The organism is Polynucleobacter sp. MWH-Loch1C5, assembly GCF_018881775.1.
Lineage (GTDB): Bacteria > Pseudomonadota > Gammaproteobacteria > Burkholderiales > Burkholderiaceae > Polynucleobacter.
Genome location: NZ_JACVPR010000001.1, coordinates 1485493 through 1599425 on the forward strand (window position 1 = coordinate 1485493; position 113933 = coordinate 1599425).

General features: G+C 47.7%; 119 protein-coding genes, 2 tRNA genes, 1 pseudogene and 1 riboswitch (2 of these 123 only partly in view). Of the genes and pseudogenes, 85 read left to right on the top strand and 37 right to left on the bottom strand.

The window, feature by feature from the left end:
* The 4 genes from ICE94_RS07645 to ICE94_RS07660 form a co-directional block, all read right to left on the bottom strand.
* A protein-coding gene (locus ICE94_RS07645) for a DUF2863 family protein (RefSeq protein WP_216150520.1) crosses the window boundary here: on the bottom strand, positions 1-187 show its 5' end (the start). It extends 1025 nt beyond the left edge of the window; only the first 187 of its 1212 coding nucleotides appear in the window; the start codon lies at positions 185-187; its stop codon lies off the left edge, out of view.
* Between the two features lie 90 nt (positions 188-277).
* Positions 278-472 (bottom strand): hypothetical protein, encoded by a 195-nt coding sequence (locus tag ICE94_RS07650; RefSeq protein ID WP_216150522.1) that lies wholly within the window; start codon positions 470-472, stop codon positions 278-280.
* Positions 473-571: 99 nt separating this feature from the next.
* Complete coding sequence (locus ICE94_RS07655; RefSeq protein ID WP_216150524.1) at positions 572-1543, bottom strand: CoA ester lyase; 972 nt, start codon at positions 1541-1543, stop codon at positions 572-574.
* 3 nt (positions 1544-1546) lie between these two features.
* A complete protein-coding gene (locus ICE94_RS07660; protein WP_216150526.1) occupies positions 1547-2533 on the bottom strand; it encodes a malate dehydrogenase in 987 nt (328 codons plus the stop codon).
* Positions 2534-2692: 159 nt separating this feature from the next.
* On the opposite strand from ICE94_RS07660, the gene ICE94_RS07665 reads away from it, so the two are divergent.
* The 23 genes from ICE94_RS07665 to ICE94_RS07775 all read left to right on the top strand — a co-directional run bounded on the left by ICE94_RS07665 (position 2693) and on the right by ICE94_RS07775 (position 24058).
* Entirely contained in the window at positions 2693-3421 is a 729-nt protein-coding gene (locus ICE94_RS07665) for a GntR family transcriptional regulator (RefSeq protein ID WP_255539114.1), read from the top strand.
* Between the two features lie 123 nt (positions 3422-3544).
* Complete coding sequence (gene sdhC, locus ICE94_RS07670; RefSeq protein ID WP_216150530.1) at positions 3545-3931, top strand: succinate dehydrogenase, cytochrome b556 subunit; 387 nt, start codon at positions 3545-3547, stop codon at positions 3929-3931.
* A 9-nt stretch (positions 3932-3940) separates the two neighbouring features.
* On the top strand, positions 3941-4303 hold the full coding sequence (gene sdhD, locus ICE94_RS07675; RefSeq protein WP_216150532.1) for a succinate dehydrogenase, hydrophobic membrane anchor protein: 363 nt from the start codon (positions 3941-3943) through the stop codon (positions 4301-4303).
* Between the two features lie 3 nt (positions 4304-4306).
* The gene (sdhA, locus tag ICE94_RS07680; RefSeq protein ID WP_216150534.1) at positions 4307-6085 is read left to right on the top strand and encodes a succinate dehydrogenase flavoprotein subunit; all 1779 of its coding nucleotides are present in this window, start codon (positions 4307-4309) and stop codon (positions 6083-6085) included.
* Positions 6086-6102: 17 nt separating this feature from the next.
* A complete protein-coding gene (locus tag ICE94_RS07685) occupies positions 6103-6810 on the top strand; it encodes a succinate dehydrogenase iron-sulfur subunit (RefSeq protein WP_216150536.1) in 708 nt (235 codons plus the stop codon).
* Positions 6810-7076, top strand: coding sequence for a succinate dehydrogenase assembly factor 2 (locus ICE94_RS07690; RefSeq protein ID WP_216150538.1), 267 nt, complete (start codon positions 6810-6812; stop codon positions 7074-7076). Before ICE94_RS07685 ends, ICE94_RS07690 begins: the two co-directional genes overlap by 1 nt.
* 78 nt (positions 7077-7154) lie before the next feature.
* Positions 7155-8465, top strand: a complete 1311-nt coding sequence (gene gltA / locus ICE94_RS07695) for a citrate synthase (protein WP_216150540.1) — start codon at positions 7155-7157, stop codon at positions 8463-8465.
* A 21-nt stretch (positions 8466-8486) separates the two neighbouring features.
* Positions 8487-9899 carry a 3-isopropylmalate dehydratase large subunit gene (gene leuC / locus ICE94_RS07700; protein WP_216150543.1) on the top strand — a complete coding sequence of 471 codons (1413 nt, stop codon included), beginning with the start codon at positions 8487-8489 and terminating at the stop codon, positions 9897-9899.
* 37 nt (positions 9900-9936) lie between these two features.
* The gene (locus ICE94_RS07705; protein WP_216150545.1) at positions 9937-10122 is read left to right on the top strand and encodes an entericidin; all 186 of its coding nucleotides are present in this window, start codon (positions 9937-9939) and stop codon (positions 10120-10122) included.
* A 3-nt stretch (positions 10123-10125) separates the two neighbouring features.
* Positions 10126-10773 (top strand): 3-isopropylmalate dehydratase small subunit, encoded by a 648-nt coding sequence (gene leuD, locus ICE94_RS07710; protein WP_216150548.1) that lies wholly within the window; start codon positions 10126-10128, stop codon positions 10771-10773.
* A gap of 24 nt (positions 10774-10797) precedes the next feature.
* Positions 10798-11865, top strand: a complete 1068-nt coding sequence (gene leuB, locus ICE94_RS07715; RefSeq protein WP_216150550.1) for a 3-isopropylmalate dehydrogenase — start codon at positions 10798-10800, stop codon at positions 11863-11865.
* A 40-nt stretch (positions 11866-11905) separates the two neighbouring features.
* The gene (gene asd / locus ICE94_RS07720; RefSeq protein WP_216150552.1) at positions 11906-13039 is read left to right on the top strand and encodes an aspartate-semialdehyde dehydrogenase; all 1134 of its coding nucleotides are present in this window, start codon (positions 11906-11908) and stop codon (positions 13037-13039) included.
* On the top strand, positions 13040-14323 hold the full coding sequence (locus tag ICE94_RS07725) for a FimV/HubP family polar landmark protein (protein WP_216150554.1): 1284 nt from the start codon (positions 13040-13042) through the stop codon (positions 14321-14323).
* Positions 14323-15147, top strand: a complete 825-nt coding sequence (gene truA, locus ICE94_RS07730; protein WP_216151058.1) for a tRNA pseudouridine(38-40) synthase TruA — start codon at positions 14323-14325, stop codon at positions 15145-15147. The genes ICE94_RS07725 and truA overlap by 1 nt, the downstream gene beginning before the upstream one ends.
* Before the next feature lie 8 nt (positions 15148-15155).
* Positions 15156-15821 carry a phosphoribosylanthranilate isomerase gene (locus ICE94_RS07735; protein WP_216150556.1) on the top strand — a complete coding sequence of 222 codons (666 nt, stop codon included), beginning with the start codon at positions 15156-15158 and terminating at the stop codon, positions 15819-15821.
* A 17-nt stretch (positions 15822-15838) separates the two neighbouring features.
* The gene (trpB, locus tag ICE94_RS07740; protein WP_216150558.1) at positions 15839-17032 is read left to right on the top strand and encodes a tryptophan synthase subunit beta; all 1194 of its coding nucleotides are present in this window, start codon (positions 15839-15841) and stop codon (positions 17030-17032) included.
* 7 nt (positions 17033-17039) lie between these two features.
* Positions 17040-17837: a tryptophan synthase subunit alpha gene (gene trpA / locus ICE94_RS07745; RefSeq protein ID WP_216150560.1), complete on the top strand. Its 798-nt coding sequence runs from the start codon at positions 17040-17042 to the stop codon at positions 17835-17837.
* Position 17838: 1 nt separating this feature from the next.
* A complete protein-coding gene (accD, locus tag ICE94_RS07750) occupies positions 17839-18711 on the top strand; it encodes an acetyl-CoA carboxylase, carboxyltransferase subunit beta (protein ID WP_216150562.1) in 873 nt (290 codons plus the stop codon).
* Positions 18711-20018, top strand: a complete 1308-nt coding sequence (gene folC / locus ICE94_RS07755) for a bifunctional tetrahydrofolate synthase/dihydrofolate synthase (protein ID WP_216150579.1) — start codon at positions 18711-18713, stop codon at positions 20016-20018. Before accD ends, folC begins: the two co-directional genes overlap by 1 nt.
* 50 nt (positions 20019-20068) lie before the next feature.
* Entirely contained in the window at positions 20069-20755 is a 687-nt protein-coding gene (locus ICE94_RS07760) for an SPOR domain-containing protein (protein ID WP_216150581.1), read from the top strand.
* A 23-nt stretch (positions 20756-20778) separates the two neighbouring features.
* Positions 20779-21291 (top strand): CvpA family protein, encoded by a 513-nt coding sequence (locus ICE94_RS07765; RefSeq protein WP_216150583.1) that lies wholly within the window; start codon positions 20779-20781, stop codon positions 21289-21291.
* A 21-nt stretch (positions 21292-21312) separates the two neighbouring features.
* The gene (purF, locus tag ICE94_RS07770; protein ID WP_216150585.1) at positions 21313-22854 is read left to right on the top strand and encodes an amidophosphoribosyltransferase; all 1542 of its coding nucleotides are present in this window, start codon (positions 21313-21315) and stop codon (positions 22852-22854) included.
* Positions 22855-22864: 10 nt separating this feature from the next.
* On the top strand, positions 22865-24058 hold the full coding sequence (locus tag ICE94_RS07775; RefSeq protein WP_216150587.1) for an O-succinylhomoserine sulfhydrylase: 1194 nt from the start codon (positions 22865-22867) through the stop codon (positions 24056-24058).
* Positions 24059-24092: 34 nt separating this feature from the next.
* Here ICE94_RS07775 and ICE94_RS07780 read toward each other — a convergent pair whose 3' ends face one another.
* Positions 24093-25100 carry an MBL fold metallo-hydrolase gene (locus ICE94_RS07780; RefSeq protein ID WP_216150589.1) on the bottom strand — a complete coding sequence of 336 codons (1008 nt, stop codon included), beginning with the start codon at positions 25098-25100 and terminating at the stop codon, positions 24093-24095.
* Between the two features lie 317 nt (positions 25101-25417).
* Here ICE94_RS07780 and soxC point away from each other — a divergent pair, with 317 nt between their 5' ends.
* From soxC to ICE94_RS07885, 21 genes and pseudogenes are all read left to right on the top strand, one after another.
* The gene (soxC, locus tag ICE94_RS07785; protein ID WP_370623786.1) at positions 25418-26779 is read left to right on the top strand and encodes a sulfite dehydrogenase; all 1362 of its coding nucleotides are present in this window, start codon (positions 25418-25420) and stop codon (positions 26777-26779) included.
* Positions 26763-27815 carry a c-type cytochrome gene (locus tag ICE94_RS07790; protein ID WP_216150590.1) on the top strand — a complete coding sequence of 351 codons (1053 nt, stop codon included), beginning with the start codon at positions 26763-26765 and terminating at the stop codon, positions 27813-27815. The genes soxC and ICE94_RS07790 overlap by 17 nt, the downstream gene beginning before the upstream one ends.
* Before the next feature lie 87 nt (positions 27816-27902).
* The gene (gene soxY / locus ICE94_RS07795) at positions 27903-28358 is read left to right on the top strand and encodes a thiosulfate oxidation carrier protein SoxY (RefSeq protein ID WP_216150592.1); all 456 of its coding nucleotides are present in this window, start codon (positions 27903-27905) and stop codon (positions 28356-28358) included.
* Between the two features lie 49 nt (positions 28359-28407).
* A complete protein-coding gene (gene soxZ, locus ICE94_RS07800; RefSeq protein WP_216150594.1) occupies positions 28408-28719 on the top strand; it encodes a thiosulfate oxidation carrier complex protein SoxZ in 312 nt (103 codons plus the stop codon).
* A 67-nt stretch (positions 28720-28786) separates the two neighbouring features.
* Positions 28787-29587 carry a sulfur oxidation c-type cytochrome SoxA gene (gene soxA, locus ICE94_RS07805; protein WP_216150596.1) on the top strand — a complete coding sequence of 267 codons (801 nt, stop codon included), beginning with the start codon at positions 28787-28789 and terminating at the stop codon, positions 29585-29587.
* Positions 29588-29603: 16 nt separating this feature from the next.
* Positions 29604-30212, top strand: a complete 609-nt coding sequence (soxX, locus tag ICE94_RS07810; RefSeq protein ID WP_216150598.1) for a sulfur oxidation c-type cytochrome SoxX — start codon at positions 29604-29606, stop codon at positions 30210-30212.
* An 87-nt stretch (positions 30213-30299) separates the two neighbouring features.
* Positions 30300-32021: a thiosulfohydrolase SoxB gene (gene soxB, locus ICE94_RS07815; RefSeq protein WP_216151062.1), complete on the top strand. Its 1722-nt coding sequence runs from the start codon at positions 30300-30302 to the stop codon at positions 32019-32021.
* A gap of 10 nt (positions 32022-32031) precedes the next feature.
* Positions 32032-32721: a hypothetical protein gene (locus ICE94_RS07820; RefSeq protein ID WP_216150599.1), complete on the top strand. Its 690-nt coding sequence runs from the start codon at positions 32032-32034 to the stop codon at positions 32719-32721.
* Between the two features lie 32 nt (positions 32722-32753).
* A pseudogene (locus ICE94_RS07825) lies at positions 32754-33854 on the top strand (YeeE/YedE family protein); the annotation flags it as partial.
* A 72-nt stretch (positions 33855-33926) separates the two neighbouring features.
* Positions 33927-34271 carry a TIGR01244 family sulfur transferase gene (locus ICE94_RS07830; protein ID WP_216151078.1) on the top strand — a complete coding sequence of 115 codons (345 nt, stop codon included), beginning with the start codon at positions 33927-33929 and terminating at the stop codon, positions 34269-34271.
* Between the two features lies 1 nt (position 34272).
* Entirely contained in the window at positions 34273-35076 is an 804-nt protein-coding gene (locus ICE94_RS07835; protein WP_216150601.1) for a sulfite exporter TauE/SafE family protein, read from the top strand.
* Between the two features lie 42 nt (positions 35077-35118).
* Entirely contained in the window at positions 35119-35415 is a 297-nt protein-coding gene (locus tag ICE94_RS07840) for a 4a-hydroxytetrahydrobiopterin dehydratase (RefSeq protein WP_216150603.1), read from the top strand.
* Positions 35416-35428: 13 nt separating this feature from the next.
* Positions 35429-35884, top strand: coding sequence for a DUF2244 domain-containing protein (locus tag ICE94_RS07845; protein ID WP_216150605.1), 456 nt, complete (start codon positions 35429-35431; stop codon positions 35882-35884).
* Between the two features lie 9 nt (positions 35885-35893).
* On the top strand, positions 35894-36733 hold the full coding sequence (locus tag ICE94_RS07850) for an efflux RND transporter periplasmic adaptor subunit (RefSeq protein WP_216150607.1): 840 nt from the start codon (positions 35894-35896) through the stop codon (positions 36731-36733).
* On the top strand, positions 36733-39819 hold the full coding sequence (locus tag ICE94_RS07855) for an efflux RND transporter permease subunit (protein WP_216150609.1): 3087 nt from the start codon (positions 36733-36735) through the stop codon (positions 39817-39819). Before ICE94_RS07850 ends, ICE94_RS07855 begins: the two co-directional genes overlap by 1 nt.
* A 19-nt stretch (positions 39820-39838) precedes the next feature.
* Positions 39839-40270 carry a thioesterase family protein gene (locus ICE94_RS07860; RefSeq protein ID WP_216150611.1) on the top strand — a complete coding sequence of 144 codons (432 nt, stop codon included), beginning with the start codon at positions 39839-39841 and terminating at the stop codon, positions 40268-40270.
* A gap of 245 nt (positions 40271-40515) precedes the next feature.
* Complete coding sequence (acnB, locus tag ICE94_RS07865; RefSeq protein WP_216150613.1) at positions 40516-43101, top strand: bifunctional aconitate hydratase 2/2-methylisocitrate dehydratase; 2586 nt, start codon at positions 40516-40518, stop codon at positions 43099-43101.
* Between the two features lie 68 nt (positions 43102-43169).
* Entirely contained in the window at positions 43170-44174 is a 1005-nt protein-coding gene (locus ICE94_RS07870) for an alkane 1-monooxygenase (RefSeq protein WP_216150615.1), read from the top strand.
* Positions 44171-45226, top strand: coding sequence for a nitronate monooxygenase family protein (locus ICE94_RS07875; protein WP_216150617.1), 1056 nt, complete (start codon positions 44171-44173; stop codon positions 45224-45226). The genes ICE94_RS07870 and ICE94_RS07875 overlap by 4 nt, the downstream gene beginning before the upstream one ends.
* Positions 45196-45471, top strand: a complete 276-nt coding sequence (locus tag ICE94_RS07880) for a hypothetical protein (protein ID WP_216150619.1) — start codon at positions 45196-45198, stop codon at positions 45469-45471. Before ICE94_RS07875 ends, ICE94_RS07880 begins: the two co-directional genes overlap by 31 nt.
* Complete coding sequence (locus ICE94_RS07885; RefSeq protein ID WP_216150620.1) at positions 45468-46112, top strand: hypothetical protein; 645 nt, start codon at positions 45468-45470, stop codon at positions 46110-46112. Before ICE94_RS07880 ends, ICE94_RS07885 begins: the two co-directional genes overlap by 4 nt.
* Position 46113: 1 nt before the next feature.
* Here ICE94_RS07885 and ICE94_RS07890 read toward each other — a convergent pair whose 3' ends face one another.
* Complete coding sequence (locus ICE94_RS07890) at positions 46114-46500, bottom strand: hypothetical protein (protein WP_216150622.1); 387 nt, start codon at positions 46498-46500, stop codon at positions 46114-46116.
* A gap of 60 nt (positions 46501-46560) precedes the next feature.
* Between ICE94_RS07890 and ICE94_RS07895 the strand changes: the two genes are divergently transcribed.
* A complete protein-coding gene (locus ICE94_RS07895; protein ID WP_216150624.1) occupies positions 46561-47157 on the top strand; it encodes an isochorismatase family protein in 597 nt (198 codons plus the stop codon).
* Here ICE94_RS07895 and ICE94_RS07900 read toward each other — a convergent pair whose 3' ends face one another.
* Positions 47158-47880 (bottom strand): pseudouridine synthase, encoded by a 723-nt coding sequence (locus ICE94_RS07900; protein ID WP_216150626.1) that lies wholly within the window; start codon positions 47878-47880, stop codon positions 47158-47160.
* 78 nt (positions 47881-47958) lie between these two features.
* Between ICE94_RS07900 and ICE94_RS07905 the strand changes: the two genes are divergently transcribed.
* From ICE94_RS07905 to ICE94_RS07925, 5 genes are read left to right on the top strand one after another with little or no spacing between them, the layout of a single operon-like run.
* Positions 47959-49104, top strand: coding sequence for an alpha-hydroxy acid oxidase (locus tag ICE94_RS07905; protein WP_216150628.1), 1146 nt, complete (start codon positions 47959-47961; stop codon positions 49102-49104).
* Complete coding sequence (locus ICE94_RS07910) at positions 49104-49559, top strand: DUF2721 domain-containing protein (protein ID WP_216150630.1); 456 nt, start codon at positions 49104-49106, stop codon at positions 49557-49559. Before ICE94_RS07905 ends, ICE94_RS07910 begins: the two co-directional genes overlap by 1 nt.
* Positions 49556-50080 (top strand): gamma carbonic anhydrase family protein, encoded by a 525-nt coding sequence (locus ICE94_RS07915; RefSeq protein WP_216150632.1) that lies wholly within the window; start codon positions 49556-49558, stop codon positions 50078-50080. Before ICE94_RS07910 ends, ICE94_RS07915 begins: the two co-directional genes overlap by 4 nt.
* A 3-nt stretch (positions 50081-50083) precedes the next feature.
* Positions 50084-50440, top strand: a complete 357-nt coding sequence (locus ICE94_RS07920; RefSeq protein WP_216150634.1) for a CidA/LrgA family protein — start codon at positions 50084-50086, stop codon at positions 50438-50440.
* Positions 50441-50475: 35 nt separating this feature from the next.
* Complete coding sequence (locus tag ICE94_RS07925; protein ID WP_216151080.1) at positions 50476-51213, top strand: LrgB family protein; 738 nt, start codon at positions 50476-50478, stop codon at positions 51211-51213.
* On the opposite strand, the gene ICE94_RS07930 is transcribed toward ICE94_RS07925, so the two are convergent.
* Positions 51210-52493 carry an amidase gene (locus tag ICE94_RS07930; RefSeq protein WP_216150636.1) on the bottom strand — a complete coding sequence of 428 codons (1284 nt, stop codon included), beginning with the start codon at positions 52491-52493 and terminating at the stop codon, positions 51210-51212. The two genes, ICE94_RS07925 and ICE94_RS07930, sit on opposite strands and share 4 nt — an antisense overlap.
* 47 nt (positions 52494-52540) lie before the next feature.
* On the opposite strand from ICE94_RS07930, the gene ICE94_RS07935 reads away from it, so the two are divergent.
* Positions 52541-52861 carry a DUF167 domain-containing protein gene (locus tag ICE94_RS07935; protein WP_216150637.1) on the top strand — a complete coding sequence of 107 codons (321 nt, stop codon included), beginning with the start codon at positions 52541-52543 and terminating at the stop codon, positions 52859-52861.
* Positions 52862-52886: 25 nt separating this feature from the next.
* On the opposite strand, the gene ICE94_RS07940 is transcribed toward ICE94_RS07935, so the two are convergent.
* Positions 52887-55199: a YgiQ family radical SAM protein gene (locus ICE94_RS07940; protein WP_216150639.1), complete on the bottom strand. Its 2313-nt coding sequence runs from the start codon at positions 55197-55199 to the stop codon at positions 52887-52889.
* Between the two features lie 89 nt (positions 55200-55288).
* Here ICE94_RS07940 and ICE94_RS07945 point away from each other — a divergent pair, with 89 nt between their 5' ends.
* Complete coding sequence (locus ICE94_RS07945) at positions 55289-56500, top strand: CaiB/BaiF CoA-transferase family protein (protein ID WP_216150640.1); 1212 nt, start codon at positions 55289-55291, stop codon at positions 56498-56500.
* Between the two features lie 12 nt (positions 56501-56512).
* Here the strand turns inward: ICE94_RS07945 and ICE94_RS07950 are convergent, their stop codons facing one another.
* Together ICE94_RS07950 and ICE94_RS07955 are read right to left on the bottom strand one after the other, a co-directional pair.
* Positions 56513-57136, bottom strand: a complete 624-nt coding sequence (locus ICE94_RS07950; protein ID WP_216150642.1) for a YbhB/YbcL family Raf kinase inhibitor-like protein — start codon at positions 57134-57136, stop codon at positions 56513-56515.
* 35 nt (positions 57137-57171) lie between these two features.
* Positions 57172-57513, bottom strand: coding sequence for a DUF615 domain-containing protein (locus ICE94_RS07955; RefSeq protein WP_216150644.1), 342 nt, complete (start codon positions 57511-57513; stop codon positions 57172-57174).
* A 55-nt stretch (positions 57514-57568) separates the two neighbouring features.
* Here ICE94_RS07955 and aroQ point away from each other — a divergent pair, with 55 nt between their 5' ends.
* Entirely contained in the window at positions 57569-58015 is a 447-nt protein-coding gene (aroQ, locus tag ICE94_RS07960; RefSeq protein ID WP_216150646.1) for a type II 3-dehydroquinate dehydratase, read from the top strand.
* A 15-nt stretch (positions 58016-58030) separates the two neighbouring features.
* Here the strand turns inward: aroQ and ICE94_RS07965 are convergent, their stop codons facing one another.
* On the bottom strand, positions 58031-58240 hold the full coding sequence (locus tag ICE94_RS07965; protein ID WP_216150648.1) for a SlyX family protein: 210 nt from the start codon (positions 58238-58240) through the stop codon (positions 58031-58033).
* Here ICE94_RS07965 and ICE94_RS07970 point away from each other — a divergent pair.
* Positions 58239-59153, top strand: a complete 915-nt coding sequence (locus ICE94_RS07970) for a DMT family transporter (protein WP_216150650.1) — start codon at positions 58239-58241, stop codon at positions 59151-59153. The genes ICE94_RS07965 and ICE94_RS07970 overlap by 2 nt on opposite strands.
* Here the strand turns inward: ICE94_RS07970 and ICE94_RS07975 are convergent.
* Genes ICE94_RS07975 through ICE94_RS07995 form a run of 5 tightly spaced genes read right to left on the bottom strand, consistent with a single transcriptional unit; the run spans position 59142 to position 62829 of the window.
* Positions 59142-59381: a hypothetical protein gene (locus tag ICE94_RS07975; protein WP_216150652.1), complete on the bottom strand. Its 240-nt coding sequence runs from the start codon at positions 59379-59381 to the stop codon at positions 59142-59144. The two genes, ICE94_RS07970 and ICE94_RS07975, sit on opposite strands and share 12 nt — an antisense overlap.
* Positions 59378-60586: an MFS transporter gene (locus ICE94_RS07980; RefSeq protein WP_216150654.1), complete on the bottom strand. Its 1209-nt coding sequence runs from the start codon at positions 60584-60586 to the stop codon at positions 59378-59380. The genes ICE94_RS07975 and ICE94_RS07980 overlap by 4 nt, the downstream gene beginning before the upstream one ends.
* 30 nt (positions 60587-60616) lie before the next feature.
* On the bottom strand, positions 60617-61747 hold the full coding sequence (locus ICE94_RS07985; protein WP_216150657.1) for an aminotransferase class V-fold PLP-dependent enzyme: 1131 nt from the start codon (positions 61745-61747) through the stop codon (positions 60617-60619).
* Positions 61748-61804: 57 nt separating this feature from the next.
* Positions 61805-62482, bottom strand: a complete 678-nt coding sequence (gene mnmD / locus ICE94_RS07990) for a tRNA (5-methylaminomethyl-2-thiouridine)(34)-methyltransferase MnmD (RefSeq protein ID WP_216150658.1) — start codon at positions 62480-62482, stop codon at positions 61805-61807.
* Positions 62479-62829 (bottom strand): YkgJ family cysteine cluster protein, encoded by a 351-nt coding sequence (locus ICE94_RS07995; RefSeq protein ID WP_255539116.1) that lies wholly within the window; start codon positions 62827-62829, stop codon positions 62479-62481. The genes mnmD and ICE94_RS07995 overlap by 4 nt, the downstream gene beginning before the upstream one ends.
* A 37-nt stretch (positions 62830-62866) precedes the next feature.
* Between ICE94_RS07995 and ICE94_RS08000 the strand changes: the two genes are divergently transcribed.
* A complete protein-coding gene (locus tag ICE94_RS08000) occupies positions 62867-63667 on the top strand; it encodes a ferritin-like domain-containing protein (protein WP_216150662.1) in 801 nt (266 codons plus the stop codon).
* Between the two features lie 2 nt (positions 63668-63669).
* Here ICE94_RS08000 and ICE94_RS08005 read toward each other — a convergent pair whose 3' ends face one another.
* The 3 genes from ICE94_RS08005 to ICE94_RS08015 all read right to left on the bottom strand — a co-directional run bounded on the left by ICE94_RS08005 (position 63670) and on the right by ICE94_RS08015 (position 66455).
* Positions 63670-64455, bottom strand: coding sequence for an SDR family oxidoreductase (locus ICE94_RS08005; RefSeq protein WP_216150664.1), 786 nt, complete (start codon positions 64453-64455; stop codon positions 63670-63672).
* A 66-nt stretch (positions 64456-64521) separates the two neighbouring features.
* The gene (locus ICE94_RS08010) at positions 64522-66216 is read right to left on the bottom strand and encodes an amidohydrolase (RefSeq protein WP_216150666.1); all 1695 of its coding nucleotides are present in this window, start codon (positions 66214-66216) and stop codon (positions 64522-64524) included.
* A gap of 163 nt (positions 66217-66379) precedes the next feature.
* Positions 66380-66455 (bottom strand) — tRNA-Asn (locus tag ICE94_RS08015).
* Between the two features lie 95 nt (positions 66456-66550).
* Here ICE94_RS08015 and ICE94_RS08020 point away from each other — a divergent pair.
* The 3 genes from ICE94_RS08020 to thiD are packed head-to-tail and all read left to right on the top strand — an operon-like array spanning position 66551 to position 68135.
* Positions 66551-66904 carry a DMT family protein gene (locus ICE94_RS08020; protein WP_216150668.1) on the top strand — a complete coding sequence of 118 codons (354 nt, stop codon included), beginning with the start codon at positions 66551-66553 and terminating at the stop codon, positions 66902-66904.
* On the top strand, positions 66901-67323 hold the full coding sequence (locus ICE94_RS08025) for a GNAT family N-acetyltransferase (RefSeq protein ID WP_216150670.1): 423 nt from the start codon (positions 66901-66903) through the stop codon (positions 67321-67323). The genes ICE94_RS08020 and ICE94_RS08025 overlap by 4 nt, the downstream gene beginning before the upstream one ends.
* Positions 67323-68135, top strand: coding sequence for a bifunctional hydroxymethylpyrimidine kinase/phosphomethylpyrimidine kinase (gene thiD, locus ICE94_RS08030; protein ID WP_216150672.1), 813 nt, complete (start codon positions 67323-67325; stop codon positions 68133-68135). The genes ICE94_RS08025 and thiD overlap by 1 nt, the downstream gene beginning before the upstream one ends.
* Here thiD and thiE read toward each other — a convergent pair.
* The 6 genes from thiE to ICE94_RS08060 form a co-directional block, all read right to left on the bottom strand.
* Positions 68132-69019: a thiamine phosphate synthase gene (thiE, locus tag ICE94_RS08035; protein ID WP_216150674.1), complete on the bottom strand. Its 888-nt coding sequence runs from the start codon at positions 69017-69019 to the stop codon at positions 68132-68134. The genes thiD and thiE overlap by 4 nt on opposite strands.
* Positions 69016-69819, bottom strand: coding sequence for a thiazole synthase (locus tag ICE94_RS08040; RefSeq protein WP_216150676.1), 804 nt, complete (start codon positions 69817-69819; stop codon positions 69016-69018). Before ICE94_RS08040 ends, thiE begins: the two co-directional genes overlap by 4 nt.
* Before the next feature lies 1 nt (position 69820).
* A complete protein-coding gene (thiS, locus tag ICE94_RS08045; protein ID WP_255539117.1) occupies positions 69821-70027 on the bottom strand; it encodes a sulfur carrier protein ThiS in 207 nt (68 codons plus the stop codon).
* Positions 69999-71090 carry an FAD-dependent oxidoreductase gene (locus tag ICE94_RS08050; RefSeq protein WP_216150678.1) on the bottom strand — a complete coding sequence of 364 codons (1092 nt, stop codon included), beginning with the start codon at positions 71088-71090 and terminating at the stop codon, positions 69999-70001. The genes thiS and ICE94_RS08050 overlap by 29 nt, the downstream gene beginning before the upstream one ends.
* Positions 71087-72952, bottom strand: coding sequence for a phosphomethylpyrimidine synthase ThiC (gene thiC, locus ICE94_RS08055; RefSeq protein WP_216150680.1), 1866 nt, complete (start codon positions 72950-72952; stop codon positions 71087-71089). Before thiC ends, ICE94_RS08050 begins: the two co-directional genes overlap by 4 nt.
* A 27-nt stretch (positions 72953-72979) precedes the next feature.
* Positions 72980-73070: riboswitch (TPP riboswitch) on the bottom strand.
* Between the two features lie 25 nt (positions 73071-73095).
* Entirely contained in the window at positions 73096-73914 is an 819-nt protein-coding gene (locus ICE94_RS08060; RefSeq protein ID WP_216150682.1) for an NUDIX hydrolase family protein, read from the bottom strand.
* 74 nt (positions 73915-73988) lie between these two features.
* Between ICE94_RS08060 and ICE94_RS08065 the strand changes: the two genes are divergently transcribed.
* From ICE94_RS08065 to ICE94_RS08080, 4 genes are all read left to right on the top strand, one after another.
* Positions 73989-74399 carry a Rieske 2Fe-2S domain-containing protein gene (locus tag ICE94_RS08065; RefSeq protein ID WP_216150684.1) on the top strand — a complete coding sequence of 137 codons (411 nt, stop codon included), beginning with the start codon at positions 73989-73991 and terminating at the stop codon, positions 74397-74399.
* A gap of 260 nt (positions 74400-74659) precedes the next feature.
* The gene (locus ICE94_RS08070; protein WP_216150686.1) at positions 74660-74902 is read left to right on the top strand and encodes a SemiSWEET transporter; all 243 of its coding nucleotides are present in this window, start codon (positions 74660-74662) and stop codon (positions 74900-74902) included.
* Positions 74895-75338 (top strand): hypothetical protein, encoded by a 444-nt coding sequence (locus ICE94_RS08075; RefSeq protein WP_216150688.1) that lies wholly within the window; start codon positions 74895-74897, stop codon positions 75336-75338. The genes ICE94_RS08070 and ICE94_RS08075 overlap by 8 nt, the downstream gene beginning before the upstream one ends.
* Positions 75335-75484, top strand: coding sequence for a hypothetical protein (locus tag ICE94_RS08080; protein WP_216150690.1), 150 nt, complete (start codon positions 75335-75337; stop codon positions 75482-75484). The genes ICE94_RS08075 and ICE94_RS08080 overlap by 4 nt, the downstream gene beginning before the upstream one ends.
* Here the strand turns inward: ICE94_RS08080 and ICE94_RS08085 are convergent, their stop codons facing one another.
* Positions 75485-75820: an HNH endonuclease gene (locus ICE94_RS08085; RefSeq protein WP_216150692.1), complete on the bottom strand. Its 336-nt coding sequence runs from the start codon at positions 75818-75820 to the stop codon at positions 75485-75487. It lies immediately after the preceding gene.
* A gap of 57 nt (positions 75821-75877) precedes the next feature.
* Between ICE94_RS08085 and ICE94_RS08525 the strand changes: the two genes are divergently transcribed.
* A complete protein-coding gene (locus tag ICE94_RS08525) occupies positions 75878-78316 on the top strand; it encodes a DUF748 domain-containing protein (RefSeq protein WP_216150693.1) in 2439 nt (812 codons plus the stop codon).
* A 4-nt stretch (positions 78317-78320) separates the two neighbouring features.
* On the top strand, positions 78321-79601 hold the full coding sequence (locus ICE94_RS08095) for a TAXI family TRAP transporter solute-binding subunit (protein ID WP_216150695.1): 1281 nt from the start codon (positions 78321-78323) through the stop codon (positions 79599-79601).
* Position 79602: 1 nt separating this feature from the next.
* On the opposite strand, the gene ICE94_RS08100 is transcribed toward ICE94_RS08095, so the two are convergent.
* The 4 genes from ICE94_RS08100 to ICE94_RS08110 form a co-directional block, all read right to left on the bottom strand.
* Positions 79603-79677, bottom strand: a tRNA-Arg gene (locus tag ICE94_RS08100).
* Positions 79678-79684: 7 nt separating this feature from the next.
* Positions 79685-79819, bottom strand: a complete 135-nt coding sequence (locus ICE94_RS08510) for a hypothetical protein (protein ID WP_255539118.1) — start codon at positions 79817-79819, stop codon at positions 79685-79687.
* 10 nt (positions 79820-79829) lie between these two features.
* The gene (locus ICE94_RS08105; RefSeq protein WP_216150697.1) at positions 79830-81056 is read right to left on the bottom strand and encodes an MFS transporter; all 1227 of its coding nucleotides are present in this window, start codon (positions 81054-81056) and stop codon (positions 79830-79832) included.
* Positions 81053-82288: a CaiB/BaiF CoA-transferase family protein gene (locus tag ICE94_RS08110; RefSeq protein ID WP_216150699.1), complete on the bottom strand. Its 1236-nt coding sequence runs from the start codon at positions 82286-82288 to the stop codon at positions 81053-81055. Before ICE94_RS08110 ends, ICE94_RS08105 begins: the two co-directional genes overlap by 4 nt.
* A gap of 37 nt (positions 82289-82325) precedes the next feature.
* Here ICE94_RS08110 and parE point away from each other — a divergent pair, with 37 nt between their 5' ends.
* Together parE and parC are read left to right on the top strand one after the other, a co-directional pair.
* On the top strand, positions 82326-84317 hold the full coding sequence (gene parE / locus ICE94_RS08115; protein ID WP_216150701.1) for a DNA topoisomerase IV subunit B: 1992 nt from the start codon (positions 82326-82328) through the stop codon (positions 84315-84317).
* A gap of 69 nt (positions 84318-84386) precedes the next feature.
* Positions 84387-86717, top strand: coding sequence for a DNA topoisomerase IV subunit A (gene parC / locus ICE94_RS08120; RefSeq protein WP_216151084.1), 2331 nt, complete (start codon positions 84387-84389; stop codon positions 86715-86717).
* Positions 86718-86799: 82 nt separating this feature from the next.
* Here the strand turns inward: parC and ICE94_RS08125 are convergent, their stop codons facing one another.
* Positions 86800-87258: a RidA family protein gene (locus ICE94_RS08125; protein ID WP_216150703.1), complete on the bottom strand. Its 459-nt coding sequence runs from the start codon at positions 87256-87258 to the stop codon at positions 86800-86802.
* 191 nt (positions 87259-87449) lie between these two features.
* On the opposite strand from ICE94_RS08125, the gene ICE94_RS08130 reads away from it, so the two are divergent.
* Together ICE94_RS08130 and ICE94_RS08135 are read left to right on the top strand one after the other, a co-directional pair.
* Entirely contained in the window at positions 87450-87800 is a 351-nt protein-coding gene (locus ICE94_RS08130) for a cytochrome c (protein WP_216150704.1), read from the top strand.
* Between the two features lie 13 nt (positions 87801-87813).
* Positions 87814-88155: a c-type cytochrome gene (locus ICE94_RS08135; RefSeq protein WP_216150706.1), complete on the top strand. Its 342-nt coding sequence runs from the start codon at positions 87814-87816 to the stop codon at positions 88153-88155.
* A 91-nt stretch (positions 88156-88246) separates the two neighbouring features.
* On the opposite strand, the gene ICE94_RS08140 is transcribed toward ICE94_RS08135, so the two are convergent.
* The gene (locus ICE94_RS08140; RefSeq protein ID WP_216150708.1) at positions 88247-88891 is read right to left on the bottom strand and encodes a GntR family transcriptional regulator; all 645 of its coding nucleotides are present in this window, start codon (positions 88889-88891) and stop codon (positions 88247-88249) included.
* Between the two features lie 94 nt (positions 88892-88985).
* Here ICE94_RS08140 and scpA point away from each other — a divergent pair, with 94 nt between their 5' ends.
* From scpA to ICE94_RS08185, 9 genes are all read left to right on the top strand, one after another.
* Positions 88986-91151, top strand: coding sequence for a methylmalonyl-CoA mutase (gene scpA, locus ICE94_RS08145; RefSeq protein ID WP_216150710.1), 2166 nt, complete (start codon positions 88986-88988; stop codon positions 91149-91151).
* Between the two features lie 31 nt (positions 91152-91182).
* A complete protein-coding gene (gene meaB / locus ICE94_RS08150; RefSeq protein WP_370623799.1) occupies positions 91183-92184 on the top strand; it encodes a methylmalonyl Co-A mutase-associated GTPase MeaB in 1002 nt (333 codons plus the stop codon).
* Positions 92185-92197: 13 nt separating this feature from the next.
* Entirely contained in the window at positions 92198-93730 is a 1533-nt protein-coding gene (locus ICE94_RS08155; protein WP_216150712.1) for an acyl-CoA carboxylase subunit beta, read from the top strand.
* A gap of 20 nt (positions 93731-93750) precedes the next feature.
* Positions 93751-95748 carry an acetyl-CoA carboxylase biotin carboxylase subunit gene (gene accC / locus ICE94_RS08160; protein WP_216150713.1) on the top strand — a complete coding sequence of 666 codons (1998 nt, stop codon included), beginning with the start codon at positions 93751-93753 and terminating at the stop codon, positions 95746-95748.
* A 6-nt stretch (positions 95749-95754) separates the two neighbouring features.
* Complete coding sequence (locus ICE94_RS08165) at positions 95755-96216, top strand: VOC family protein (protein ID WP_216150715.1); 462 nt, start codon at positions 95755-95757, stop codon at positions 96214-96216.
* Between the two features lie 142 nt (positions 96217-96358).
* A complete protein-coding gene (gene aceB, locus ICE94_RS08170; protein WP_216150717.1) occupies positions 96359-97936 on the top strand; it encodes a malate synthase A in 1578 nt (525 codons plus the stop codon).
* A complete protein-coding gene (gene tsaB, locus ICE94_RS08175) occupies positions 97937-98662 on the top strand; it encodes a tRNA (adenosine(37)-N6)-threonylcarbamoyltransferase complex dimerization subunit type 1 TsaB (protein WP_216150719.1) in 726 nt (241 codons plus the stop codon).
* Positions 98663-98664: 2 nt separating this feature from the next.
* Entirely contained in the window at positions 98665-99138 is a 474-nt protein-coding gene (gene rimI / locus ICE94_RS08180) for a ribosomal protein S18-alanine N-acetyltransferase (RefSeq protein ID WP_216150720.1), read from the top strand.
* 3 nt (positions 99139-99141) lie between these two features.
* A complete protein-coding gene (locus ICE94_RS08185; protein WP_216150727.1) occupies positions 99142-99654 on the top strand; it encodes a DNA polymerase III subunit psi in 513 nt (170 codons plus the stop codon).
* Here ICE94_RS08185 and lplT read toward each other — a convergent pair whose 3' ends face one another.
* Positions 99655-100974, bottom strand: coding sequence for a lysophospholipid transporter LplT (gene lplT / locus ICE94_RS08190; protein ID WP_216150729.1), 1320 nt, complete (start codon positions 100972-100974; stop codon positions 99655-99657).
* A gap of 51 nt (positions 100975-101025) precedes the next feature.
* Here lplT and alr point away from each other — a divergent pair, with 51 nt between their 5' ends.
* Positions 101026-102138 carry an alanine racemase gene (alr, locus tag ICE94_RS08195; RefSeq protein WP_216151088.1) on the top strand — a complete coding sequence of 371 codons (1113 nt, stop codon included), beginning with the start codon at positions 101026-101028 and terminating at the stop codon, positions 102136-102138.
* 66 nt (positions 102139-102204) lie between these two features.
* On the opposite strand, the gene ICE94_RS08200 is transcribed toward alr, so the two are convergent.
* Positions 102205-103032: an outer membrane protein assembly factor BamD gene (locus tag ICE94_RS08200; RefSeq protein ID WP_255539119.1), complete on the bottom strand. Its 828-nt coding sequence runs from the start codon at positions 103030-103032 to the stop codon at positions 102205-102207.
* Between the two features lie 46 nt (positions 103033-103078).
* On the opposite strand from ICE94_RS08200, the gene ICE94_RS08205 reads away from it, so the two are divergent.
* The 7 genes from ICE94_RS08205 to ICE94_RS08235 all read left to right on the top strand — a co-directional run bounded on the left by ICE94_RS08205 (position 103079) and on the right by ICE94_RS08235 (position 110706).
* Positions 103079-104116, top strand: a complete 1038-nt coding sequence (locus ICE94_RS08205; RefSeq protein ID WP_216150733.1) for an RluA family pseudouridine synthase — start codon at positions 103079-103081, stop codon at positions 104114-104116.
* The gene (pgeF, locus tag ICE94_RS08210) at positions 104109-104870 is read left to right on the top strand and encodes a peptidoglycan editing factor PgeF (protein ID WP_216150740.1); all 762 of its coding nucleotides are present in this window, start codon (positions 104109-104111) and stop codon (positions 104868-104870) included. Before ICE94_RS08205 ends, pgeF begins: the two co-directional genes overlap by 8 nt.
* 102 nt (positions 104871-104972) lie before the next feature.
* Positions 104973-106604, top strand: a complete 1632-nt coding sequence (gene phaC, locus ICE94_RS08215) for a class I poly(R)-hydroxyalkanoic acid synthase (RefSeq protein WP_216150742.1) — start codon at positions 104973-104975, stop codon at positions 106602-106604.
* Positions 106605-106642: 38 nt separating this feature from the next.
* A complete protein-coding gene (locus ICE94_RS08220) occupies positions 106643-107383 on the top strand; it encodes a 3-ketoacyl-ACP reductase (RefSeq protein WP_216150744.1) in 741 nt (246 codons plus the stop codon).
* Between the two features lie 87 nt (positions 107384-107470).
* Positions 107471-108031 carry a polyhydroxyalkanoate synthesis repressor PhaR gene (gene phaR, locus ICE94_RS08225; protein WP_216150746.1) on the top strand — a complete coding sequence of 187 codons (561 nt, stop codon included), beginning with the start codon at positions 107471-107473 and terminating at the stop codon, positions 108029-108031.
* The gene (gene rimO / locus ICE94_RS08230; protein ID WP_216150748.1) at positions 108032-109390 is read left to right on the top strand and encodes a 30S ribosomal protein S12 methylthiotransferase RimO; all 1359 of its coding nucleotides are present in this window, start codon (positions 108032-108034) and stop codon (positions 109388-109390) included.
* Between the two features lie 134 nt (positions 109391-109524).
* Positions 109525-110706 carry an acetyl-CoA C-acyltransferase family protein gene (locus tag ICE94_RS08235; RefSeq protein WP_216150750.1) on the top strand — a complete coding sequence of 394 codons (1182 nt, stop codon included), beginning with the start codon at positions 109525-109527 and terminating at the stop codon, positions 110704-110706.
* 91 nt (positions 110707-110797) lie between these two features.
* Here the strand turns inward: ICE94_RS08235 and serB are convergent, their stop codons facing one another.
* Both serB and mfd read right to left on the bottom strand, forming a co-directional pair.
* A complete protein-coding gene (gene serB / locus ICE94_RS08240) occupies positions 110798-111646 on the bottom strand; it encodes a phosphoserine phosphatase SerB (protein ID WP_216150752.1) in 849 nt (282 codons plus the stop codon).
* Between the two features lie 7 nt (positions 111647-111653).
* Positions 111654-113933, bottom strand: the 3' portion of a protein-coding gene (mfd, locus tag ICE94_RS08245) for a transcription-repair coupling factor (RefSeq protein WP_370623787.1). It continues 1233 nt past the right edge of the window; the window shows 2280 of its 3513 coding nt (coding positions 1234-3513); its start codon lies beyond the right edge, outside the window — the gene reads right to left on this strand; its stop codon occupies positions 111654-111656.

The following is a 113933-nucleotide window of genomic DNA, read 5'->3' on the forward strand; positions in this document are numbered from 1 at the left end:
CCAGCGCACTATCAATCGCATTTTGATTTTGGGCGTGTAAGAGTTTGATGAGACGCTCGAGTATGCGAGCTTCCCAGTAGATATCTTCGACGCGACTTCCTGAGGCGGCAAGCGATAGGGCATCAGCAATTAAGCGTTCAGCTTCAGGAGAGATGCGTGGGGGATTTTTCGCACGAAATTTAGGCATAGAGACATTCTAAGCAAAACGCCCGATATCACAAGACATCAGGCGTTTATTTTTAAGCCTAGTTTTCCCTAGGCGAGTGCGAAATGAAAATTACTTCGCTGGTGCAGCTTTTGGAGCTTCAGGAGCTTTATTACCGTCTTTGTGCTCTTTGGCTTCTTGAATATGCTGAGCTTCAGCACCATGCTTTTCGCCACCCATATCGATATCGCCATCGCTCTTAAAGAGTAAATAGCCTGCGGCACCAATCAAAATTGCGACTGTAATAAAAATTGCTTTATTGCTCATATTAATTCCCTAAAAATAGATCAGTTAAGTGATTTTGTATTTTTATTCTTATAGCGATAATGTAACGCTTAAATTGCGCGAAACCTTGCGCTAAGCTGACTAGAAGAGTTTTTTCGCAGCTTCAGGAAGTTTTAAACCCGCTGCTGATGCTTTTTGTAAGACTGTCCAGTAGTAACGATAGCTTGCACGGTCATGCAAGACGCCATTCATTTGTATGGGTCCCCAATCGGCAGTCATGGCTGCATGAATAATTGCCCAAGCTGTTTCGATTTCATCATTGCTCGGTGTGAGTGCTGCAACAATAATAGGAATCTGATTCGGATGAATACTCCATTTACGGGTATAGCCAAACTCATTTTTAGCGCGCAAACAATCACTACGAATAATGGCTTCATCTTTAAAGTTCGTGCACACATTGTGCGCAGGAACTTTGCCAAAGGCGTGACAGGCGGCAGAAATTTCGAGCATCGCACGTGCGATGAGTGGGTGGTCAAATTGACCGCGGTCCATCGCGTCACTCGGGATAGCGCCGTGATGGGCAGAGACAAAATCCATCAGTCCAAAGCTCAATGATTCGACTTGGGGCAGGGCAGCTAGTTCGAAGACTTCGCGCAAGGCGCTATGCGTTTCAATCAGAACCTGTACAGGAATACGCTGTGTAAGACCGGCGTGCTGACTGGCTTGATTGATCGCATCAAGCACCATTTGAGTTTGTGCAACACCGCTGACTTTCGGAATCATGATGAAAGCGACTTGTTTGCCAGCCAAGCTGAGAATGGTTTGGATATCGCTGAGCCAGCAAGGATGACTCGGATCGTGGATACGCACACCGACACGCCCATGAATATGGTCGGGGCTATGCAGGACATCGACCACCAGAGCGGCATGCTCAGATTCTTGGCCAACAGGTGCACCATCTTCACAATCGAGCGTGATATCAAACACTGGCCCTAAGTCTTTTTGCAAAGCCAAGGCTTTACGCATACGCACTTCAGTGCCTGCGTAGTGATCACAAACAGGTAAGGCCCGCAATGGGGCCTCACCTTGGAACAGCACAGTCTGTGGATGCATCAATTACAGGAGGTGTTTAACACCGTCTTGCTCTTCGAGCAATTCTTTGAGAGTGAAGTCCATGCGCTCACGTGAGAAGGCATCAATTTCAAGACCTTGAACAATCTTGTACTCGCCGTTTTCACAAGTCACTGGGTAGCCATACATCACTTCGTTTGGAATGCCGTAAGAGCCATCAGAAGGGATACCCATTGTGACCCACTTACCCTGTGTACCTAAGTGCCAGTCACGGATGTGATCAATCGCAGCATTGGCTGCTGAAGCGGCAGAAGATAAACCACGTGCTTCAATAATGGCGGCACCGCGCTTACCCACTGTAGGCAAGAAAGTGTTCTTGTTCCAGTCATCGTCATTGATCATCTGTTTAACAGATTGACCGCCGATCGTGGCAAAGCGATAGTCTGCGTACATAGTTGGGCTGTGGTTACCCCAAACGACGAGTTTTTCGATTTCTGAAACTGGCTTACCAGTTTTGGCAGCGAGTTGAGACAAAGCGCGGTTGTGATCCAAACGCAACATCGCTGTGAAATTCTTCGCTGGCAAATCGGGTGCTGATTTCATCGCGATATACGCATTCGTATTCGCTGGATTACCCACAACCAAAGTCTTCACAGTACGCTTAGCTACAGCATTCAAGGCCTTACCTTGGGCAGTAAAAATCTGAGCGTTCGCTGACAAGAGGTCTTTACGCTCCATACCAGGGCCACGTGGACGTGCGCCGACGAGAACTGCGTAGTCAATATCTTTAAAGGCGGTCATAGGGTCGCTATGAGCAGTCATGCCTGCGAGCAATGGGAAAGCGCAATCATCGATCTCCATCATCACGCCTTGCAAGGCTTTTTGAGCTTTTTCATCAGGGATTTCCAATAATTGGAGAATCACAGGTTGATCTTTGCCCAACATATCGCCGTTCGCGATGCGGAATAGGAGTGAGTAACCGATTTGACCGGCTGCGCCTGTGACGGCGACGCGCAAGGGTGCTTTTGCCATTTATATGCTCCGAGATAAATTAGAAAGTTGTAATCTTGCGCCCCTCTCCTGACGCAAATCGTACAAAGTTTAGGACTTTGGGAGTATTTCTGTCAAATACTCTTATATAAGACATAAGATATCTAGACGAAATTCCCTCCATGTGATGAAATGGAGGCCATGACGGACACGGTAGCCACCTTTAGCCCCCTTTATCAGCAGATCAAAGGTCTTATTTTGGGTAGTTTGCAGACTGGCGAATGGAAGCCAGGGGAGATGATTCCTAGTGAAAACGAGCTGGCGGTTCGCTATAAAGTCAGTCAAGGTACCGTTCGCAAGGCGATTGATGAGTTGGCGAGCGAAAACTTGCTTGTTAGACGCCAGGGGAAGGGCACTTTTGTAGCCACCCATCACGAAGACCGTGTTCATTTCCGTTTTTTACGCCTGATGCCTGATGAGGGGGAGCCGCATTACCCTAAAAGTCAGATTTTGGACTGTAAACGCTTGCGCGCACCCGCTGAAATAGCCAAATTATTGGATCTCAAGACTGGGGATGCCGTGATTGAGATCGAGAGAATTTTATTTTTCTCAGAGCAAGCCATTGTTTTAGAAGAAATTTGGTTGCCAGGAGCCACTTTTAAGGGCCTCACCGCTGAAACATTGAAGAACTGGCGTGGCCCTATGTATGCCTTGTTCGAGACAGAATTTGCCACGCATATGGTGCGTGCAGAAGAAAAGATTCGAGCCGTGGCTGCCACGCCCGAGTCGGCTGCTGCCTTAGGTATTGCTGAGGGCTCGCCACTGCTATCAGTCGAGCGTGTGTCTTATACATATGGCGAAAAACCGGTGGAAGTCAGACGTGCGGTTTACCAAACCCGTGAGCACCACTATCACAATGAGCTTAATTAGGCTGCGTTGGAGGTAAGTAACAGATTAAATTCATCAATTTTTCATAGTGTCAGACTGTGGAAAGTTAATTAAGAGATAAAATCGAGAAGTTTTGCAGTGTGCAAAAAAATAGTGAGGAAATAAATGCCAGAGTTTAGAAATATTCACGTCTTTGACTTGATGAAATACCGCCTGCCTTGGGCTGGTAAAGTCTCCATCCTGCACCGTGTGAGTGGTGCTCTTATGTTCTTACTGATTCCTTTTGTGCTGTATCTTTTTGACAAAAGTGTTACCTCAGAAATCAGCTTTGTGACCTTTAAAACGGTACTAGCGCATCCTTTCATCAAGCTCGTGGTTTTGGCTCTGATTTGGGCATATTTGCATCATTTCTGTGCGGGTATTCGTTTCTTGCTCCTCGATTTGCATATGGGGATTAGCAAGCCAGCGTCTGCGAAGTCTGCCGTGGGTGTTTTGGTCGTTAGCTTAGCGTTGACAGCGGTATTTGCTGCCAAGCTGTTTGGTTTGTTTTAAGGAGTGAGCATGGCGAACAATAATGTCGGACCTAAGCGCCTTGTCGTTGGCGCGCATTACGGTCTTAAAGATTGGTTATTGCAGCGTATTACTGCTGTGATCATGATTGTTTTCACGGTGATCTTATTAGTGGCTTTCTTAATGAGTGATGCCACCTATGAAGGTTGGGCTGGTTTATTTGCCAACCAATGGATGAAGATCATTACTTTCTTGGCTATTTTGAGTCTTCTGTACCACGCTTGGGTCGGTGTTCGTGACATCTGGATGGATTACATCAAACCCGTCGGTGTACGTTTGACATTACAAGTATTAACAGCATTGTGGTTGATCGGTTCTATCGGTTATGCCGCGCAAATTCTTTGGAGGGTGTAAGGCATGACGGCCATTAAGACATCATTGCCACGCCGTCGTTTTGACGTCGTAATCGTGGGCGCCGGTGGCGCAGGTATGCGTGCTTCGTTACAACTTGCAGAGGCAGGTTTGAACGTTGCCGTGTTGTCCAAGGTATTCCCAACCCGCTCACACACTGTGGCAGCGCAGGGCGGTATTGGTGCATCACTCGGTAATATGAGTGATGACAATTGGCATTACCACTTCTTTGATACCGTTAAAGGTTCTGATTGGCTCGGTGACCAAGATGCGATCGAATTCATGTGTCGTGAAGCACCGAAAGTCGTCTATGAGTTAGAGCACTTTGGTATGCCGTTTGACCGTAATCCGGATGGCACGATTTATCAGCGTCCTTTTGGGGGTCACACAGCCAACTATGGTGAAAAAGCAGTGCAGCGTGCCTGTGCGGCAGCAGACCGTACTGGTCACGCACTCTTGCACACCCTTTATCAGCGTAACGTACGCGCCAAGACTCACTTCTTTGTCGAGTGGATGGCTTTAGACATCATCCGTGATCAAGAGGGTGATGTTGTGGGTGTCACCGCATTAGAAATGGAAACTGGCGAGATTCATATTTTGGAAGCCAAGTGCACCATGTTTGCAACCGGTGGGGCAGGCCGTATTTGGGCTGCCTCTACGAATGCCTTTATCAATACTGGTGACGGTATGGGTATGGCCGCGCGTGCCGGTATCCCATTAGAAGATATGGAATTCTGGCAATTCCACCCCACAGGTGTGGCTGGTGCCGGTGTTCTTTTAACTGAAGGTTGTCGTGGTGAAGGCGGCATCTTGCGTAATAAGCACGGTGAGCGTTTCATGGAGCGTTATGCACCGACCCTGAAGGATTTGGCGCCACGTGATTTCGTCTCTCGTTCGATGGACCAAGAGATTAAAGAAGGCCGTGGTTGTGGTCCTAATGGAGACTACGTGGTTCTTGATTTGACGCACATTGGTGCTGAAACGATTCACAAGCGTTTACCATCCGTTTACGAGATTGGTATTAACTTCGCGAACGTTGATGTCACTAAGGAGCCTATTCCTGTCGTGCCTACCATTCACTATCAGATGGGCGGTATACCGACCAATATTCATGGTCAAGTGGTGGCTCCGAAAAATGGTAACCCGAACGATATCGTCAATGGCTTCTATGCCATGGGTGAGTGCTCTTGCGTATCGGTCCACGGTGCTAACCGTTTAGGTACGAACTCACTCCTAGACCTCTTGGTCTTTGGTCGTGCTGCAGGTAACCATGTGATTACAACAGCGCTTAAGCAAAAAGAACATAAGCCATTACCAGCTGATGCGGCTGATCGCACCTTGGCACGTTTGGCTAAGTTGGATAGTTCAGCATCGGGTGAGTACACACAAGATGTGGCTAACGATATCCGCAACACGATGCAAAAGCATTGTGGCGTATTCCGTACACAAGACTTGATGGACAGCGGTGTTGCGAAGATGAATGAAATCACTGAGCGCGCTAAGAGCATTCACCTCAAAGACAAGTCGAAGGTCTTTAACACTGCTCGTGTTGAGGCTTTGGAGTTGGCTAACTTGGTGGAGGCGGCTAATGCTACGATGGTTTCCGCTGCCGCTCGCCGTGAGAGCCGTGGTGCGCACGCCCACAATGATCATCCTAACCGTGATGATCAAAACTGGATGAAGCACACACTCTGGTTTAGCGAAGGCAATCGTCTCGATTACAAACCGGTCAAGATGACGCCGTTAACCGTTGAATCTATTCCACCTAAGGTTCGTACCTTCTAAGAGTACTGAGGATAACTATGAGCAATACACGTATTTTTGAAGTTTATCGCTACGATCCTGAAAAGGATGCAGCGCCACGCATGCAAACCTACGAGGTGGAACTCGATGGTTCAGAGCGCATGTTGTTAGATGCTTTGGTCAAGCTCAAGAAGCTCGATGAAACTTTATCTTTCCGCCGTTCATGCCGCGAGGGTGTTTGTGGCTCTGATGCTATGAATATCAATGGTAAAAATGGCTTGGCATGTTTGACCAATATGCTCACCTTGCCAAAGAAGATTACCTTGCGTCCTTTGCCAGGATTGCCTGTGGTGCGTGATTTGATTGTTGATATGACGCAATTCTTTAAGCAATATCATTCGATTCGTCCGTACTTGGTCAATGACACGCCACCGCCAGAGAAGGAGCGCTTGCAGTCTCCTGAAGAGCGTGAAGAGTTAGATGGTTTATATGAATGCATCTTGTGTGCCTCATGCTCAACCTCTTGCCCATCTTTCTGGTGGAACCCGGATAAATTTGTTGGACCGGCAGGTTTATTACAAGCCTATCGCTTTATTGCAGATAGCCGTGACCAAGTCACGAGTGAGCGCTTGGATAATCTAGAAGATCCTTATCGTTTATTCCGTTGTCATACCATAATGAACTGTGTGGATGTTTGTCCGAAAGGTTTGAACCCCACTAAGGCGATTGGTAAGATCAAGGAATTGATGGTTCGCCGAGCTGTTTAATGGCCCTGGCAAATGAGACCCTGTCGCTTTTGCGTTGGCGTGCGCGCCGGGGTCTGTTGGAAAATGATTTGATCATTGAGCGCTTTTTTGAGCGCCATGAGAAAGATCTAAAGGAAGCGGATCTAGATCCTCTGTATCGCTTATTAGATTTAAGCGATAACGATTTGATGGATCTGCTTTTGCGTCGTAAGGAACCGGAGGGAGATCTTGCGACAGAAGAGGTCTTGCGTGTCCTGGCCATGCTAAGACCCCCAAAGATGTCATAAATCTTCGGGAAAATAAAAAATCAGGAATGAAACTTGCTTGTATATCAAGACCTATAACGCGTAATAAGGGAAATAGAAATGAACGCTTCGAACGATAAAGCCACACTATCCTTCTCCGATGGCACACCAGCCATTGAGTTGCCTATCTATAAAGGTACGGTAGGTCCTGATGTGATCGACATTCGTAAACTCTATGGTCAGACGGGTAAATTCACCTATGACCCAGGTTTTATGTCGACTGCTTCTTGTAATTCAAAGATTACATACATTGATGGCGATAAGGGTGAGTTGCTCTATCGTGGTTACCAGATTCAAGATTTGGCCACGAACTGTGATTTCCTAGAGTCTTGCTATTTATTGCTCAAAGGCGAATTGCCGAATGCAAAGCAAAAGAAAGAATTCGATGATCTCGTGATGCACCACACGATGGTTCACGAGCAAATGCAGTTTTTCTTAAGAGGCTTCCGCCGTGACGCACACCCAATGGCTGTATTGACAGGTTTGGTCGGTGCGATGGCTGCCTTCTACCATGATGGTTTAGACATCAACGATGCCCACCAGCGCGAAATCGCGCAGATTCGCTTGATTGCGAAGATGCCAACTTTGGTGGCAATGGCCTATAAGTATTCTGTGGGTCAACCTTTTGTCTATCCAAAGAATGATTTGTCATATACCGCGAACTTCATGCAGATGATGTTTGCCACTCCTTGTGAAGAGTACAAGGTCAATGACGTCTTGGTGCGCGCTTTGGATCGCATTTTCATCTTGCACGCTGACCATGAGCAAAATGCCTCAACATCAACAGTTCGTTTAGCCGGTTCTTCAGGTACCAATCCATTTGCCGCGATTGCTGCTGGTGTGGCTTGCTTGTGGGGCCCTGCGCACGGTGGTGCTAACGAAGCCTGCTTACAGATGCTTGAGGAAATTCAAGCGATGGGTGGTGTTGAGAAAATCAATGACTTCATCGCTAAAGTGAAAGATAAGAACTCAGGTGTTCGTTTGATGGGCTTTGGTCACCGCGTTTACAAAAACTTTGACCCACGCGCTAAGTTGATGCGTGAAACCTGTCATGAGGTTCTCAAAGAGTTGGGCTTGGAAAATGACCCATTGTTTAAGTTAGCTATGACGCTTGAGAAGATTGCTTTGGAAGATGAGTACTTCGTTTCGCGCAAGTTGTACCCGAACGTTGATTTCTATTCAGGTATTGTGCAGCGCGCCTTGGGTATCCCTACAGAAATGTTCACTTGTATCTTTGCTTTGGCACGTACAGTAGGTTGGATTTCTCAGTGGGAAGAGATGATCACGGATGCTGAGTACAAGATTGGCCGTCCACGTCAGTTATTTGTGGGTAGCCCAACTCGTTCGGTGACTCCCTTGGCAAAGCGTTAATTGAGAGGAGTAAAGCTTTCGATGGCTAGAACACTTTATGACAAGCTCTGGGATGATCATGTGGTGCACGTTGAAGATGACGGCACCACCGTGTTGTACATTGATCGTCACTTATTGCATGAGGTAACTAGCCCTCAGGCTTTTGAGGGGTTGAATATTGCGCAACGTCCTGTATGGCGCAACTCCGCGAACTTAGCTGTTTCTGATCACAATGTACCGACTACCGATCGTAGTGCAGGCATTAAAGACCCGGTGTCCAAGTTGCAGATTGATACCTTGGATCAAAATTGCGATCACTTTGGTATTACCCAATACAAGATGCACGATAAACGCCAGGGTATCGTGCACGTCATTGGGCCTGAGCAGGGTGCGACTTTGCCAGGCATGACAGTGGTCTGTGGTGATTCGCACACGAGCACGCATGGTGCTTTTGGTGCTTTAGCTTTTGGTATTGGTACTTCTGAAGTGGAGCACGTTTTGGCCACTCAGACTTTGCTCATGAAAAAGAGCAAAAATATGTTGGTCAAAGTCGATGGTCAGTTACCGATCGGCTGCACAGCTAAAGATATCGTCCTCGCTGTGATTGGCAAGATTGGTACAGCCGGTGGTACGGGATATACCATTGAGTTTGCTGGAGATGCGATTCGCAATCTCAGCATGGAAGGTCGTATGACCATCTGTAATATGGCCATTGAAGCAGGCGCTCGTGCGGGTCTAGTGGCTGTCGATGAGACAACGATTCAATACGTAAAAAATCGCCCGTATGCCCCGCAAGATGAGCAGTCATGGGCGCAAGCTTTGCAATATTGGCGTGGTTTGCATTCCGATGTGGGGGCACAATTTGATCGTGTGGTTGAGTTACGTGCCGAGGAAATTCTGCCGCAAGTGACATGGGGTACATCACCCGAGATGGTCACTGGTATTGATGGCAGAGTCCCCGATCCTGAAAAAGAAAAAGACCCCGTCAAGCGTAATGCCATGGAGCGTGCATTGCAGTACATGGCCTTGATACCGAATACGCCGATCAAAGCCATTCAGATCGATAAGGTATTTATTGGTTCATGTACCAATAGCCGTATTGAAGATATCCGTGCAGCTGCTAAAGTCGTTGAGCGTATTGCTAAAAAAGTAGCTCCTAATGTGCGCTTGGCGATGGTAGTGCCGGGATCTGGTTTAGTCAAAGAACAAGCCGAGAAGGAAGGCTTGGATCGTATTTTTAAGGCGGCTGGTTTTGAGTGGCGTGAGCCCGGTTGTTCTATGTGCCTAGCCATGAACGCTGATCGTTTAGAGCCCGGCGAGCGTTGTGCCTCGACTTCTAATAGAAACTTTGAGGGCCGCCAAGGTAATGGTGGACGTACTCATTTAGTCAGTCCGGCCATGGCAGCAGCAGCAGCCTTGGAAGGGCATTTTGTTGATGTTCGTAAGATCGCTTAATCACGGATGTGAAATCTAAAAAGTAATGGAGACAATGATGAAAGCAATCGCAAAATGGGTCAGCCTAGCAGCTATCGCTGTGAGCTTATCAGCTTGTAACACCATTGCAGGTCTTGGCGAAGATTTGCAATACTTGGGTAGTGCATTTACTAAAGAAGAGAAAAAGCAGGAGAAAAAGCCTGCGGATACAAATTCTGGAGTGACGGTTACACCGGTTAAGTAATTTATGCAAAAGTTCACCATTCATCAAGGCTTGGTAGCCCCGCTCGATCGTGAGAACGTCGATACGGATGCCATCATTCCAAAGCAATTCCTAAAATCGATCAAACGGACTGGCTTTGGTCAAAATCTCTTTGATGAATGGCGCTACCTCGATCACGGTGAGCCAGGTCAAGATTGCTCTACGCGCCCCGTGAACCCAGACTTTGTGTTGAATCAAGCCCGTTACCAGGGATCTAGTATTCTTTTGGCGCGCCAAAACTTTGGCTGCGGGAGTTCGCGTGAGCATGCGCCATGGGCGCTTGAGCAGTATGGTTTTAGAGCCATCATCGCGCCAAGTTTTGCTGATATCTTTTTTAACAACTGCTACAAGAATGGTTTGTTGCCTATCGTTTTAAGTGCGCAGCAAGTCGATCATTTATTTAATGAAACCTATGCGTTTAACGGTTATCAATTAACGATTGACCTTGAGCAGCAGTTGGTGATTGCGCCGGATAACCGGACCTACAGTTTTGATATCGCTCCGTTTAGAAAGTATTGTTTATTGAACGGTTTAGACGATATTGGCTTGACCTTGCGCTACAAGGATAAAATCAAGTCTTACGAGGCAGAGCGTCTAATGCGTATGCCTTGGCTGGGTACGAAGCTACCCTAATTCTCAATTCGTTTTAAGGCTCTTATGAAAATTGCGGTATTGCCGGGTGATGGCATTGGTCCTGAAATTGTTGCTCAAGCAGTCAAGGTTTTAAATGCTTTGGGTGAATCTTTTGAAATGGAAACGGCACCAGTCGGTGGTGCAGGGTATGAGGCTAAAGGCCATCCTTTGCCAGAGGAGACCTTGAAGCTGGCCAAAGAAGCGGATGCCATTTTGTTTGGTGCCGTCGGTGACTGGAAATACGACACTCTGGCTCGTGAGTTAAGGCCTGAACAGGCTATTTTGGGCCTGCGTAAACACCTGAGTCTTTTTGCCAATTTGCGCCCAGCGATTTGCTATCCCGAACTCACAGCGGCTTCGAGCTTAAAGCCTGAGATTGTGGCTGGTTTAAATATATTGATCGTCCGCGAGTTAAATGGTGACATTTACTTCGGTAGCCCGAAGGGCATACGCACGGCGACTGACGGTCTTTTCCCAGGTGCCCGTGAAGGCTTTGACACCATGCGCTACAGCGAGCCTGAAGTCGAGCGTATTGCTCATGTAGCGTTTGAGGCGGCTCGCAAACGTCACAAGCGTGTCTGTAGTGTTGATAAAGCGAACGTTTTAGAAACCTCGCAGTTGTGGAAAGAGGTTTTGACCCGTGTGGCAAAAGATTATCCTGATGTGGAATTGAGCCATATGTATGTGGATAACGCTGCCATGCAATTAGTCAAAGCGCCGAAGGCATTTGATGTGGTGGTGACGGGTAATTTATTTGGTGACATTCTCTCAGATGAAGCTGCGATGCTCACAGGGTCGATTGGCATGTTGCCTTCAGCCTCTTTGGATAAAAACAATAAGGGCTTGTATGAGCCTAGCCATGGATCTGCCCCTGATATCGCAGGTCAAGGCATTGCCAACCCCTTGGCGACGATTTTGTCAGCAGCCATGATGTTGCGTTATTCCTTGGGTAAGGCGGAGCAGGCTGATCGTATTGAGGCAGCAGTGCAGAAGGTTTTAGCCGCTGGTTATCGTACAGGCGATATTAAAACAGAGGGTTGTAAGCTCGTTGGCACCCAAGAAATGGGTGAAGCCGTACTTAAAGCTCTGTAAGATAGCAGTTTCGTATTCATATTTTTAAATAGGTGTCGTGATGGCAACTCCATTGGTAGGTTTAGTTGGTTGGCGTGGTATGGTCGGTAGCGTTCTGATGCAGCGCATGCAGGACGAAAAAGATTTTGAGCATATTGAGCCCGTTTTTTTCAGTACTAGTAATGCGGGTGGTGCAGCGCCGGCGATGGCTAAGAACGAGAAAAAACTCTTTGCTGCCGATGACATTGAGGCACTCAAGCGTTGCGACATCATCATCACCTGTCAGGGTGGTGATTACACCAAAGAGGTCTATCCTAAGATTCGTGCTGCAGGTTGGAAAGGTCACTGGATTGATGCGGCGAGCGCATTGCGTATGGTAGATGAGTCCGTCATTATTTTGGATCCTGTGAACCGTCCCGTGATTGATCAAGCACTGTCCAAAGGCGGCAATTTGTGGGTGGGCGGTAACTGTACTGTGAGCTTGATGCTCATGGCGATGGGTGGTTTATTCAAGAATAATTTGGTCGAATGGGTGAGTGCCATGACCTATCAGGCTGCCTCGGGTGCCGGTGCCCAGAATATGCGTGAACTGCTCTCGCAAATGGGAGCTTTGCATGATGCAGTCAAGACGCAGCTCGCAGACCCAGCATCAGCCATTTTGGATATTGATCGCAAAGTCTCAGAGACCATGCGTTCAGCGAGTTTCCCTACTAAGAACTTCCGTAATACCGCGTTAGCGGGTAGTTTGATCCCATGGATTGATGTACCTGTTGAGCATGGACAAAGTAAAGAAGAGTGGAAGGGTGGCTCTGAGTGCAACAAGATCTTAGGCAATCCAGCCTTTAGAAGTCCAGGCAGTATTCCAATTGATGGCTTGTGTGTACGTATTGGCGCCATGCGTTGCCATTCACAAGGTCTGACGGTGAAGCTCAAAAAAGATGTGCCCTTAGCTGAGATCGAAGGTCTCTTAGCGAGTGCCAATGATTGGGTGAAGGTTGTGCCTAATGAGCGTGAAATCACAGAGCGTGAGCTCACGCCTGCAGCAGTTACAGGCACTTTGACAGTGCCCGTGGGTCGTTTACATAAATTAGCGATGGGCCCTGATTATTTAGGAGCCTTTACTGTGGGCGACCAATTGCTCTGGGGTGCTGCTGAGCCATTACGTCGTATGTTACGTATTCTCTTGGAGCGTTAATTGAACTTAGCCAAGCTGATCATCGTAGCCCAACTCCTCGCTTGGGGGGTGGTGCATGCTGTCAGCTTGGGGAATTTACAAATTCAGTCAGCGCCGAGCCAAGCCTTTAAGGCCCGGGTTGAGATTCTGGAAGCCGCTGGTGTCGCAGATCTCTCTGTGGCACTTGCCAATGCAGAAACTTATGCGCGTTTAGGCATTGCTGCATCGAGTACTCAAGCGCAACTGCAGCTCAGTTTAGAAAAAGATGCCAAAGGTCAAGCGACGGCAGTCGTGATTCAGTCGCCTGAGGTTCTCAAGCTTGCGCCTAATGAAGTTTTTTTAGACGCTCTCATTGAGTTGCGTTGGTCAGCGGGTTTGGTGCGTCGTGCTTACACGCTCTTAGTGGGTGATCAAGCCAAGATTCAAGTCAAGGCGGGCGAGACCTTGTCTGACATTGCTACACGAGTCTTGCCTCAATTTGAAGGGGCTAACTTTGATCAGGCGCTGATCGCTTTATATCGAACCAATCCTCAGGCTTTTGTCAGCGGCAGTATTCATCGCTTGGCCGCAGGTGCACAGCTGCAGATCCCCAGTGCAGCCACAGTGCAAAGTGTGCCTGTGAATGAGGCTCAACAAATCACACAAGCTGCCGATCAAGCTTATCGTCGAGGTCAGGCGAGTGCGCCGCTGGCACAAGTTGTGAAAGAGGCGATTCAGACAACGGGTGACCGATTGCAAGTAGGGCCAGCACCGGGTGCCAGTGGTGAGGCGAAGCGCCGCATGGAAGAGTTGCTGGTGCAAGAAAAAGCCTTGGCTGATGCGAAGCAGCGCATTGTTGAATTAGAGAAAAATATTGCAGATCTGAAAAAGCTTATTGCTCAGGGCGAGTCTGCACCTGTTGCAAGCGCTGGACATTGGCTAAATTACGGGGGTCCTTTGGCCTTGGCCGTATTTGTATTGTTAGCTTTGATTGTCTTATTGAAGCTCTCTAAAAACGATGCTAAGCAAAGAGAAGCCCAGGCACCGATGCCTGCACATGCTGCTCAATTATTTGCTAGCCTCGATCTGAATTTGAATACGCCTGCTCCGGCGGCCATTTCGCCTACCAAAACAGCGGATGAAGAGTTACCGAGCGCTGAGACCTTACGAGTTAAGCTCAATTTGGTCAGGGCATACATCACTATCGAGGATTTTGGTGCAGCTCGCCGCAGCTTAGATGAGATCTTGGCTGTGAGCAATCAGGTCGACCCTGACATCACAATTGCTGCCAAAGCCTTGATTGCACAAATCGACGAGCAGCGCTAATCATGCGCTTGGCTTTAGGTTTGCAATACGATGGTAGTGCCTATCATGGTTGGCAAACGCAACCTCATCAAGACACCCTACAAGATGCTTTAGAAAAAGCCATCGTGCAATTCATTGGCGCTCCCCATACTTGCCTGAAAACCACCACTGCAGGTCGTACGGATGCGGGTGTACATGCTTTGGGGCAGGTAGTCCACTTTGATGCCGAGGTGGAGCGTACTGAGTGGTCGTGGGTGCGGGGTATCAATACTTATTTGCCCAGGCAGTTAGCGGTGCAATGGGCTCAAGTGGTGCCAGCGGACTTTGATGCGCGTTTTAGCGCTACGCAAAGACACTATGTCTATGCGCTCTTTACAGGACCTTGCCCGGCGCCTCTGTTGCATAGACAAGCCGGTTACCTGATGCTGCCACCCGGTCAGCGTTTGGATGTCCAAGCGATGCAGGCGGCTTCTCAATATTTACTCGGTGAACATGATTTCAGTTCCTTTCGTTCGGCCGAATGCCAGAGTCATACCCCGATAAAGACGATTCATGACCTGAGTATTCACGCAGAAGGACCTTGGGTCTATTTTCAGGTGCGGGGTAATGCATTTTTGCACCATATGGTCAGAAATCTAGTCGGTACTTTGTTGATGGTGGGGCAAGGTAAACAAAGCCCTGATTGGGTCAAAACCGTCTTAGAAGCTAAAAGCCGTCAGGCGGCAGCACCCACTTTCATGCCCGATGGCTTGTATTTGGCTGGGGTGAGTTATCCGGAGCACTACCAGATTCCTAAAGCCAATTTGGCAGCTAGTGTTTTACCTGCCTGGCTCTTTGCCGGATAATCGGTCTTATGGGCCTTTTGACACGCACCCCGGGTAAAACCAGAATTAAATTCTGTGGTTTGACTCGCCCTGCGGATGTCGATGCCGCAGTGGGCATGGGTGTGGATGCCTTAGGTTTTGTCTTCTACCCACCCAGTCCCCGGGCGGTATCCCCTGAATTGGCAGCCACTTTGAGTGCCCGTATGCCAGGAGGCATGGATGTCGTGGGTTTGGTAGTGAACCCCAGTGATGCCGAAGTGGCCCGCATTCAAGAGCGCTTAACCATTACCTTGTGGCAATTTCATGGGGATGAAAGCCCAGAGCGCTGTGCTGAGATTGCCGGCAATACCCCTTGGATGAAAGCGGCGCGGATTTCCCCGGGCTTTGACTTAGGCGATTTTTCTATACAATATCAAAAAGCCCACGCTTGGTTACTCGATGCCTTTGTCGAAGGCTATGGGGGCGGTGGGCATGTATTTGATTGGTCATTAATACCTCCAACATGGGCAAAAGAAAACGCGCATCGGGTCGTTTTGAGTGGTGGATTGAACGCGCACAATGTGGGCGAGGGCATCACTCGTCTAGCGCCTTTAGCGGTTGATGTTTCCAGTGGCATTGAAATCGCTAAGGGACAAAAAAGCCCAGAGCTCATGAGAGCTTTTGTCGATGCTGTACAACTTGCTCATAGCAAGTAGCCAATAAGAGGTCAGATATGTACGATTTTCCAGATGCACGTGGTCACTTTGGACCTTACGGTGGAGTCTTTGTTTCTGAGACGTTGATGTATGCTCTGAATGAGCTTAAAGAGAACTACGCTAAGTATCAACGCGACCCTGACTTTCATGCTGAGTTTCATCGTGAGCTAAAACATTTTGTCGGCCGGCCTTCACCCATCTATCACGCCAAGCGCATGAGTGATAGCTATGGTGGTGCGCAAATCTATTTCAAACGCGAAGATTTAAATCACACCGGCGCACACAAGATCAATAATGTGATTGGCCAAGCGATGCTGGCCAAGCGCATGGGTAAAAAACGCATCATCGCTGAGACTGGAGCAGGTCAGCATGGTGTAGCCACAGCAACGATCTGTGCTCGTTTTGGTTTGGAGTGTGTGGTTTACCAAGGTGCGGTGGATGTAGCCCGTCAAGCGCAAAACGTCTATCGCATGAAGCTTTTGGGTGCAACAGTAGTGCCGGTAGAGTCAGGTACCAAAACACTCAAAGATGCGCTTAATGAAGCCATGCGTGATTGGGTCACCAATGTTGAAAACACTTTTTACATCATTGGTACGGTTGCCGGCCCACATCCTTATCCCATGATGGTCAGAGACTTTCAAAGTGTGATTGGTGAAGAATGTAAAACACAAATGCCGGAGATGATTGGGCGTCAGCCAGACTACGTGATGGCTTGTGTGGGTGGTGGATCGAATGCCATGGGTATCTTCCATCCCTATATTGATGTCCCTGGTGTGCAACTCATTGGCGTTGAGGCAGCTGGTCATGGCCTGAATACGAAAGAACATTCAGCCGCATTGGTGGCAGGTACCCCCGGTGTCTTGCATGGTAACCGGACCTATTTATTGCAAGATGAGAATGGTCAGATTGCTGAGACCCATTCGGTATCTGCAGGGATGGACTACCCTGGTGTAGGTCCCGAGCATGCTTGGTTAAAAGATTCTAAACGTGCCCAGTATGTTGCAGTGACCGATGATGATGCGCTCAAAGCCTTTCATGAGTGTTGTCAGATTGAGGGCATTATTCCAGCCTTAGAGAGTAGTCATGCAATTGCTTATGCCACTCAACTGGCAAAAACCTTGCCCAAAGATAAAACCATTTTGGTCAATCTCTCGGGACGAGGGGATAAGGATATGCATACCGTTGCTCAGGTATCAGGACTTCAGTTGTAAGGAAAACATGTCAAGAATTCAGCAGGCCTTTGCCGCACTTTCAGAAAAAAAACGCAAGGCCTTAGTGCCTTTTATCACGGCTGGAGATCCCGAAGCTGGCCTCACACTGGATTTCATGCACGCCCTAGTAGCGGGTGGTGCGGATGTCATTGAGCTAGGGGTGCCATTCTCGGACCCCATGGCTGATGGTCCAGTAATTCAAAGAGCCTCAGAGCGTGCCTTGGCTCGCGGTATGACACTCAAGCACTGTATTGAACTGGTGGCCCAATTTAGGAAAACCAATCAGACCACACCCATCGTTTTGATGGGCTATGCCAATCCCATTGAGCGCATGGGGGCTGAGAACTTCGTCAAGAGTGCCAAAGCTGCCGGTGTCGATGGTGTCTTGGTCGTCGACTATCCTCCTGAGGAGTGTGAAGACTTTGCCAAAGCCTGCGCTCAAGCAGATATCGATCCTATCTTTCTCTTAGCCCCAACTTCATCTCCCCAGCGTATTGCTCAGGTAGGTGCCTTGGCCAAGGGCTATATCTATTATGTATCCCTCAAAGGCGTCACAGGGGCTGCGAACCTCAACACCCAAGAAGTGGCGAGCATCATTCCGCAAATTCGTGCGGCTACGACAGTCCCGATTGCCGTCGGTTTTGGCGTACGCGATGCAGCGTCTGCCGTAGCGGTGAGCCAGACAGCGGATGGCGTCGTGATTGGTAGCAAGATAGTCCAATTATTAGAGGAAGCCGACCCGGCCAAGAGAGTACAATCACTCCAATCCTTTATTACAGAGATCCGCGAGGCCTTGGACCGATAAGATGAGCTGGCTCGATAAATTACTCCCCCCTAGTATTCAGCATACCGACCCTGCGCAGCGTAAGAGTGTGCCTGAAGGTTTATGGATTAAATGTCCGAGTTGTGAGGCTGTCTTATATCGCAATGACATAGAGGGCAATTTACGTGTCTGCCCAAAATGTGATCACCATATGCGTATTGGCGCACGTGAGCGTTTAGACAAACTCTTGGATCTTGAGGGGCGCTATGAAATTGGTCAAGAGGTGGTGCCTGTCGACGCCCTCAAATTCCGTGACACTAAGAAATATCCAGATCGTCTCAAAGATGCGATGGACAGCACAGGAGAGACCGATGCTTTAGTCGTGGTCTCTGGCGCGATTCATTCCATCCCTGTCGTCGTTGCCTGCTTTGAGTTTGAGTTCTTGGGTGGTTCTATGGGCTCTGTCGTGGGTGAGCGTTTCGTGCGCGGCGCACAAGCTGCTCTAGAGCAAAAAGTACCATTTATCTGCATTACTGCCACCGGTGGTGCGCGTATGCAAGAAAGCTTACTGTCGCTGATGCAAATGGCCAAGACCAACGCTATGTTAGTCAAGTTAGCGCAAGCCCGCCTACCTTATATCAGCGTCTTAACAGACCCAACGATGGGTGGTATTTCAGCTAGTTTTGCCTTTATGGGTGATGTGGTGATGGCTGAGCCGAAGGCTTTGATTGGTTTTGCTGGACCACGTGTGATTGAGCAAACCGTCCGTGAAAAATTGCCTGAAGGTTTTCAGCGCTCAGAGTTTTTGATGCAAAAGGGCGGTGTGGACATGATTGTCGATCGTCGCGAGATGCGTCGCAAGTTGGCTGATATTTTGGCGATCTTGCTAAAGCAACCCAGCGATGCTGTTGCTTGATGTCGCAAGCAAAACTTTTTTCCAATTTAGATGACTGGCTAAAGTACCTCGAGCAGGCTCACCCTGTTGGTATTGATATGGGTTTAGGTCGGATTGGGCGCGTCAAAGAGGCACTCAATTTCCCGATTAAACCCATTCTATTTACTGTGGGTGGTACCAATGGTAAGGGTTCCACTTGTGCCATGCTCGAGAGTATTCTCTTAGCGGCATCCTATAAAGTAGCTTGTCATACCTCACCACATTTTCTGAAGTTCAATGAAAGGGCTCGGATCAATGGTGAGATGGCTAGCGATGAGCAATTACTAGAGCATTTTGCTGCTGTAGAAAAAGCGCGGGTGTCTTTAGATGACCCGCCGAGTTTGACTTATTTTGAGTTCACCACTTTGGCCATCATGCACCTATTCGCGCACAGCGGTATGGATGCCATCATTATGGAAGTTGGTATGGGTGGACGTTTAGATGCCGTCAACTTATGGGATGCTGATGTGGCGATTGTCACCTCGATTGATATGGACCACATGGAGTATCTCGGAAATACACGCGACAAAATTGCTTATGAAAAGGCGCATATTTTTAGATCGGGCCGCACTGCGATTTGTGGCGATCCTGTGCCACCAGCCAGTCTGATTGATCATGCCAAAGCGATCGGTACTGATTTATGGTTAATAGGGCAAGACTTTAATTTCCAAGGTGACAAACAGCAGTGGGGCTGGGCAGGACGCGGTAAGCGTCTATCTGGTTTGGGTTATCCAGCTTTGCGTGGCGCCAATCAGCTGCTCAATGCTTCGGCAGTGATTGCTGCCTTGACAGCGGTTCGTGAGCGTTTGCCTGTGGGGGCCCAAGAAATTCGCAATGGTTTAGCTTGGGTCGAGTTGCCAGGACGTTTTCAAGTCTTACCGGGTCGTCCGACCATCATCTTGGATGTGGCGCACAATCCCCATGCTAGCAGTGCTTTAGCGCAAAACCTTGAAAACATGGCTTACCACCCCTACACCCTCGGTGTCTTTGGTGTCATGGCTGATAAAGACGTGAACGGTGTGTTGCGGCCTATGTTGGGTCTGATTGACCATTGGTATTTGTGTGACCTACCCACGCAGCGCGCCATGTCTGCAAAAGACATTGGTCAGCGTCTCATAGAGCTTGGCTTTAAGGAGGACAAGGATCATACGATCCAAACCTTTACAGAACTCGGTTTAGCCTATGCTGCAGCGCTAGAAAAAGCAGGTGAGGGTGATAGAATGGTGGTATTCGGATCTTTTTACACAGTCTCTGGTGTGATGGCGTATCGCAATGCCAAAGCTCATTGATGGTGGTAACAAAATCCTAAGATGAAGTGGGCCCTTAACTAAAGACTTGCATGCGATTACCATTTTTAAATCGAACCCAAGCCAAGACCAATCTAGCGGTCGAGGACAACCTCACGGAAGATCCAGAACGTCAGCGCGCGCGCCATCGATTGATTGGCGCGATTTTTTTGGTGCTCATTGCGGTAGTCGGCTTGCCGATGATTTTTGATGCTAATCCTAAGCAGCAACACAATGACATCGCCATACAAATTATTCAGCCAGGCAGTAAAGAGAAGTTAGAAGCCAAGCCAGACGCTAAGCCTGAAGTGAAAGCGGATGCTAAGCCTGAGTCTAAGTCGGATGGCAAGGTTGAGAAAGTTCCGCCGGTTGCCAAAACTTTAGATAAAGGTGAAGAGGTTCTAGCGATCTTAGAAAATCGCAGTGCTACTAAGGAAGTGGCAAAAGAAAGTCCTAAAGAAACGCCAAAAGAAACTGTACGTGAATCAAGCAAGACAGAGGGTCAGTTTTATGTACAAATTGGCGCATTCTCATCCGAAGAGCGTGTTAAAAATTGGCAGGCTAAGCTTACTGAGCAAAAAGTAGCGACTTACGTCGAGACTAGAAATAATAAAGAGGGTGTAAAGCTCTACTTACTGCGCTCAGGACCCTACCCAGATCGAGCGGCTGCTGATGCAGCAGAAAAGAAGATTCGATACGTGGGCCTATCACCCAAAGTGGTGGCCAAGAAACCTGAGTAAAACGACAAGCACGCCCAGCCGCCATGAACCTACACTTCACCCTTGTCGATATTGTGTTTGGTACTGTCTTAGCGGTTTCAGCTCTGATCGGTATCTGGCGTGGTTTGGTGCGTGAGTTGTTTGCTTTGATTGGTTGGGTCGCTGCAGCGTGGGTCAGTTATCACTATTCCACTTGGCTTGCCAAAGAATGGTTAACGGGAGTGCCCGGTGGCGAGATGACTCGCATGGCTTTGGGTTTTGTCATTCTCTTCATCATCACTCTGATTGTTTTTGGTTTAACGGGGCGCTTTGTGGCAAAGCTACTAGCGAGTGCTGGTTTAAGCCCCATGGATCGCTTTTTAGGTTTTGCCTTTGGTTTTGTCAGAGGTTTATTGATTGTGATTATTTTGAGTAGTTTGGCAGCAATGACGAGTGTGAGTCAGACCACGGAGTGGCGCAAAGCTTGGTCTTTACCAGCAATTGAGTTACTCTCAGGAATGGCGCGCGCATGGTTGCCTGATGAATGGGCCGCCCAGTTATCTGGGCGTGCAAATTAATTTGTAACGCTAGGGGTTTTTATGTGTGGAATTGTCGGAACCATAGGCAATAGTCCAGTAAATCAATTGCTCTACGATGCGCTCTTGTTGTTGCAGCATCGTGGTCAGGACGCTGCGGGTATTGCCACCATGAATGGTAGTTCGTTCTCAATGCATAAGGCCAACGGCATGGTGCGTGACGTATTCCGAACACGCAATATGCGCAGCTTACCGGGGAATGCGGGGATCGGTCAGGTCCGTTACCCGACTGCAGGATCTGCCAGTAGTGAAGAAGAGGCGCAACCTTTTTATGTCAGCGCTCCCTTTGGCATTATCTTGGCGCATAACGGTAATCTTACCAATGCGGCTAGTTTGCGTGATGAGATGTTCTATCGCGATCGCCGTCATATCAACACGAGTTCTGACACAGAGGTCTTGCTCAATGTGTTGGCCGATGAAATTCAGCGTGCCACCAATAGCATTGCTTTAGATGCTAGCGCCGTCTTTAATGCGGTGACGCAAATGCATACACGACTCAAGGGCTCCTACGCTGTCGTGTCACTGATTGCTGGTTATGGTCTTTTAGCATTTAGAGATCCTTTTGGTATTCGTCCATTGTGTATCGGTCGCTTAGACACTGAGCAAGGCCCAGAGTGGTTGATTGCCTCAGAGTCAGTGACACTTGAAGGTCTTGGTTTTACTTTTGTGCGAGATGTGGCGCCGGGTGAAGCCATCTTTATTGGTGCTGATGGTAGTTTTCAGAGTCGTCAGTGTGCCGCCCATCCAGTCTTAAACCCTTGTATCTTTGAGTACGTCTATCTAGCAAGACCCGATTCATGTATTGATGGTGTGCCTGTTTATGACGTCCGTTTGCTCATGGGCGATTACCTCGCTAAAAAAATCGCCCGAGAAACCGATGCATCTCAAATTGATGTGGTGATGCCGATTCCGGATTCAAGTCGCCCAGCAGCGATGCAGGTTGCCAAATTACTCAATGTGCCTTATCGCGAAGGTTTCTTTAAAAATCGTTATGTAGGTCGGACCTTCATCATGCCGGGCCAAGCTATGCGTAAGAAATCAGTCCGTCAAAAGCTCAATGCGATGAGTTTTGAGTTCAAGGACAAGAACATCTTGATTGTCGACGATTCGATTGTGCGTGGTACAACCTCTTATGAGATCGTCCAAATGGCGCGCGATGCCGGTGCGAAGAAAGTGATCTTTGCATCTGCAGCACCTCCTGTATGCTATCCGAACGTGTATGGCATCGATATGCCGACGCGCAGTGAGTTGGTAGCCTATGGTCGTACCCATGCTGAAATCACCGCGTTGATCGGCGCTGATCAACTGATCTATCAAGATGTTGAAGATTTGAAGCGTGCCGTGCGCGACATCAACCCCAAGATAGAAAACTTTGATGCCTCTTGCTTTGATGGTCACTATGTCACTGGTGATATCACAGAGTCTTATTTAGATGCTCTAGAGGCGGCAAGAAACTCGCCTAAAGCCATTGCGGATCGTCAAAAAGCAGAGAGTTCAGACTTAGCGCGTTCACAATTGCACTTGCAATTGGCCTCACAAGAGTAAGATAGCCCTTATGAGTGATAAAAAACGGACCCCACCTGATTTTTCCCAGTTACACAATGAGACCATTGGTGTGCGGGCAGGGGTGCGTCGTTCGCAATTTAATGAACATGCTGAAGCCTTGTTCATGACCTCTAGTTTTTGCTTTGATAGTGCAGAAGAGGCGGCACACGGCTTTGCCAATGCTGAAAAAGGATTTATTTATTCACGTTTTACTAATCCGACAGTAGCGATGTTTCAAGATCGCTTGGCTGCTTTAGAGGGTGGTCAGGCGTGTATCGCGACTTCATCGGGTATGTCAGCCATCATGACCACCGCTATGGCCCATTTGAGTGCCGGCGACCATGTGGTCTGCTCACGCTCGGTCTTTGGTGCAACGATTCAACTCTTCACCAATATCTTGGGGCGCTTTGGGATTGAGACGACCTATGTCGATATGGCCGACTTAAACAGTTGGCAACAGGCCGTCAAACCTAATACCAAGATGTTCTATTTGGAGACCCCGTCCAACCCTCTCACAGAGGTAGCTGACATTGCCGCCATCGCAAAAATTGCCAAAGCGGCTGGGGCACTCTATGTAGTTGACAATTGTTTTTGTACGCCTGCATTACAAAAGCCGATTGCTTTAGGTGCTGATGTAGTGATTCATTCAGCGACGAAGTATTTGGATGGTCAGGGTCGTGTTTTGGGCGGTGCCATTGTCGGTACCGAAGACTTTGTCATGGGTAAAGTATTTCCCTTCGTGCGCACTAGTGGACCGACACTCTCGGCTTTTAACGCTTGGGTGGTACTTAAGGGATTGGAAACATTGAGCTTGCGTTTGGAAAAACAAAGTCAAACAGCCCGTGATTTGGCTATTTGGCTTGAGCAGCAGCCAGCAGTTGAGCGTGTTTACCATCCTGATCTACCGAGCCATCCGCAACACGCAGTAGCCAAGCGTCAACAAAGCATGGGCGGCCCGATTTTGTCGTTCACGCTCAAAGGTGGTCAAGAGGCAGCTTGGCGTGTGATTAATCAGACGCGCTTACTATCGATCACAGCCAATTTGGGGGATACGCGTACTACCATTACGCACCCAGCGACTACCACGCATGTACGCGTCAGTGAAGAGGCGCGCTTAGCTGCAGGTATTACTCCGGGCTTGGTACGTATTGCTGTTGGCCTTGAGCATTTAGAAGACATCAAAGCTGATTTGCGCGGCCTGTAAGCAGTTCGTAGACCTGACTATTTAAACGCTTACTTTAGAACGCTTCCTTCTCGGCTTCCAGATAAGCCAGACTCGTATATTTACCGATATTGCTTTCAAAGCCTGCCATAGTCTTAGCGCGCCTTGCAACGCGAGGGTCTTTTAGGACTAATGCTTTAGCAGCGCTGGGGTCTTGACCATCTTTGACAGCCTGTACACAGCTTTCATAGATGCCCGCTAAAAATTCACCATAGTCTTTCAGTAAAGTTTTGGTGGCATGACCGTGCCCGGGAACCCAGAGTTGTTCGCCCGTTGCTTTGCTTAATGCGGCATAAGTTTTAAAAGTACCTACATAAGACCCATCATCGATATTCGCAATCCGGTTTTCCATCGCAATATCACCTACGTGCGTAATGCGATCTTCTATGACTTGCATGCATATGTCGCCGGGGGTATGTGCCACACCGTAATGATGAATCTTGATGCGCACATCGCCATAATTAAATAGATCGCCATGTTTAACCGCATGTGTGGGTGGGATCACCTTAGTCCCTGCAGTCGCTTGGTTGGTCCAGCGTTCCATTAAGTTTCGCCAAGCATTGCCTTCGATACCCTTAATTTGTTCGATAGTGTACGGGTGGGCGTAGATAGGAATGTTACCGTACGCTTCTACAAAGGCTTGATTACCGAGGAAGTGATCGCCGTGGTAGTGTGAATTAAAAATGGCAATCACGGGTTTGCTGGTGATGGTTTTAATCATGCGAATCGCCATTTCACCAATCTGCACAGAGGCGCCACTATCTAAAATCACAACCCCTTTTTGGGTCACGACAAAAGTAATGTTAGCCATCATGCCTAAGTTTTCTGCGGTCGGAAAACCATCGGGGGAGTAAATCATCCAGACATGGGGGCCTAATTTTTCAGGGCGAATGTCTTTCATCGGTGGTCCCTTGATAAAGTCCTCCGCTGCTTTTGCAAACTCAATCGCCTGTGGGGTGAGTGCAATGACTGTGGCACCTAAAGAGAGTTTCAAAAGCTGCCGACGCGCTGGATTAGTTTTCATGGGCCCTCATTGACTACAGTGATTTAATTTTTATACACCACATCATCCTTTTGAACGGGTGAAGGTGTCAATTAGCCGTTTAAGGCAACTATTCGATGCAGTGTTTTGAGGAGCGATAAGAGACAACTTTTTACTTATAAAAAATAACTAAGTGACTATTTCTTTTTTGATTGGGCGACTTAGTAAATACCCTAGTTAGAGCTGATTTTGAGAACACTTATGGAATAAACATATTCATAAAAGTATCAATAAGATGAATAATCGCACCATAACTATTAATAACAATTCAAAGAGTTTTTGTTGATTGGGGGGTCCTAGTGACTACAGAAAAAAAATCGATTCGTTTCGGTCGCTTGCGTCGTGCGCCTGAGAATTTCGTTACACAAGATCTAGCAGATCAAGTTTACCAACATGGTATGGATGAAACGCGCCGTGGCTTTTTGCGTAAGAGTTTCGTTACAGCCCTGGGTGCCGCTACTGCAGGGGGTGCGGTTAGTCAGGCTCTTGCGGCCGATGGCGAAAAAGTCATCTTGGATAAATTACCCTGGCAGATGACTTTAGGTCAACCTGTTGCTGCACGCCCTTACGGTATGCCATCGCAATGGGAAGCGAATTTACAACGTCGTGAATCACCCGGATTAACACGGGTTTCAGCGGCATCTGTCGCATTTGCACCTTTGCAGGGTTTCTTTGGCATCATCACGCCCAACGGTTTGCATTTTGAACGTCATCACCAGGGTTGGTATGACATTGACCCTGCGCAACATCGTTTAATGATCAATGGCATGGTCAAGCAGGAAATGGTCTTCACGATGGATGACCTCATGCGCCTACCTTCGGTCTCGCGTATTCATTTTATTGAGTGTGGCGCGAACACTGGCTTAGAGTGGGGTAATGTGGCTGTACCTTCTGTACAGTACACCCATGGCATGTTGTCTTGCTGTGAGTTCACAGGTGTGCTTCTTTCTACTCTATTAGATATGTCGGGTGCAGATCTGAAAAAAGGCAAATACATTCTTGCTGAAGGTGGTGATGGTTCAGGCATGACACGCACCATTCCAATGGATGCTGCTTTAAAAGATGTCATGGTTTGTTGGGCGATGAACGGTGAAATGTTACGCCCCGAAAATGGTTATCCGCTACGATTGGTAGTGCCTGGTGTACAGGGCGTGAGCTGGGTGAAATGGTTACGTCGTATTGAAGTAGGCGATATGCCCTATGCCACTAAAGATGAAGCCGTGCACTACATTGACCTGTTACCGAACGGTTTGCACCGTCAGTACACCACGATTCAGGAGTGTAAGTCTGTGATCACGACCCCATCCGGTGGTCAGCAATTATTAGACAAAGGGTTTTACAACGTCAGTGGTATGGCTTGGTCAGGTCGCGGCAAGATTAGGCGAGTCGACGTCTCCTTTGACGGTGGTAATAATTGGCGTACAGCACGTCTTGAAACCCCGATTCTTTCTAAGGCGATCACTCGCTTTAATATCGATTGGAATTGGGATGGTGCACCAGCTATCTTGATGTCACGCGCCATTGACGATACAGGTTATGTGCAGCCTATGATTAAACAATTACGTGAAGTGCGCGGTACGCGCTCGATCTATCACAACAACGCCATCCAGGCCTGGAAAGTGGATCCGAACGGGGAGGTAAGCAATGTTCAAGTTGGCTAATTGGTTGCTAGTCGCAGGTTTGCTAGGCGGTGTCTCAGCTCAAGCCTTAGCGCAAGCAAAATATCAAGGCATTGGTCGCCCTGCGACTAAAGCAGAAGTCATTGCTTGGGATATCGATGTTCGTCCAGATTTCAAGGGTTTGCCTAAGGGCTCAGGTGATACAGCGCGCGGCATGGAGATTTGGGAAGGGCGTTGTGCTTCCTGTCACGGTACTTTTGGTGAGTCTAACGAAGTCTTTACACCGATCGTCGGCGGCACCACTGCCGAAGATATTAAGACTGGCCGAGTCGCTTCTCTGACTAGTGAAAAACAACCGCAGCGGACGACCTTGATGAAGGTCGCCACCGTATCAACGCTTTGGGACTACATCTATCGTGCCATGCCATGGAATGCGCCGCGTACACTCACAGTCGACGATACCTATGCGGTCTTGGCTTACATTCTTGCCTTGGGCGAAATCGTGCCGCAGGACTTTACTTTGAGCGATAAAAATATTGCTGAAGTGCAAGCGCGTATGCCTAACCGCAATGGTATGACTAAAGCTCACGGTATGTGGAACGAAGGTGGTAAGCCTGATGTCAAGGCGACTGCTTGTATGACTAACTGTGCGGCCCACGTCTCGATCGGTTCTTTCTTGCCTGATTACGCCAGAAATGCCCATGAGAATTTAGCCCTACAAAACAGACCCTATGGACCCTACCGCGGTGTGGACACCACCCGCCCGCCATTAGCTAGGATGCCGGGTAAGGGTGCAGAACTGATCAAAGTATCTGCGGCTGAGTCAATTACACCTGAAGGCTTATTTAAAAAGCATAATTGCCAGACTTGTCATGCGCCCGCTAGCCGTGCGATTGGCCCTGCCATTTCAGAAGTAGCGGCCAAATATAAGGGCAAAGCCGATGCAATGGCCGTTTTGCAAAAGAAAGTGATTGTGGGTGGTGCTGGAGTCTGGGGGGCTGTACCTATGCCACCTCATGCTCATGTACCTGCAGGAGATGTTGAGGTGATGGTGCGCTGGATGCTCACGGGTAAGTGATATCCTAGCTAGTCGAAGACATTGAAAAATGATAATGTGACAAAAGACATTATTGGTGTTTAAAGAGTTTTTTTAGAAGGAGTTCATATGAACCTAAAACGTCGTGAAGCGCTGCGATTAACTGCAGTGATTGGTTTGATGGCAGCAACTGGTCTGATCAGTCAGGCAGAAGCAGCAGAGTGGAACAAGGCAGCATTTGATGGTAAGACATTGGATGATGTGTTGAAGTCACTCGGTGGCTCTTCAGCCGACAAATCAGGTGGTATTACGATCAATGCTCCTGATATCGCTGAAAACGGTGCGGTTGTGCCTGTGGGTGTGACCACTACATTGCCTAAGACTCAGCAAATTGCTATCTTGGTAGAGAAGAATCCGAGTGCCATGGCTGCACAGTTCTTGCTCACAGCCGATTCTGAGCCATTCGTTGCTACGCGTGTCAAGATGGGTCAAACCTCTAACGTTCACGCATTAGTCAAGGCAGATGGCAAGTGGTTTGTGACGACCAAAGAAGTCAAAGTAACTTTGGGCGGTTGCGGCGGTTAATGCCCCACGATCAAGCTAACTAATTAATTGAGTATCGAAAGGAAAGAATATGTCAGATCCAATGCGCGTTCGTGCTAGTGAGAGCGGTGGTGTTGTTGATGTGAAAGTGCTAATGAAGCACGATATGGAAACTGGCCAGCGCAAAGATGCTTCTGGTAAGGTGATTCCAGCACACTTTATTACAACTGTGACTGCTGTTTGCAAAGGCAAAACAGTGTTTGAAGGCCAATTTGGTCCTGCTGTATCTAAAGACCCATTCTTGAACTTTAAGTTCAAAGGTGGCGCTAAGGGTGATGCAGTGACGATTACTTGGGTGGATAACAAAAACGGTAAACGTACTGACGAAGCAAAAATTAGCTAAGCAGATATAAAAAACAAGAACCCCGCAAAAGCATATTTCCGGGGTTCTTTGCTAAAGAGGAGCTAGCATGAAAAAACTTTATAAGAGTGCTTTATTGGTCTCTTTGTCAGCGACAGCCACATTGGTTTTCGCGCAAAGCGCCACGGATGATATTGCCAAATATCGCGAAATGATCGCAGATGGCAACCCCGCTGAGTTATATGAAGCTGCGGGTGAGGATTTGTGGAAAAAGCCCATGGGTCCGAAAAATGCATCACTAGAGAAGTGTGATTTGGGTAAAGGGCCGGGAGTGGTGAAGGGCGCTGCTGCTGAACTACCTAGATACTTCAAAGATACCAATAAAGTACAAGATCTTGAGTCACGCATTCTGACCTGTATGGAAAGACTGCAAGGTTATGACCCGAAAGAAATCATCAGTGCTGGCTTTGAAAAGGGTAAGCGTAAGGATGTTGAGGCCATTGTTGCTTATGTGGTGACGGCAGCTAAGGGTCATACCATTAACATCTCAACGAAGCACCCTAAAGAAAAAGAAATGTACCAAATGGGTAAATACGCTTTCTACTTCCAGGGTGGCCCGATGGACTTCTCCTGCGCCTCCTGTCACGGTGAAGATGGCAAGCGTATTCGTTTACAAGATTTGCCTAATCTGATTGAGCAAAAAGGCGCGGCTTTGGGTTATGGTGCTTGGCCGGCTTATCGTGTATCGAGCGGTAATTTTTGGACTATGCAGCGTCGTTTGAATGACTGTTATCGTCAGCAACGCTTCCCAGAACCCATTTATACCTCTGATGTAACGATTGCCTTGCAAGTATTCATGGGTGCCAATGGTAACGGTGGCAAGATGAATACCCCAGGCTTGAAGCGTTAATCCAGGAGACAAGAATATGAAAAAAATAAGCTATACAGTTAGTGGTCTGGTACTCACCTTAGCAATGAGTGGTGTGCAGGCACAATCTAAATTTGAAAAAGCCCATTACAACAGTTTTCAGGCTAATGGGATTGCTACTATGGATCGCTTGAACCAAGATGATGCGCAAAAGTTTTGTTCTGATCCTGCTGTGCTAGTGGGTAAGGGTGATGCCAAAAAGCGTGAGGCCATTGAAAAAGCGAATTTAGCCACTGTCAAATTGCCCAGTGACGGTAAGTATCTCGGTGATTGGCAGCAGGGTGAGCGCATTGCGCAAAGTGGTCGTGGTGCGACATGGACAGATAAGGCTGATACGGTCGTAGGCGGTGGTTGCTACAACTGTCACCAAATCGATAAGAAAGAAATTTCACACGGCACGATTGGTCCATCACTGTGGAACTACGGCAAAATTCGTGGCAATAGCGAAGCCGTGATTCAGTACACCTGGGGCAAGATCTACAACGCCAAGGCCTATAACGCATGTAGCAATATGCCACGTTTTGGTCATTACAAATTACTCACAGAAGACCAAATGCGTCACGTGATGGCTTTGTTATTGGATCCTGCATCGCCAGTGAATAAGTAATTGTTTGTGATGAAGACCACCTGAGGCTTGGCGGGTGGTCTTTTTTTATTGATTGATTTAGAAAAATAGAAAGAAATATATATGTCGATGAATCGGAGAGAGTTTTTACAAGTCTTGGCGGTCGCATCTGCCGGCGGTTTGGTCCTAGAAAGTAATGAGTCTATGGCTCAAGCTGCAGCCAACAAGTTTTATGACTTGCCACGTTTTGGTAACGTGCACTTTCTTCACTTCACCGACTGTCACGCACAATTAAAGCCGATCTACTTCCGTGAACCGGATGTCAATTTAGGCTTTGGCGATCAGTTTGGTAAAACGCCGCATTTGGTCGGTGAACACCTCCTCAAGGCCCACAACATCAAGCCAGGTACGCGCGAAGCGCATGCCTTTACTTATTTGAATTTTGAGGCTGCGGCCAAGAGTTACGGTAAGGTGGGGGGCTTTGCTCATTTGGCTACGCTAGTTAAAAAAATGAAGGCTAGTCGCCCAGGCGCCTTGCTTTTAGATGGTGGTGATACTTGGCAGGGTTCTGGTACCGCTTTATGGACCAATGGTCAGGATATGGTCGATGCTTGTCTTGCGCTTGGTGTAGATATCATGACGCCACACTGGGAAATGACCCTGGGTGAAGAGCGCGTGAAAGAAATCGTCGAAAAAGACTTCAAAGGTAAAGTCTCATTCTTAGCGCAAAACATCAAGACGAATGATTTTGGTGATCAAGTCTTTGATCCCTATGTGATTCGTGAGATGAATGGTGTCAAAGTGGCCGTGATCGGACAGGCTTTCCCATACACCCCGATTGCTAACCCACGTTATATGGTGGCTAACTGGACGTTTGGTATTCAAGACGATCATATGCAAAAAATGGTCAACGAAGTGCGTGCCAAAGGTGCCAAAGTGGTTGTCGTACTCTCACACAATGGTATGGACGTGGATATCAAAATGGCTAGCCGTGTAACGGGTATTGATGCCATTTTAGGCGGGCATACTCATGATGGCGTGCCCAACCCTGTGAAAGTTAAAAATGCAGGTGGCGTCACATTGGTGACCAATGCAGGTTCTAACGGTAAGTTCTTGGGTGTGCTTGATTTCAAAGTCAGTGGTAACAAGATTACCGATTTTCGTTATAAGCTTATGCCAGTGTTCTCAGATCTCTTACCCGCTGATGCGACGATGAATCAATTGATTAATAAGATTCGCGCACCTTATGAGTCTAAGCTCGGTGAGAAGTTAGCGATTACCGAAGGTTTGCTATATCGCCGCGGTAACTTTAATGGCAGCTTTGATCAGTTGATTCTCGATGGTTTGATGGCTGTCAAAAATGCTGAGATTGCGTTCTCGCCGGGTTTCCGTTGGGGAACGTCTTTATTGCCAGGTGATGCCATCACTATGGAACATGTGATGGATCAAACGGCGATTACTTACCCATGGACCACGGTCACTAATATGTCGGGTGAGATGATCAAAACGGTATTAGAAGACATTGCCGATAACCTCTTTAACCCTGATCCATACTATCAGCAGGGGGGTGATATGGTGCGTGTCGGTGGTTTGCAATATGCGATTAACCCGATGGGGCAAGCTGGCAAGCGTATTACGGAGATGCGTTTAAATGGCAAGCCCATTGAAGCGAACAAGAACTACAAAGTGGCTGGCTGGGCTCCCGTTGCTGAAGAAGCCAAACAAGCTGGCGGTGAGCCGATTTGGGATGTGGTCTCACGCTATTTGCGAGATATTAAAACCGTCAAGGCCAAATCTCTCAATATGCCGAAAATTGAAGGCGCCAAGGGCAACCCTGGTTTCGCTGCATAAGCACTGAAGTATGACTAGCATGACCGGCATCTATCTTGCGCTTGCCGGTCTAGCGCTTGTCTGGGCTATCCAGGGGGCCGCCTGGCGGGTTCTGGTCCGGAAAGAGGTGCTGAGTTCTGTACTGGGCGGCATCTTTGTTTTAGGTATTGCCTGGAATGTCAAAGCAGTTTTGCCTGGCATGTCTGCAGAAGCGCTAGTGGGTTTATCGTTTCAGTTTTTTGGAGCGGCACTACTCGTGGCGATGTATGGCTTAAGGCCGGCTATTCTGATGCTGGCTCTGGTGACCGTGCTGGTTGCTCTTCTCAGTGACTGGACTTTAGAAGCTGCTTTACGCCAATACCTTGTTTTGGGTTTGATGCCGGCCTTGGTCGCTCATGGCGTGAACTATTTGATTCAACGGTTGTTACCCAAACACATGTTCATTTTTATATTGGGGCGTGGCTATGTGGCCGGTGTTATGAGTGTCATTATTCCCGCAATATTTCTCTTTACGACCCATCAAGCCTTTAGCCCCAAAGAATTAGGCCTCTCCAACGATATCGTGGACTGGGTGGTGACCTTAGTGATCTTGTCTTTTACCGAAGGATCTTTAACGGGCATGGTGTTGGCCGTCTTCGTGGTCTACAAACCTCATTGGGTGGTCTGTCTTAACGATACGGAATACCTCCAGGGAATCTCTGAGCCTCGAAAAATGCCCTAAAATAGCAAACTTGCTTGGGTTTAGAGGAATGTATGCCGGAAATTAACATCGCGGCCGTAACAACAACAGTCTTGTGGTCCACATTTGCAATCACGCTCCTTTTAGGTGTGATCATGCAAAAGAGTCGCTTTTGCACCATGGGGGCAGTGAGTGACTGGTTCATCATGGGTGAAACCACGCGCATGCGCCAATGGCTGATGGCTATGGGTATAGCAATCATCGGTATGGCCTTGTTCAGTTACGCAGGCATTCTTGATACCAGTAAAACTTTTTATACCGGTGCACGCCTGACTTGGTTATCGACCATCGTCGGCGGCACTTTGTTTGGCTTTGGTATGGTCTTGGCTTCTGGCTGCGGTAGTAAAACACTCGTGCGTATGGGCGCAGGTAGCCTGAAATCATTGATCGTTTTCTTGGTGATGGGGTTGGCCTCATACATGACCTTAAGAGGTATTTTGGGGGTTTTGCGTGTTTCCACGGTGGATACAGTTTTTGTAACGCTGAGTACACCGCAGGATTTACCTTCAATCATGGCAGCTCAAATGGGCATGACTAAAGCCCATGCGCATTTAGCATTGGGTTTAGTCTTAGGTTCAGCGTTGGTCACTTTTGCCTTGGTGCGCCGTGACTTTTGGAATCTCAATAATTTCTTGGCAGGTTTTGGAGTCGGCGGTGGTGTACTCGCGATTTGGTGGGTCTCCGGTTCTCTGGGTTTCGTCGCAGAAGACCCGAATACGCTAGAAGAAGTGTTTGTTGCAACAAATTCAGGGCGTATGGAGAGTCTCACTTTTGTGGCTCCCTATGCCTATCTCATGGAGTGGCTGACATTTTTTAGTGATACGAGTAAGAAGCTCACGCTTGGCATTGTTTCAGTGCTCGGTATCACTCTGGGTTCGACGCTGTATGCGCTGGTAACAAAAACCTTTCATTGGGAAACCTTCCGCAATGTAGAAGATACGGCTAACCATATTGTGGGCGCCATCCTGATGGGTTTTGGCGGGGTAACAGCGATGGGTTGTACGATTGGCCAAGGCGTTACAGGCATGTCGACTTTGGCGATCAATGCTTTTATTGCTGTCTTTGCTTTCATTGGGGGTGCTAGTTTGGGGATGAAGTATCTCACTTGGAGGTTACTTCCCCCGCCATGCGAACCTGTAATTGCTAGCGGAAACTCGAACTACCATTCAAATACTGGAGGATGTGGAATGCCTTTGCAAATCGCTTGTCATACAGACCAATTTGGCACACTCGGTCAAATTACGCCAGAAGATGTGGCTGAGATTGCGCGTCAGGGTTACAAAACGATTGTGAATAATCGCCCTGATGGCGAGGCGGGCCCCACTCAGCCCTTAAGCGCTGAAATTGAAGTGGCAGCGAAAGCCTTAGGTCTGAACTATGTCTATTTACCAGTGGTGAGTGGTCAAATCACTCTAGAGCAAGCTCAAGCCATGGCTCAAGTTTTAGAGACGATGCCAGGCCCCATTTTGGCTTTCTGTCGCTCAGGCGCTAGATCTACTAATTTATACATGTTGGCCCAGCAAGTAGGCTAATTTGGAAGGTTTGTTGATTGAGGGGGTGCTTGGGGCTGGCGTCGGTCTAGTCCTAGGCCTCACCGGTGCAGGGGGTGCAATTCTTTCTGTGCCACTCTTAAGTTTCTTTCTTGATTTAACGGTGGCACAAGCCGCACCCATTGGTTTGCTTGCTGTTTTTCTATCAGCCGGTGTGGGCGCTGTTTTGGGTTTGCGTGCGCAGATACTGCGCTACAAAGCTGCGTTACTCATTGCCGTTTCAGGTCTGATACTTTCTCCCATAGGGATCTGGCTGGCTCAGCAATTACCCAACTGGCCTCTTGTGATTATTTTTGTCCTCATCCTTCTCTGGGTGGCTCGCAATATGTGGCAGCAAGCCCAAAAAGAAATCTTAGGTATTGAGCCAGCACTGGGGCCACCCTGTCAGTTAGATCAAGATATTGGCAAGTTAATTTGGACTCTGCCATGTGCTCGTGCTTTATCACTCTCCGGCATGTGTGCAGGTTTCTTTTCTGGTTTATTGGGAGTAGGGGGTGGTTTCATTATTGTCCCGGCGCTGAACCGTTATACCGATTTACCGATGAAGTCGATTGTGGCTACATCTCTAGGGGTTCTGACTCTCGTATCTGGTGGCGGCGTACTTTTTTCCAATATCTATGGTGTGATGGACTGGGCGATAGCCATGCCATTTGCTTTGGCCTCGATGATGGGTTTGCTCATCGGACGCCAAATCGCCTGGCGCCTGCCCGCACCACAACTCAAAAAAGCATTTGCTATTCTCGCAACCGGCATTGCGCTTTTGATGCTGAGCCGACTCGGTCAATAACCCTCATCTGCACAAAGTAAAGCTTGGTGATACATTGAGGTTATGACCTCTTTAATCACACCCGCGCAAAGAAGCCAACTTGCTCAAGAACTGCCTGACTGGCGTATGGTCGAGGGCAGAGATGCCATTCATCGTCAATTTGTCTTTAATGATTTTTCTGAAGCATTTGCGTTTATGACGCGCATTGCCTTGCATGCAGAGAAGAATAATCATCATCCCGAATGGTCTAATGTTTGGAATCGAGTAGACATTACGCTCAGTACCCATGATGTCGGTGGTCTGAGTGAACGTGATCTTGAGCTAGCTCGCTATATCAATATCGTTTTCGAACGTTTCTAATTAGGGTCTTGCTATGGAACGGGTGTGGTTAATGAAGCGTAATTGCTCATTTACTCCCAAGCAAGTGGGGATGTTTTATCTCTCGATTTGTAGCTTTTCATCCTTGATTGCAGGCTACTTTGTTTTTCAAGGTGTATGGATGATTTTGCCTTTCACCTTGCTTGAGTTATCTGTTTTAGGGGTCGCATTATTGGTCTATACCCGCCATGCTGCAGATTATGAAAAGATCAGCTTGCATCAAAAAGAGCTACGTATTGAAATGAGCCGTGGCAGTCGCATCATGCAAAAAGTATGGCATGCGCCTTGGGTGAAAGTCACCTTGCCTAAGCCTAAGGGGCGCCGCGAAGAGCAGTTGGTTTTGATTAGCCAGGGTGGCGAAGAGCTCAGAATCGGACAGTTTATTTTTCTAGAGCGTCGTGAGCAATTGGCTAGAGAGTTACAACGAGCAATCAACACCTCCATCCTTTAAGATAGCGGAATGAAACAAAAATTAACAATACTGCTTGCTGCTACCCTGTTAGTCACTCTGGGGGCTTGTGGCAAAAAAGAAGATAAAGTACCTCCAGTTCGTCTAGTTAAAGTTCTTGAGTTTGGTCAAGGTCAGACTTTGACGACTCAGACTGCAGCAAAAGATGTGTTGAGTTTTGATACCTCAGGTCAGGTCATTGAAGTGTTAGCGACTGCCGGTACAAAAGTACAAGCCGGTCAGGCTTTGGCGCGCCTCATTCCGACTAGCTTATCGGTGAGTGAGTCAGCAGCACTGGCGTCTTATAAAGCAGCTAAAGCAGAATTATCAGCCGCTGAAGCCGACTATCAACGCTTTCGGGATTTAAGAGCTAAAAACTTTATTTCCGCCTCTGAGTTTGATCGCCGTACCGCAGCGATTGAGGGTGCGCGTGCTAAATATGAACAGACTTTAGATCAGCTAGGCTTTGTCACTTTAAGAGCGCCTGAAGCTGGCGTGTTGAAGACTTTCTCGATTCAGCTGCGGGATGCCGTCGAGGCTAAAAAAATCATTGGCCGCATGGATTTTTCAGGGGTCCGAAGCTCCTCGACTAAGTCTGCCACAGCGAGTAAAACTATCCCACTTACTGCCATACTGAGTGATGGAAAAACGGTTTATCGTGTCAAGCTCGACGAAGGCTCACAGGATACGGGTGTTGTAGAAGCGGTGAGTATCCAAGTAGGCCCAGCGACAGAATCGTCGATTGAAGTGGTGGCAGGTCTTCAAGCAGGGGATAAAGTCATCGCAACCGGTTGGCATGCCCTCGATGTTGGTCAAAAAGTTCGTATTGCTCTGACTGCAAAGGCGCAGTAATGGGACGTCTCAATTTATCGCGTTGGGCGATCGATCATGTGCCCCTGATTCGTTACTTAATGATTGCTCTGATGCTCTTGGGTGCGGGAGCGTATTTCAATTTGGGTCAAGATGAAGACCCGCCATTTACATTCAGGGCCATGGTGGTGCGTGCTTATTGGCCTGGGGCAACGACAGCTCAGATGGCTGATCAAGTGACCAATAAGATTGAGCGCATCTTGCAGGAAGTTCCTTATGCCGACAAGATCCGTAGTTACGCCCATCCAGGTGAGACCTTAGTTGTTTTCTATGTGCAAGACAGCAGCCCACCCAAAGAAGTCGCTAATCTCTTTTATACCGTACGTAAAAAGATTAATGATGCCAAGCATACCTTTCCGCAGGGTGTTCAAGGACCGTTCTTTGATGATGATTTCGGCGACACCTACGGTGTGATTTATGGACTTTCAGCGCCGGGCTACACCACTGATGAAGTACGAGACTTCACCACTTACATACGCCAGCGCCTGTTAAATGTGAAAGACGTCGGTAAGGTGGCGATCTACGGCTTGCAAGAAGAGCAAGTGTATGTTGAGCTCTCGCGTAAAAAAATGGCGCAATATGGCCTAACGCCGAGCGCAGTGGCAGCACAACTGAATGCGCAAAATGCGATTGAGTCCGGGGGTGCATTACACACCCCAGCACTGATGGTGCCCATCATGGTCGGTGGCCCATTTGAATCCGTTGCTGATGTTAAGGCTATGCCTCTAAGAGCCCCTAGTGGTGCTGCATTGCGTTTAGGTGATATTGCTGATGTCAAACGACAGGCGATCGATCCAGCAGTCTCGAAGGTGAGGTATCAAGGCGAAGAACTGGTCGCCTTAGGCGTCTCCATGAGTCGTGGTGGTGACATTATTGAACTCGGTCAATCGTTACAAAAAGTCACTCAGTTGCTTGAAACTGAATTACCGGCGGGGGTCAAGTTATCTCTGATTCAAAATCAACCGAAGGTCGTTGGTGACTCCGTCAAAGAGTTCTTGGGTGTCTTGGTGGAAGCCTTGGTCATCGTTCTTTTGGTGAGTTTGCTCTCTCTGGGTTTGCATAAAAATCCGTGGCGCATTGATCCATGGCCAGGTTTGGTGGTGGCTATTTCAATTCCGCTCGTAATGGCAGTGACCTTCTTAGTGATGTATCTGGCTGGAGTAGGGCTACATAAAATTTCATTAGGGTCACTCATTATTGCTCTAGGTTTGCTGGTTGATGATGCCATCATTGTGGTGGAAATGATGGTGCGTAAGTTAGAAGAGGGTTATGACCGTATGAAGGCAGTGACAGCGGCTTATGAGCTCACTGCGATGCCCATGTTAACTGGGACTTTGATTACGGCCATTGGATTTTTACCCATTGGTATTGCTAAGTCAGCCGTGGGTGAATACACCTTCGCTATTTTTGCGGTCACAGCGGCAGCTCTTATCATTTCATGGTTTGTTTCGGTACTCTTTGTGCCTTATTTGGGTTACTTGATGCTCAAAAAACCTCAGCATGCTACCCCTGAAGGTCAAGAGCATGAACATTTTGATACGCCTTTTTACCAACGTTTCAAAGCTATTGTGGCTTGGTGCGTTGATCATCCCAAGAAAACGATCTTAGCCACTGCTGCTAGTTTCTTGTTTGGTATTGTGGGCATGAGTCAGGTGCAACAGCAGTTTTTCCCGGATTCATCACGCCCTGAAATTTTGGTTGATATTTATCTTAGCGAAGGCGCTAGTTTTGCAACGACCGAAAAGGTCGCGCAGCGTATTGAAGAGAAGTTACTAGAAGCCAGTGGTGTGCAAACTGTGACCCTTTGGGTAGGTAATGGTGCGCCACGATTCTTTTTACCTTTGGACGTGATTTTCCCGCGCAGTAGTGTTGCGCAAGCCATAGTGATTGCCGAACCGAAAGCGCGAGATCGTCTGGTTAAAGACTTGCCTCGGATACTCGAAGATGCTGCCCCAGAAGCGCGGGTGCGCGTAAAGCTCTTACCGAATGGCCCGCCCATCGCTTATCCCGTGCAGTTTCGTGTGACGGGTGATGACCCGCAAAAGTTACGTTTATTAGCGAATGACTTCCTTGAGGTGATGAAGGCCTCACCCTTGGTGAAGGGCGTGAACGATAACTGGAATCAAGAGCAGGCGACCGTCAAAATTGAGGTAGATCCTGCTAAAGCCAGAGAGCTTGGCGTGCCTCCACAAGTCATTGCTCAGACACTCAACGCCCTCTATGGGGGTGTGACGGTGGGTCAGTATCGTGAGCGAGATGCTTTGTTACCCATTGTCATGCGCCTGCCCAAAGCTGAGCGTGATGAGCTCCAAGATATTCGTGACACCATGCTCGCTACTGTGAATGGTGCGCCGGTGGCACTCGGGCGTATTGCAGAGATCAAGATCACTTGGGAGCCCGCCACGATGTGGCGTGAGAACCGTGAGTACGCGATTACCGTGCAAGGGGATGTGATACCCGGCATTCAAGGGCCTACGGCAACCGCTGCGCTCATGAAACAGTTCCAGCCGCTGATTGAGCGTTTGCCACCGGGATATCGTGTCAGCATTGGTGGTTCTGTTGAAGAAAGTAGTCGTGGTCAGGCATCGATTGCTGCTGGGGTGCCGATCATGATGTTCCTGATCTTTACCTTATTGGTCATTCAATTAAAGAGTAGTGCGCGAGCATTTTTAGTCGTGCTTACAGGACCTTTGGGGATTTCAGGGGTGGCATTAACGCTCTTGCTCTTTAATCGTCCCTTTGGTTTTGTGGCGCTCTTAGGCTTTATTGCCTTATTAGGCATGATCATGCGTAATTCAGTGATTTTGATCGATCAGATTGAGCAGGGTAGAGCCAAAGGGGTGGCTGCCCGTCAAGCCATCATCGATGCTTGTGTGCATCGTTATCGCCCGATTATTTTGACTGCTGCGGCTGCGGTGCTAGCTATGATTCCTTTATCACGCAGTGTGTTTTGGGGACCGATGGCGGTGGCCATCATGGGTGGCTTGATCGTGGCTACGGCCCTGACTTTACTGTCTTTACCGGCCATGTATGCAGCATGGTTTAAAGTGGATAAAAACACCCCTTAAATAAATTAGAGTACTTGGCATGCGTATTGATATTCCAGAAGAGAAAGTTTTTGTTCATGAGTGCACGATCCCTGTGCGCTGGGGCGATATGGATGCGTATGGGCACGTCAACAACGCCGTTTACTTTCGCTATATCGAGCAAGCGCGTATCCATTGGTTAGATAGCTTACGTTTACCCTTTGTAACCCAAGAGGCTGGGGTAGTGGTCGTCAATGCTTTTTGTAATTTCTTAAAGCAAATCGAGTATCCCGCGGAACTCAAAGTCAGAACCTTTATTGCCAACCCAAGTCGGGTCAGCTTAGAAACCTTCAACCTCATCTCTTTGACTTCAGACCCGGATACCTTATATGCCACGGGTGGTGCCACCTTGGTTTGGGTGGACTTTCAAACGCAAAAGGCGGCATCATGGCCCGCTGATTTACGCGCAAAAATACAAAATACTGATTCATAGATGGTGGGATCTTCGCTATCCCCCTGAGTTTCCTCAAATTTTTCTTATACGCCAGCCAATTTAGGTTAACTAATTGATTTAATTGACCTTTATTTGATTATGGCTTTGTCAGCCAGGCGCCATCAAAATCAGCTAAGCTAACAAAAAACAAGGACGAATACCTTGTCAGCACTTCAAGTCTTATATAAGATATAAGTCTTAAGAAATGATGTCTTTTGTCGATTTAACTAAAGAGGGAAACAACTATGTTGAAAGCCTACCGTGACCATGTCGCAGAACGTGCGGCCTTGGGTATTCCACCGCTACCTTTATCAGCTACACAAACCGCAGAATTGATCGAGCTGTTCAAGAATCCACCCAAAGGTGAAGAGCAGGCTTTGCTTGAGTTGATTACTTATCGCGTACCTGCGGGTGTGGATGATGCGGCCAAAGTGAAGGCTTCATATTTAGCAGCGGTTGCCTTTGGTAAAGAGACAACACCCTTGATTAGCCGTGAGAAAGCGACTGAGCTATTAGGTACGATGCTCGGTGGCTACAACATCTCTCCTTTGATCGACTTACTAGACGATGCTCAAGTAGGTGCTATTGCTGCGGCCGGTTTGAAGAAAACACTCTTGATGTTTGACCAATTCCATGACGTTAAGGAAAAGGCTGACAAAGGCAATGCCAATGCCAAAGCCGTGTTACAGAGCTGGGCGGATGCTGAATGGTTTACGAGCCGCCCAGAAGTGCCACAAAGCTTGAAGCTCACGATTTTCAAAGTCACTGGTGAAACCAATACCGATGACTTATCTCCTGCGCCTGATGCATGGAGTCGCCCGGACATTCCATTGCATGCCTTGGCCATGTTGAAGAACCCACGTGATGGCATTACGCCTGATGAGGCTGGCAAAGTGGGCCCGATCAAACAGCTCAATGAGTTACGTGCCAAAGGCAATCTGGTGGCCTACGTGGGTGATGTGGTGGGTACAGGTTCATCACGCAAATCAGCCACAAACTCTGTGTTGTGGTTTACCGGTGAAGATATTCCATTCGTACCTAATAAGCGTTTTGGTGGTGTCTGCTTGGGTAGCAAGATTGCACCGATTTTCTATAACACCATGGAAGACGCTGGCGCGATGCCGATCGAGCTCGATGTGAGCAATATGAATATGGGTGATGAAATTGAATTGCGCCCCTACGAAGGTAAGGCCTTGAAGAATGGTCAAGTCATCGCTGAGTTCAAGGTCAAGTCTGAAGTTCTCTTTGACGAAGTGCGTGCAGGTGGCCGTATTCCTCTGATCATTGGTCGCGGTTTGACAGCCAAGGCCCGTGAAGCACTCGGTTTACCAGTTTCTACATTATTCCGTCTGCCACAAAACCCCGCTGATTCAGGTAAAGGTTTCTCCTTGGCGCAGAAGATGGTTGGCCGTGCTTGTGGCTTACCAGAAGGTAAGGGTATTCGTCCTGGAACTTACTGTGAACCGAAGATGACGACAGTGGGTTCACAAGATACGACCGGCCCGATGACGCGTGACGAATTGAAAGATTTGGCTTGTTTAGGTTTCTCAGCAGATATGGTGATGCAATCTTTCTGCCATACAGCGGCTTATCCAAAACCAGTCGATGTGAAGATGCACCATGAGTTACCTGATTTCATCAGTACCCGTGGCGGTGTAGCGTTGCGCCCAGGCGATGGTGTGATTCACTCTTGGTTAAACCGTCTCTTGTTGCCAGATACTGTGGGTACGGGTGGCGATTCACACACACGTTTCCCGATTGGTATATCTTTCCCAGCCGGTTCAGGCCTAGTCGCTTTTGCTGCAGCGACGGGTGTGATGCCTTTGGATATGCCTGAGTCTGTATTGGTCCGTTTCAAGGGCAAGATGCAGCCAGGTGTGACATTGCGTGATTTAGTCAATGCCATCCCTTTATATGCCATCAAGCAAGGCCTATTGACGGTTGAGAAAAAAGGTAAGAAGAATATTTTCTCTGGACGTATCTTGGAAATCGAAGGTTTGCCAGATTTGAAAGTTGAGCAAGCTTTTGAACTTTCAGATGCATCTGCTGAGCGCTCAGCAGCGGGTTGTACCGTACATTTGAACAAAGAGCCAATCATTGAATACATGAACAGCAACATCACACTCATGAAGTGGATGATTGCTAATGGTTATCAAGATGCGCGCACTTTGTCACGTCGTATTAAAGCGATGGAAGCTTGGTTGGCCAAGCCTGAACTCCTCAAAGGTGATGCCGATGCTGAGTACGCTGCAGTGATTGAGATCGATTTAGCTGAAATTCATGAGCCGATCGTGGCTTGCCCGAATGATCCAGATGATGTGAAAACATTATCAGATGTCTCTGGTGCCAAGATTGATGAGGTCTTCATTGGTTCATGTATGACGAATATCGGTCACTTCCGTGCGGCCTCTAAGTTACTCGAAGGTAAACGTGATATTCCAGTCCGTTTGTGGGTAGCTCCACCGACCAAGATGGATGCACAACAGCTGACTGAAGAAGGTCACTATGGTGTTTTAGGTGGCGCGGGTGCGCGTATGGAAATGCCAGGTTGTTCACTCTGTATGGGTAACCAGGCACAAGTCCGTGAAGGTGCGACAGTGATGTCAACATCCACACGTAACTTCCCGAACCGCTTAGGTAAAAACACCAACGTTTATTTGGGTTCAGCAGAATTAGCTTCGATTTGCTCTAAGTTGGGACGTATTCCAACCAAAGAAGAGTATATGGCTGACATTGGAGTGATTAATGCCAATGGCGATCAGATCTATCGTTACATGAACTTTGATCAAATCAAAGATTTCAGTGACGTCGCTAAGACTGTAACGGCTTAAATCTAAGATAGCCACTGGCTCTCAAAGGACTTCCTGACGGAAGTCCTTTTTTTTTATATGATGAGAACATGTTCATCATGAATTTCATCCTGCCCAGCATTTTTGTGGCTTTGCCAACACTCGGTGTGGTCTACGATATGCCTTGGTTGGCACTATTTGCTGGGGCAGTCGTCTTTCCGATACTGGAGTATCTGACTCAGTCTAAGGTCGATCCAAAAGACTCCAAGCAAGAGTCAGTCACTTGGGTGTGGGGGCAGCATTTTCCGCGCTTGGTGATGTTCTTCTTGATTGCGCAAAATGTGTATTTACTCTTACATGCCGAGCAGTGGACCTGGTTCCAAATTATCGCTTTAGGCTTATCAATGGGCTATATCTCAGGGGGTATTGGGATTACTCTAGGTCATGAACTCGGTCATCGCAGAAATGGCCTAGATCGTTTTCTAGCGCGCACTCATATGATCAGCATTGACTACTCGCACTACATCATTGAACACAATCGAGGTCATCACCGTATGGCCGCGATTGAGGGTGATCCTGCATCAGCGCGTCAAGAGGAGAGTTTGTGGCATTTTCTGCCTCGTTACTATTGGGGGGTATTCAAGGGCGCTATGGAATTAGCAGAAAAAGCCCAAGGAAGATTCAATGAAGTATGGTTGGGTGCAATCCTAAGCCTAGTGTATCTTGCCATCGTCGTTTACTGGGCTGGCTTGCAGGGCTTTGTGCTGTGGCTTATTAATTTGGTTGTGGCGCAATTCCTAGTAGGCGCAGTCGATTACATTGAGCATTGGGGTTTAAGAAGAAAGCAGCTAGACGGCAAATACGAGCGTATGGGACCAGAACACACGTGGGACTCGAGTTCTTGGATGTCAGAAGCTTTACTCTTTAATTTACCCCGCCATGCGGCCCATCATATGGAACCGTCCTTGCATTGCGATGATTTGTACCGCTCGCATCAGTCGCCGCAGATGCCAACCGGTTACGCGGGCATGATTCTCTTGGCGATGTTGCCACCGCTATTTTTTAAAGTTATGAAACCGCGTCTTATGCAAGTACAAAGTCAGTCGCTAACATGAAACTTTTTCAAGACCTGCGTGTACCTGTGATTGCCGCACCCATGGCCGGTGGCATCAATAATCCTCAGATGGTCGCAGCAGTTTGCGAGGGAGGTGGTATCGGTAGTTTTGGCTTTGCCTATAGTTCCCCTGAAAAAATATTGCAAGATTTACAGTCTACGAAAAAATTAACTCGTGGCCCAATCAACGCTAATTTTTTTGTTTTCAAGCCAGTGGCGCCACCCGATCAAGAACAGCTTGCTGCAGTAAGGCAGGCGCTATCTCAATTAGGTCTTGATGAGGTCGCTTGGCCAGACTTAAAGCCACCCTATATTCCTGATTTGAGTGCCATGCTCGAACCCGTTTGGCAGGAAAGACCTGCCATACTCAGTTTTCATTTTGGTATTCCGCCTCAGAGCGTGATTGAGCAAGCAAAATCACTCGGAATCACTATAGGGCTCAATATCACTTCCGTATTCGAGGCGCGCCAAGCGATTGCGGCGCAAGCAGACTTTCTGATTGTGCAAGGGATTGAGGCAGGCGGGCATCGTGGGATTTTTGAGCCCGATGGGCAGGATGAGAACTTGCCTATGGTCAAGCTATTGTCACAAGTACTAGAAATGACATCCCTACCATTGGTGGCCGCGGGAGGCATCATGCATGGTTATGATGTAGCCAAGGTGATTGATTTAGGTGCACAGGCGGCGCAAATGGGAACGGCGTTTTTAACCTGTCACGAGTCAACTGCCAGTTTGCAGCACAAAGAAGAACTCTTGCGTGCGCAAAGAGCGGTAGTTGAAACCCGAAGCTTCTCGGGGCGTCGTGCGCAAGGGCTCGATAATGAATTTATACGGCGTATGCATCATCAGGCTGTGTTGTCATTCCCCATGCAAAATACTCTGACGGGCCCCATGCGAGCCTGGGCGCAACGCGCTGCAGATGCTGAGTATCAGAGTCTTTGGGCTGGGCAAAATTATCAAGATTGTCGCTCCCTGAGCGCATCACAACTACTACAAATCCTTCGTCTGGAAATGGAGTCTGCATGGCAAGCCTTATCGATCAAGTCCCATTAGCTGCTTTGTTGGCAGATTGGCAGTCAGGTCATGCATCTAGCGCTGAGCTCATCGCTCGTTTTCGTCAAGCGAATCAGATGGCACAGCTACCAGAAAAATATGGCATTGTTCTCGAAGGTATCCTAGAACGCATAGAGTCAGCCTCACTATTTACTGAAGAAAGTTGCTCATTTAGTAAAAAAGATTTAGCGGACGCTTTGCAACACTGGCTGTCTAAAGCCAGTCACTATCAGGCTCAGGCATGAAACGTAAGGGTATCCAGCTCTTCACACGCTGGGCTTTGGTGAGCTTGGTGGGTCTCTTTGCTGTCTCGATCCATGCGCTTGAGTTTTCAGATATTGCGCAAGAGGGAGAGATTCGTTTTTTAAAGCAGCGCCCAGATGAGGGAGTTTATCGTTATCAATCACGTCTTCAGATTAATGAAGCTAGTCTTGAGACGGGTATAGTGACAATACAGACCTGTCACTATCAGCTAGATCCGATTCGTAAGGTGGTGATCGTTTTTAATCCCGATCGTATCCGAGACATTCAGGTGCGCAGTATCGATAAGATGGCGATGGCTGAAGTGAAGGATGCAAGGGTGACGCTCACCGATGTTCAACGTGGCGCATCGATTTGTATTGATTTACAGTCTCGCGCCTTAGATCGTGTCGCTGAAAATCAGTATCGTCTGAATGCCGGTCCTTTAATGAGACGTTATTTTGATGGGTATTTGCCCATGGCTGCCACCATGCGTTTTGATTGGCCAGCAAATCTTTTGCGGGTGGTTCATACTCAGCCTGCTCAACAAGAGGGTGTCAAAGTATTCGAAGGTATTGACGGCTTGCAATTAGAGATGATTTTTGCTGGGAAACTCACGGCGCAGATTACTTTAGAGAAAAAATAATTCAATCGGCTTTGATAGCTGCTCGTGCTTGACCTAATTTATTCCAATGCAGAATCGAAAATACCATCATCGGGATGAAAGTGTAGAGTGTGAGGCGGGGAATGAACATAGCCGCCCAACAGCAGCCCATAGCCAAGCCCATCCCGTAGCCTGTATCGACATTCTTGATTAAACGGCCAGCCGCCGCCATTCGATCAAAACCATCGCGGATGGCTCTTAATAAAAAAAAGAACCAAATCACATTAAAAATAGGAATGAGTAATAACCAAGCTAGGCCGGGTGCTTGAGCACGCATGTCTGGATCGATTGCCGCCAAGGTTTTTCTTAGTGCGTTGATGTAAAACACAAAGGTCACTAAAGGGACAATGATCAGAATAGCCAATAACATAGGAAGATGCTTCAATTTGTAAGACAATAGATCCATTACATCATATTTTTGGATCTCAAGATGCTACTCGTTGCTGAAGATTGTCAACTGGTTTTGGTCGATTACCAAACAAAACTGATGCCTGTCATTCATGAGGCTGACTTTGTCTTAGCGAATGCGCACAAGCTAGCACAAGCTGCCCGTTTATTGAAGGTTCCTGTTTGGGGTACCGAACAAAATCCGAATAAATTAGGGCCTAACGATGCTACGCTCAAATCGTATTGCCAAGAGACCCTGAGCAAAATGCATTTTGGGGCCTGTGCCGATGGTTTGGTTGATTTGTTGCGTGCACCTGCGAAGCCTCAGGGTAACGCTAGAAGCTTGCCTAAACATTTGCAGAAAGCTCATCAAGCGACCGAGCGATCCGCCATCATCTTGGGTGGATGTGAGGCCCACGTATGCCTATTACAAACCGCTTTAGGTTTGTTAGAGCATGAGTTCGATGTTTGGGTGGTGACTGATGCCTGTAGTTCACGGACAGCGCAAAATCGTGATGCTGCATTTGATCGTTTGGCGGCCAATGGTGCTGAATTAGTCACCACTGAAATGGTGATCTTTGAGTGGCTAGAGCATTGTGAGCACCCGGCGTTCAAGGATGCTTTGCAACTGATTAAGTAATCACTCGAGCGTTTGTGTCGCTAAGCGTAGTTCTTCGGGGCTGAGCCAACGCCATTGACCGACAGCTAGATCGCTAGGTAACTCAAAACGCCCAATCGCTTGGCGATGTAATTGAGTCACGTGATTGCCTGCTGCTGCAACCATGCGTTTCACTTGATGATATTTGCCTTCCGGAATCACCATTTCAATTTCATACTCACCGGTGATTTCGCATGCATTAGCGCAACTTGTGGTTTTTTCATCATAGAGTTGCACGCCAGTTAAGAGACGTTTGACCAAAACATCTGAGCTAGGTTCGGCCAGTGTGATGCGATAGCGCTTACCAATATTTTTTTTGGGGGATGTGAGGCGATGGATCAGTTGACCGTCGTCGGTGAGCAGTAAGAGCCCGGTCGTATCGTAGTCGAGGCGACCTACACACTGGATACCGCGTTCAATGAGTGGGTTGGGTAGTAAGCTATAGACGCTGGGGTGATGACTGGGTTTATGCGAGCATTCGTAGCCACTGGGTTTATGAAAGACCACGTGAGCCTGAGCTTGGTACTGCCAGATTTGACCATCGACCTCAAGTATCGATCCCTCAGGATCGATTTTTTCATCGGGGTCTGTCATGAGTACATCATTGACCTTCACCAATTCAGCCCAAACCAGATCTTGGCAATAGCGACGTGTGCCAAATCCTTGACTAAATAGGATTTTTTCAAGACTTAGGGATTTCGCCATCGGTCAGAGGGCCTTTCTTGTGTTACAAATAAGGTTTGGCAATGATAAAGCCATATAGACTAAAAATAGAGGAGCAGTATGCCGGTTATTACCACCATTGAAGACTTGCGTGTCTTGCATAAAAAACGCACGCCTAAGATGTTTTATGACTACGCGGATTCTGGATCTTGGACAGAGTCGACTTATCGCGCTAATGAAAGTGACTTTCAAAAAATTAAATTACGCCAGCGCGTAGCAGTCAATATGGAAAACCGCACCACAGCCACCACCATGGTGGGGCAGCAAGTCAAAATGCCAGTCGCATTGGCGCCTACAGGTTTAACGGGTATGCAGCATGCGGATGGGGAAATCTTAGCGGCCCGTGCAGCAGAGAAATTCGGTGTGCCGTTTTGTTTATCGACTATGAGCATTTGCTCAATCGAAGATATCGCAGAGCACACCACGGCACCGTTTTGGTTTCAGCTATACGTCATGAAAGATCGTGGCTTTATTGAGCGTTTGATTGATCGTGCTAAAGCAGCCCGTTGCTCTGCCTTGGTCTTGACCTTAGATTTACAAATTTTAGGACAACGCCATAAGGATATTAAGAATGGTTTGAGTGCGCCGCCTAAGCTCACCATTCCGAATATCATGAATATGATGACTAAACCCCGTTGGTGTTTAGGCATGCTAGGCACCCAACGTCGTACCTTCCGTAATATCGTAGGTCATGCTACAGGTGTCGGTGATTTGTCTTCATTGTCTTCATGGACTGCTGAGCAATTCGATCCCGCCTTGAACTGGGGCGATGTCGAGTGGATTAAGAATCGTTGGGGCGGCAAACTCATCATTAAAGGCATTCTTGATGAAGAAGATGCTCGCAAAGCCGTGGCATCGGGTGCCGATGCCCTGATTGTGTCTAACCATGGTGGTCGTCAGTTAGATGGTGCTGTTTCGAGTATTTACGCGCTGCCGGGTATTGTTGATGCTGTAGGTAAAGATATTGAAGTCTGGATGGATGGTGGCATTCGTTCAGGGCAAGATGTGCTCAAGGCCTGGGCTTTGGGCGCGCGTGGCACCATGATTGGGCGTGCCTTCCTCTATGGCTTGGGTGCCATGGGTGAGGCTGGTGTCACTAAGGCGCTAGAAATTATTCATAAAGAGTTAGATGTCACCATGGCCTTTACGGGACATCGTGATATTCAGAATGTCACTAAAGATATTCTTTATCCAGGAACCTATTAATGAATCCTGGAGCACTCAGCGAGAGTATTCAGCTAGCGGTCGCACCTGTTTTTTTACTCACAGCGGTCGCTGGCATGATTGGCGCATTAACCCAACGCTTAGCGCGCGTGATTGATCGTTCTCGAGTCTTGCAAGCGGCTTTGGGTGATGATTCAGTTCAACTAAAGCCCCATACGGTGAGTGCTTATGAGCGTGAGCTGGTCCATATTGCCCAAAGAGGACGCTTGATTAATACCTCGATGATCTTTCTCGTTTTATGCGCTATTTTGATTGGCTTAACCATTCTAGAACTATTTTTTGCAGAAACGACTACCGGTAAATTACAGTTATCGCAGTATGTATTACATACTTTTGTCGGGGGCATCGGATCCTTTATCTTGGCATTACTCTCATTATTGGCTGAAGTTCTGATTGCCTCTTATTCAATTCATTGGAAAGCACCACACTCATCATGACTATTTATCAATACAAAGACAAACAACCTCAAATTCATGACACCGCTTTTGTTGCAGCAGAAGCAACGGTGATTGGTGATGTTATTTTAGAAAAAGATACCAGTGTTTGGCCTGGTGTGGTGATTCGTGGGGATAACGAACCGATCACGGTGGGTGAGGGTAGTAATGTGCAAGAAGGTACGGTGATGCATACCGATATGGGTTGTCCCTTAACCTTAGCGAAGAACGTGACAGTGGGGCATCAAGCGATGTTGCATGGTTGTACGATTGGGGAAAACTCTTTGATTGGTATTCAAGCCGTGATTCTTAATCGTGCCGTGATTGGTAAAAACTGCCTAGTGGGTGCAGGCTCGGTCGTCACCGAGGGTAAAGTATTCCCAGATAATTCATTAATTCTTGGTTCTCCTGCGAAAGTGGTGCGCGAACTCACTCCTGAGGCGATTGAGGGACTCAAGGCTAGTGCAAAGAGTTATATGGCCAAAAAAGATCTCTTTAAGACTGAACTGAAGAAGATTGGCTAGTCCATGATAGCCGGCCTGGCACAAATCCTATTTTGGCAGGGTGTGGGTGAGTTGGTATCGAAATTTTTATTTCCTAACCTGCCCGGTCCTGTGTGGGGACTTATTTTTCTTTTGGGCTTTTTAATTCTGCGTGGGCATGTCAATGACTCGCTCGCACAGGTCGCCGATGCATTTAGTCAACACTTGGGTATTTTATTTGTGCCTGCTGCTGTTGGCGTTATTCTATTTTTGCCACAATTGAAGGCGCATGGTTTTGCCATCATCATGGCCTTAGGCATCAGCGTCGTGTTCACTATTGCAGTCACTGCATTAGTTTTGCGCTGGATCAGTGGTGATGCTGATGAGGAGCAATCATCATGAGTGAAGCGGTTGTCAGTACTGTAGCAAATAGTGCTATGACAGCGAGCCCCTTAGATTTACCTATGACACAAATTTGGGTTTATCTCTCAGGCAGTCCCTTATTTGCTTTGATAGTCACATTATTAGCCTATCAAGTCGGGCTGACAATTTATCTAAAGCTCAATCGTAATCCGCTGGCCAATCCCGTGGCTATTGCTGTCTGTGGCGTCGCTGGTATTTTGTTATTGCTCGATATGCCATACGCCACTTATTTTGAAGGTGCGCAATTCGTTCACTTTCTCTTAGGTACAGCTACTGTGTCTTTAGCGGTACCCATATATCGAGGCTATACCTTGCTCAAGCGTCGTATTTTCCCATTGTTGCTTGCTTTACTCCTGGGGGGTACGGTCTCTGTGACGGCCGCAGTCGGTGTCGCAAGCCTGATGGGGGCGGATGCTGCGATAGTTGGAGCCATGATTCCCAAATCGGTCACCGCGCCGATTGCGATGGGGGTCGCTGAGCGCATTGATGTGTCGCCCACACTGACAGCAGTCTTTGCGGTGATTACTGGCATTATTGGCGCGAGCATTGGTAGTCAGATACTAAATCTTTTAGGCATGAAAGCTTGGTGGCAAAGAGGTTTTGCCATGGGGGTGGCCGCTCATGGGATTGGTACTTCACGCGCTTTTATCGTTCATCCACTCGCAGGGACTTATGCGAGCTTAGCAATGGGTATGCACGGCGTGATAGGTGCCTTATTGATTCCCTTGATTCTGCCTTACTTTAGATTCTAACGAGCCTTCATGAGCGCATCAGCGACGCTCAGTAAATAAGCATCACGACCTCGTGCTGCCACCAATTGAACCCCAACGGGCAAGCCCGTGGACCCTTGGAAGAGCGGTAGGGTAATGGATGGCAAGCCCATGAGAGTCCATACTCTAGAAAAAATAGGATCACCCGTGAGAGTTAAGCCCTGCGGTGCTTCCCCCACAGCTGCAGGGCTGATCAGTACATCATAGTTATCCGTGAGGAGTGCGTGCATCACGTGCCGTGCTTCTTCGGCGCGTAATAAATCAGCGCTGTACTGTGCATAGCTAATTTGCGCACCTTGCTTAATCAAGCCCCGTAGCTGCTGACTTAATTGCTCAGGATAGTTTTCACGTTCGAAGGTAAAGCTGCGAGCGCTTTCAGACCACATAATGCGGCCTTGTATTTCGCTCATATCACTGAAGATCTTCGGTAGATCAATCTGCGGGACATCTTTTTGCCAAACGTCTTCAGCCAGAAGTGCCGCGTGATTCACAGCAGCAACTGCATCGGCACTGGCTTGTTTAGCATCGTAGGTCAGTGTGCTGGCGATGCGTGGCTTTTTCTTCAGAGGGGCAATGTCTGCCAAAGCATGATCACCGCTCATGGCTGCAACCCCTAGGGCTGCATCACCCACACTTCTTGTAAAGCAGCCTAATGTATCTAATGAAGGGGATAGGCTTTTGACGCCGCCCAAACTAATCTTGCCAAAAGTGGGTTTAAAGCCGATCACGCCACAGAACGAGGCTGGGCGGATCACTGACGCAGCAGTTTGGCTGCCAGTCGCTAGCGTTACCATGTGGGCCCCCACCGCAGCCGCGGAGCCACTCGATGAGCCACCGGGGGTATGGTTGTGTCTTTGGGGGTTATGTGTTTTGCCACCTTTAAATGTGGCAAATTCAGCAGTCACTGTTTTTCCTAATAACACCCCACCTGCAGCCTTCATCAAGGCAATATGTACTGCATCTATTGCTGGTTGGTTATGGGCATATATGGGTGAGCCAAAAGTAGTCGGAAAGTCACGGGTATCAAAAATATCTTTGGCTCCAAAGGGGATGCCATGCAGTAGCCCTTGTGAACCCTGGCGATCGAGTTCTTTTGCTTGCTGAATCGCTAAGTCAGGTCGCAGACAAACCCATGCTTCTATTTCCGGTTCTCGCTCGTTGATGTATTCAAGAGTTGCGTGAACGAGTTTTTCTGCGCTAATTTTTCCTTGGCCCAGTAGTGCGCGGGCTTCTGTCGCGGTCAATTCGTGAAGTGCTTTCATGTTGATTATCTTAAACGTGCTTTTACTTTTATGCTCAAATGGACTTTATGCAAGCAACTGGATTACCGACTTGGGCTGTTTTTGATGAAAAGAGATCAGTACTCAAGCTGGCGATCTATTGTCAGCCTGGGGCGAAGCAAACTCAGATACAAGGCCTTCATGATGGACGTCTCAAGATTAGACTCATGGCAGCGCCTGTTGATGGCGCTGCCAATGATGCCTTATTGGATTTTTTAGTAAAACGCTGTGGCCTCGCCCGGCAAGCGATAACCATCAAGAGCGGTCAGCAGTCGCGACAGAAGATTCTGGAAATTAATTCTTACAATGTGGCGATGCTGCCAAGCGTGATCGCAGCCTTAATGCCCTAAAGACCGTTTTTAATTACGACCAACATTAACGCGCGCGGGGTTTGCTCGTTTTGCTACGCGTGACTGCTGAGGTGCCTGAACGCTTTGCACCAGTCTGCACACCGGCGCGCGGTGGTAATCCTGTGTGTTGCGTCAAGATCGTGCCGCGACGTGGTTTTTCAGGGGTAGAAAAGTCACGGGGGTTACGAGCCACTGCAGTACTTGAGTTTTTGCGACGTGGACTCTGGTAGCTACCATCTGTTTGCGGTTGATAGCTAGGGATTAAATGATGTTTACCGTTGCCAATCAGATCGGCACGCCCCATTTTTTTCAGCGCCTCGCGCAAGAGTGGCCAATTATTAGGATCGTGATAGCGTAAAAAAGCTTTATGAAGTCTGCGACGTTTTTCACCGCGCACGATATCGACTGTTTCGCTAGTACGAGTTACTTTACGCAATGGGTTTTTATTGGTGTGATACATCGCCGTGGCTGTAGCCATAGGGGATGGGTAAAAAGTTTGTACTTGGTCGGCTCTAAAACCATTTTTCTTTAACCAAATCGCCAGATTCATCATATCTTCATCGCTGGTGCCTGGATGGGCCGCAATAAAGTAAGGAATTAAATATTGTTCTTTGCCAGCTTCTTTGGAGTACTGATCAAATAATTGCTTAAAGCGATCGTAGGCTCCCATGCCTGGTTTCATCATCTTCGATAGTGGACCCCCTTCGGTATGTTCTGGGGCAATCTTGAGGTACCCACCTACATGGTGGGTCACTAGTTCTTTGATGTAGGCTGGTGCCTTGATGGCTAAGTCATAGCGTAAACCCGAGCCAATCAAGATTTTCTTGATACCGGGTAAAGCGCGCGCACGGCGATACAGTTGAATCAATGGCGTGTGGTCGGTATTGAGATTGGGGCAAATATCAGGGTAGACACAGGAGGGTTTACGGCAGTGTGCCTCAATCTCTTTTGATTTACAGGCGATACGATACATATTGGCAGTAGGGCCGCCAAGATCAGAAATCACGCCGGTAAAGCCAGGCACCTTGTCACGGATTTCTTCGATTTCTCGAATAATCGAGTTAGAAGAGCGATTTTGAATAATGCGTCCTTCGTGCTCAGTAATCGAACAAAAAGTACAACCGCCAAAACAGCCACGCATGATGTTGACTGAAAAACGAATCATGTCCCATGCCGGAATCTTTGCATCACCATAGACGGGGTGCGGGGCTCTGGCATACGGTAGGTCATACACATAATCCATTTCTTCCGTAGCTAAAGGCACTGCCGGAGGATTGAGCCAAACATCACGGATTGATGCACCTTCACCATGGCGTTGTACGAGTGCGCGCGCGTTGCCAGGATTGGTCTCTAGGTGCAGCACGCGATTGGCGTGAGCATAGAGGACCGGATCTCGTTTCACTTCTTCATAGCTCGGTAAACGGATCACAGTCGTATCTCGCTCTAGACGTTTTTTAGGAGTGAGTGCAACGGTGACGACGGTTTCTTTCGGAGCATTATCGCTCTCTGCTTGAGTAGCTTGACAGGAACTGCCCTGTTGTTCGGCCTGTTCGTCGGGTGTCAGATAAGGATTAATTGGTGGATCGATAGTTCCTGGTGTATCGACACTGGTTGAGTCTAATTCGACAAAACCAGGGGCCGGTTGACGGCGTACGAAAGCCGTACCGCGGATATCCGTAATATCCTGCACCTTCTCGCCACGAGCGAGGCGATGAGCGATTTCAATCACAGCACGCTCGGCATTGCCGTAGAGCAAGATGTCTGCTTTAGCATCAATCAGTATGGAGCGTCTGACCTTGTCTTGCCAGTAATCATAGTGAGCAATGCGGCGCAGTGAGGCTTCAATGCCACCCATCACAATAGGTACATCCGAGTAGGCTTCTTTACAGCGTTGTGCATAAACCAAAGAGCAACGGTCAGGACGTTTACCACCTTCGCCGCCCGGGGTGTAGGCGTCGTCTCTACGAATTTTGCGATCAGCCGTATAGCGGTTGATCATAGAATCCATATTGCCGGCTGCTACACCAAAAAATAAATTAGGTTTACCGAGTACTTTAAAAGGATCGGCGGACTGCCAGTCAGGTTGGGCGATGATGCCTACACGAAATCCCTGTGATTCCAGTAAACGGCCAATAATGGCCATGCCGAAACTCGGATGATCTACGTAAGCGTCGCCGGTCACAATGATGATGTCGCAGCTGTCCCAGCCAAGTTTTTCCATTTCCGCCCGGCTCATCGGTAAGAAGGGGGCTGTGCCAAAGCACTCAGCCCAATATTTGGGATAAGAACTCAGCTTGGGCGCAGAGGGTATGAGAGATGGATTAAAAGGCGCGTTCACGCCCGTGATTGTAGGCTCTTTATAGCACTTTTGCTAACAGGGACATCGGCTATCATTTGTACTATACAGATGATTTTGCAAGGATTTTTATGAAGCCAGAACCGCAAATATTGCAGGGGATTCGTGTTTTAGAACTCGGTCAGCTGATTGCTGGTCCTTTTGCTGCGAAAACTTTGGCAGATTTTGGGGCTCGCGTCATCAAGGTGGAATCGCCAAGTGATGGTGACCCACTGCGTAAGTGGCGCATGCTACACGCGGGGACATCGGTATGGTGGGAAGCGCAATCGCGCAATAAAGAATCGATCTGTATTGACTTACGCCAAAGCGAAGGGCAAAACATTGTTAAAGAGTTAATCAAAACGGCGGATGTCCTGATTGAGAACTTTAAGCCTGGCACTATGGAAAAATGGGGGCTGGGCTGGGAAGATTTAGAGCGGATCAATCCTCGTTTGATCATGCTCAGAGTCTCAGGTTATGGCCAAGATGGCCCTAGAAAATCTGAACCTGGTTTCGCTGCTGTGGCTGAAGCCATGGGAGGCTTGCGCTACATCAATGGGCATCCTGGCCAAGTGCCTACCCGTGCCGGTTTATCTTTAGGGGATACGATTTCTGGTTTGCATGGCGCTCTAGGTGTCTTGCTCGCTTTGTACGAGCGGGACTGCAAGTTAGGCGGCAGTGGTCGTGGGCAAGTCGTTGATGTGGCCTTGTATGAATCGATCTTTAATCTGACTGAAAGTATGTTGCCCGAGTATCACGTCTTCGGGGCCGTCAGACAACCATCCGGTGGAGCGCTCACTGGAATTGCGCCCTCGAATGCTTACCTGACGCAAAGTGGTGAGTACGTCTTGATTGCCGCTAATGGCGATTCATTATTCCAGCGCTTAATGACTCTCATGAATCGGCTTGACTTAAGAGACGATCCAGAATTGGCTAAAAATGATGGTCGGGCAAAACGTGCGACTGAGTTAGATGAGGCGATTAACGCGTGGACTCAAACTAAATCTGTTGATGAGATTCTGGATTTGCTCAAAGAAGCTTCGGTTCCGGCAGGGCGTATTTACACCATCGAAGATATTGCCCAAGATCCTCATTATCGAGCCCGTGGTGTGATTGAAACAGTCACGAGTGCGGCAGGTCTAGAAGTAGAAATGCCTGGAGTGATACCTAAGCTCTCTAAAACACCGGGGGCCATTCGACATCGTGCACCGACCTTGGGGGAGCACACTCAAGCCACACTCTTAGAGCATGGCTTTAGTGAAGAGCAAATTCAGATACTCAAAGACCAAGGCATCTTGGGCTAAGATCAGAAACCCTTACAGAGCGACCGCCGGATTGAGGCTATAGACCCCTGTGATGGTTGCGCTTGCCAAAATATGGGGACGGATGGCGGCCAAAGCTTCGGCACCAGTAAAGCGCGTACCCATTGAGATGCTCGGTGTGTCTAAGGCGTAAACGGTAAACACATAATGGTGTTTGATTTCATCATTCCATGGTGGGCATGGGCCATCATAGCCATAGTAGTCACCACCCATTTGAGCATCACCATTAAACCAAGCCGTATAGTCATTGATGCCATGTTGCCCGAGTGGAGCTTGCGCAGGCTTGCCTTTGGCAGTCACGCCATTGCTGTGCGAGCCTGCCGCAATCTCAGACTGATGGGCTGGAATATTTAACAGTACCCAGTGATAAAAATCCACACGCGCTAAGCTAGCGGGGACGGTGCGACCCTCTTGATTGACATCGGTACCTACGCTCGGTACATCAGGGTCGTGGCAAATCAATGCAAATGATTGGGTATTGGCTGGGGCATCACTCCAGTTGATATGAGGGTTACGGTTGGTAGAGAGTTGTATGCGGTCTTGGGGGTGCTTAATGGCAAAGGCAAATTCTCCAGGAATCACGCCTTGGTCTTTGAAACTATGACTACTGACTTTCATATCGGTCTCCTCGGTCAATGAAGGGTCGTGCACGATCAAATTTTTAAACGAGCTGCTTTTTTTACACCTAGAATTTGTATCAATTCTTTTTTCATGACTTCAACTTCAGATTCTGCCAAGCTTCCCATAATTTTGCCAAGAAGTTGTACTTGACGACGAATACCCCCATGACTTCTGACCTGAGACATTTCATCTACAGCGCTGGCTAAAACTTCGGGCATGCTGATCTGCTTTTGTTGATGAGTAGGGAGTTTGGCGATTTCGGCAGCGAGTACTTGGCGTGCCTCAAAGCGACGCTTGATTTCGGACTTACTGGGCTTTTCGTTGGACTCGGAAGTCTCTGTCTCATCCCAATTAGGGGTTTTACGTGCATTCATGGCCGTATTCTCGCAGACTTGGGGTGTGCTTCACAAGCAAGGCTATACTAATGCTATGAAAAAAATCATTGTCATGAATGGTCCTAATCTGAACCTCTTGGGCACACGCGAGCCTGAGAAGTACGGTTCTGCCACCTTGGCGGATGTAGAGAAGCTTTGCCAAGAGACCGCTAAAAACCTAGGTTTTAGTGTGGAGTTTTTGCAAAGTAATCATGAGGGTCCGCTAATCGATAAGATTCAAGAGGCCGGTTTGGCATATAAGGCTGGACAAGTCCAAGGTGTGGTTTTTAATCCAGGCGCTTATACCCATACCTCTGTGGCTTTGCATGATGCGATTGCTGCGGTGGCAGGTTTACCAGTGATTGAAGTGCATATTTCGAATGTCCATGCTCGTGAAGCTTTCCGCCATCACTCTTATATTTCTCCGGTAGCCGCAGGCATCGTCGTTGGTTTTGGTATCCAAGGCTACGCCTTGGCGATTGAAGGTCTCGCAAAAAAATAAGCACGCCAGGAGTCATTAATAGTGGGGTGGGATCTCATCGCGCAAACTGCGAAACTCGCCACCGACTTTATTACTCGCTTCTTTTAGGGCTTTGATTTCGCCGTATAGAAATTCAATTTGCTGTTGTTGTTTAAAAATAGTTTGATTCAATTGATCCAACATATCTTCGCTGTAACTCAATTTGATTTCGACGTGATTGAGACGCTCACTTAACTCTTGATCCATGACCTTAACTCCTAGAATCATTTTCCTATTGGTTTTGCCGACCATTTTGTGGGCAGGCAATGCCATTATCGGTCGACTACTGGTGGGTATTGTCTCACCGATGATGCTCAATACCTTTCGTTGGGCATTGGCAGCTCTGATTCTTCTACCTTGGGCCTATCAAATTTTGAGACCCATGAGTCCACTGTGGTCCCAGTTACCGCGATTTTTGTGGCTGGGTTTACTAGGCGTAGGTTCCTACAATGCTTTACTGTATCTGTCTTTGGAAACCTCCACGCCGATCAATGTCACCTTGATTGGCTCGAGTATGCCTATTTGGATGCTCTTAGTAGGCAGCCTTTTTTATAAGCGTCATCCTCAGGCGCTGGAGTTGATCGGCGCTGTCTTATCTTTATTGGGGGTAGTGATTGTCTTAACGCGCGGCGAGTTGCACCACCTACTCGATATTACCTTTGTGAGCGGTGATTTATGGATTCTGCTGGCCACCATTCTCTGGGCTTTTTATAGTTGGATGCTCAGTCATCCGGGTCAGAGTAATGAGCGTGACTGGTTTTGGGCACAGTTCTTATTTGCTCAGATGGCTACAGGTTTATTATGGTCGGTGGCATTTACGGCCATAGAGTGGCAACAGGGCTTCACTGAAGTACATTTCACAACTGCCAGCCTTTGGGCATTACTCTATATTGCGCTAGGACCGTCTCTGATTGCCTATCGTTGTTGGGGGATGGGTGTACAAGCAGCAGGGCCGGCTATTTCAGCTTTCTTTGCTAACTTAATTCCTCTGTTTACGGCTATTTTCTCAACGCTTTTATTGGGCGAGTGGCCACAAGTATTTCATGCGATAGCTTTTAGTTTGATTGTTGCAGGTATTTTCTTATCGTCGCGACTGGGCACTCAACAATCACAGCGATGATGACTCAAGTACTACAAAGCGGCCGTCTTCCATTTCGCCTTGAGGCCTGACCCAGTCATCATTAGTCTGTAATGAGCGATAGACATATGCTGGAGTGAGCGTTGCCTCAATCGTGGCAAAACCCAAAATGATGTAATGGCCACCGCTTTTTACATGGCGCAAACGCGTGCCCACCGCAAAGCGAAAAGGGTGACTTTTAGAACTCGGGTAGTTGGTAGCTTGGCTCATGCGAAGTGGCGAGAGTTTTTCCAGAGAATATATTTGGTATAGACCATAAAAAATAAGCTCCAAATAACAATCGAACTGTAGGCTGCCAACCAGCCATCATGACCCCAAGCACGGCTTAGATCAAGAGCTGCACCAAAGATCGCTGGACCCAAGAGACCTGCCCCAAAGCCCATCACTGAGTGTAGACCCATGGCGGTGCCTTTGATTTCTTCGGGAACACTAATGACAAGACCGGCGGTGAGTGTTGCAGAGTCAGCCATAATGAAAATCGAGTGCAACAGACCTAAAGCGATCAGCCAAGTCCAATGTGAGCCAACGGATGCCCCGAGTAGCAGGCCGCTCACGATGCTACCTGTCATGACGATATAAATCCATCGATGCCTGCCAAGACGTAAAGCCATCTCATTACCTAAGATAGATGCTGGCACGCCAATTAAATTAATCAAGGTGGCAATCACTGTGGCCGTCAGTGGAAACTCACTGCCACCGGGGGCATTGACAATCGCAAAGGTAAAAAAGGCCACCAGCCAGCTGCGTGAGGCGAAGAGTTCAATGGAATGTGCGGCATAGCCCAACATATAAGCCATGGCTTCTTTCACTTGCATGACTCGCTGCCAGCGAGCCCATGGAAAGGCATCGCGGATATCAAAATGAATATCCCACCACGTTTTTTCATGGGCTAAGCGTCGGGTACCTAGCCAAGCCAGTAAGCCTCCTAAAAGCGGACCTAATGCAGTACACATAAATGCAATGCGCCAACCCCAGGCATCGATTAAAAGCCCAGAGCTTAAATAGGAGCTGGCTGCGCCGATACCAAAAAAAGCGGTGTAAAAAGAGATATGTCGTGTGACTTCACCGACTTTGATGCGATCAGCAATGATTTTTAAGCCGGGCATATACATCCCAGCAATGCCTGCACCATGTACGATTAAATAGGCGCACGCATCGAAGAAATGATGGGATAGATAGCCCATCCCGAACAAACCTGTAAATCCTAAAATGCCACCACATAAATAAATTTGGCGTGTATCGATGCGGTCGGTGAGAGTGGTTGCCAGCGGCACCATTAAAACGTAGCCGATAAAAAAACAACTGGCTAAAAACCCAGACTCCAGATTACTGAGTTGCCATTCAGCTTGAATAATCGGTAGCGCTGATGGGTAGCTCGCAAAGCCCAAAATTGATAATACTTGGGCGAATAGCATCAGAAGAGTAACCACAGCCTGCTTTCTTTTTTATGATTGAAGTTGCTCTAGAGCAGTTTCTATGTGAGTAACTGTACGGTCGACATGTTGTAACTTCTCAAGGCCAAATAAACCGATTCTAAAAGTTCTAAACTCAGGCCCTTCATCACATTGTAAGGGCACTCCGGCTGCCGTTTGGTAGCCTAAGGCGATAAACTTCTTGCCCGATTGGATGTCAGGATCTTGGGTATACGATACGACCACCCCGGGGGCTGCATAGGCAGCAGCGGCAACGCTGGGGTAGCCATAGTCTTTGAGTAGCATACGAACTCGTTGCCCAAGGATTTGTTGTTGTTTTTTAAGATAGTCAAAGCCGATCTTTTCGGTTTCTAGCATTACATTACGCAGTACCTTTAATGAGTCGGTCGGCATCGTTGTGTGATACACATGAGACCCTGCCTCATAGGTTTCAACAATTTGCAGCCATTTTTTCAGATCGCAAGAGAAACTACTACTTTGCGTTTGTTCAATCATTGCCCTAGCACGCTCACTAAGAGCTACCATAGCGCAACAGGGTGAACTACTCCAGCCTTTTTGGGGTGCTGTGATTAGGATATCGACAGCACAATTTTTCATATTGACCCACATGGCTCCTGAGGCAATGCAATCGAGCACAAAGAGTCCTCCCACTTGACGAACCGCTTCGCCCACTTGATGAAGATAGTCATCGGGCAGGATTAGGCCAGCAGAGGTTTCGACATGTGGCGCAAAGACCAGGGCTGGTTTTTCTCGCAAGATCCAGGCAAGGACCTCCTCGATAGGGGCTGGGCTATAAGGTTTTTCAAAACCCGGATCTAGTTGTCTTGCTTTTAAAACATGAACGTCGGCGCTGATGTGGCCCATCTCAAAAATCTGAGTCCAACGGTAACTAAACCAACCATTGCGCAAAATGAGACATTTCTTATTATGTGCAAATTGTCGCGCGACGGCTTCCATACCGTATGTACCGCTACCGGGGACCACAATTGCAGAGTGAGCGTGATAAACACTCTTTAAGATTCTCGATATATCTTGAATAACGCCCTTAAATTGATGGGACATGTGATTTAAGGATCGATCGGTATAAACCACTGAAAATTCCAGTAGGCCATCGGGATCGACTTGTGGCAGTAATCCTGGCATCTCACTCTCCTTAAAACATCAATGCCCTAGTGTAACAATGATGTGGGCAAAGCCCAATTAGGGTTTGATGCCGGTTAACATTTCCTTTTTGTCAGCAAACCCTGCCACTTTTTGCACTACAAATCCTGCTTCTGATAGATTTTGTCGAACTAGGCTAGCGACACACCAAGTGGCTAGGCTGGCTTGGGGCTTTGCTACTCGGAAGAGCTCCTGGCAGACAGGCAAAGACCACATGTGAGGATTTTTCGATGGGGCAAAACCGTCTAAATACAGTACATCGATGCTGCCCGATGAGATTTTGCTCAGTGCCCATAGAACATCTGCGTGCAAATAGCGCAAACTGAGCTGTGAGTTGAGGTGAATGAGCGTATCAGTCAGTCTCAAATCCAGCTTTTCTAGCAGGCTATTTAGTAAGTCTTGATGTGGAAATAGCTGATGTGCTTGCTGATAGTCTGAGCTTGCTAGGGGATGTTTTTCAATCGATGTAAAACACAAGCGTGCCTGTGTAGAGTGACTCCAAGCTAAACACGTTTGTAAAAAATTACTACCTAGACCAAAGCCGGTTTCTAAGATTTGAAATTCATCACCAGGACCGAGAGCTTGAGCGCGAGCGATGATGTCATTGCCACTGATGAACACCGCCTCTGCTTGAGCATAGGCGCCAGCACGCGCATGATAAATGTCGTCATATGTTTCAGAATAGGGTAGGCCGTCTCGCCAAATAAGTTGCGTCACAAAATAGGATCCAATTCTTTTAAGCCACGCGCGATGCGCAGTCGTTGGCAGTCAGGGTTCACTTGGCCATTACTGAAGTGAGTATTAAATTCTCGACAGGTCGATGAGCGTTGTACATAGATGCTACAACGATAGCCTGTGGATGGTGCGTGTGTCAAAGCCACGCAAGGGCTAGATCCCTTTTCAGTACCTTTCATGCAGACTTTGTTGGCATCTAGACGAGTGACCATTTCAGGTGGAACGCCTTCAGGATAAAAATCGCTAGCTACTTCACCATGGTAGAAGCTGACCCGAAAGTGTTGGCAACAAGCGCCACATTCAAAGCAAGGATTATCAAATAAGTTCATTAGGTTCGGCATACAATTCAGGCTTAGGAATTATTGTATGCAAGAACTCCGTCATTTGTCCCTCGAGCACCTGACCATTTGCGAGCCCAATCAGAAGGCTGCAGCAGTCAGAACAATGGCAGCGCAAAAACAGCAGCTCGAGCTTGATTCAGTGATCAAGCTAGATGCTGCAGGCTATGACATCCCCGGTCGCCCCAATAAGCCTATCCTAGTTGATCCTACATCTGTGAAGCGTCGCGCTATGCATACGGTCGAAGGCCGAGCTATCTTGATTCATGCTTTGGCGCATATTGAATTTAATGCGATTAATTTAGCCTTGGATGCGATTTGGCGTTTTGATGGTATGCCTGAGGCCTATTATTGGGATTGGCTCAAAATTGCTGATGAGGAAGCATTGCATTTCAGTCTCTTACAACAGCATTTGGAGAGTTTGGGTTATCAATACGGAGATTTCCCCGCTCATAATGGCTTATGGGATATGGTCGAGCGTACCCAGCATTCGATTCTGGCTCGCATGGCCTTAGTGCCAAGAACTTTAGAGGCGAGAGGTCTTGATGCTCTCCCGCCGATTATGGAGCGCCTCGAACAAGTCAAAGATCAGGCGGCCATTGAAATACTCAACATAATTTATCGCGATGAGATTGGGCATGTTGAAATCGGTAATCGCTGGTTTCACTATTGCTGCCAACAGCAAAATCGTGAACCTATTGCCACCTACCAAAACCTGAGCGAAGAGTTTCGCGCTCCAAAGCTCAAAGGGCCTCTGAATGTAAAAGCCCGCATGGCAGCGGGCTTTACACAAGCAGAATTAGATGCGCTGTCCGCACAAGTCTCTTAGCCTTATAGGCTGCTAATCAAGCCACCATCTACACGAATCACAGAGCCAGTGATATATGAAGCCGGTTGGCTTGCTAAAAATGCCGCTGTGGCAGCAAATTCTGCGGGGTCACCTGTGCGGCCCATCGGAATGGTCTTGAGGCTTTCATTCATGACATCTTCCACCGAGCGATTCTCACGCTGGGCCTTAGATTCATCTAAGAAGCGAATTCGTTCCGTTGCAATGCGACCTGGAACGATGATGTTGGCAGTAATGCCAAAAGGAGCTACTTCACGTGCGAGAGTTTTGGACCAAGCGTGTAAAGAAGAGCGCAGGGTATTGGATATCGCCAAATTAGGAATAGGTGCAATCGCACCTGATGATGTGCTCGTAATAACACGTCCCCAACGCTTTTCCTTCATGGCGGGTAAGGCGCGATCTGTGATAGCAATCACAGACAAAACCATTTCTTGAAACTTTTGCAGCCACACTTGTGGTGCTTGACCGGCTGCAGGTGTTGGAGGAGGGCCGCCTGTGTTGTTGACCAAAATGTCGACTGAGCCCCAGAGGCTTTCTATCTTGGAAAAATGCGAATCAATTTGATCAAGCTGAGCCAAGTCCCAGACTATGGCATGAGCCTGGCCACCCCTTTCTTGAATCTGAGTCACCGTTTTTTGTAGCTTAGTCTCGGTGCGACCAGCGACCACGACTTTACAACCTTCGCTAGCTAAGCTCATAGCGATCGCTTGCCCTAGACCACTGCCGCCACCCAAGACTAGCGCCACTTTATTTTTAATTCCTAAGTCCATGTCTCTTTTATCTTTGTTAGAAAATGTTGATCTTAGTTGCTTTTCCAATCCTCTGCACAAACGTTCCTAGAGCTTGGCCTGATAAATAGTTTTGCCTGATTTGATGGTGCGCAGTACTTGGATATCTTTGATCTTGAGTGGTTCAATCTTGAGAGGATTGGCATCGAGGACTACCATGTCAGCGAGTTTGCCAACTTCTAAACTTCCCTTGATTGCCTCATCACGATATTGATATGCGCCATAACTGGTCAGTGCCTGCAAGCCCACGTAGGGTGAGACGCGTTCATTCGGACCCACGACAACACCGCTTTTTGAAACGCGATTCACAGAACTCCATAGCACCATCATCTGACTAATGGGCGTGACGGGAGCATCGTTATGGTTGGCAAACTTCAAGCCTTTTTTCTTTGCGCTTGCCATTGGGCTAATAAAGGAGGCTCGCTTCGCACCTAAATTTGCCATGTGCGCGTCCCCCCAAAAATAGGTATGGTTAGTAAAGAAAGTTGGATAGAAGTTAAATTTCTTATAACTGTCGAGTTGTTCTGGCCGCATGACTTGTGAATGAATAATGACGGTACGACGATCAATCCCTGGTGTATTTAGCTTTTTCTCAGCAAATTGATGGCCTTTAATCATCATATCGGTAGATGCATCGCCATTACAGTGTGCATAGATTTGTACTTGATGCTGGTAAGCCTTGACGAAAATCTGATTCACTTCTTCTTGAGTCATATTAGGAAAGCCATGGCAGTGGCCAGTGCAACCTGGAACAGGGGTATGATAATGCTCGGTCAAATAGGCCGTTTTACCCTGTGGTGAGCCGTCTAAAGCGATTTTGAGACCAGCGTACTTCAAACCATTGTTGTATTCATGCCATTTCACTTTGCCGGTACCAATCACATCATTAGCCATCAGATAAAAAGGTAAACCAACGATATCGATGCTAAGAAGATTATTTTTGGCAGCGTAATTAAGTACCTCCATTTTTTCAGGAGTAATTAAAGCTTCATTGGCGGTGGTAACACCAACCTTGGCGTAATCATCTAAGGCTTGTTTGAGCAAGGACATTTCTTTTTGCATGGGGCGCTTAGTGATGATCATTGGCAAGAAGGGTGTCATTGCAGTTTCTTGCACAAGACCTAAGGGTTCTTGGCTGCCAGGTTTACGAATGATTGCGCCACCGGATGGATCAGGGGTGGCAGCAGTAATTTTGGCAGCCTTGAGTGCTAAGCTATTGGCAACCAACATATGCCCTGAAGCATGGCGCAAAATCACAGGATTTTTAGGGAATACTGCATCAAGTTCTGCGGCTGTTGGGTGACGCTTTTCTTTGAGATATTCAGGGTCGTAACCACTACCAATAATCACCTGACTGTCTTTGATATTGAGGCGTTTTTGTAAGGCTTTGAGTTCGCGAATGATGTCCGGAATCGACTCCACCTTACCAACGGGCGGTGGGCTGAGTTCGGCTTGTTCTAGTGCATCTGCGTACTGAGTGATATGGCCGTGACCATCAATAAAGCCGGGTAGAAGTGTTTTGCCGCCTAAATTGATAATTTGAGTATGACTTTTCTTTAGGGATAGGAGCTGATCTTTTTTGCCTACATGAGAGATTTTATTGCCGGTGACAGCGAGCGCTTCGACATACTCGGGTGATTCGCCACGCATGGTGAGGATATCGCCACCCCAATAAATCTGATCAACGGCAAAAACCGAAAAAGACAGTGATGAAACAGCGATAGCTAGGATAGTTTTTTTCATGAGGCATCCTTGAATTATTTTCAAAGATTCTAACAATCCAGTCTGTCATGAGGCTATTTTTTGACCGAAGAGCTAGATGCCTATTTCTGTGCTCGCAGATGCCAAAAACTGACAAAATTAAAAAATAAAGCCCCTGACTATGCAGAGGCTCTATTCATCAATTTGGCTCCTCGACCTGGGCTCGAACCAGGGACCTACGGATTAACAGTCCGGCGCTCTACCGACTGAGCTATCGAGGAATAGACCATGATTATAGCCTGAAATCTGAAACATGCCAAATTTCTTTGCTCTGTTTTAATGATGCTCACTGACTTTGATTGATGAAAGATAAAACATGTCGCAAGCGCTTGCAGGACCATTTAGTTTTATTGGACTTTTAGTCTTATCTAATATTTTTATGACCATTGCTTGGTATGCTCATCTTAAGAATTTACTAGATCGACCCTGGTGGATTGCAGCCCTACTCAGTTGGGGCATTGCTTTTTTTGAGTATCTTCTCCAGGTACCTGCTAACCGAATAGGTTTTCAGTATTTCGATCTTGCCCAACTCAAAATTACGCAGGAAGTGATCACTTTAGCCGTGTTCATACCATTCTCAATTTATTACATGGGGCAACCTTTTAGAATGGATTTTATTTGGGCAGGCATTTGTCTTATCGGTGCGGTCTATTTTATTTTTAGAGCATGAACATTCTTTTACTAGATTGGTCAACCGCACAAATCTTTGCAAAACCGATACGCTATCGTGTTTTTGTGATGGAACAAGCCGTACCTGAAGAGATGGAATGGGATGAGTATGACCAAGATGCCATACATGCACTCGCATTGATCAATGATGAAACCGTAGGAACTGCTCGATTAATTCTGAATCATGAAAAAGCAAAGATCGGACGTATGGCTGTTTTAGAAGAGTGGCGTAGTCAGGGAATAGGATTTGCCTTGCTAAATGCTCTTGTGCAAGAGGCGCGGCAGCAACAAATCAAACTCATTGAGTTACACGCCCAAGTGCATGCTGAGCAGTTTTATGCCAAACTTGGATTTGTAGCCTCCGGTGAAGTTTTTTCTGAGGCGGGCATGGATCACATCAAAATGCAAAAGGTTCTTTAATGGTATTTCGTGTTTTAAGTATTGCAGGTTCAGATTCTGGCGGGGGTGCTGGGATTCAGGCTGATCTGAAGACAATCACTGCTTATGGTGGTCATGGCATGACAGCGTTAACTGCTATCACTGCTCAAAATACTTTGGGTGTAACGGGTATTCAGGCGGTGGATAACGCAATCATCGTGCAACAAATTGAGGCTGTATTTGATGACATTGGAGTGGATGCCGTCAAAATTGGGATGTTGGCTTCACCAGAGATTGTGTATACGGTTGCAGATGTTTTGAAACGCTATCGACCCAAGCACATTGTTTTAGACCCCGTGTTGATCGCGACTTCTGGTGCTTCTTTGGGAGGCTCTGATACTGGGCGAGCCATCATCGATGCATTCACTGGATTAGCCACTGTTATCACGCCTAATCTATTTGAAGCCGGAGTTTTATTGGAACGAAATGTTGCAGACGTCGCTGATATGCAAGCGGCTGCCAGAGATTTAGCCATGCAAATGTCAGTGGCTGTTTTGGTCAAAGGTGGACATCTATTGGGACAAGAGATAGTTGATCAATTAGTCTATCCACAGAATGATCAGTGGCAGGAATTAAGCTATTGCCACCCCAAAATTCAAACCAACAATACTCATGGCACGGGCTGTACCTTGTCGACGGCAATTGCCTGTGAGCTTGCGCAAAATCGATCACTCAATGATGCTGTTGGTGGTGCTATTGAATATTTACAAGGTGCGCTGACAGCTGCTAAAGATTTGAAATTAGGGCAGGGTCCAGGTTGCCTTTGGCATATGCACCCTCATCTAAAAGCCTAACTTCCTAATAGGCGCATATATTTTTTGATTTCAAGTTCTGGCTGATCGGCTGCAATAATGCCGCGAACCATGGCAATAGAGCCAATATCAGCTTCGAGAACTTTTGCTAAATTGCTTTCATTGATACCGCCAATGGCGACCAGTGGATAGTCTCGCATCAGACGTGCATAGCGTTTTAGGCGACCTGTGCCTTGAGGTTTACTAGGCATGACTTTTAATGTGGTCGGAAAAACAGCTCCTAAAGCCAAATAACTCGGCTTAATTGCGTGAGCAATCATCATTTCATGATAACCGTGAGTGCTAATGCCTAGGCGCAAGCCACTCTTTTGTATCGCTGCAAAATCGGCCGTCTCGATATCTTCTTGGCCAAGATGAACGCCATAGGCCTCATGTTCAATGGCCAATTGCCAATAATCATTAATAAATAATCGGCTCTCAGGATAGCCTTGTGCTATTTTGCAAGCCTTCGCCACTTCACGTGTAATAGCCTGTGGATCTGTATGTTTAAAGCGCAGTTGTACGGTGGGTACTCCTGCGGCACAGAGGCGTTCAATCCAAGCGCTATCTGGGGCAACTACATAAAGACCTAATTTTTTCGGACAGTTTGCAAACGCATAGGGCTGTTTGACGGGGGGGAAGTATTGCAAATCTTCCGGCCAACTTTGCGTGTTGGCCAGGCCGCTTTGATCAAGCTTTTGCCAGGCATAAGCTAAACATTCAGCATCTAATTCATTAAAGCCGAGTTGATAGGCTACGATTTTCGCCTGCTGATAAGCCACTTCAGTACTCGAAAACTGATAAGCAGCACTGCTGACTTCTGCATCGAGTGCAAGATCAGCATGCTCTTTGATCACTTGAGACCAAAAAGGCCTGAGTTCAATCATGTTTGATGCCAAAAGGGGGTACCAATCACAGGCGTGCTGGCTTGGGCTGATTCACTAGGAGCGATAGTTCCAGCGCAGTAGGCTTGGTGTCCCGCTATGATGGCTTGGCTAAAAGCTTCAGCCATTTGTACCGGTTGATTGGCTAATGCCACAGCGGTATTGAGTAAAACCGCATCAAAGCCCATTTCCATGACTTGGCAAGCATGAGAAGGTTTACCGATACCTGCGTCAATAATGATAGGCACTTGAATCCGGTCACGCAAAATTTCTAAGGCATACAGATTGATGGGACCTTTACCTGTGCCAATAGGGGCAGCCCAGGGCATGATTACCTCACATCCCACATCGACTAGACGTTGAGCGATGATTAAATCTTCAGTGCAATAGGGTAGTACCTTAAAGCCTTCCCGAATCAGTTGCTCTGCAGTTTGACAGAGCTCTAATGTATTAGGTTGTAAGGTATAGTCATCGCCAATCAGTTCGAGTTTGAGCCACTCGGTTTCAAAAACTTCGCGCGCCATCATGGCTGTTGTAATCACTTCTTTGGGGCTATGGCAGCCCGCTGTATTGGGTAAAACAGGTACGCCCAGTTCTTTGATTAAATTCCAAAAACCATTATTGAGATCGTCTTGTAAGCCACCCTGACGGCGCAATGAGGCAGTCACCATGGCGGGCTTAGCGATTTCTATAGAAGAACGTAGGCTATCTAAAGAGGGGTAGCGTGAGCTGCCTAACAAGAAGCGCGATTGAAATTCGCGATCATAGAGTTTGAGTCGAGTGCTGGTTTGATTCAGGGCCATACTAACCTCCTGTGACCGGAGAAATGACTTCAATCTGATCACCTTCGTGAAGTGTGGTTGTGGCATGCATATTTTTAGGTATGAAATTGGTATTGATAGCTACAGCAAAGGGGGCTTGGAATTTTTCTTGAAGCAAGAGCTCTGCGACAGTCATTGTCGTGGAGATCGTGCGAGCTTGTTTATTGAGAAACACTTGCATAGTCTTCATAAATACGAATTTGATATTGCTTGGCGAGTTCTGTCTTGCCTTCGATGGCCCACTCGATGGCTGCATCAATCACGCTTGGAGCAATTAAAAAACCATGCCGATAAAGGCCATTGATCTGATAGTGATGCTCACTGATTTGACGAATCGCAGGATCGTGATGACTCAAGGTGGGGCGCAGACCCACAGCACTCTCTAGGATGCGAGCCTCTGCAAAGGCGGAGTCAATCGTATACGCCGCACTCATTAGTTCCATGCTTGAGCGTAGACTCATCGGGGATAAGTCTTCTGATTCAATTTCTGTAGCCCCAATCACGAACTGATAGTTTTCTTTGGGGGCTATGTAAATCGGATATTTGGGGTGTAAAAGACGCGTTGGTCTTGATAATGAAACTTCGGGCGCGAAAAGGCGTAAGACTTCGCCACGAACGCCACGCACTGCCGGCCAGTTAGTTTTTGCACCAATGCCACGACAGTCAAAGACCCATTCTGAATCACTAAAGTCCGCTAAATCTTTGGAGCTAGCCCACAGTAATTCATGGCCTTGCGCTAGAACAGATTGCAACAAGGCAGCCAAGAGTTGGCGATTATCCAGTTGGCCTTCATGAGGCAAGTACAGGCCCTCTAAGAGTTTGCTCGAAACGCTAGGTTCTAGAGCATCAATACCTGCACGATTGAGTTTTTGGTAGGGTGCAATACTCGGATCTTGCTGAAGTGTTTGATTTAACTGCGAACAAAAACGTTTCGCTTCTGCCTGGTCTTGTGGATGCCAGAGGACGAGGGTGCCCGTTTTCTGAAAAAAAACGGGTGCCGCGAGTTGCAAAATAATCTCTGTCCAGCGTTGCATGCTGTACATACCCATTTGGGTAATGCGAAAGTGGCTAATCGCTGATTCGGCCAAGGGGGCTAGCATCGCAGCAGCCACATGCGCAGCTGCTAAAGGTTTGTTTTCAGAGGCTGCTTCATAGATACGCACACGATGGCCGCGCACACCTAATTGATGTGCGAGGAGTAGGCCGGTAAGACCCGCTCCTAGAATAGAGATGGGCGCGGCGCGTGTGTTCATTGATAAATTTGAGAACCTTTTTTGCGGAACTCAATCGACTTTTCTTGCATGCCTTTCTCAGCTTCAAGGCCGGCTGCATAGTCACGCACTTCTTGCGTGATTTTCATCGAACAGAACTTGGGACCACACATGGAGCAAAAATGAGCAATCTTGGCCCCTTCTGCGGGTAGTGTGGCATCGTGATATTCGCGAGCACGCTCAGGATCTAAGCCTAAATTGAACTGATCTTCCCAGCGGAACTCAAAGCGTGCTTTTGACAGGGCATTGTCTCTGACTTGAGCTCCAGGCAAGCCCTTGGCCAAATCTGCACCGTGTGCGGCTATCTTATAGGTGATGATGCCTTGGCGCACGTCTTCTTTATCAGGTAGACCCAAGTGCTCTTTAGGTGTGACGTAGCACAACATAGCTGTGCCATACCAACCAATTTGGGCCGCGCCAATACCGCTAGTGATGTGATCGTATCCTGGCGCAATATCGGTAATGAGTGGGCCTAAAGTATAGAAGGGGGCCTCTAGACAAGAGCTCAGTTCCTCGGTCATATTTTCTTTGATGCGTTGCATCGGTACATGACCAGGACCTTCAATCATGACTTGAACATCATGCTTCCAAGCAATCTGTGTCAATTCGCCAAGCGTGTGTAATTCACCAAACTGAGCTTCATCATTCGAGTCGGCAATACAGCCTGGGCGCAGGCCATCGCCTAGGCTAAATGACACGTCATAAGCCTTCATGATTTCGCAGATTTCTTCGAAGTGGGTGTAGAGGAAGTTCTCTTTGTGATGCGCTAAACACCACTTAGCCATGATCGAGCCGCCGCGCGAGACGATGCCGGTGATGCGCTTGGCTGTGAGTGGCACATAACGCAACAATACGCCCGCATGAATCGTGAAGTAATCCACCCCTTGTTCGGCTTGTTCAATCAGGGTGTCGCGGAAAATTTCCCAATTGAGATTTTCTGCAATGCCACCGACCTTGTCGAGGGCTTGATAAATAGGTACTGTACCAATCGGTACGGGTGAATTTCGAATAATCCATTCACGTGTTTCATGAATATGTTTGCCCGTTGATAAATCCATGATAGTGTCAGCACCCCAGCGGATAGACCAAACCATTTTTTCAACCTCTTCGTTGATCGATGAGGTCACTGCGGAGTTGCCAAGGTTACCGTTAATCTTGACTCTGAAGTTGCGACCAATGATCATGGGCTCTAATTCAGGGTGATTAATATTCGCCGGAATGATGGCACGACCTGCAGCAATTTCCTGACGCACAAATTCAGGAGTAATTTCATCGGGCAGGTGAGCGCCAAATGATTCGCCTGGATGTTGCTTGAGTAATAGTTCGTACTCTGGATTGGCGCGTAAAGCTTTGAGGTTGAGTGATTCACGTAGAGCGACAAACTCCATTTCAGGAGTGATGATGCCTTGTTTGGCGTAGTGCATTTGCGAGACATTCTTGCCAGGCTTTGCCACGCGGGGTGGGCTAATATGAGCAAAACGCAAATCTTGAGTTTTAGGATCCTGTGCTCTGGCTTGGCCGTAGCTCGATGTGGGACCACTTAATTCAACAGTATCAGCGCGATCGATGATCCAATTCTTTCTGATATGGGGTAAGCCTTTTTTTAAATTAATTTGCACATCAGGGTCGCTATAGGGACCTGAAGTGTCATACACCGGAATCGGTGGGTTAGCTATCTTTTGATCATTGATCTGAGTGCTTTGTTGAGAAATCCAGCGTAATGGCACGCGAATATCAGGACGGCTACCAGTTAGGTATTTTTTCTCAGATGCTGGGTAGGCAAATTTTTGTTCGAAGTCTTTTTCTAGGACTTCAATAGATGGGATATCACTGGGTTTGTTCATGGGCTCCTCCGATGTCATGAGATAAACCAGAGGGTCCACAAAACTCCCCACGCCAGTATTACCTGGATCGGGTATGAGGGTATTTCTCAGCCAAGTATTGGCACCCCTGTTTTATCCAGCTTAGATATTAACCTACTTTGAGCTTAACGCGTGTGGCGCAGTAAAAAATCGGCTGTCACAGCGGCGGCATCTGGGGTCATTTCACCCGCCAGAATCAGGTCGGCAGCCTCGGTGAAGCTGACGCATTGAAAACCGCTAACCTCGCCATCTTGATTGGCGGGTTCATATTCATCAGGCATCAGTAAATCGTGGGTGTAAAGACTTTCGTCGTGCAAACCTTTGTTTTCAACAATACGCCTTACATGGATATGCCCAATGGGTTGTGTGTGACGTGAAATTTCTGGATCGATACCGGCTTCTTCCCAGAGTTCGCGTAGTACGCACTGATAAATAGTCTCATCGGCAGCCATACCGCCGGCTGCGAGGTTGTCTAGCATATTTGGATCTGTGGCTTTATCGGGGCTACGCTTGCCTAGCCAAAGCTTTTGATCACGGGTGTAACCATTAATATGGCAGGCACGACTGTGTAAACCGAGTACTCTAAATACAGCACGTTCCATGCGGAAGTGCTCCATGCCATATTCATCAACCCAAGCATAAGCTTCATCACGCCAACCTGGGACACAGTCCTTCTTTCTCAAAAATTGAGCCAATAATTCAAGGCGTTGTGACAACTCAAAAGGGTCTAAGTCATCGAGTTGCAGGTGTTGACCAAATACAGCTAAGCCTGATACACCATCTTGAGCTAGATATTCTCGAATAAGGGCTTCGCACGCTGGATAAACATAGCCAATCACAGCACTTTTTAAGCGTATGGTTTGCCAGTCAGTAGGAGTGGCACGTAATGAGGTTTCTAAGAGTTCCTCGAGTGCAGCGCGAGTTGTATCAGTGAGTTGAGCCATATGCTTTTTTTGTCGATTTTTGATGATTATCTGATAATTTGCTTATTTTGCTGAATATCGATAGGAAGTGAGTTATGAGTGATGATTTTGAGCCCCTCGTGCAACCGGGTCAGGTGATCTGTGATGCCTCTTTATTGGAAGAGGGGGGCGAGGGTTTTCGTTTTACTATTCGTTCGGCTGATGTTTTAAGTCTAGTGGGGAGTGTGGAGCATCGTCTAGATGAAACTTTGCCTGCGTTTGTGATTCGCTTTGATGGCGGAGTGCATGCTTATCTGAATCGTTGTGCGCATGTGGCTATGGAGCTAGATTGGCAACCAGGACAGTTCTTTACAGCAGATAAAACAGCGATTATCTGTGCATCTCACGATGCGCAATACTTACCCGATACCGGTGAGTGTATATCTGGCCCCTGCCCTGCGGGTGCTCGTTTAATAAAGCTAGATATAAAAGAAGAAGGTGGCCAGATTATTCTTTGTCAAGCTTAAGTGCAAAAAAACTTTTATTGGCTCATGGTTTTTTGTATTAAACAAATGCAAGACAAATGTAAGAGATTTTGTTTGTCCAGCATGCTGCCTATTTTTTAAGCACTCTAGCTCTATCATTGTGCAATAAGGAAAAAAAGAAAAAAAATGCAGAGTTGCCCACAGATTCTGTGGATAAGTTGCTCAATATTTTTTATATAGATTCGTATTTCACCTATTGACAGTTCATAAAAATTTCACAAACTGAACCTTAAAAGGCCTTTATGGAAATGATTGGATATCTAGCAGCGTGTTTGACTACGGCTGCTTTTGTACCCCAAGTGTGGAAGGTCTATCGAACGCGTGATACACGCGCCATTTCGCAAGCGATGTACCTAATTTTTAGTCTCGGCGTTTTCTTATGGTTGATCTACGGCTGGTACTTGGGTTCTTGGCCAATCGTCTTGGCTAATGGGGTTACACTACTGCTGTCACTGAGCATTTTATGGATGAAATTCAATGAATAACTGCAAGCGTCTATTCGCTAGTTTGAGCCTTCTCGTTTTGACAGCCTGTGGTACTGCGCCGATCACGAATACCGATGGCATGACGGTTCAAGATGTGCAAACCAAGCTTTTGGGTGATATGCCTATGCCGGGTGGAACCACCATGAATCCAGAAAAATCCCTCATCTTAGGTAGTGGTGACGGTTGGGCCGGGCGCGTGGTGTTGAACTCTCCCCATAACGCAACTGATACTTTTGCTTATTTCATTGATCAATACCCCAAGGCGGGATGGACTTTGGTGTCTTCGACCAAAGCAAAAAATAGCATCTTGGTTTTTATTAAGAGAGATCGCACTGCTACCATTGAAATTGAATCCAGTGGCTTAGGTGGCAAAGCACAAATCATGTTAACGGTTGCACCGCGTAGTACGGTGGTTCCTCCAATGAGTGGCAAATGAAAATCAAACCAGGTTCTTTTCTATATGCTTTAGGCGTCTTCCATCACTTTTGGAAACTAGCTGGCTATCCAGTCAATCGCTATGTCTTTGGTGTTCTTAAGGCCAATATTCGTGTCTGGCAATTACGCCGCACACCTAAAGCCTAATTAGCGTTCGACGTAGTCGATGGGTCGTTTTTGTACCCAGGCTATGAATATTGCCATCTCGGGATGTGTTTGCAGACTTTCCCAGGTGTGATAAACGCGTTTCAGTTCTTTTTCACTAAAGACGCGATGAATCTTCTTATGACAAACCTTATGCACTAAAAATTTTTCCTTGCCGCCTTGCGAACGAGGAATCAAGTGATGCTCATCGACGGTCGGCCCTGGAATCATCTTACGCCCACATAGAGGGCAAGATTCATCGGATAAGGTCGGTAAGGGAGGGCCTAGCTGATCGATCAGTTCAGATTTAGGAGCGCGGAGTTGTCTACGTACGACCATATTGTTTAGGATAAATCCATCTTGTCGCCTGCGTTTAATTACGCTTAAGATGACAGGGTGAAGCTTTCAAAGAAAATCTTAATCAAATCTGGCATTTTTTTCACGCTAGGCCTCATTCTCAGTTGGGCTTTGCTGTATGCATGGTTGCCCCATTTCATAAAGGGTCAAATCCATAAGCTCGAGGCCCATACCGGGCTCGCCCTGCAGGTCGCAAAGGTCGAGGTATCGCCTTGGAATCTATCAGCCAAGATCAATGATGTACAAATTAGCTATCAAAAAATTCCCTTGGCTCAAGCCAGAGAGATTTATCTCAATATAGAAGTCATTTACTTTGCCTTAGGGCGTATTCAGTTATCTGAGTTGACGGTCGATGATTTGGATCTGTATTGGATAAGAGATCGTTTTGTATCCCAGTCAGCGAACCCTCGTCTGACTCATCAGTACCAGTGGAATGTATTACATGCTTTAGCTCAATTAAAGAAGGCCCCACAGAAGGATGCTCAAAAAAAGCCGATCCGCATCGATATTGATTTATTACAGTTGCGTTCTGCGAAGGTCGTTGTGGATGACCGTCAAAATCGCTTACGTTATCAATTAGATCCGGTCGATCTGACGATTCAGCACTTTAGCAACCATGATGAAAATGCTTCTTCTCAAGCAATCCATAGTGATCTTTCTCTCAAATTAGCCAATATTCAAATTCCTATTGCTGGTTCAGCCAATCGTCTAGAGATTCAGAACCTGGCCTTGCAAGGCCGTTTTGATCTAGATGCACAAAAACATCTGCAGGCACGCCTGAAGCTACAGGTGGATGATGGCTATCTGAAGACGGATATCAAGGTCGGCATGCATGAGCAAAGTTTTACAGGAAGCGTGCAATTTGAAAACTTTCCGATGGCACCTTGGATTAGTCTTTTGCCCGCGAATGTGGCCTTACAAACTAGAGCAGGTGTGCTTCATGGGGATCTTAATTTAGTCACCCATAAACAGGCTTGGGCCCTTGAAGGCTCTTTGCAACTTAATGAATTACAAGTCTATGAAAAAGGCATGAAAGAGGAGTTACTATCCGTCAAACAAGCTATTTTTGAGAAGTTTCGTTTCAATTTCTTAACTTTAGAAAAGCAAGAAGTATCGATTCAAGAGCTAAGGCTGATTGAGCCGGATATGCGCATGACTCTGGGGCAAGATAAGCAATCCAATTTCCGCAGGATGTTTGCTAAACCGGAGGGGACTACCGCATCACCCACTCATCAGACGAGCTCAGATCGGATTCATCCCAAGCGCAGTCAGGCGCTCGGACAGCGACCTAATTTGGTAGTCGACATACGTGCTGTGAAGTTACAAAAGGGACGTATGCACTTTAGTGATCAATCTTTACGTTTAAAGTTCGATACCCGGATTACGGAGCTGAATGGTTCTTTGCTGGGTGTGAGTAATGTGGCTGGTCAATCGGCGCTCATCGCTTTAGACGGTTTGATTGATCGTCGGGGTAGCGTCAGGGCGCGTGGGCAGATCAGTTTTGATGAACCTAAACGCAATAGTGACGTGTCTTTGCAGTTTAAAAATGTGCCATTGCGTTCCATCAACCCCTATTCAATGACCTTTGCGGGCTACTATATCGATGATGGCCGTATTGATGTGGATTTATCTTATACAACGCAGGCCGGCGAGCTCAGGGGTAAGAATCGTTTTGTGATTCGCCAAATGAAGTTAGGCGATGAGGTCCCCGATTACACCGGCAAACGTCTTCCCATACGCTTAGCGATAGCACTTTTGGAAGATAGTGATGGCATGATTGATATCAATATTCCCATCAGTGGCCATGTCGACGCGCCGGAGTTTTCGGTGGGCCATTTATTTTGGCAGGCCTTACGAACCGTTATCACTAATGTGGTGACAGCGCCTTTTCGAGCCATTGCCAGTCTTTTGGGGAGTGAGTCGATTGACGGTGTGTATATGCTGCCTGGTGAATCCGGCCTGATGCCCCAAGAAAGAGACAAGCTCGACAAAATTTTGGCTCTATTAGAAAAGCGTACACCAGTGGATCTGGAGATCGCCGGTAGTTATGATCCTGAAAGAGATGCACTGGCCCTGAAAACGACGACTATCGATCAACAAGTTTTAATTGCGGCAGGCTTTAAGTTGACTGATTTGGATCCATTACCACGGCTAGCCTTGTCTGATCCTCGTATTCAGACAGCAATACGTCAAATTTACACAAAAGAGTTGGGCTATCTTAAATTAAGTCAGCGCCTGGTGACCTTACCTTTGGATGGTGAGCAGCGCGCTTTACGTTTACGCGCAGAATTAATTCAAAGTCGCCCACTGACCGAGCGAGATTTGTTGCAATTAGCCGACCAGCGCCTAGAGCAGATTGAGCGCTATATTCTTAAACAGCAGCCGAATTTAAAAAATCGACTGCGTCGAGCAAGCCCTGTTAAAGTCAACGCAGTAGAGGCTGGTGTGCCGATACAAATGCAATTAAAAACCAAGTAATCATATGGATCAAAATTCAAGCACAAGACGTTTTGCGCTCATTTACGGCTTGCCTTTTTTGCTAATGGCTATCGGTATCGCGATTTGGTTATGGGTGCCTGTCCCACAAAAACAAATCACCATCACCACGGGAGCAGATACAGGTCTTTATTACCGTTTTGCCCAACAATTAGCTCTTGAGCTTAAAAAAGAGAAAATCGAACTGAAGGTGCAAACCTCAGCAGGTTCACTCGAAAATTTGCAACGTCTGCAAAACCACCAGGCCCAGCTCGCCATTATTCAGGGTGGGGTGGGTAAAAGTACAGACTACCCAGGTATAGAAGCATTGGCTGCCATCTTTGATGAACAAGTATGGGTCTTTTATAGACCCCATTCTTTTAAAGACAAAGAGGGGCTGACACGACTCACCCAGCTAAAGGGTAGAAAAATTGCCATGGGCATGCCGGGTAGCGGAACGCGAGTATTGGCTGAGCAATTACTCAGCTTGAATCAAATTCAGAATCAAGAAGTGCAAATTATTGATCGCAATGCCAAAGATGCTCTTCATGATTTAAAAAATGGTCATTTAGATGCTGCTATTTTGGTGAGTGGCCCGCAGGCGCCTATCTTGATGGATTACCTCAAGACGCCGGGCTTACAGGTGATGAGTTTTGAGCAGGCTGATGCTTATGCGCTGCGTCTACCCTTCCTTAAGAAGGTCACTGTGCCGCGCGGAGTCATTGATCTACCTGCTGACTTACCCGCGAAAGATTTGCATATTTTGAGTACGCCAGCGGTGCTTGCAATACATCCTGATCTTCATCCAGCACTGATTACTCCCATTATGCGGGCGACCGAAGCGACTCTTGAGCATTTGGACTTGTTGCAAAAGGACGGGGACTTTCCCAGTGCCCAAGGTTTTTCTTGGCCACATAACGCTGACGCGAGTTATTACCTCAAGACGGGACCTTCATTCTTACACCGACATTTGCCATTTTGGACAGTGGTATGGATTGAGCGAGCGATTCGTTTGATCGTGCCTCTGATCGCCATTTTGATTCCGCTCATTAACATCATCCCCACTTTGATACGCATGCGTGTTGATGCATTGACTGGTGCGGTCTATAAACAACTCAGAGAGTTAGAGTTAAAGGCCTTGAAAGATTCAAATTATGTATGGCGCCATGAGTGGGATCAATTACAAGCCAAAGCCATGCGTCTTAAAGTGCCCAAAAAATTCTCGGCGAACGTCTACGAGTTAAGGATGTATGTAGACATGATTCGCGAAAAACTAGAGCAACGATGATTGGTCCCGCCGACAGGAATCGAACCTGTATCTAGCGCTTAGGAGGCACTTGTTCTATCCATTGAACTACGGCGAGGGCGGAATTACCAGCCACACAAGACCAGTAAGGTGTTTGCAACATCGACCATCAGGTCGGGTTTGAGGTAAGACAAAAACACTAGACCTAGCACGAGGGCGATGCTAAGTTTGATCAGTAGAGGGCGATGCGCAGTAACCATAACCCTATTATCACGCAGGCTGAATTGCTTTTCTAGTGATTGCTACTTCCTTAATCGGAAGGTTGATGCATGCGGCAAAGACACCCAATGCAATCGCAATCCACCAAACGATTTGATAAGAGCCTGTTTGATCAAAGATATAGCCTCCTAAATAAGCGCCCACAAAGCTACCTAACTGGTGTGAGAAAAACACAAAACCTGAGAGCATCGAGAGGTACTTAACACCAAAGACTTGGGCAACGATGGCATTGGTGAGAGGGACAGTAGACAGCCACAAGAAACCCATTAGGGCAGCAAATACATAGGTCGATAAGGGGCTAATGGGGTAGGCTAAATAGACAGTAATGACAATTGCGCGCGCGCCATAAATGAAGCTTAATAAATAACGTTTGGGGTAACGCTGACCGAGCGCGCCGGCGACATAGGTACCAAAGACATTGAATAAGCCAACCAGTGCAAGTGCGATCGTGGCCACTTGTGCGCCACCGACAGCAGGATTAATGGTCGACATATCTTTCAGATAGGGTGCTAGGTGCACACCGATAAACACCACCTGAAAGCCACATACGAAGTAACCCAAGGTGAGTAGTTGAAAATTTCGATTTGTAAATGCTTCATGAATCGCTTCGGCCACCGTTTGTTGATGACCTTGAAGATGGTTTGCCAAAACCGGTTCTTTAACTGTCCATGCGAGCGGAATGATGAGGCTGGCCATCAGGGCGAGCAAGATCAGCGCTTCATGAACGCCAAATTGGCTAATTAAGCTTTGCTCTAGGGGGATCATCAAAAATTGGCCAAAAGATCCTGTCGCGGCCGCGACCCCCATAGCCCAGACACGCTTATTTTCAGGGACATTGCGACCGATGATGCCGTAAACCACGCTGTATGTGCAGGAGGCCAGAGAGAGTCCTAGACACAGTCCGGCAGCTAAGGTAAAGCTCAAACCGGATTCGGCAAGTGACATGCCCAATAGACCTAAGGCATAGAGTAGACCGCCCACAATCAAGACCCGATAAGCCCCAAAGCGATCGGATAAACCTCCCATCAGAGGTTGTGCCGCACCCCAAATCAAATTCTGGAGTGCGATCGCAAAAGCAAAGGTTTCACGACCCCAGCCATTCTCTTGAGTAATCGGTAGATTAAATAGACCAAACCCATGCCTGATGCCCATCGATAGGGTCACAATCAAGCCACCGACTAATAAGACCCTTAAAAGACTTAAACGCTGAGTATTCATAATCGGCGACCTCCGATAATGCCCAAAGCTTCAAGGTGGGCAATCTTTGCATCATCCATCCCCAGATCCTTTTGCAGGATTTCTCGAGTATGCTCGCCCAAGAGTGGGGGAGCTGATCTTTCTACCACGGGTGTTTTAGATAAACGCATAGGGCTGCGTACGAGGGGGACTTGCCCGGCGAGCGGGTGCGTTAGGGTCATTTTGAGACCCCGGGCCTGAACCTGTTCATTCTCAAACACTTCTTGAAAATTATTGATGGGACCGCAAGGCACACCGGCCGCCTCTAGGAGGCTAATCCACTCTTGTTTGGTTTTTTGTGCCACCATACTTTGCAGTAAGGGCACCAGTAGCTCACGATGAGTGACGCGATCTGGATTGCTTGCAAAACGTGGATCATCAGCGAGCATGGCTTGGCCGCCAGCCTCTACAAAGTGTCTAAATTGGCTATCGTTACCAGTGGCAACAATAATCCAACCATCGCTGGCTCTAAAGGTTTGATAGGGCACGATATTGGGGCTTGCATTGCCCCAGCTTTTCGGCGGGACACCGCTAATGAGATAGTTGCTGGCCACATTAGCCATCGTGGCGACTTGCACATCTAAGAGGGCTAGATCAATCGCTTGACCTTCGCCAGTTTGATCACGATGAATCAGTGCTGCCAGAATTGCAGAAGTGGCATACATGCCTGTGAAGATATCAGCAATCGCTACACCCGCCTTTTGCGGACCGCCCCCGGGTAAGTCTTCGCGTTCGCCGGTAACGCTCATGAAGCCGCCCATTCCTTGCACAATAAAGTCATAACCGGCTCTGTGGGCGTAGGGCCCAGTTTGCCCAAAGCCGGTAATCGAGCAATAGATTAGATCGGGTTTGATCGCTTTCAGGCTGTCATAGTCCAAACCATACTTTTTGAGCTGTCCCACTTTGTAGTTTTCAATCACCACATCACAGGTTTTGACCAGTTCTCGAATAATGGCCTGGCCCTCTGGGTGGGCAATATCTAGAGTTATCGAGCGTTTATTACGATTGATTGCTAAGTAATACGCTGCTTCAGAAGTTTCCTGACCCTGCTCATCTTTGAGAAAGGGAGGCCCCCAGTGACGCGTATCGTCGCCACTCTCGGGTCGTTCCACTTTAATCACATCGGCCCCTAAATCCGCTAGATTTTGCGTGCACCACGGGCCTGCCAGCACGCGGCTGAGATCTAAAATTTTTAGATGTGAAAGTGCGCTCATAGGAGTTCATTGTCGCATGTGGCTACAATTTAGCGCCATGGCTACAAAAAAATCAGATCAATACAGTGAATCGTCGATTAAGGTCCTCAAAGGCCTTGAACCCGTTAAACAGCGTCCGGGTATGTATACCCGCACGGATAATCCTCTACACATGATTCAAGAGGTCATCGATAACGCCTCGGATGAGGCGCTCGGTGGCTACGGCAAACACATCATGGTGACCTTACACACCGATGGCAGCGTCAGTGTGGAAGATGATGGACGTGGTATTCCGGTGGGCATCCACCCGGAGGAAAAGCGCCCGGTCGTCGAGCTTGTATTTACCCAATTACACGCGGGTGGTAAGTTCGAAAAGGGCTCTGGCGGTGCTTATGCCTTCTCAGGGGGCTTACACGGGGTGGGCGTGTCAGTCACGAACGCACTCTCAAAGCGTCTTGAAGTGACCGTTTGGCGTGATAAGCAAGTCTCACAGCTCGCCTTTGAGCATGGTTTTGTGGTCGAGCCGCTAAAGTCTAAAGCGGCGCCAGCGGGGGAAAAAACCAACGGCACACGTGTAAGAGCTTGGCCAGAGGGCAAGTACTTTGATAGTGCCCATATTCCCCTTGCAGAGTTGCAAAGGCTTTTGCGTTCCAAAGCTGTCTTACTCCCTGGCGTCAAAGTTACGCTCATTCAGGAAAAAGGTGGGGAACCTCAATCGTGGCTCTATACCCAAGGTCTCAAAGGCTATCTTGATGAAGCGATGGCGCAAGGTGGGCATAGTGCTGTAGTCATTCCAGCCTTTGATGGAGAACATTTTGCTGATCCTGAGCGCGCAGGTGAAGATAGTTTTGCCGAAGGTGAGGGTGCAAGTTGGGTGGTTGCCTGGACGGAAGAAGGCAGCCCAGTGCGTGAGAGTTATGTGAACTTGATACCAACACCGGCAGGTGGCACCCACGAAAGTGGTTTGCGCGAAGGTCTTTTTAATGCTGTGAAATCATTTATTGAAATTCATGCTTTGCAGCCCAAGGGCGTCAAGCTCATGCCAGAAGATGTTTTTGCAAGAGCTTCTTTTGTTTTATCAGCGAAAGTTTTGGATCCACAATTTCAGGGGCAAATCAAAGAGCGTCTCAATTCTAGAGATGCAGTTCGCCTCGTTTCGGGCTTTGTGAAGTCTGCTCTCGATTTGTGGCTGAACCAACATGTCGACTACGGTAAGAAACTCGCGGAACTAGTCATTAAGCAAGCTCAAGCCAGAACGCGGGCGGGGCAGAAGATTGAAAAGAAAAAATCTTCAGGGGTCGCGGTTTTACCCGGCAAGCTCACTGATTGCGAGAGCGAAGATATTGCGATCAATGAGATTTTCTTGGTTGAGGGTGACTCGGCCGGAGGATCGGCCAAAATGGGTCGTAATAAGGAATACCAAGCCATATTGCCTTTGCGCGGCAAAGTCCTGAACACTTGGGAAACTGAGCGTGATCGCTTATTTGCTAATAATGAGGTCCACGATATTGCTGTGGCGATTGGTGTTGATCCACACGGTGAGCATGATGAGCCGGATTTGAGCAATTTACGCTACGGCAAGATCTGTATCTTGTCAGATGCGGACGTAGATGGTGCCCACATTCAGGTCTTATTGCTGACCTTATTTTTCAAACACTTTCCAAAGTTGATGGAGCGTGGTCATGTGTATATTGCGCGACCACCGCTGTATCGAGTCGATGCGCCCGCCCGTGGCAAAAAACCTGCGCAAAAGATTTACGCCCTGGATGAAGCTGAATTACGTGCTATTGAAGACAAACTACGTAAAGATGGTGTACGTGAGGGCAGTTGGCAGATTAGTCGCTTTAAGGGCTTAGGTGAAATGAGTGCTGAGCAATTGTGGGATACCACCCTGAACCCGGACACACGCCGTCTGCTGCCCGTCACTACAGGTGAGATTGAGTTGACTGAAACCGTCAAGACCATGGATATGCTCATGGGTAAATCAGAGTCGGGCGCCAGACGCACATGGCTTGAAGAGCGCGGTAATGAAGTTGAAGCTGATATTTAAAGAAATGGTTTTGAGTCTATGAGTAAAAAGAAAAACCCGCACAGCCAAGAACCAGATCTGTTTGCGGATATGCCACAAGCCACTGAAGATGCGCCACGGGCGGTTGTAAAAACAGAGGAGTTGGATTCTCTGACTTTAGCCACCTATGCTGAGCGTGCTTATCTAGACTATGCCATCAGTGTTGTCAAAGGACGTGCCTTGCCTGAAGTGGCAGATGGTCAAAAACCGGTCCAGCGACGCATCTTGTTTGCCATGAATGAGATGAACTTGCGTGCTGATGCAAAGCCCGTCAAGAGTGCGCGAGTGGTGGGTGATGTCTTGGGTAAGTTTCATCCCCACGGAGATCAGTCTGCCTATGACGCCTTAGTTCGTTTGGCTCAAGACTTTAGTTTGCGCTACCCCTTGATTGATGGCCAGGGTAACTTTGGCTCTAGAGATGGGGATGGTGCAGCGGCGATGCGTTATACCGAAGCACGTTTAACGAAAATCGCTGGTCTCTTACTCGATGAAATTGACCAAGGTACGGTCGATTTCATTCCCAACTACGATGGATCCATGGAAGAGCCCAAGCTCTTGCCAGCCCGTTTGCCATTTGTACTGCTCAATGGTGCGTCAGGTATTGCAGTAGGTATGGCTACTGAGATTCCTTCGCATAATCTCAAAGAGATTGCGAGTGCGGCGATAGCGCTCATCAAAAATCCCAAGTTAACGCATGATGAGTTAATGACCTATGTGCCAGGACCTGATTTTCCGGGTGGCGCACAAATTATTTCTGCGCCTTCTGAAATCTCAGAGATATACAAGACTGGTCGAGGTAGTCTTAAAGTCAGAGCGCGCTGGGTGATTGAGGAGTTGGCGCGCGCCCAATGGCAATTGGTAGTCACTGAGTTACCGCCAGCGACTTCTGCGCAAAAAGTCTTGCAAGAAATTGAAGAGTTAACCAATCCTAAGGTGAAGGTCGGTAAGAAAACCCTCACCGCTGAACAAAATAACCTCAAACAAACTGTTCTTTCCTTACTCGATAGCGTACGTGACGAGTCTAGTAAGGATGCTGCAGTCCGTTTGGTCTTTGAGCCCAAGACCAAGAATGTTGATGTTAATGAATTCGTCACCATGCTCTTGGCGCATACCTCTTTAGAGTCTAATGCTCCGATTAACCTTGTGATGATTGGTAATGATGGTCGTCCAAGGCAAAAGGGTTTGCAAGAAATCATCAGTGAGTGGATTGAGTTCCGTGTAGTGACGGTCACACGTCGCACGCAGCATCGTCTTGGTAAGGTGAATGACCGGATGCATATTTTGGAAGGTCGTCAAACGATTCTTCTGAATATCGATAAGGTCATCAAAATTATCCGTGGTAGTGATGAGCCCAAGCCTGAGCTTATTAAAGCCTTTAAGTTATCCGATCGCCAAGCTGAAGATATTCTTGAGATTCGCTTACGCCAGTTGGCCCGTCTGGAGGCGATCAAAATTGAGCAAGAGCTTGCTGAATTAAAGACTGAAAAAGACGAATTGGAAGGTTTGTTGGCCAGCGATGCGCAAATGCGCAAACGCATCATCAAAGAAATCGAAACCGATATGAAGAGTTTCGGTGATGAGCGTCGCACTGTGATTCAGGAAGAAAAGAAAGCAGTTGCCGAGGCGAAGGTGATTGATGAGCCAGTCACTGTGATTATCTCTGCGCGTGGTTGGGTCAGGGCTCGTCAGGGTCATGGGCACGATGCGCAGCAGTTCACGTTTAAGGCGGGTGATGCCATGTATGGCACTTACGAGTGCCGCACAACCGATGTGGTCTTGGGCTTAGGTAGTAATGGCCGAGTCTATACGGTGCCTGTATCTGAGTTACCTGGGGCTCGTGGGGACGGTTCACCCCTGACCAGTTTTGTTAATTTGGCAGCAGGTACGCAGATGGTGGCCTACTATGCAGGTCACGCAGATGATTTGGTCTTGATCGCGATGCGCTCTGGCAATGGCTTCTTGGCAAATGTGGCTGATATGACCACACGTAACAAGGCTGGTAAGGCGTTTGTGGGGGTTGATGCCAAATTTGCTCCAGGAGATGCGCCCTTGATGCCTGCCAAGATTTCTGCAGGGATGCGTGCGGTCGCTTGTTTGTCTGAGCAGGGACGTCTGCTTGTCTTCCCCTTGGATGAGCTCAAGCGTTTACCGACCGGTGGTAAGGGGGTTATCTTGATGGAGTTGGAGAAAAATGAAAAGCTCCAAGCCGCCATTGCAGTAGACGATCGCGGTGCTGTGATGAGTGGCGCGGGTCGGGCAGGTAAGCCGACTGAAGTGGAGCTCGATGCGAAGATTCTCAAGTCATTTACGACGCACCGAGCCCGTAAAGGCCATGCCCTAGAGCCTAAGCTTAAAGATGCTAAATTGCTAGCCATTCTCTAGTTGAAATCGCTAGCCTATAAAAAATCCCGCAAGCGCGGGATTTTTTGTTAATCGTCAAAAGACTGAAAAAGTGCTTGAAAACTTATTCGACTTCGGCGATCAACTCAATTTCAACACAAGCTCCGAGTGGTATTTGGGCAACACCAAAAGCGCTGCGCGCATGTTTACCGGCTTCACCAAACACTTCAAATAAAAGTTCAGAGCAACCATTGGTGACTAAGTGATGTTCGGTAAATTCCTGCGTGGAGTTCACCAGACTCATGACTTTGACAATGCGCTTGACGCGGTCCAGATTGCCCAAATGAGCTTGCATGGTGGCCATCAGATCAATGGCAATACTACGCGCTGCCACCTGGCCTTCAGGGGTTGTCATGGTAAGACCTAATTTGCCGACCCAAGGTTTGCCGTCTTTTTTTGCAATATGACCTGATAAAAAGAGAGTCTTACCCGTTTGGGCTGACATCACATAGGCGGCTGCTGGCGCGCCAGCAGCGGGTAGGGTGATGTTTAATTCGGCTAAGCGTTGTGCAATTTTGGACATAATTTTCTCGTTAGATAGAAGTGCTTTGAAGCCGAAATTGTAAACACCTTGAATACATTCCTGAAAAACTCTCCTATCAGGGTGTAATTACTTAAAAATGTCACAAAAATGGCTCGGAAAAATGAATTTCTTGGGTATCTTGCGCTATACTCGCAACGCAGATTTTTGATCTAACTCAATATTTGGTCACTATGAAAAAACTACTAACTGTTGCGATTGCGGCTGCTGCTCTAGCAGGTACCGCTCAAGCCCAAACTATTCAAGGCAATGCTAAAGCTGCTGAAGCTAAAGTGGCCATGTGTATTGGCTGCCATGCCATTCCAGGTTACCGCGTTGCTTATCCAGAAATCTATTCTGTCCCAATGCTAGGTGGCCAAAGTGCGCCTTACATTGTGGCTGCTTTGCAAGCTTACAAGAAGGGCGAGCGTAAGCATCCAACGATGCGCGCGATTGCCGGTAGCTTGAGCGATCAAGATATGGCTGATATTGCTGAGTATTACTCTGCTCAGACTCCAGCCACTCCAATGAACAAATTGAAGTAAGCGAGGGGAAATTATGAAACGTATCGTTCTAGCATTGGCTCTCGCAGGTATTTCATTTACAGCCGCAGCCGGTGATGTTAAGCGTGGTGGTGAATTGGTCAATAAAAGTGGCTGTATCGCCTGTCACGGTGAGGGCTTAAACAAACCTATCGCCCCTGAATATCCTAAGTTGGCTGGTCAATATGCGGATTACCTTTACTATGCATTGAAGGCCTATAAGGTCACCAATAACCCGAATATCGGTCGCAGTAATGCCATCATGGCTGCTCAGGTGACTCAGTTTACGGACAAAGACTTGCGTGATATGGCCGCTTATATGGCTAGCCTGCCAGGCAACTTGGTCATGAAAAAATAAGTTGCTAGATGACTTGAAAAAGGCTGCTTAGGCAGCCTTTTTAGTCATAAAAAACAGTAACTTAAGTTATTTATCTAGAAATTACTTTGACTTATTTGGCGGCCAATTGACCTTGTAAAAGGTGTTCTTTCATGAGTTTTTCTGCCTTTTCTCCGTCTCGTGCGAGGAGGGCGGCTAGAATCTTCCGGTGTTCTAAAAGCGAGTTTTCAAGTCGCCCCCGTTTACTAAGGGAGTCCCGTCTTTGAAGCTTTAGAACTTTACGAAGGTCATTGATGACGTTTCTCATCCATTGGTTAGCGCAAATGTCTTGAATTTTGTCGTGGAAAGACTGGTTAATCGCAAAAAATAGGTCTAGATCTCGATCTGCTGCAGCTCGTTCCAGTTTTAAGTGGATGGAATCTAGCTCTTCCAGTTGTTTTTCAGATGCCTTTTGCGCTGTTTCACGGCAGGCTTGACCCTCGAGGAGGGCTAGAACCGTAAAAATCTGACTTAGATCTGCCTTGGAGACTTCCGTGACATAGGCGCCACGCCGCATCCTCATCGTAATTAAGCCTTCTGCGGCCAAAACCTTAATCGCTTCACGCATCGGGGTGCGGCTAATGCCATATTGGATAGCCAAGGCCTGTTCATCGATCCAGGCGCCTGGTTCGAGTTCATGCGAAAAGATGCTATTTCGCAATCTTTCTGCGACTTCCTCGTACAATGGCTTAGGCGTTAATAAATTTTTTGCATTCATAATTATGAATGCATTAGAATCAATTTGTCAGGTTTTTGTCAAGCCTTTTGGGTTCAATTACATACTATTGATAGCAGTCATTAAGGGAGTGGGAATGAGTAAGAGTGATGCAAAGTGGCCAGAATTTAGTCAAGCTGATTTAGAGGCTTGGCGTAAAGCGGCAGCTAAGTCTGCTCCGAATGGTGATATCGATGCGCTGGGTTGGAAAACCCCCGACGATATTCAGCTCAAAGCTTTGTACACCGCTGCAGATTCCAAAGACCTGCCTTATGCCAATACCTTGCCAGGATTTGAGCCGTTCTTGCGTGGACCGCAAGCCACGATGTATGCCGTGCGTCCATGGACCATTCGCCAATATGCTGGCTTTTCCACCGCTGAAGAATCGAATGCCTTTTATCGCAAGGCATTAGCAGCCGGTGGTCAAGGCGTATCAGTCGCTTTTGACTTGGCGACCCATCGCGGCTATGACTCCGATCACCCTCGCGTGACTGGCGATGTGGGTAAAGCGGGTGTGGCCATTGACTCGGTCGAGGACATGAAGATCCTTTTTAATCAGATTCCACTCGATAAAGTATCTGTATCCATGACCATGAACGGCGCGGTATTGCCGATTTTAGCTGGTTATGTCGTTGCTGCCGAAGAGCAGGGCGTTAAGCAGGATCAGTTATCTGGCACGATTCAGAACGATATTCTCAAAGAGTTCATGGTGCGTAATACCTATATTTACCCACCAGAGCCATCGATGCGCATTATTGGCGACATCATCGAGTACACCTCGCAGAATATGCCTAAGTTCAACTCGATTTCTATTTCGGGTTATCACATGCAAGAAGCCGGTGCGAATCAGGCTTTGGAGCTCGCATTTACCTTAGCTGATGGCAAGGAGTATGTGAAAACTGCCCTCTCTAAAGGATTGGATGTAGATGACTTTGCCGGTCGTTTGTCATTCTTCTTTGCGATTGGCATGAACTTCTACCTAGAGGTCGCAAAATTACGTGCCGCCCGCTTACTCTGGTGGCGCATCATGAAGGAGTTTGGGCCTAAGAATCCCAAATCACTCATGCTCAGAACGCATTGCCAAACATCGGGTTGGTCATTGACTGAGCAAGATCCCTATAACAATATTGTACGTACGACGATTGAAGCCATGGCGGCGGTGTTTGGGGGTACGCAATCGCTCCATACGAATTCTTTTGACGAGGCCATTGCATTACCGACAGAGTTTTCTGCCCGTATTGCGCGTAATACGCAGTTGATTATTCAAGAAGAGACACATATCACCAATGTGGTTGATCCATGGGCTGGCTCATACATGATGGAAAAGCTCACTCAGGAGATGGCTGATAAAGCTTGGGAAATTATCCAAGAAGTTGAAGCCATGGGCGGGATGACCAAAGCCGTGGAAAGCGGTTGGGCCAAACTGAAGATTGAGGCGGCAGCTGCAGAGAAACAAGCGCGTATTGACTCTGGTAAAGATGTGATTGTGGGCGTGAATAAATACAAGCTCGCTAAAGAAGATGCTATTGATATCTTGGAAGTCGATAACAACAAGGTACGAGAGGCACAGATTGCGCGTCTGAAAGAGATCAAAACCAAACGCGATCCGAAGAAAGTACAGGCAGCACTTGATGCATTAACCCATGCGGCAGAGACCAATACAGGTAATTTGTTAGGTTTAGCGATTGACGCGATTCGTTTGCGCGCTACAGTGGGTGAAGTATCAGATGCTTTAGAGAAAGTTTACGGGCGCCATCGCGCCGATACACAAAAGGTGACCGGAGTGTACGCTGCTGCATATGATTCAGCCGAAGGCTGGGAAAAACTCAAAGGTGAAATCGCTGATTTCGCTAAAGACCATGGCCGTCGTCCACGTGTCATGATTGCTAAATTAGGCCAAGACGGTCACGATCGTGGCGCTAAAGTGGTCGCTACTGCTTTCGCTGATCTTGGCTTTGATGTGGATATGGGCCCCTTGTTCCAGACGCCTGAAGAGTGCGCACGCCAAGCGATTGAAAATGATGTGCATGCCGTGGGTATTTCAACCTTAGCTGCAGGCCATAAGACTTTGGTGCCGGCCATTATTGCTGAGCTAAAGAAGCAGGGTGCCGATGACATTATTGTGTTCGTGGGTGGTGTGATTCCTCGTCAGGACTACGACTTCCTCTACGAAGCAGGGGTCAAGGGTATTTATGGTCCGGGCACGCCCATTCCAGCATCCGCTAAAGATGTTTTGGAGCAGATTCGTTTAGCCAGTCAATAAACCAGAGAGCATTGTGCAAGCGACTGAGCAAATTCTGTTTGATGCCATCTGTGGCCCACAGGCTACAGATGGACCCGCTCAGCGTCGCGCTCTGGCAAAAGCCATTACTTTGTTGGAATCCACGCGCAGTGATCATCGTCAGCGCGCTGATGAGTTACTCAATGCAGTTTTACCGCATACTGGTCGTTCGTTTCGCTTGGGTATATCGGGTGTGCCTGGAGTCGGAAAGTCAACTTTCATTGAGGCTCTAGGGCTGTATTTAATTAGCCAAGGTCATCGTGTTGCTGTTTTAGCGATTGATCCATCTTCGACGGTATCCGGTGGTTCGATTTTGGGTGATAAGACTCGCATGGAACAGTTGTCAGTTCATCCCAAGGCTTTTATTCGTCCTAGTCCCTCTTCAGGAACTTTGGGTGGTGTGGCAGAAAAAACGCGTGAAGTCATGCTCATGGCCGAGGCCGCAGGACATGATGTCGTGATTGTGGAAACCGTGGGTGTGGGTCAAAGTGAAACGGCTGTGGCCAATATGACCGATATGTTCACGCTCTTGCAGTTACCCAATGCCGGGGATGATTTACAGGCAATCAAAAAGGGTGTGATGGAGTTGGCTGATTTGGTCTTAATCAATAAAGCGGATATCGATCCTGATGCCGCGACCCGAGCCCAAGCCTACATCACGAGCTCCTTAAGACTTTTTGGCTTACATGGTAATCCTGATCATGCGCATCATGATGAGTCACTTTGGCATCCTCAGGTGATGCGCATGAGTGCGCTCAAGCAAGAGGGGGTGACAGAGTTTTGGGATCAGGTGAAACGTTATCAAGACTTACAAACTAAAAATGGGCGTCTGACCCAGCGTCGCCAGCAACAAGCTCAAGCTTGGATGTGGGAACGTATTGATGCAGGTCTTAAACAGAGATTTAAAGAGCATCCGCAGGTACAAGCGCAATTGGCGCAAATGACTGCAGATGTGAATCGTGGCGTATTAGCAGCATCTGTAGCTGCGAGACGTTTATTAGATTTAATGAAGTAAGGGAGAGCAGCACATGCATGACATCATTCGGCAACTAGAGGCAAAGCGTGAACAAGCACGCTTAGGCGGTGGCCAAAAGCGTATTAATGCGCAACATGGCAAGGGTAAATTGACTGCCCGCGAACGTATTGAGTTACTTCTTGATGAAGGCTCTTTTGAAGAGTGGGATATGTTCGTTGAACATCGTTGTACCGACTTTGGTATGGCCAATGAGTCTGTGCCAGGCGATGGTGTGGTCACAGGTTACGGCATGATTAATGGCCGTTTGGTCTTTGTGTTTTCACAAGACTTCACAGTCTTTGGCGGATCACTGTCTGAAGCGCATGCTGAAAAGATTTGTAAGGTCATGGATCAAGCCATGAAGGTTGGTGCACCAGTGATTGGTTTAAATGATTCAGGGGGTGCGCGTATTCAGGAGGGGGTTGCCTCTTTGGGAGGTTATGCTGAAATCTTCCAACGCAACGTCTCAGCGTCTGGTGTGATTCCACAGATTTCTCTGATCATGGGCCCTAGTGCCGGTGGCGCGGTGTATTCACCCGCTTTGACTGACTTCATCTTTATGGTTAAAGACAGTTCTTATATGTTTGTGACAGGTCCTGAAGTGGTCAAGACGGTGACGCACGAAGAAGTGACTGCTGAAGAACTAGGTGGCGCGATGACTCATTCCACCAAGTCAGGGGTCTGTGACCGCGCATTTGAAAATGATGTAGAAGCGATTTTGATGTTACGTCGCTTCTTTAACTACTTGCCACTCTCTAATAAAGAAAAGCCACCGGTACGTAAAGGCGCTGATAGTGCTGAGCGTTTGGATTATTCACTCGACACTTTGGTGCCTGATAATCCCAACAAGCCGTATGACATGCATGAGCTCATCATGAAAACTGTTGATGACGGTGATTTCTTTGAATTACAACCTGATTACGCAAAAAATATCATCATTGGTTTTGCGCGTATCGAAGGTCAGACGGTCGGTATCGTTGCCAATCAGCCTTTGGTCTTAGCAGGCTGTTTGGATATTAAATCTTCGATCAAAGCGGCACGTTTTGTGCGTTTTTGTGATGCCTTCAATATTCCTGTGGTGACTTTTGTGGACGTTCCCGGTTTTATGCCAGGCACTGCGCAAGAGTACGGTGGCATTATCAAACACGGTGCGAAGTTGCTCTACGCCTATGCTGAATGTACCGTGCCCAAGATCACAGTCATTACTCGTAAAGCTTATGGGGGTGCTTATGACGTGATGGCTTCTAAGCATTTACGAGGGGATGTTAACTTTGCTTGGCCATCTGCAGAGATTGCAGTGATGGGACCGAAAGGCGCTGTAGAAATTATCTTCAGAGAAGAAAAATCCGACCCTGCCAAATTGGCAGAGCGTGAGGCTGAATACAAGGCTAAGTTTGCTAATCCTTTTGTCGCCGGTCGTCGTGGATACATCGATGATGTGATCATGCCCCATGAGACTCGTAAACGAGTGGCGCGTTCTTTAGCGATGTTGAAAGACAAAGAGCTTGAGAACCCATGGCGCAAGCACGGCAACATTCCTCTGTAACCGATTAAGAAAGAAGCAATATGTTTAAGAAGATTTTGATTGCAAACCGCGGCGAGATTGCTTGTCGCGTTATCAAAACCGCACGCAAGATGGGTATTAAGACAGTGGCGGTTTATTCAGAAGCGGATAAGGATGCGCGTCATGTCGAGTTAGCTGATGAGTCGGTATGTATCGGCCCAGCCCCCTCACGCGAATCCTACCTGGTGATGGATAACATCATTAAAGCTTGTAAAGATACAGGTGCTGAAGCGGTTCATCCGGGATACGGTTTCTTGTCTGAGAACGAGGCTTTTGCTAAGCGCCTAGAAGAAGAGGGCATCATCTTTATTGGCCCCAAGCATTATTCAATTGCTGCTATGGGTGACAAGATTGCTTCGAAAAAGTTAGCTAATGAAGCAAAAGTCAATACGATTCCGGGTTACAACGAGGCGATTGAAACCCCAGAAAAAGCAGTAGAAATTGCTAAAGGTATCGGTTATCCAGTGATGATCAAAGCCTCTGCAGGCGGTGGTGGTAAGGGTTTGCGTGTAGCTTTTAATGATAAGGAAGCCTTTGAAGGTTTCTCAGCTTGTCGTAATGAAGCACGCAATAGCTTTGGTGATGATCGTGTCTTTATTGAAAAGTTTGTCGAAGAGCCTCGCCATATTGAGATTCAGGTACTGGGTGATGCGCATGGTAATGCGGTCTACCTGTGGGAGCGTGAGTGTTCGATCCAGCGTCGCCATCAAAAAGTCATTGAAGAGGCGCCTTCACCATTTATTAGTGATGAAACGCGCAAGGCCATGGGTGAGCAGGCGGTAGCACTGGCCAAAGCTGTTAAATATCAATCAGCCGGTACTGTTGAGTTTGTAGTAGGTAAGGATCAATCTTTCTACTTCCTTGAGATGAATACTCGTTTACAGGTCGAGCATCCGGTGACTGAAGCGATTACGGGCTTAGATTTAGTAGAGCAAATGATTCGCGTGGCTGCAGGTGAAAAACTGTCATTCAAGCAATCTGATATTCAGCGTACGGGTTGGGCGATGGAGTGCCGTATTAATGCGGAAGATCCTTACCGTAACTTTTTGCCTTCCACCGGTCGCTTGGTTCGTTATCAGCCTCCTGCGGAAGTGGACGGGGTACGTGTAGATACAGGTGTCTATGAAGGTGGTGAGATTCCGATGTATTACGACTCGATGATTGCAAAGTTGATTGTGCATGGTGAAAATCGTCTTGATGCGATTACGAAAATGCGTCGCGCCCTCAATGAGTTTGTGATTCGCGGCATTCATTCGAATATCCCATTCCAGGCAGCCTTGATGCAGCATCCTCGCTTTATTTCCGGAGACTTCAATACCGGTTTTATTGCTGAGCAGTTCCCTCATGGTTTTAGAGCCACGGATGTAAAGCCTGAAGATCCGCACCTCATGGCAGCATTGGCGACTGCAGTTCACCGTCGCTACCTTGATCGTGCAGCGGGTATTTATGGCCAATTAGAGGGTCATGAAGTCAAAATTTCTACCGATTTTGTCGTGGCTACTGGTGAAGTAGGCAAGATGGAGTACGTGAACACGGAGATTCATGACAATCATCATGGTTATGACATCACAGTAGGTGGCAAAAAATACAGCATTGATACCGATTGGAATCCGGGTCAAATTATCTATCGTGCCTCGGTCAATGGTCAGACAATCTCTGCTCAAGTCGAGCGTATGGGACTTGCTTATCGTGTGCAATATAACGGTGTGCGAGTAGATGCTTTAGTGCTCTCACCAGAGGGTGCTGAGATGCAAAAGCTCATGTTGTACAAAGAGCCGCCCGATATGTCGAAATTCTTACTATCACCCATGCCCGGTCTCTTAGTGGATGTGGCCGTAAGCGTCGGACAGAAAGTTGAGGCGGGTCAGCGTTTGGCCGCGATTGAGGCTATGAAGATGGAAAACGTTCTGGTGGCTACTCAAGATGGTGTGGTTGCTGAAGTCATGGCTGCTAAGGGCGAAAGCTTGGCAGTTGATCAACCCATTATTCGATTTGAGTGAGCTAGCATGACACGACCATTCAAAATTTTAGGTATTCAGCAAGTCGCTATTGGCGGCCCTGACAAAAAACGTCTACAGACTTTGTGGGTGGATATGTTGGGTCTGGAGGTGACGGGTACTTTTCAGTCTGAGCGAGAGAATGTCGACGAGGATATTTGTGCCATGGGTCAGGGCCCTTACAAGGTAGAAGTCGATTTGATGCAACCTATGGATCCGGAGAAAAAACCAGCGGTTCATACGACACCGCTGAACCACATTGGCTTATGGGTCGATAATTTGCCTGTGGCTGTTGAGTGGCTGACTGCCCAAGGTGTGCGTTTTGCACCTGGCGGAATACGCAAGGGTGCAGCAGGCTATGACATTACTTTCTTGCATCCCAAAGCCAGTGATGAATTTCCAATCGCTGGCGAGGGGGTTTTGATTGAATTAGTTCAGGCGCCACCTGAAGTCATCAGCGCTCTTTCCTAAAACAACGCATCTTTAATCAGGTCTCAAAGCAGGGGATTCCACTGCTTTGGGACATTTTTCTTTGGTAAGGGCATAATGTCAGTTCCGTCAAAAAAATATTGACGATTAATATTTATAACTAATTGTATTTGCAGGAGTTTTCATGTCCAACTTGCCACAAGGCATGGTTATCAATGCCGAAGTAACCCCAGAATTTGCCACTATTTTGACCCCTGAAGCCCTCGCTTTAGTTGCTAAATTACACCGTACTTTTGAACCACGTCGTCAAGAACTGCTCAAAGCACGTGTGGAGCGTGCCAAGCGTTTGGACGCCGGTGAGAAGCCAGACTTCCTGCCCGAAACTAAACATATTCGTGAAGGTGATTGGAAAGTGGCTCCTATTCCAGCAGCTTTGCAGTGTCGTCGCGTAGAAATCACGGGTCCTGTTGAAGCCAAAATGGTGATCAATGCCTTTAACTCCGGCGCAGACTCTTACATGACTGACTTTGAAGATTCAAACAGCCCAAGCTGGGTGAATCAGATCCAAGGTCAAATCAATATGAAAAAAGCGATTCGTCGCGAACTACAGCTTGAGCAAAATGGCAAGCTGTATAAATTGAACGACAAGATTGCTACTTTGCAAGTTCGTCCACGTGGCTGGCACTTAGACGAAAAACACGTGACTGTGGATGGTCAGCGTGTTTCAGGCGGTATCTTTGATTTCGCCTTATTCCTATTCCATAACGCCAAAGAGCAAATTGCTCGTGGTGCAGGTCCATTCTTCTACTTACCAAAAATGGAAAGCCATTTAGAGGCACGTTTGTGGAATGACATTTTCTGCATGGCTCAAGATGAGATTGGTTTGCCACGTGGCACGATCAAAGCGACTGTTTTGATTGAGACGATCTTGGCGGCCTTTGAAATGGATGAAATCCTTTATGAGTTGCGTGAGCACAGCGCTGGTTTGAACGCCGGTCGTTGGGACTACATCTTCTCTTGCATCAAGAAATTCAAGGTAGACAAGAGCTTCTGTTTGGCTGACCGTGCCAAAGTCACGATGACTTCTCCATTCATGCGAGCCTATGCACTCTTGCTCTTGAAGACCTGCCATAAGCGTGGTGCCCCTGCGATTGGCGGTATGAGTGCCTTGATTCCGATTAAGAATGATCCTGAGAAAAATGCGATTGCTATGCAGGGCATTATTAACGACAAAAAGCGTGATGCTACCGATGGTTACGATGGTGGTTGGGTGGCGCACCCAGGTTTGGTTGAGCCTGCGATGGCTGAGTTCAAAGCTGTTTTGGGTGATAAACCTAATCAATTCGAAAAGCAAAAACCTGAAGTCAATGTCACAGCTGCTGATTTGTTGAACTTCCAACCAGAAACACCGATTACTGAAGCGGGCTTGCGTATGAATATCAATGTGGGTATTCATTATTTGGGTGCTTGGTTAGCCGGTAATGGTTGCGTGCCAATTCATAACTTGATGGAAGATGCAGCAACAGCTGAAATCAGCCGTTCACAGGTGTGGCAGTGGATTCGTTCACCCAAAGGTGTGCTTGAAGATGGTCGTAAAGTGACTGCCGAAATGGTGCGTGCTTTGATCGCTGAAGAGTTGCCGAAAGTCAAAGCCAGTGGTGCGATGGGTCATTTTGACCGTGCTGCGGAGATTTTTGATGTGATGAGTACGAGTGAGAAATTTGAAGAGTTCTTGACTCTGCCTTTATACGAGGAAATCTAATTGCTCATTCTGGCCATCGACACCTCGACACAGTGGTGTTCAGTGGCCTTGTTGCAAGCGCAAGGAGGCGATCGACGATCGGCCTCCTTGTTGTTTGAGCGCCATGAAGATGTAGGGCCTGCGGCTAGCCAAAAAGTACTGGACTGGGTTGAGCAGGCATGTTCAGAAGCTAAGATTGTCTTAGCGGATCTTGATGCCCTGGCTATTGGTGTTGGTCCAGGGGCCTTCACGGGGATTCGAATTGCAGTCGGTATTGGGCAAGGCTTGGCCCTGGGCTTAAACAAACCCTGTATACCGATTGTTTCTCTTGATGCTATGGCTTGGGAAGCGGTTCATCAATCAGGTCACCATGCTTATGCAGGTCAAACGCTTTGTGTCGCTAGTGATGCGCGTATGCAAGAGATCTATTGGGCCTACTATGAGGTCGATTCTGCAGGTCGTATTCAAAGGCAAGGTGAAATTCATCTCTCGAGCCCTGATGATTTAGCAGCACAATTAGACGCGTACTCAGCTATCCCTGTAGGGTCAGCTTTTTCAGTGTATGCCTCACACTTTAAGAGCCTGTCAGAGACGACTCATCACTCCTCTGTGATACTCCCTAGGGCCCGAGCTCTAGCCTATTTAGCATTAGATAATCCTGTGCGCCTTTCTGCTGAAGATTTAGAGCCCCTTTATATTCGTAATAAGGTCGCATTCACCTTAGCTGAGCGTGGTCAGCCACTTTAGTCATGAATATCAAATTGCTCGCCATGGAATTAAAAGACCTCGATTTGGTCTTGGCCATCGAGCAAGCCTCGCATGCCTTTCCTTGGACTAGGGGCCATTTTCAGGATGCTTTAAGCGCGGGTTACTGGTCCTATGTTTTATGGGAATTAGATGAAGCCCATCATCCACAGAAAATGCTCGGTTATTTGGTGCTTATGACAGTGTTAGACGAATTGCATTTGTTAAATATCACGATTGATCCAAACTATCGCCGCCGGGGACTAGCACAAAAAAGTTTGCAAATGATCGATGATGTTGCCCGACAGGAAAATATCAGCACTGTATTTCTCGAGGTTCGGGAAAGTAATTTGCCAGCACGTGCTTTGTATGAGCAGATTGGATTTGAAGCTTTGGCGGTACGCAAGGATTATTATCCTGCTGAGGATGGCCGCGAGCATGCAGTCGTGATGAAGAAAAACTTAGCTTTAGGAAATTAAGTCATGTCCCATGATGAGTACTTACAAGAAATGGGTATTAGCACTTGGTATTTGCGCCAAGGCGAGATGCCGCAAGCTCAGGCTGCACAAAATTCGACAACTGCTGCACAGCTAGATCCTGTCCAACAAGATGTGAAGTCAAACGCACCAGGGTTGTCCCCATGGGTCTTTATTGTTGATGATTTAACAGGTGACGCAGCACTGTTGTTTGAGCGAATTCTGGCTTCTTTATATCTCACGCGATCTGATATTCAATGCCTATCGAGTCAGCAAATGAATCAAATCGATATTCAGTCAGCCGGGGTGGTGGTGGCTATGGGTAGTTTATTGCCCAAGAAATTGTTGCAGATCGATGAAGCCTTTGAAGACATCAGGGGTACTGTCGAATCTGTAGAGATTAGTGGTCATGAATTGCCGATCGTTTTTACTGATCATCCAGCTCATCTACTCAAGCATGCACAGGATAAGGCCAAAACTTGGCAAGACCTGATCCTGGCGCGTTCTTTGATTATTTGATTAGTGGTGTTTTTCTTCGCCGATCAGGTGAAGCGAATCGTATTCTGCCTGATTGCGTCGATGCCAACGCATGATCTGAATCATGACTAGACACACGAAGCTACCAAACAATACGATGACGATAGAAATCGGTACATCGAGCCAAATCAGAAGGGCATAGAGACAGAGCATCGACAGAACGGAGAGATTTTCATTGAAGTTCTGTACAGCAATCGAGTGACCGGCTGACAAGAGTACGTGGCCGCGGTGTTGTAAAAGCGCATTCATGGGTACGACAAAATAGCCTGACATCCAGCCAATTGTGATCAAGAACACATAGGCAATCAATAAGTGCAACTGGATCTTAAATAAGCCGAGGTTGACCGCGACATCGGGTATCAGATCCTTACGGTAAATGGCCATGAGCATCACGAGTGCGCCCATGATTACGCCGTAAATCAAGACATTTAAAGCTTTCTTGAGCGGTACTCGAGCCGCAGCCCAGACAGCACCACCTGCGACACCAAAGGCAACGACTGCTTGGAGGATTGCGCCTTGGGATAAGTTCATTCCTAAAGCGTATTCGGCCCACTTCAAGACAATAAATTGCAGGGTTGCACCTGCACCCCAGAACAGGGTGGTGACGGCTAAAGAGATTTGCCCAAGACGGTCATTCCAAAGTGTTTTAAAGCAATGCTCAAAATCTTTGATGAGTTTGATCGGGTTTTTCTCTTGTTGTGGATAGCGTGCGCCAGTATCTGGAATTCTGAGGTTAAAGAGTGCTGCAATCAGGTAAATAAATGCGATTACAGCAATCGCAGCTTCTGGACCTGTATCAATACCGGTCTCGAATCGGGGTAGGTCGATGCTGAGTAGAGATAGGGTGACCGCATCGGAAATCAGCACTCCCCCTAAAACAGTACCCAAAATGATGGAGCCTACCGTCAAACCCTCAATCCAGCCATTAGCGACTACCAATTTCTCTGCAGGTAGAAGTTCGGTCAAAATGCCGTACTTGGCTGGAGAGTAGGCTGCAGCACCAAAGCCAACGATTGCATAAGCTAAGAGGGGGTGAGCGCTAAACAGCATGGCCAAACAGCCCACAATTTTGATGCTGTTCGTGAGAAACATCACGCGACCTTTGGGCCGTGAATCAGCAAAAGCACCAACAAAAGCGGCGAGTAAGACGTAAGACAGTACGAAGAATAATTTGAGCAGTGGGGTCATCCATGCGGGTGCATGGAGTTGGTATAGCAAGGCAATCGCAGCGATGAGCAGCGCATTGTCGGCCAGCGACGAAAAAAATTGCGCGGCCATAATTGTGTAAAAACCTGGTTTCATTCGTACAATCTAGTTATTAACGTGCCATTAAACCACGAAAGAGAGAAAGTTCTGTCAAGACCGATCATTGCCCATATCCACACTGATGCCATGGCTCACAATTTGGCCTTGGTGCGTGCTTACGCGCCTAAAGCCAAAGTCTGGTCTGTGATCAAAGCCAACGCCTATGGCCATACGATTGAGGCTGCTGCACGGGGCTTTGCCGCCACAGACGGGTTTGCCTTGCTCGATCTTGCAGAAGCCAAGCGCTTGCGCGAGACTGGTTGGCAGGGGCCGATTCTTTTGCTGGAGGGTTTATTTGCTCAAGAAGATTTATTTGCGATGAGGGACTTGGCCTGTGACTGTGTGGTTCATGAGTGGCGCCAAGTGGATTGGCTCGAAAACATGGTCGATGCCCCGCAGTTCTCTGGTGCTCGCCCCCACATTTATCTAAAAATGAATACGGGTATGAATCGTCTGGGTTTTAGACCTGATGACTATTTACAAGTGTGGCAGCGCTTGCATGGCCTGGGTTTTGAGATCACTCATATGACCCATTTTGCGAATGCTGATTACGATGATCGTCAGCCAAGTGTAGATGCTCAGTACCAAACCCTTGAGAAAGTCGTAGCAGATTTGCCGGGGCTTCGTACGGTCGCCAATTCCGCGACCCTCATTTGGCACCCACAGATTCCGTCTGATTGGGTGCGGCCCGGCATTATGTTGTACGGGGCATCTCCATCCGGAGCGTCCTCTGATATTGAGGGTTTGGGTCTGAAGCCCACCATGAGTTTGCGCTCGGAAGTCATCGCGCTACAACATTTATCAGCCGGGGAGAGCGTGGGCTATGGTTCACGCTATAAAACGGATGTCCCTATTCGGATTGCGGTGGTGGCCTGTGGTTACGCTGACGGTTATCCTAGGCATGCGGCCGACGGCACACCGGTATGGATATCTGGACCCGCGGGACAATGGTCCACAGGACGTTCATGCCCGATGGCGGGGCAGGTATCGATGGATATGATCACCATCGATGTCAGTGATGCGCCTTGGGTCGATGTCGGTACTCCAGTAGAGCTATTTGGGCAATACTTAGCCATTGATGATGTAGCTAATGCCAGTGGCACGATTGGTTACGAGCTGATGTGTGCCATCGCGCAGCGTGTACCGTACCAAATTCGATAAATTTTGAACGGATAAAAAAAGGAGCCGAAGCTCCTTTTGTACTCTTGATGACCCCAAGGGTCGAAATTATTTCTCTTTGACCCAGAACTGCCACCAGGATGCTTTAGGTCCAACTGGTTCGGTACGCTTACCTGTCTTAACAATTTGGCTCTGTGGGAAGTTCAGTTGCAAGACACGGAGTGCATCGCGGCTGAGGTCTTTCATACCCAAGGCTTCGTAAGACTTATACATGAGGTAGAGCGCTTCTTCTGTCGCTGGAGCGCGATCGTAGTCAGTAATGGCCCGTTGTGCACGATTGACAGCTGCTAAATAGGCACCGCGTCTGTAGTAATAGCGGGCTGTATTAACGTCACTCTCAGCCAGAGAGTTCACGATATAGCGCATACGTGCGAGTGCATCGGGTGTGTATTTACTCTCAGGAAAGCGTGTCACTAGAGTTTTAAATGCTTCAAAGGCTTCGCGAGCGGCTTTCGGGTCACGTTCGCTTAAATCTTGCCCTGTGAGCTTGCCTAAAAAGCCCATATTGTCATTAAATGTGATCAAGCCTTTGAGATAGTAGGCGTAATCGATGCTTGCATGACCCGGGTGTAATTGAATAAAACGGTCGACTGCCACAATCGCTTGGGCGAGTTCGCCGTCTTTCCAGTGGCAGTAGGCGACGTTAATTTGCGCCTGTTGCGCATAAGGACCAAATGGAAAACGTGCTTCGAGTCGCTCAAAGTATTTAACGCATTTGGGGAAGTCGCCTCCTTCCATGGCGTCTTTGGCTTCGACAAAGAGTTTATTTTGAGACCAGCCTGCCGTCTCATCGTTATTGCTCCCTGCGCATCCCGCTAAAACAGAGATGATCAGAGCGCTAGCCAGTAGGGAAGTGTTTCGCAAAAAAGTATTCATTGCATCCATTGTAATGGGACTTAAACTATCGATAATGCAATGATATATGGATAACGTGAGCGATTCAGAATTCTCTTCTTCGGCTGATGAACTTCTTGATACAGAAGAGGGTCAGACCCGCCAATTGGAGATCCCTGAGGCGCTAGCGGGTGAGCGCTTAGATAAGGTCTTGGCCCAACTGATGCCTGAGTTTTCGCGGAATCGCATTCAGGGCTGGATAGAAGCTGGTTACGTCAAATCCCATGGACAAATTCTCAAGGTACGGCATCGCAGCCAAGCCGGTGAGCTCATCAGCGTTGACATTCAGCCTGAGCCTGAGGAAATGGCTTATTTGCCTGAAGATATTCCCCTTGAGATTGTGTTTGAGGACGATGATCTTCTCATTATTAATAAACCAGCGGGTATGGTCGTGCATCCGGCCGCTGGCAATTGGCAGGGCACACTCTTAAATGCTTTATTGCACCATTACCCCAAGATTGGGGAAGTGCCTCGTTGTGGCATTGTCCACCGCCTTGACAAAGAGACTTCGGGATTATTGATGGTGGCCAAGACCATTGAGGCTCAGCTAGATTTGGTGCGCCAATTAGAATCTCGTCGGGTGGTCAGACGCTACTTTGCTTTGGCTTGGGGCTTAGTGAAACCTCAGACCATTGATGCCCCTATCGGTCGCGATCCCAAAGATCGGCTCAAAATGGCGATTGTTCGTGGTCAGCAGGGGAAGGTTGCGATAACCCACATCAAGAGGCTCGCTACGGTAGAGCTGGCTGATAAATCCATCACAGCGATCCAAGTGCAATTGGAGACAGGTCGCACCCATCAAATACGTGTTCATTTAGAGTCTGTTGGTCATCCTCTTTTAGGCGATCTTGTATATCGCAAACGGGTACCTGCTCAAGCGGCTCAGCTCGAGTTTGCGCGTGGAGGTCAAGCTTTGCATGCGCTGGTACTGGGCATATTGCACCCGCGTACACAAGAAACGATGCTCTGGCAGGCTCCGCTTCCTCCAGATATGACTGACTTAGTTCATCAACTTGGCTTTTCTTCTGAAGTCGCTCAAGTTGATTTGGAGAGCTTAGATGTCTAGTGAGCGGCGTTTGTTTGCCGAGCATGCTTGGGATATCCCATCTGGCGTGGAGTTATTGCAAACGACTCGCTATGGTGGTGTGAGTCAGGCTCCTTATGACTCATTCAACTTAGCTTTGCATGTCGGTGATGATTCAAATGCTGTTTTAAAGAATCGCCACTTACTTCGTCAATACCTCCCCAGCGAACCACTGTGGCTCAATCAGGTGCATGGTGAGCATGTGCTTGATGCAGATCAGGAGGTCCATGGTACCCCGGATGCTGATGCAGCAGTTACGACACAAGCTGAGCGAGTCCTGATCATTATGACTGCGGATTGCCTGCCGGTTTATTTTGTCGATCGACAAGCTCGCGTGATTGGCTTAGCGCATGCTGGTTGGCGTGGTCTGGCGAAGGGGGTACTCACCAAAACTTGGGCCTTGATGTGCGAAAAAGTACCTGACTTAAAAGCCTCTGATGTTGATGTCTTTTTAGGCCCTGCTATCGGTCCTCAAGCTTTTGAGGTGGGGCAGGAAGTAAAAGATATTTTTCTTTTGTGGGGTGCAAATCGCGCGCAGGCTTTCAGTGATGGGATGGCAGGGAAAACTTGTGCAAACCTCTATTTGCTGGCTGCCATGGAGTTGTCACAATTAGGTATTGGGCATATTCATGCTTATCACTGGTGCACTTATTCGCAAGATCAGTTTTATTCTTTCCGGCGTTCTAAAGTAACAGGAAGAATGGCTTCACTACTGTGGATCAAAAAGCACACGTAAGTTTGAGCTAAGCTAAAGATAGGGTTAATTCTTATAACTTCTTGGGCTAATACGGCTCACAATCTACTTATTCAATAAGTAAAAAGAGCCTAGGGAGTTTTTATGGTCAATATGCAAGGTCTAGGTGCGGGCCCACAACTGGCACCGCAACATATGGCTTTGATTCCACCCGAAAAGTTGGTGGATATTGAGCAGCAATATGCTAAGGATTTGACCGCACTGATGATGAATCCGACCGGTGGTGAAATCAGAGACCGCCGTTTTGCTGGAGAGGCATGGAAGAGTCCTTGGAATCAGGCCACGGTTAATTTTTATCTATTAAATTCCAAACACCTATTGACCTTAGCTGATGCTGTTGAAGCAGATGCCAAGACCCGTCAACGGATTCGTTTTACAACCGAGCAGATGATTGATGCCATGTCACCGGCTAATTTCTTTGCCACTAATCCAGAGGCGATGCAAAGAATTATTGATACCAAAGGTGAATCATTGCGCACGGGTATCTTGAATGCTTTGGCGGACTTAGGTAAGGGTAAGGTTTCTCAGACCGATGACACGGCTTTTGAAGTGGGCAAAAACATGGCCACTACAGAAGGTGCCGTGGTATACCAAAACGAACTCTTTCAGCTCATTCAATACAAACCTCTGACCGCTAAGGTGTATGAGCGTCCTTACCTGATGATTCCGCCGTGCATCAACAAGTACTATATTTTGGATTTGCAGCCTGAGAACTCGGTGGTGCGCTATTTGCTAGAACAAGGCCATATTGTTTATTTGGTCTCATGGCGCAATCCTGACCCCAGTATGGCTAATACCACTTGGGATGATTACATTGGTAAAGGTGCGATCAAGGCGATCGAAACTGTACAAGATATTGCTGGCCAAAAACAAATCAATATTTTGGGCTTCTGCGTGGGTGGCACGATTACAAGTACAGCACTAGCGGTCATGGCTGCTCAAAATAAACACCCGGCAGCGAGTCTGACACTACTCACCACGCTATTGGATTTTTCAGACACGGGCATTCTGGATGTCTTTATCGATGAGAATCTGGTGCAGTTGCGCGAAGCCACGATTGGTGGCAAGGGCGGTAGTCAGTGCGGTATGTTGCGTGGTGTTGAATTAGCGAATACCTTTTCATTCCTCAGACCCAATGATTTGGTATGGAACTACGTCGTCGATAACTATCTCAAGGGTAATTCACCGCCACCTTTTGATCTTCTCTATTGGAATGGCGATTCAACGAATTTACCGGGTGCGATGTATGTTTGGTATTTGCGTCATTTGTATTTACAAAATGAACTAAAGATTCCAAATCGCTTGACCGTTTGTGGCCAGAAAGTAGATTTGGGCAAGATCAAGTGCCCCATTTATCTATACGCTTCGCGCGAGGATCACATCGTGCCTTGGTGGTCGGCTTATCAGAGTACCAAGTTACTCAAAGGTGGCAAGATCCGTTTTGTACTGGGGGCTTCTGGGCATATTGCCGGTGTGATTAATCCGCCGGCGAAGAAAAAGCGTAATTATTGGACTAATGCCACCTTAGCACCAACGGCCGATGCCTGGTTTGCCAAGGCTAAAGAAGTACCTGGTAGCTGGTGGCCTGATTGGGCGCAGTGGTTGGCTCCCTATGGGGGTAAACAGAAATTAGCACCGAAAACCTTCGGTAGTGCTAAGTACAAAGTGATTGAAAAAGCCCCAGGCTCTTACGTCAAAGAAAAAGCCAAGGATTAAGTTGTTATTTAAAAAGTAGACAGTAGATAGGAGAAATCATGAGTCAAAAGGTCGCGTATGTAACAGGTGGTATGGGTGGTATTGGTACCGCTATTTGTCAAAGTCTTGCGAAGGACGGTTTTAAAGTGATTGCAGGTTGCGGCCCGAATTCACCTCGTAAAGACAAATGGTTGGCTCAACAAAAAGAACTGGGCTTTGATTTTCTAGCCTCAGAGGGCAATGTGGCTGACTGGGACAGTACCGTTGCCGCATTTAACAAAGTGAAAGCTGAAGTGGGGCGTATTGATGTGTTGGTGAATAACGCTGGTATCACACGTGACACAGTCTTTAGAAAAATGACACCAGAAGATTGGCATGCTGTGATCAATACCAACCTTAACTCACTCTTTAATGTAACCAAGCAGGTGATTGACGGCATGATCGACGCGGGTTGGGGCCGTATTGTGAATATTTCTTCTGTGAATGGTCAAAAGGGCCAATTTGGTCAGTCTAACTATGCCACGGCGAAGTCAGGTATTCATGGTTTTACGATGTCCTTAGCTCAAGAAACGGCGGCTAAGGGGGTGACCGTGAATACAGTATCACCAGGCTATATTGCAACCGATATGGTCACCGCGATTCGTGAAGACGTTTTAGAGAAGATTGTCGGTACGATTCCTGTGAAACGCCTAGGTACCCCAGACGAAATCGCATCGATTGTGTCTTGGTTGTGTTCAGAGCAGGGCGGTTTTGCAACCGGTGCTGACTTCTCGCTCAATGGTGGTTTGCATATGGGTTAATGCCCAGCAAAGACACAATCTGCGCTTTGTAAGGAAAGGGCTTGAATTACACATACAATATGCGTATTCAAGCCTTTTTTAATAATCATGGTCAATAAAAAGCAAAATACCCAATCTGCGACACGGACAATTAAGAAATATCCGAACCGTCGCCTCTATGACACTCAGACGAGTACCTATGTGACATTGTCTGATGTGAAGCAATTGGTTTTAAACCAAGAAGAGTTCAATGTGGTGGATGCGAAGACTAATGAGGATTTAACCCGCAGTATTTTGTTACAAATCATTTTGGAGGAAGAGGCTGCCGGGATGCCATTGTTCACAACCCCGATGTTGTCTCAGATGATTCGTTTTTATGGCCACTCTATGCAGGGTATGGTGGGTGGTTATTTAGAGAAAAATATACAGACCTTTATTGATATGCAAAATCAGTTTGCTGAGCAGACTCAAAAAGGCAATGTGAAGGCGACCCCAGAAGCCTGGGCGCAGTTCATGAATATGCAAAATCCCATGATGATGCAAAACATGATGGGTAGTTATATCGAGCAGAGTAAAAATCTCTTTACTCAAATGCAAGATAGCATGAAGGATCAGGCCAATATGTTTACAGGCTTTCCTTTTTCCAAAACTAAAAAGAGCGATCAATAATTGAGCGGTAAGATTGGATTTGTCTCCTTGGGTTGCCCCAAGGCCTTGGTTGATTCTGAGCGAATCGTGACTCAATTGCGCGCTGAAGGTTATGAAATCGGTAAAGATTACGCCGGTTCAGACCTGGTGGTCGTGAATACCTGTGGCTTCATCGACTCAGCTGTTCAAGAAAGTTTAGATGCGATTGGTGAGGCTCTGGCAGAGAATGGCAAGGTCATTGTCACGGGTTGCTTGGGAGCAAAGAAAAACGCCGATGGCTCTGATGTCGTTACCAGTGTGCACCCCAAGGTGTTAGCAGTCACTGGCCCGCATGCAACCGATGAGGTGTTGGCAGCCGTTCATGAGCATTTACCCAAGCCCCATGATCCCTTTGTCGATCTTGTCCCTGCAGCTGGCATTAAGCTCACGCCTAAGCACTATGCTTATTTGAAGATCTCTGAAGGCTGTAATCATCGTTGTACCTTCTGCATTATTCCAAGTATGCGGGGTGATTTGGTTTCTCGTCCGATTGGTGATGTGTTACTCGAGGCTCAGCGTCTTTTTGAGGCGGGCGTGAAGGAATTGCTCGTTGTGTCTCAGGATACGAGTGCTTATGGTGTTGATATTCAGTATCGTACTGGCTTTTGGGATGGGCAGCCGGTGAAGACACGCCTATTTGAAATGGTTCAAGCTTTAGGGCGTTTGGCGCGTCAACATGATGCATGGGTACGTCTGCATTATGTTTATCCCTATCCTCATGTCGATGAGATCGTGCCTTTGATGGCTGACTTTGCTAACGAGGGTTCAGGCGTTTTACCGTATTTAGATATTCCCTTGCAACATGCGCATCCCGATGTCTTAAAACGCATGAAGCGCCCAGCCAGTGGCGAAAAGAATCTAGAACGCATTCAGGCATGGCGTGCGATGTGCCCCAATCTGACGATTCGCAGCACTTTCATCGCCGGTTTTCCTGGTGAAACTGAGGCTGAGTTCCAATACTTACTCGACTTTATGGGGCAAGCTAAGATTGATCGTGCGGGATGTTTTGCCTATTCACCGGTGGAGGGTGCGAAGGCCAATGAGATTCCTGGCGCCTTACCGACCGAAGTGCGTGAAGAAAGACAAGCGCGCTTTATGGCGGTGGCTGAAGCCGTTTCAGCGCAATTACTCAAAGCGAAAGTAGGTCAAAGAATGCGTATCCTCGTCGATCAAGTGCAAGGCGATCGTGGTTTAGGACGCAGTCCTGCGGATGCGCCTGAGATTGATGGTGTTGTTCATTTATTACCCACACAAAAAATATCTAAAAAATATCGTGTAGGCGAATTTGTTAAAGCCACGATTGTCGATACGCAAGGCCACGATTTGATTGCTCAGCTCTGATAAGAGTCCACATAGCTTGTGGTTTTGCTCAGTATATACCCCTAGATTATTCATATAGCCTGCACTAGACAGTTAGTCGTAAGATTATCCTTACAGACTATTCCTTTGAACATAATAATTACAGGGAGTTTCAAATGGCACGTGAAGTTGTTGTCTTGAGCGCCGTTCGTTCAGCGATTGGTGGTTTTGGTGGTTCCTTGAGTAGCTTAGAGCCTGCCGAGTTGGCGGGTACGGTCATGAAAGAAGCGGTATCGCGTTCTGGTGTAGATCCAAAGCAGATTAATTATGTGACGGTCGGTAACTGTATTCCTACAGAATCGCGCTTTCCTTATGTGGCGCGTGTAGCTTCGATTCAGGCTGGTTTACCGATGGATTCAGTGGCGATGGCGGTGAACCGTTTATGTAGCTCTGGTTTGCAAGGGATTGTGACAACATCGCAAGCGATCATGTTAGGCGATTGTGATTTTGGTGTAGGCGGTGGCGTTGAAGTCATGTCTCGTGGTATTTATGGTGCCCCAGCGATGCGCACCGGTGCACGTATGGGCGACACCAAGATGATCGATATGATGGTGGCAACACTTACCGATCCATTTGGTGCTGGCCATATGGGTATTACTGCTGAGAATCTTGCGACCAAATGGAATATCACTCGTGAAGAGCAAGATGCTCTAGCCGTTGAGTCGCATCGTCGTGCTGCAGTAGCGATTGCCGAAGGTCGCTTTAAATCACAAATCGTACCGATTACTTTGCAAAGTAAAAAAGGCGATGTGGTCTTTGATACGGATGAACACTGCAAACCCAATACCACGATGGAAAGCTTGGGCAAAATGAGACCCGCCTTTAAAAAGGATGGTACGGTTACAGCAGGTAATGCTTCCGGTATTAATGATGGTGCAGCATTTATGGTTTTGGCGTCTGCCGATGCAGCCGCGAAAGCAGGGCATAAGCCGATGGCGCGTTTGGTGTCTTATGCGCTCGCGGGCGTGCCGAATGACATCATGGGTGAAGGCCCAATTCCTGCATCTAAGCTGGCTTTACAACGTGCAGGTTTATCACTGGACAAAATGGACGTCATTGAATCGAATGAGGCGTTTGCAGCGCAAGCGATTGCAGTCTCCAAAGGTTTAGGCTTAGATATGAGTAAGACTAATCCAAACGGCGGTGCCATTGCTTTAGGGCATCCCGTCGGTTGTTCAGGTGCTTTCATTGCGACCAAAGCCTTGTATGAATTACAACGCATCAATGGTAAATATGCATTGGTCACTATGTGTATCGGTGGTGGTCAGGGTATTGCTGCTGTATTTGAGCGTATGTAAGAGTGCAAGTCGGGCTCTTCTAGCCCCAAATAAAAGCCGTCTTACTGAGTCAGTAGACGGCTTTTTTATACCCTTGAATCAATGAGTTAGCTTATCGCTCTAAGAGGTCTAGCCAGGCATCGAGGTGATATTGATTGAGGGCGAGATCCGCTTTTTCACGTACAACCGGTTTAGCGCGATAGGCGATAGATAGACCGGAGCCTGCCATCATCATTAAATCATTAGAGCCATCACCCATGGTAATTGCTGCGGTTTTATCAGACCCTAGGGCTTGGCAGCGCGCTAGAACAAAATGAGCTTTCGCTGCGCCATCCACAATCGGCCCGACAACCTGACCGGTGAGAACACCATCTTGAATCTCGAGTTGATTCGCATGTGTTTCACACAAGTTCAATTCTTTTTGTAAACGACTGGTGAAGAAAGTAAAGCCACCCGAGACTAAAAGAGTATGAATGCCTAATTGGTGCACACGTTCAATTAAAGCGCGTGCCCCAGGGTTAGCTTGCAAGCGATGGCTATACACCTCGTGCAGGGCCTCTTCTGGAACACCTTTTAGTAGAGCTACGCGTCTACGTAAACTTTCTGAAAAATCCTTGATTTCGCCACGCATAGCTGCCTCTGTAATCGCGGAGACCTCTGATTTTTTACCCACGGCATCGGCAATTTCATCAATACACTCGATATTAATCAGCGTTGAATCCATATCCATGGCTAACACTTTGATCTTGTTCGCCGAAAAATGCTCAGGCAGGATGCCTGCATCGCAGCGATAGCGGTTGGCTAACTCTTGTAACTCAAGCGACGATATAGAGCTTCTTGTAGTCGTGATGACGGTCACTCTATTTCTGCTTTCTTGTGAATGAATGGGGTAGTGCTGATTTAAATCAGTCAGTAGAGCTGGATCAAGCCCTTCAGGATGTATTAAAGCAATCTGAGTCATGACGTGATTATGCATGGCTGGCTAAACCTTCGGATAGATATTTCATCAGGTGTCGTAAAGCTTCAAGACGGTCGGTCAATTCAATCAAGCCCATCTTATCTTTAGGGATCAGCTTTAATTTATCTTGGCCTGCGAGTTGGAACTGTGGATTACTTTGAACCAGTTGAATGATTCTGAGGGGATCAATCGGTGGATTGGGGATGAATTGCAAAATAATCTGGGCAGGATGGGCATCAATTTTCTTGATGCCTAATTGTTTCATTTCAAGCCGTAAACGATGGGTTTCAAATAAAGATTGTGCTTGTTCAGGTAAAGAGCCAAAACGATCGACAATCTCTTCTCTCAGATAAGACAGTTGCGCATAATCTTCAACGCTTGCTAATTTCTTATACAGAGATAAGCGCTCATGCACATCGGGACAGTAATCAGCGGGTAATAGGGCGGGAACGCCCAAGGTAATATCTGTAATCACTTCCATGGGAGCCATTAAATCGGGTTCTAGGCCGGCTTTGAGAGATTTGACGGCCTTATTGAGCATATCGGTGTAAAGCTGAAAGCCAATCTCAGAAATATCGCCCGATTGTTTATCCCCCAGAACTTCGCCAGCACCCCGAATCTCTAAATCGTGCATGGCTAAATAAAAGCCTGAGCCTAACTCTTCCATCGCTTGGATGGCATCTAGGCGCAGTTTCGCTTGTTTAGTGAGGCTCTCAGGATCTGGTACGGTTAAATAAGCATAAGCTTGATGGTGGGAGCGACCGACGCGACCCCGTAATTGATGCAGTTGGGCTAAGCCAAACTTATCGGCACGATGAATAATGATGGTGTTGGCACTGGGCACATCAATACCCGTTTCAATGATCGTGGTACACAAAAGAATATGCGCACGTTGCGTGACAAAGTCGCGCATCACGCGCTCGAGTTCACGCTCATGCATTTGCCCGTGAGCCACAACGATACGGGCCTCAGGGAGGAGCTTTTCCAGCGCTTGGCGGCGGTTCTCGATGGTTTCTACTTCATTGTGCAAGAAATACACCTGGCCGCCACGTTTGATTTCTCGTAAGACGGCCTCTCGTATCACTCCGTCAGACTCGCGGCGCACAAATGTTTTGATTGCGAGGCGTTTTTGTGGCGCAGTAGCAATCACAGAAAAATCTCTCAGACCTTCAAGAGCCATGCCAAGTGTGCGTGGGATGGGTGTGGCTGTCAGGGTCAAAATATCGACCTCAGCACGCATGGCTTTTAAGGCTTCCTTTTGACGAACCCCAAAGCGATGTTCTTCATCAATAATGACCAGTCCTAAACGAGGAAATTTCACATCACTCGATAGTAATTTATGTGTGCCAATCACAATGTCGGCATCCCCTTTAGCCATGGCTTCGAGTGCGGCATTGATTTCTTTAGCGGTCTTAAAGCGTGATAGCTCCACAATCTTGACGGGCCAATCGGCGAACCGGTCTTTCCACGTTTCCATATGCTGTTCAGCCAATAGGGTGGTGGGAGCGAGTATGGCGACTTGTTTGCCACCCATTACGGCAATGAAACTGGCGCGCAGGGCTACTTCGGTTTTACCAAAGCCAACATCTCCGCACACGAGACGGTCCATGGGTTTACCGCTGGTCATATCTTTCAGGACTGCGGCAATGGCAGCCGCTTGATCGGCTGTTTCTTCAAAACCAAAACTTTCTGCGAAGGCTTCATAGTCATGTGCAGAAAACTCAAAAGCATGACCTGTACGTAATGAGCGAGCGGCATATAAATTCAGTAACTCGGCCGCTGTATCGCGTATTTGTTGTGCTGCTTTGCGTTTAGCTTTCTCCCACTGTCCTGAGCCTAATTGATGTAAGGGCGCAGATTCGGGGTCTGCTCCCGCATAGCGCGAGATCAGTTGTAGTTGGTGTACGGGGACGTATAAAGTGGCAGCATGGGCATACTGCAGGTGTAAGAACTCTTCCTCCCCTTGACCCACATCGAGCATCAACAGTCCTTGATATCGACCAATACCATGCTCGGCATGTACGACCGGATCGCCGACTTTCAGTTCCGATAAATCTTTAACCAGGGTATCGACGTTGCTGGCTTCTTTATCTTTATTTTTGCGTCTGACTCGAGCGCTTTGTGCAAATAACTCAGATTCTGTAATCAGTAAACATTCGGCATGAGCACTGGCAAAGCCATCGTGTAGCGGCGCATGGCACAGGGCCAATGAACTTGGTTGGGCCAACCATGTATGCATGGACTCGACCAACTCTACTTGTAGGCCGTTTTCAGAAAATAACTGGCGTAA

Coding starts and splice junctions, on each gene's coding strand:
- ICE94_RS07650 (WP_216150522.1), bottom strand. CDS start 472: ATGAGCAATAAAGCAATTTTTATTACAGTCGCAATTTTGATTGGTGCC.
- ICE94_RS07655 (WP_216150524.1), bottom strand. CDS start 1,543: ATGCATCCACAGACTGTGCTGTTCCAAGGTGAGGCCCCATTGCGGGCC.
- ICE94_RS07660 (WP_216150526.1), bottom strand. CDS start 2,533: ATGGCAAAAGCACCCTTGCGCGTCGCCGTCACAGGCGCAGCCGGTCAA.
- ICE94_RS07665 (WP_255539114.1), top strand. CDS start 2,693: ATGACGGACACGGTAGCCACCTTTAGCCCCCTTTATCAGCAGATCAAA.
- sdhC (WP_216150530.1), top strand. CDS start 3,545: ATGCCAGAGTTTAGAAATATTCACGTCTTTGACTTGATGAAATACCGC.
- sdhD (WP_216150532.1), top strand. CDS start 3,941: ATGGCGAACAATAATGTCGGACCTAAGCGCCTTGTCGTTGGCGCGCAT.
- sdhA (WP_216150534.1), top strand. CDS start 4,307: ATGACGGCCATTAAGACATCATTGCCACGCCGTCGTTTTGACGTCGTA.
- ICE94_RS07685 (WP_216150536.1), top strand. CDS start 6,103: ATGAGCAATACACGTATTTTTGAAGTTTATCGCTACGATCCTGAAAAG.
- ICE94_RS07690 (WP_216150538.1), top strand. CDS start 6,810: ATGGCCCTGGCAAATGAGACCCTGTCGCTTTTGCGTTGGCGTGCGCGC.
- gltA (WP_216150540.1), top strand. CDS start 7,155: ATGAACGCTTCGAACGATAAAGCCACACTATCCTTCTCCGATGGCACA.
- leuC (WP_216150543.1), top strand. CDS start 8,487: ATGGCTAGAACACTTTATGACAAGCTCTGGGATGATCATGTGGTGCAC.
- ICE94_RS07705 (WP_216150545.1), top strand. CDS start 9,937: ATGAAAGCAATCGCAAAATGGGTCAGCCTAGCAGCTATCGCTGTGAGC.
- leuD (WP_216150548.1), top strand. CDS start 10,126: ATGCAAAAGTTCACCATTCATCAAGGCTTGGTAGCCCCGCTCGATCGT.
- leuB (WP_216150550.1), top strand. CDS start 10,798: ATGAAAATTGCGGTATTGCCGGGTGATGGCATTGGTCCTGAAATTGTT.
- asd (WP_216150552.1), top strand. CDS start 11,906: ATGGCAACTCCATTGGTAGGTTTAGTTGGTTGGCGTGGTATGGTCGGT.
- ICE94_RS07735 (WP_216150556.1), top strand. CDS start 15,156: ATGGGCCTTTTGACACGCACCCCGGGTAAAACCAGAATTAAATTCTGT.
- trpB (WP_216150558.1), top strand. CDS start 15,839: ATGTACGATTTTCCAGATGCACGTGGTCACTTTGGACCTTACGGTGGA.
- trpA (WP_216150560.1), top strand. CDS start 17,040: ATGTCAAGAATTCAGCAGGCCTTTGCCGCACTTTCAGAAAAAAAACGC.
- accD (WP_216150562.1), top strand. CDS start 17,839: ATGAGCTGGCTCGATAAATTACTCCCCCCTAGTATTCAGCATACCGAC.
- folC (WP_216150579.1), top strand. CDS start 18,711: ATGTCGCAAGCAAAACTTTTTTCCAATTTAGATGACTGGCTAAAGTAC.
- ICE94_RS07760 (WP_216150581.1), top strand. CDS start 20,069: ATGCGATTACCATTTTTAAATCGAACCCAAGCCAAGACCAATCTAGCG.
- ICE94_RS07765 (WP_216150583.1), top strand. CDS start 20,779: ATGAACCTACACTTCACCCTTGTCGATATTGTGTTTGGTACTGTCTTA.
- purF (WP_216150585.1), top strand. CDS start 21,313: ATGTGTGGAATTGTCGGAACCATAGGCAATAGTCCAGTAAATCAATTG.
- ICE94_RS07775 (WP_216150587.1), top strand. CDS start 22,865: ATGAGTGATAAAAAACGGACCCCACCTGATTTTTCCCAGTTACACAAT.
- ICE94_RS07780 (WP_216150589.1), bottom strand. CDS start 25,100: ATGAAAACTAATCCAGCGCGTCGGCAGCTTTTGAAACTCTCTTTAGGT.
- ICE94_RS07790 (WP_216150590.1), top strand. CDS start 26,763: ATGTTCAAGTTGGCTAATTGGTTGCTAGTCGCAGGTTTGCTAGGCGGT.
- soxY (WP_216150592.1), top strand. CDS start 27,903: ATGAACCTAAAACGTCGTGAAGCGCTGCGATTAACTGCAGTGATTGGT.
- soxZ (WP_216150594.1), top strand. CDS start 28,408: ATGTCAGATCCAATGCGCGTTCGTGCTAGTGAGAGCGGTGGTGTTGTT.
- soxA (WP_216150596.1), top strand. CDS start 28,787: ATGAAAAAACTTTATAAGAGTGCTTTATTGGTCTCTTTGTCAGCGACA.
- soxX (WP_216150598.1), top strand. CDS start 29,604: ATGAAAAAAATAAGCTATACAGTTAGTGGTCTGGTACTCACCTTAGCA.
- soxB (WP_216151062.1), top strand. CDS start 30,300: ATGAATCGGAGAGAGTTTTTACAAGTCTTGGCGGTCGCATCTGCCGGC.
- ICE94_RS07820 (WP_216150599.1), top strand. CDS start 32,032: ATGACTAGCATGACCGGCATCTATCTTGCGCTTGCCGGTCTAGCGCTT.
- ICE94_RS07830 (WP_216151078.1), top strand. CDS start 33,927: ATGCCTTTGCAAATCGCTTGTCATACAGACCAATTTGGCACACTCGGT.
- ICE94_RS07840 (WP_216150603.1), top strand. CDS start 35,119: ATGACCTCTTTAATCACACCCGCGCAAAGAAGCCAACTTGCTCAAGAA.
- ICE94_RS07845 (WP_216150605.1), top strand. CDS start 35,429: ATGGAACGGGTGTGGTTAATGAAGCGTAATTGCTCATTTACTCCCAAG.
- ICE94_RS07850 (WP_216150607.1), top strand. CDS start 35,894: ATGAAACAAAAATTAACAATACTGCTTGCTGCTACCCTGTTAGTCACT.
- ICE94_RS07855 (WP_216150609.1), top strand. CDS start 36,733: ATGGGACGTCTCAATTTATCGCGTTGGGCGATCGATCATGTGCCCCTG.
- ICE94_RS07860 (WP_216150611.1), top strand. CDS start 39,839: ATGCGTATTGATATTCCAGAAGAGAAAGTTTTTGTTCATGAGTGCACG.
- acnB (WP_216150613.1), top strand. CDS start 40,516: ATGTTGAAAGCCTACCGTGACCATGTCGCAGAACGTGCGGCCTTGGGT.
- ICE94_RS07870 (WP_216150615.1), top strand. CDS start 43,170: ATGTTCATCATGAATTTCATCCTGCCCAGCATTTTTGTGGCTTTGCCA.
- ICE94_RS07875 (WP_216150617.1), top strand. CDS start 44,171: ATGAAACTTTTTCAAGACCTGCGTGTACCTGTGATTGCCGCACCCATG.
- ICE94_RS07880 (WP_216150619.1), top strand. CDS start 45,196: ATGGCAAGCCTTATCGATCAAGTCCCATTAGCTGCTTTGTTGGCAGAT.
- ICE94_RS07885 (WP_216150620.1), top strand. CDS start 45,468: ATGAAACGTAAGGGTATCCAGCTCTTCACACGCTGGGCTTTGGTGAGC.
- ICE94_RS07890 (WP_216150622.1), bottom strand. CDS start 46,500: ATGTTATTGGCTATTCTGATCATTGTCCCTTTAGTGACCTTTGTGTTT.
- ICE94_RS07895 (WP_216150624.1), top strand. CDS start 46,561: ATGCTACTCGTTGCTGAAGATTGTCAACTGGTTTTGGTCGATTACCAA.
- ICE94_RS07900 (WP_216150626.1), bottom strand. CDS start 47,880: ATGGCGAAATCCCTAAGTCTTGAAAAAATCCTATTTAGTCAAGGATTT.
- ICE94_RS07905 (WP_216150628.1), top strand. CDS start 47,959: ATGCCGGTTATTACCACCATTGAAGACTTGCGTGTCTTGCATAAAAAA.
- ICE94_RS07910 (WP_216150630.1), top strand. CDS start 49,104: ATGAATCCTGGAGCACTCAGCGAGAGTATTCAGCTAGCGGTCGCACCT.
- ICE94_RS07915 (WP_216150632.1), top strand. CDS start 49,556: ATGACTATTTATCAATACAAAGACAAACAACCTCAAATTCATGACACC.
- ICE94_RS07920 (WP_216150634.1), top strand. CDS start 50,084: ATGATAGCCGGCCTGGCACAAATCCTATTTTGGCAGGGTGTGGGTGAG.
- ICE94_RS07925 (WP_216151080.1), top strand. CDS start 50,476: ATGACAGCGAGCCCCTTAGATTTACCTATGACACAAATTTGGGTTTAT.
- ICE94_RS07930 (WP_216150636.1), bottom strand. CDS start 52,493: ATGAAAGCACTTCACGAATTGACCGCGACAGAAGCCCGCGCACTACTG.
- ICE94_RS07935 (WP_216150637.1), top strand. CDS start 52,541: ATGCAAGCAACTGGATTACCGACTTGGGCTGTTTTTGATGAAAAGAGA.
- ICE94_RS07945 (WP_216150640.1), top strand. CDS start 55,289: ATGAAGCCAGAACCGCAAATATTGCAGGGGATTCGTGTTTTAGAACTC.
- ICE94_RS07950 (WP_216150642.1), bottom strand. CDS start 57,136: ATGAAAGTCAGTAGTCATAGTTTCAAAGACCAAGGCGTGATTCCTGGA.
- ICE94_RS07955 (WP_216150644.1), bottom strand. CDS start 57,513: ATGAATGCACGTAAAACCCCTAATTGGGATGAGACAGAGACTTCCGAG.
- aroQ (WP_216150646.1), top strand. CDS start 57,569: ATGAAAAAAATCATTGTCATGAATGGTCCTAATCTGAACCTCTTGGGC.
- ICE94_RS07970 (WP_216150650.1), top strand. CDS start 58,239: ATGACCTTAACTCCTAGAATCATTTTCCTATTGGTTTTGCCGACCATT.
- ICE94_RS07965 (WP_216150648.1), bottom strand. CDS start 58,240: ATGGATCAAGAGTTAAGTGAGCGTCTCAATCACGTCGAAATCAAATTG.
- ICE94_RS07975 (WP_216150652.1), bottom strand. CDS start 59,381: ATGAGCCAAGCTACCAACTACCCGAGTTCTAAAAGTCACCCTTTTCGC.
- ICE94_RS07980 (WP_216150654.1), bottom strand. CDS start 60,586: ATGCTATTCGCCCAAGTATTATCAATTTTGGGCTTTGCGAGCTACCCA.
- ICE94_RS07985 (WP_216150657.1), bottom strand. CDS start 61,747: ATGCCAGGATTACTGCCACAAGTCGATCCCGATGGCCTACTGGAATTT.
- ICE94_RS07995 (WP_255539116.1), bottom strand. CDS start 62,829: ATGAACTTATTTGATAATCCTTGCTTTGAATGTGGCGCTTGTTGCCAA.
- ICE94_RS08000 (WP_216150662.1), top strand. CDS start 62,867: ATGCAAGAACTCCGTCATTTGTCCCTCGAGCACCTGACCATTTGCGAG.
- ICE94_RS08005 (WP_216150664.1), bottom strand. CDS start 64,455: ATGGACTTAGGAATTAAAAATAAAGTGGCGCTAGTCTTGGGTGGCGGC.
- ICE94_RS08010 (WP_216150666.1), bottom strand. CDS start 66,216: ATGAAAAAAACTATCCTAGCTATCGCTGTTTCATCACTGTCTTTTTCG.
- ICE94_RS08020 (WP_216150668.1), top strand. CDS start 66,551: ATGTCGCAAGCGCTTGCAGGACCATTTAGTTTTATTGGACTTTTAGTC.
- ICE94_RS08025 (WP_216150670.1), top strand. CDS start 66,901: ATGAACATTCTTTTACTAGATTGGTCAACCGCACAAATCTTTGCAAAA.
- thiD (WP_216150672.1), top strand. CDS start 67,323: ATGGTATTTCGTGTTTTAAGTATTGCAGGTTCAGATTCTGGCGGGGGT.
- thiE (WP_216150674.1), bottom strand. CDS start 69,019: ATGATTGAACTCAGGCCTTTTTGGTCTCAAGTGATCAAAGAGCATGCT.
- ICE94_RS08040 (WP_216150676.1), bottom strand. CDS start 69,819: ATGGCCCTGAATCAAACCAGCACTCGACTCAAACTCTATGATCGCGAA.
- thiS (WP_255539117.1), bottom strand. CDS start 70,027: ATGAAGACTATGCAAGTGTTTCTCAATAAACAAGCTCGCACGATCTCC.
- ICE94_RS08050 (WP_216150678.1), bottom strand. CDS start 71,090: ATGAACACACGCGCCGCGCCCATCTCTATTCTAGGAGCGGGTCTTACC.
- thiC (WP_216150680.1), bottom strand. CDS start 72,952: ATGAACAAACCCAGTGATATCCCATCTATTGAAGTCCTAGAAAAAGAC.
- ICE94_RS08060 (WP_216150682.1), bottom strand. CDS start 73,914: ATGGCTCAACTCACTGATACAACTCGCGCTGCACTCGAGGAACTCTTA.
- ICE94_RS08065 (WP_216150684.1), top strand. CDS start 73,989: ATGAGTGATGATTTTGAGCCCCTCGTGCAACCGGGTCAGGTGATCTGT.
- ICE94_RS08070 (WP_216150686.1), top strand. CDS start 74,660: ATGGAAATGATTGGATATCTAGCAGCGTGTTTGACTACGGCTGCTTTT.
- ICE94_RS08075 (WP_216150688.1), top strand. CDS start 74,895: ATGAATAACTGCAAGCGTCTATTCGCTAGTTTGAGCCTTCTCGTTTTG.
- ICE94_RS08080 (WP_216150690.1), top strand. CDS start 75,335: ATGAAAATCAAACCAGGTTCTTTTCTATATGCTTTAGGCGTCTTCCAT.
- ICE94_RS08085 (WP_216150692.1), bottom strand. CDS start 75,820: ATGGTCGTACGTAGACAACTCCGCGCTCCTAAATCTGAACTGATCGAT.
- ICE94_RS08095 (WP_216150695.1), top strand. CDS start 78,321: ATGGATCAAAATTCAAGCACAAGACGTTTTGCGCTCATTTACGGCTTG.
- ICE94_RS08510 (WP_255539118.1), bottom strand. CDS start 79,819: ATGGTTACTGCGCATCGCCCTCTACTGATCAAACTTAGCATCGCCCTC.
- ICE94_RS08105 (WP_216150697.1), bottom strand. CDS start 81,056: ATGAATACTCAGCGTTTAAGTCTTTTAAGGGTCTTATTAGTCGGTGGC.
- ICE94_RS08110 (WP_216150699.1), bottom strand. CDS start 82,288: ATGAGCGCACTTTCACATCTAAAAATTTTAGATCTCAGCCGCGTGCTG.
- parE (WP_216150701.1), top strand. CDS start 82,326: ATGGCTACAAAAAAATCAGATCAATACAGTGAATCGTCGATTAAGGTC.
- parC (WP_216151084.1), top strand. CDS start 84,387: ATGCCACAAGCCACTGAAGATGCGCCACGGGCGGTTGTAAAAACAGAG.
- ICE94_RS08125 (WP_216150703.1), bottom strand. CDS start 87,258: ATGTCCAAAATTGCACAACGCTTAGCCGAATTAAACATCACCCTACCC.
- ICE94_RS08130 (WP_216150704.1), top strand. CDS start 87,450: ATGAAAAAACTACTAACTGTTGCGATTGCGGCTGCTGCTCTAGCAGGT.
- ICE94_RS08135 (WP_216150706.1), top strand. CDS start 87,814: ATGAAACGTATCGTTCTAGCATTGGCTCTCGCAGGTATTTCATTTACA.
- ICE94_RS08140 (WP_216150708.1), bottom strand. CDS start 88,891: ATGAATGCAAAAAATTTATTAACGCCTAAGCCATTGTACGAGGAAGTC.
- scpA (WP_216150710.1), top strand. CDS start 88,986: ATGAGTAAGAGTGATGCAAAGTGGCCAGAATTTAGTCAAGCTGATTTA.
- ICE94_RS08155 (WP_216150712.1), top strand. CDS start 92,198: ATGCATGACATCATTCGGCAACTAGAGGCAAAGCGTGAACAAGCACGC.
- accC (WP_216150713.1), top strand. CDS start 93,751: ATGTTTAAGAAGATTTTGATTGCAAACCGCGGCGAGATTGCTTGTCGC.
- ICE94_RS08165 (WP_216150715.1), top strand. CDS start 95,755: ATGACACGACCATTCAAAATTTTAGGTATTCAGCAAGTCGCTATTGGC.
- aceB (WP_216150717.1), top strand. CDS start 96,359: ATGTCCAACTTGCCACAAGGCATGGTTATCAATGCCGAAGTAACCCCA.
- rimI (WP_216150720.1), top strand. CDS start 98,665: ATGAATATCAAATTGCTCGCCATGGAATTAAAAGACCTCGATTTGGTC.
- ICE94_RS08185 (WP_216150727.1), top strand. CDS start 99,142: ATGTCCCATGATGAGTACTTACAAGAAATGGGTATTAGCACTTGGTAT.
- lplT (WP_216150729.1), bottom strand. CDS start 100,974: ATGAAACCAGGTTTTTACACAATTATGGCCGCGCAATTTTTTTCGTCG.
- ICE94_RS08200 (WP_255539119.1), bottom strand. CDS start 103,032: ATGAATACTTTTTTGCGAAACACTTCCCTACTGGCTAGCGCTCTGATC.
- ICE94_RS08205 (WP_216150733.1), top strand. CDS start 103,079: ATGGATAACGTGAGCGATTCAGAATTCTCTTCTTCGGCTGATGAACTT.
- pgeF (WP_216150740.1), top strand. CDS start 104,109: ATGTCTAGTGAGCGGCGTTTGTTTGCCGAGCATGCTTGGGATATCCCA.
- phaC (WP_216150742.1), top strand. CDS start 104,973: ATGGTCAATATGCAAGGTCTAGGTGCGGGCCCACAACTGGCACCGCAA.
- ICE94_RS08220 (WP_216150744.1), top strand. CDS start 106,643: ATGAGTCAAAAGGTCGCGTATGTAACAGGTGGTATGGGTGGTATTGGT.
- phaR (WP_216150746.1), top strand. CDS start 107,471: ATGGTCAATAAAAAGCAAAATACCCAATCTGCGACACGGACAATTAAG.
- ICE94_RS08235 (WP_216150750.1), top strand. CDS start 109,525: ATGGCACGTGAAGTTGTTGTCTTGAGCGCCGTTCGTTCAGCGATTGGT.
- serB (WP_216150752.1), bottom strand. CDS start 111,646: ATGACTCAGATTGCTTTAATACATCCTGAAGGGCTTGATCCAGCTCTA.